We start from the raw sequence: 115,343 nt of genomic DNA on the forward strand, positions 1-115,343 counted from the left end.
CCACCTCGACCTGCACGTGGTAGTCGCGATCTTCCGCGCCCCACGCGCCGAGCGGGTACTCCCCCACCTGCGCCGCGGTGTCCACCCGTTGCTCGGTGAGATCCTGGATGGCCGGGGCGACCTGCTTGACGAACCGTACCTTCGCGCCGGCCGGGGTCCAGATCCGCAGTGTCAGTTCAGGAATAGCTTTTGCCATCGAGCCTTGCATCATCGCGGCGAAGTCCTCGGCCAGCTTGGCGGGGTCGGCGACGATGTCGACGGTGCCGTGCAGCGCGGAGGCGATGGCGCGCAATTCGTCTACCCGCCAATCGGTTCCGACGCCGCGGCAGTCGCAGGTGAACACACCCTCGGACTGCTTGATCTCCGCGGCGAGCGCCGCCGGTTCCTCGTGCTCGTTCTTGCCGTCGGTGAGCAGAATGGCGTGCACCATGGCGCCGGCATGCTTCTTGGCCAGTTGCCGGGTCAGCCCGAGCCAGGTGCCCATCGCGGTGCCGCCGCCGGGCTTGAGCTTGTCCAGCGCGCGCCGCGCGGCCGCCCTGGACTCCCGATTCGCGGGGATAGACGGCACTTCGGTGGGGTAGATCAGCCGCGCCATCGCGGTGCCCTCGACGATCGCGAACCTGGTGCCGTCGGCCATCACGTCGAGCGCGGCCAGGGCGGCCTGGCGGGCACCCGGGAACTTGCGACCGGTGGCCATCGAGCCGGAGCAGTCGAGAATGAGAACTTCCAGCCGTTCCTGCGGCGCGGCGGCCACCACCAGCTCGGCCGCGGTCTCCACGGTCACCACGGCGTCGACCGTGCCGACACCGTCGGCCAGATACTCGTTCTGATCGACGGCTACCGAAATACCATTGCCTGCAACGGAACTCACTGTACTTCTCCTGGCTTCACGGACCACGGTACGGGAACGATCGCGACGGTGATGTTGTCGCTGCCGCCGCAGCGCAGCGCGAACTCGACCAGTTCGCGCGCGGCGACGGCCGGGGCGGTCGCGGTGGCCACCTCCGCCAGCGCGGTCGCGTCGGAGAGGTAGTTCCAGAGGCCGTCGCTGCACAGCAGCAGCACACCCGGTCCGGTGGTGCGCAACGTCTGGATGCAGTTGTCGGCCCACGGTTTCGGCGGACTGTCCGCGCCGAGCCAGCGGATCAGGGTGTGTGCCCGCGGATCGTTCATGGCGGCCCGCTCGTCCAGCGCGCCCGCGTCGACCAGCGCCTGGGCCCACGAGTCGTCCACGGTCAACCGCTGCGACGGCGGATTGTCCGGGCCGTCGGGTGCGTCGGCGTGCAGCCAATAGGCCCTGCTGTCACCGACATTCGCGACGGTGATCTCAGTGCCCGCGGCGTCGGTCCGCACCACCGCCGACACATACGTGCACGACGGCGCGTGCCCGTCGGTCGTCGCGATATCGCGCACCGCCTGGGCGGCCGCCGCGAGACCGGCCATCGCCGCGTCGGTCGCGGACAGCCCGTCCAGCAGCGCCGTGCGACCGGCATCGACACCTGCCCTGGCCGCCGCGCCCGAGGCCACCTGGGGATCCTCGGAGGTCGACACCCCGTCGGCGACCGTGATCACCACCGCGTTCGGCACGCCATCGGTGCCGTTGAGGACGGCCGCCGCGACGGCATCCTCGTTGCGCGCGTGGGCGATACCGCGATCGGTGACCACCGCGACAGCGCCGAGGTCCGCGTCGAATCGGTCCGGCATTCCACGCAATTGGCCGCAGCCCACGCAGTAACCGTCGACGTCGTAGTCCCCACCGCCACAGCCCGCACAGGCAGTCAGCGCACCGGGTTCGTGGTTCGGCAGCGCGACGCGTGTGCCGCCCAGCTCCTGTCCGCAGTTCTCGCAGAAGCGATCCTGCGGCTGCACCTCGGCGGTGCACTTCGGACAGCGCACCCCTACCTCGGCGCTCACAGCCTGGTCCTCGGCCGCACGGTGTTCGCCTGCTCTACCAACGCGAATCGCTCCCACATGTCGTCGGTTTCCCGGGCCAAGTCCCGATAACAACGCTCCAATCCGGTACGCACACCGTCGTGATCCAGCTCGGCGCCGAGCAACGGATCGGGTCGATCCGGCACCTTGCCGGCACGCAGCCAGTCCAGTGCAGCTGTCAGCACGCGCAAACGCACTTGCGCGGCACGGTGTTTGGAGTCCAGCCGCAGCCGGGCCACCCGATCGCCGGCGTCGCGCAGGATCGGCTCGGTCAGCTCAGCAGCCGACCGTCCGTTCAGGATCGTCTCCACCGCAGCGATTCTCGCCTCGGTGAACAGCGAAGAACCCGCGTCGACCTGATCGAGCACGGTGACGGCGCCATCGCGATCACCGGCCGCCGCGCGCAGCCTGGCCAGACCGAACACCGCGCTGAGATAGGTGCGATCGGTGCGCCACACTGTCTCGTAATACCGCGCCGCCCTGCGCTTTTCCTGCGCCGCATCGAAACCGTTCGTATCAGGGGCCTGCTGACCGGCCAGCTCTGCGACGGCCGCAAGTGCCAACTTCGGCGCGGCTTCACCCGGCAGCGCCGCGTAAACACCATCGAACTCAGTCGTCGCCGCCGCGAAATCACCGGCGATCAAACGGCTTTCGCCGCGATACCAGGCAATGCGCCAGTCCCCGGGCAGCGTCGCGGCCGCCTCCGCGAGCCGTCGCTCGGCCTCGTCGGTGTCGCCCACCTCCAGCGCGGCCCGGATGAGCCGCAACGGAATCTCGGTCGACGCGGCCCTGCCCGTGACGACCGAGCGCAGCCCCGCCTCGAACGCGTGCTCCAACTCCGCCGGGGTGGTGCCGGTCGTGGTGGCGAGCAGCGCGGCCGCACTGTCGGTCGGATCGACCAGCGGAACAGGTAGCGCAGCAACAATATTCGTCGCGCTCACCGGAGCGTCGACACCGAAGACGCCACGCGGCGGCCCGAAGTAGGTCGACATGCCGGGACGCGGCACACCGTCATCGAGGGACAGGACCTCGCGCAGCACCCCGGTCAGCTGATCGGTCATCTCCTCCATCGAGGCGAACCGCGCGTCGGGGTCGTCGTCGGTGGCGCGCAGCAGGAGTCGGTGCAGCGAATCGTAGGTCGCCAGCAGCGGTTCGGTCTCCGGGCCGGGGAGCGCGCCGAAATGACCACCCTGCTGCGGCACATTCAGCAGCAGCACGGCCAGCGTGCGCCCGACCGTGTAGACCTCGGTGGCGACGGTCGGCCCGGTCTCGGCGATCTCGGGCGCCTGGTATCCGATCGTGCCGTAGATGGGGCTGTCCTGATCGTCCATGGCGATCACGGCGCCGAGATCGATGAGCTTGAGCTGCTCGTCGGTCTGCATCACGTTGTCCGGCTTGAAATCACAGTAGGCCAGGCCGAGCGAGTGCAGATAGCCGAGCGCGGGCAGCATCTCCAGCACGTAGGCGATCGCCTGGGCCGGCGGCAGGAAGCCCCCGGCGGTGTCGCGGTGGCGGCGCAGGATCTGCTTGAGCGAGGTGCCGCCGACGTACTCCATCACGATGTAGCCGACCGGCACCCCGTCCGACCCGGCATGCTCGACGAAGTTGTGGATCTTGACGATGCTCGGATGCTCCACCTCGGCGAGGAAGCGCTTCTCCGCCATCGCGGCCAGCAGCGCGTCCGTATCGCCCGCGTTGAGCAGACCCTTCAGCACTACCCAGCGGTCGCTGACATTGCGGTCGATCGCCAGGTAGATCCAGCCGAGCCCGCCGTGCGCCAGACACCCCGCGACCTCGTACTGGCCGGCGACCAGATCACCCTTGACGAGTTTGGGGTCGAAGGAGAATCGGGTGCCGCAGTTGGCGCAGAAGCCCGAGGTGCGGCCCGGTTTACCGTCGCGCCCCCGGCCGACCGGCTTCTCACATTTGCCGCAGAACCGCTTGTTCTCCGGCACTTCCGGGTCGGCCATGATCGCGGTGGTCGGGTCGATGCGCGGCACGCGCGGCACCTCGACCATGCCCGCGCCCAGCCGCCCGCGGCGACTCGACCTCGACGACGACCGGCCGGTGCGCACCGAGCGCGAACTGCTCCGGGTGCTGCGCGTACTCCCGGATGCCGCCTCGACCGGCGCGGGCGCGGTGCCGCACACCTCGCAGTAACCGTCGATAATCGTTCCGCCACAACCGGGTTCGGTGCAGACCCGGTGCGCCGCGGCCGCCGTCGTCACCTCGGCAGGCGACGATGCCGCCTCGACCGTGATCGCCTCGGCAGCCGGCGGTGCCGCCTCAGCAGTGGTCGCCTCCGCCGGAGCCGTCCCGCATACTTCGCAGTAGCCGTCGACAATCGTTCCGCCACAGCCCGGTTCGGTACACCGCCGACCCTTCGCCGCAGCCGTCGTCACCTCCGCCGGCGACGATTCCGACCGCACCGTTGTCGCCTCCGCCGGAGCCGTCCCGCATACCTCGCAGTAGCCATCGACAATCGTTCCACCACAACCGGGTTCGGTGCACCGCCGGTCTCTCGCGGCCGCCGTCGTCACTTCCGCCGCCGACGATTCGGACCGCACCGTCGTCGCCTCCGCCGGGGCGGTCCCGCACACGGCGCAGTAGCCGTCCTCGATCGTGCCCGAACAGCCTGGCTCCGTGCAGATACTCATGTTCCCCTCCCCGATTTCTCCGCGATGAGTTGCTGATAGTCGGCGACGGCGCGGGTAGCCGCCGCCAGGTCGCACGGCGTGCGGGCGAGCAGCCCGGCCGCGATCTGCTGGGAGGCGAGCAGATCACGGTCTTCGCTGATGCCGAGGCGGGCGGCCTTGGCCTGATAGGCGGCCAACCTGCCGCGCAGTTCGCCGCGCCGGTCCAGCAGACCCTGGGCCAGGTGCTCCGCGGTGGCGGCGCTCTCGCTCGCGCTCTCGATGCGCCGGCCGAGCGCCAAAAGGGCGGCCGCAGCACCGGTCTGGGCCGCGAGGGTATCCAGTTGTGCGCGCAGCAGGCCGACATTGTCGGCGGGCACCGGCAGCGGACCCGATACGATGGTGCGCTCGACCTTCGCTTTCGCCGCCGCGGCCCGCTCGCATGTGGCATGCAAGGCGTCCAGCTTTGTGCGTGCCGCCTCGATCGCGCCGGGCCAGTTCGCCACCATCGCACCGAGTTCGGCGAGCACCGCCGCCTCCCGGCGCATGGCCGCAGCGAGTTCGGCAACGCGGGCGTCGATTTCGGCGGTGGTGAGGGCGAGCGGGTCGGTGGCCGAGCGGCTCAGCAGATCGGCGATGCCGTCGGCGATGGCGCGCAGTTCCGGCGTCACCGCGCCGGCCTTGTCCAGACTCTTCTGTAGCGGCGCGAGGCCCGACATAACGCGGGTGTTCACCTTGTCCACCGCGTCGAGGAATTCGGCAATCACCGGGAAGGTTGCCCGCATGCGTTCGAGCGTATCGGCGAGGCCGACGAACAACACGTGTTCGCTCGGACCGGTCAGTGAGCGTTCGGCCAGCGGGATCGGCGTGCGCGACACCTCGTAGGGGCGTCCGTGCAGCAGCTCGGTCAGCTCCGCGCGCTGACCGTCGTCCAGCTTGGCGCGGGTGCCGCGCACCGTGCGCGCCGAATCCAGGATGGCGCGCATCCGGCCGAAGTCCTCCCACATCAGCGCGAGGGCGTCGCGCACCGGCAGCCAGCGCGCCTCGGTCACCCCGGACGGCGGGTAGCGCCGCACCAGGGTGAGTCCCGGATGCTTGTCGAGGTCGAGCAGGGTGGCCACGATCGTATCGACTTCGGTTGCGCGCCTGGCTAATTCACGATCGATCTCGGGCACGGTGAGTAGCGGCATGATGGTCTTGCTCATCCCACATACCGTGGCTCGGGTGGCTCCTGAACCTGGCCGAGGGAAGCGAGCCGCGCCGCGGAGATCCGCTGCCACGTGCCGTCGGTCCGCATCCGGTCGAGCACGCCGTTGACGAAGCGGACCAGTTCGTCGCTGCCCTTGGGCACGCCGACGGCGTAGGCGCCGCTGCCGATCGGCTGGCCGACCACCTCGAGGTTGCGGTCCTGGGCGACCAGACCGAACAGGATCGGGTCGTCACCGCTGATCGCGTCCACCTGGCCCTGTTGCAACGCGACGAGGCAATCGGTCCAGTTGGTCACGCCGATGACGGTCGGCCGCTTCGCCAGCGTGAACAGCGGAGCAGGCGCGGTGGTGCCGCGAGCCACGCAGACGCGCTTGCCGCCGAGGTCGTCGCCGGACTTGGTGCCGGAGTCGCGCGGCGCCAGGATGCGTTGCGCCGCACGGTAATAGACGGCCGAGAAGTCGACCTCCTTGCGCCGCTCGCAGGTCGCCGAGAAGGTCCGCACGATCATGTCGACCTGCTTGTCGCGCAGCGCGGGAATGCGTTCAGCCGCCGTCACCGAGCGCAGCTCGATCTTGGTCGGGTCACCGAACAGCGCGCGGGCGATCTCGCGCGCGATGTCGATGTCGAAGCCCTCGAGTTCGCCGGTACCCGGATTACGGAAGCCGAACAGGTAGGTGTTCTGGTCGACGCCGACGCGCAGCCGCTGGTTCGCCACGATCGCTGCCATCGCCGAACCAGCAGGCATCGCACCGGGTCTCGGCAGCGGGCCGGGCCGCAGCGTCGCCTCCGTGTCACAGCCGCCGTCGCCCTCGGCCTGCGGCGGGGCGGTGATCTCCGCGGCGCCGGCGGGCAGCGGATCCACCGCGGCGAGCGTGCTCGGTGCGGGCAGCTCGCCCGATCCGCAACCCGTCATCAGCACGCTCGCCCCGACCAGTAGCGCGGCGAGCAGCAAGCGTGTACTCACAGGAACTCCTTCAGCCGCGGCCACACCCCGGCCACCACGGCGGCCGCGGCCAGCACCAGCAACGCGAGTGTGCCCAGCGGACTGAGGAACAGCGCGGTGCCCGCGGTCCGCAGCCCGTCGCGCAGGTCGCGGCGGGCCTGCGTCAGGTTGTCGTTGAGCGAACGGTCCAGCGCGGCGAATTGGGTGGCCGACGAGGTGGGGCCGGTGCCGATGGCCTGCTCGAGCGCCGCCGGGTAGTTCGCCGCCTGGTACGCGGCGATCTGCGCGCGGTGCCCCGCGGTCCACTTGGTGAGTTCTTGCGCGGCAACGGACTCCGGGCCGACGACCGCGCCGATCCGACCGCGCAGCTCGGTGGCGTACTTGTTGTAATTCTCTTCACCCGCCGCGATGTCGCCGCGGGTGATCAGCTGCAACGTTTCCTCGGTGCGGGCCTGCTGGGCCGAGATGCGCGCCTTCGCCAGGGTTTCGAAGCGGTCCTGCGCGCCGGTGTCCATGGCGTCGGCCGCCACGCTCGTCGCGACGACCACCCATAGCAGCGCCAATGTCGCCGCGCCCGCCGCGGCCAGCACGCCGAGGTTGGCCATTCGGTTGGTGCGCTGCAACAGGATCCACGATCCCACCACGCAGGTGAGCAGCACCAGTGCGATCAACACGATGCTCAACCACGGCAACGCGGCGATGGCCTTCTGATCCTCGTGCACGGCGGCGAACCGGCTGGCGGTGAGCCGTTCGGCGTTGGGCAGCAGGGACTTCTGCATCACCTCCGAGGCCGCACGCAGATAGGACGAGCCCACCGGGAAGCCTTGCCGGTTGTTCGCTCGCGCCGTCTCGACCAGGCCGGTGTAGGCGGGCAGATCGGCGGCGATCCTGGCCACGATCTGCCTCGTCTCCTCGTCGGAGACGCCTGCGGTCGCCTCCGACAGCGCGGCGGCGGCATCGGCGAGCGATTGCTGATACTGCTTGCGCAACGCCGGTCCTTCGACGCCGGGGGCCAGGAAGGCGGTGGCCGCCGAGGCGTCGGCGGCCGACAGCGCCACGTACAGCCGCTGGGCGGCGAACGCGAGCGGCTCGGTGCGTTCGAGCGCGACGTCACGGCGCTCGCTCTTACCGCTCAGCTGGCTCGCGGACGCGAAACCGGCGAGCAGGCACAGCACAACGGAAACGACGACAACAACCGCGACCACCCCCGGCGTCGTTCCGGCGAAGCGTCGCAACCACAGGGTCCCGTTGCGGATGCGAGGTCCCACACCGTCCTCCTAACATCTCCCCGGCCGGTGTATCCGATCGCGATAGTACGGGAGCAGGATTCGGTGTGCCGACCGATTGCCCAGGTAGTGGACAATCGGGGTTTCAGAAGCGTGCGCGAACCGCCTTGGGCGCGGTGCTGATTCGGGCGGCCACCAGGGCGGCGGCGCACAGACCGGTGATGGTGAGCCAGCCGAGATGGGCGGGCAGTCGGAAGGCTGCGGCCGAGGTCAGGGCTCCGGGATGGCTGGCGATCAGCGAACCGATGACGGCAACGCCGAGCGACTGCCCGATCTGGCGGGAGGTGCTCGCCAAGCTGGCCGCGACGCCGGCCTGTGCGGGTGGCAGCCCTGCCACGGCAGTCGCCGTGATGGGCGTGTAGATCAGGCCGATGCCCGCGCCGAACATCGCGTAACCGATGAGCAGCAACAGGTTTGCGCTGCCGTCGAAGGTCAGCGTCAGCACCGCCGCGGCGGCGGTCGCCACCACCGCGCCCGTGCTCAGCGCGCTGCGGGCGCCGCGGCTCGCCACGATCCGGCCGGACATCGGTCCGAAGACGAACATGGCGGCCGCCATCGGCACCAGCGCCAGCCCGGCCACCAGTGGCGAGTCGTGCCGAATCTCCTGGAGATAGAACGTATTCAGGAACAGGAAGCCACCCATCGCGGCGAACGCGAGGATCGCGATCACGAACGCGCCGGTGAACGGGACCGAACGGAACACCCGCAGATCGATCAGCGGGTGCGGGTGGCGCGGCGCGTACCGCAGCAGCGCGGCGAGGCACACCGCCGAGCCGGCGAAGCTGCCCAGCGTCTCCGGTGCGAGCCAACCTCGGTGTGGCCCTTCGATAATCGCGAACACCAGCAGACCGAGCACGCCGATCACCAGCAGCTGCCCGATCGGGTCGAGCGCGCGCGGTCGCTCCGATTTCGACTGCGGGACCACCAGGAAGGTGAGCGCCAGCGCCGTCGCCGCGATCGGCACGTTGATCCAGAACACCGCTTCCCAGCCGATCGTCTCGACCAGTAAGCCGCCGATGACCGGGCCGGCCGCCATGCCGATCCCGATCGATCCGCTCCAGATGCCGATCGCCCGCACCCGTTGCCCCGGCTCGGTGAACACAGCCGAAATGATCGCCATCGCTACCGGAGTCAGCATCGAGCCGCCCACCGCCTGCAGCACCCGGAACGCGACGAGCCAGCCGATCGAGGGTGCGAGACTACACGCCAGCGAACTCATAGCGAATATCGCGAGGCCGATTTGGAAGATGGTCCTGCGGCCGATCCGGTCGGCGAGCGAGCCGGACAGCGTCAGCAAGCAGGCCAAGGTCAGCGTGTAGGCGGCGACCACCCACTGCGCACCCGCCACCGAACCGTCCAGCCCGCGACCGATCGCGGGTAGCGCGACGTTGACCGCGGTGGTGTCCACATTCGCCATCACGACGGCGGTGCAGCAGACGGCCAATACCGTGGCCTGGCGGATCGTCTTCGGGACACTCGGCGCAACGGGAGCGCTGATCGACATGCCAGCATACTTGCAGCATCCAGCGCGTCTGCCGTGCCCAACACACCGGGCGACCTCAGTCGTTCCACTTGGAACTCTGTGCGGACCTTGCAGACGGAGGCTCGGTAGGAGTTCGCCTAGCGGGCACCGACCGGGACAGGCGCACGCGTCGGTGCCGGTGATCGGCCGCCGTGCAGCCGGAACTCTTGTGGCGGACACCCTTTCCAGCGCCGGAACGCGCGGATGAAGGACGCGGCTTCCGCATAGCCGAGGCGGGCGGCGACCTGTTCGGTGGTCAGATCGGTGTGCCCGAGCAGTTGCTCCGACAGCAGCTGCCGGACCTCGTCGAGTAACGCGCGGAACGAGGTCTGCTCCTCGTTGAGCCGCCGCGACAGGGTGCGCGGGCTCATGAACAGTTCGTTGGCGACCGCGATCTGATCGGGAATATCGCCGGGGTTGCGGACGAGCAGTTCGCGCACGGTGCCCGCGACGCCGTTACGGGTGTGCTGTCGATCCAGCAGGTCACGGCAGAATTGCGCGCAGGTGTTGCGCGCCCGTTCGTCGGTGGTCGGCACGGCCTGGTCGAGCGTGCGGCCGTCGAAGAACATCGCATTGGCGTCTGCGCCGAAAAGGGGAGCCACAGCGAAGATCTCGCGATACCTACTGTTGTCCGTCGGCGCGCGGTGCCGGAATTCGACTCGCGTCGGCGTTATTTCGGTACGGCCCGCGGCACTGCCGATTGTCTTGATACCGGCCAGGATTCGCTCGGCCAGAAAAGCACGCACCTCCGGTGTGCTTTCGGAATCATCGAAGCGCAGGCGGAGCGAGCTCGCCGTTTCCTCGACGGTGAGCCTGCCGGACACCGAGGCGCGGTCGAGGTAGCGGGCCGCGACGTCGATGGCGTCGCGCAACGTACGGCTGCTGAGCAGCGCCAGGCCCCACGGGCTGTACGGCGGAATGTCGGCCCGGCCACCGGCTTCGGCCCCGAGTCCCGGCTCGGCGCCGCAGCGGGCGAGCAGCGTGCGCACCGCGAGCAGTTCCTGCTGCGCCGTGCACTCGGTGTCGGCAGGCGACAGCCGCGCGCCGGACAGGCAGTCCGCACCGGACATTCCGCGTTCCTCCGCGAGCCCGATCAGCACCCGAACACCGTCGGTGCTGCGGCGAAAATCCCGGTCGAACATGTACTCGCATTCCTCATCGAATTCGCCATACCCCGACGACTCGGCGAAATCTATCAATGCCGAGCCGCTCTGATGGGCAAAACGACAAACTGATCGAGGTGCGCGCGGTCGTAATGTCGTTGCCTGCGTCGGCTCGATCTTCGTGCGACGCTGTCGATTCGCGGTGGACGTTCAGGTGGTCCGGATAGCCGGTGCGCGCAAGAGTGCGACGCTCGCCGCGAGCAGCCAGAGGATGGTCAGGCCGCCGGTGGTGGCCGTGGTGCCCCAGCCGTTGGCCGCGTAGAAGTCGGCGGGGTTGTTGCCGAAGTACATCGAGGGCACGAAGGCCAGGTGGATTGCGGCCAAGCCGAAGGCGGACCACACCGTCCAGCGTGGCAGCAGAGCGGTGCCTGCGATGGCAGTGCCGAAGGCGATGAGGAATAAGGCGATCAACAGCTTCGACAGCGAGCCGTAGAGGAGGTAGGTGCCGGTGACGGCGATGGTGGGATCGATGGGGTCGGGTGCGGCGATTGCGGCGCCGACCTCGAGGCAGGTGGAGATGGAGGTGACCGTTAGCCACATCAGTCCGGTGACTGCGCTCAGCGAGCCGAGCCAGGCGTAGACCGGGCCGTGCGCCTTCAGCAGGTGCGGGAGACCGACCATGAACACGACGAGCAGGGCGCTGCCGATGAGTCCGAACATGCTGCGGGTGAGGATGTTCCAGTCCGGTGGCGGGCCGCCGTAGACGAAATAGAGCGGTAGTTCGACCAGCATCAGGAGTGTGGCGATCAGGCCCGCCGAGGCGGTGGTGCGCTGGATGACGGTGCTGTTCATGATGCCCTCTTCTCTGATTAATATATCTCTTATACTATAAGGCGCATGCTAATGTTCCCGCCGTTCGTGCACAAGCGCTGAGGAGGCACCATGGTCGACGACACCCCGCCGGACGAGCTGGTCCGCCTGTGGCGGCTGCCCACCGGGCCGAAACTCGGGCGACCGGCCGGACTCGATGTCGATCAGGTCGTGCGCACCGCGGTGGAACTGGCGGACCGCGACGGGTTGTCGGGTGCGACGCTGCCGAAGATCGCCGAAAAGCTGGGTGTCACACCGATGTCGCTCTATCGGCATATCGGGTCGAAGGAGGAGCTGTTCGTCCTGATGGCCGACGCCGCGACCGGACTTCCCCCGGAGTTCCCTGCGCCGCAGGATGATTGGCGACCTGCGTTGCGCGAGTGGGCCGTTGCCCTGTGGTCGGTGCACCGGCGGCGCCCCTGGCTCACCCAGCTGCCGATCTCGGGACCGCCCAGCGGGCCCGGCGCCATCGGCTGGATGGATGCGGGTTTACGCGCGCTGCGGCCCACCGGACTCGACGCCGGAGCGAAGGTCGGGGTGGTGATGGTGGTCAGCGGGTACGTGCGGCAAGCCGATCTGCTGGCGCAGCAGCTCGAACAAGGCAGGCGCACAACAGGTCTCGATGAGACGCAGATCAACCGCGACTATGGGCGGCACATGGCGCGGCTGGTCGATCCGGAGCGGTTTCCGGACGCGGCGGAGCTGTTCGGGTCCGGACTGTTCGAATCGGCGACGCCGCCGTCGACACCCGATCCGAGTCAGGATGATTTCGAGTTCGGGCTCGAGGTGGTGCTGGACGGTGTGGCTGCGACGGTTGCTCGTATCAGGTCTGGCACGTAGGGCCGACTGACACAACGCGTTCCGCCCTGACTCCTGGGCGTCGAAGGATCGCACGACGACGCAGCGGTAGGCGTCGCGGAAGACGCTCTGCGGACATCGGTGCGGCTCCCGCTGCGTTCGCCGGAGCCGCACGACGGCCAGCCGCGGCGTCCCGGTTCGGCAGGACGTTCAGGAATCTCGGACCACGACGCCGAGGTGGCGGGCGAAGGCCGGGGCCAGTTCCATCAATTGGCCGTTGTCGATGGTTGCGCCGCGCAGGGAATCGAGGCCATCGGTGATGTCGAGCGCGCGGGCGCCCCGCAGGTCGACCTTGGTCAACTTGACTCGGTTCACTACGAGGCTTTCCAGGGTGGATCCGGGGAAGGTGACGTTGGTGAGCGTGGCGTCACCGAAATCGCAGTCACGCAGCACACATTCGACGAACGACACGTCACGCAATTTCGCGGTGCGGAAATTGACCGAGTCGAATTTGCAGCCCTCGAAACGCACTCGACGCAGACTCGAACCCGCCAAATCCACACCGGACATAGCACCAGCAAGCACTTCGCCATCCAGCCACCCGGTGTCGGCAAGCTCGGTCCCCACCCAGCGCACATTGCGCAGCCACACGTCGGCAAACCTGGTGTGCCGCATACTCCCCCGGGTGAACGCCACCGACGTGAACGCCGACTCGCTGAAGCGAGCGTTCTGCACCTCGACATCCTCGAACTCACCGCCGTCCAGATGCACGCAGTCGTAGTCCCCCTCCGGCTCGAGGTCGCCCTCCCATGCCGCGAGATGGCGCGCGTAGGGCAGGTCTTCGAGCTTGTGCGGCATGCGATTCCTCCGGTGCGGGTTGGTGGTGCGACAACAGTCGAGTATTCCGTCCGGCACCGACAGGTCCATTGTCGGCTGCGCACACGGCGATGATCGCGCGGCGCTGACAGAGATCGGTCCCGTGCTCAGCCGCTGCCTCGCCAAAGCGTCCTTTCGGATGCCGACTGCTCACAGCGCAATGATCGCGCGGTACTGACAGAGATCAGTCCCGCGGTAAGCCCGCGGCCTCGACCAGGCACCCGTTCGATGCGGACGAGGAGGCGCATCCACATTGCCAGCCAGGTTCGACTGATGAGTCCGCCGACCGGCCAGCGCCGCCACTGTTGCGCACACGGTCACCGTCGCGACCAGGACGTGGGGCCGAGCGCACCAGGCCCTGACCGACCGGTCGCCGTGACATGCTGGGCTGCATGCGCATCGACGGAACTGTTGCTCCTGGATACACGGCGGTTCGGGACGCGTTCGCGGCGAACTTCGCTGACCAGGGCGAGGTCGGGGCGGCCGTGTGCGTGTATCGGGACGGAAAGCCGGTGGTCGATCTGTGGGGTGGGCTGGCTGATCCTGACACCGGCCGGCCGTGGGAGCGCGACACTCTGCAACTGGTCTACTCGGCCACCAAAGGGGTGGTGGCGGCCGCCGCCCATCTGCTGGTCCAGCGCGGTCAGCTCGACTTGGACGCACCGGTGGCCCGGTACTGGCCGGAGTTCGCGGCGGCGGGCAAGGGTGAGATTCCGGTGCGCTGGTTGCTGACTCATCAGGCGGGTCTTGCCGCGATCGACAAGCCGGTGCCGCTCGCCGACGCGCTGGCGTGGACACCGATGGTGGACGCGCTGGCCGCGCAAGCGCCGAACTGGGTACCAGGCACCGACCACGGGTACCACGGCCGGACCTACGGATGGCTCGTCGGCGAGGTGATCCGGCGCATCACCGGGTGCACCGTCGGACAGTTCCTGGCCGAGGACATCGCGGAACCCTTCGATATCGATTTCTTCATCGGATTGCCTGCCGCCGAACAACATCGGGTCAGCCGGTTGATGTTCGCGCCGAAACCGGACCTGACGGCGCTAACCGACGAACTGGTACCGGAACAGTTCCGGCCGATGGTCGCGGCACTACGCGACCCGGAATCGTTGGCAAACCGAGCCTTCCAGATCACCGACCCACCCGACATCGACTTCAACTCCCCCGCCGTACACGCCGCGGAGATTCCCGCGAGCAACGGCATCGGCACCGCACGCGGGCTGGCACGCCTGTACGCCGCATTGGTCGGCGAGCTCGACGGGCACCGGCTGCTGACCCCGGACACCCTCGACGCCGCAATCCGCGAGCAGACCCGCGGCATCGATCGAGTGATCATGCTGCCGGACCGCTACGCCAGCGGATTCATGCTCCCGATCGCCGATCTCACCCTGGGCGGACCGAATTCGTTCGGTCACCCCGGCCGCGGCGGTTCCCTCGGCTACGCCGACCCCGAACGCACCCTCTCCTTCGCCTACGTCACCAACCACATCGTCGAAGGTGCCCTAGACCTACGCGCCCACAACCTGGTCGAAGCCCTCGAAACCGCCCTCACCTAACCCACCACTCCCGCACCCGGCCACCAACCAACAGCCGCACCACTTCTCAGGATCCGCACTGGGTTCTCGGGCCTCCAAAGCAGTGCGGACCCCGAGATCAAGTGCGGCTGTTCGCCAAGCCGCCCCTGACCTAACCCCAAGTCGCACGCTGACTGAACTTACCCAAACCGCCCGCTGACTTGACGCACGAAATGTCCTCTTGACGTAGGCAGCAGCATGCGTCAAGAAGGTGCTGCCTACGTCAAGTCGTCTGGCTCAGCGAGTGCGGCTATTGCCAAGTCGCCCGCGGACTTGACCCCAAACCGCCCACTGGCTTGACACACGAAGCGTCTTCTTGGCGTAGGAAGCAGCATGCGCCAAGAGAGTGCTGCCTACGTCAAGTCGTCTGGCTCAGCGAGTGCGGCTATTGCCCAAGCCACCCGCTGACCTAGCCCAAGCCCGAAACTGCCCTCGCCTAGCCCACCGCTCCCGGCTCCTACGCCCGGCCACCAACCAGCAGCCGCAACACTTCTCGGGATCCGCACTCGTTCTCGGGCCCCCAAAGCAGTGCGGATCCCAAGAGGGAGTGCGGCTGTTCGCCAAGCCACCAGCTGACCTAACCCCGAGCCGCGCGCTGACTGAACCTCAAGTCACCCGCTGACCTGCACAAAGCCGCCGCGGACGTGAACCGAGCCCACCCGCCGACTTGACGGACGAAGGATCCTCTTGACGTAGGCAGCAGCATGCGTCACGAGGATGCTGCCTACGCCAAGTCGTCCGGCTCAACGCTTGCGGCTATTGCCAAGTCGCCCGCGGACCTAACTCCAAGTCGCCCGCTGACCTGACGCACGAAGCATCCTCTTGACGTAGGCAGCAGCATGCGTCACGAGGATGCTGCTTACGTCAAGTCGTCTGGCTCGGTGGAGCGTTGGACCGCTGAGGTGGGGTGGTGGTGGCTTGGTTGAGGGTGGGCTAGTGGAGGGTGCGGATCCAGCGGCGGGTGTCGGCTGGGTCGATTACGTCGTCCAGTTCGAGGACGGTGGCGGCGGTTAGTGCTTTGCCGTTGGTGTAGGCGAGGGTGACCAGGTTGTCGAAGGCTTCCTGGCGTTTGATTGGGTCTTCGATGGCGGCGAGTTCTTTGGCGAAGCCTAGGCGGACGGCTCCTTCCAGGCCCATGCCGCCGATTTCGCCGGTGGGCCAGGCTACGACGAAGTGGGGTGCGCGGAAGGAGCCTGCGGCCATGGCTTGGGCGCCGAGGCCGTAGCCCTTGCGCAGGATGATGGTGCCCCAGGGGACCGACAGTGCGCCCGCGTCGATGAACAGGCGGCTGAATTTGGTGACGGTGGCGTCTTTTTCGGCTTCGGGGCCGACCATGAAACCCGGTGTGTCGCAGAGGGAGACGATCGGTAGGTCGTTGGCGTCGCACAGGCGCAGGAAGCTGCTGAGTTTGTCGGCGGCGGGGGCGTCGATGGCGCCGCCGAGGTGGTGGCAGTTGTTGGCGATCAGGCCGTAGGGGCGGCCCTCGACGCGGATCAGGGCGGTGACGATGCCGACGGCCCAGTCGCGGCGCAGCTCGAGGATGGAGTCGAGGTCGGCGATGGCTTCGATGGCCGCGCGGATGTCGAAGGCGTGTAAGCGGTTCTCCGGGACGACGTGGCGGGACAGGCGTGGGTCCGGAGCGGTCCAATCATCAACCGGCCCTTGGAAGTACGCCAGGTATCGCTGGGCGACGCGGACAGCCTCGGCTTCGTCGGCGGCGACGATGTGCACGACACCGTTGCGGCGCTGGACCTCGATCGGGCCGATGTCCTCGGGCGCGTAGACGCCGAGGCCGCCGCCTTCGATCATGGCCGGGCCGCCCATGCCGATGTTCGCGTCGGGGGTGGCGATCACCACGTCGCACATGCCGAGCAGCGCGGCGTTGCCCGCGAAGCAGCGGCCGGACACGATGCCCAGCAACGGGACTCGGCCGGACAGCGCGCCCATCGCACGGAAGGTGGTGACGTCGAGGCCCGAGATGCCGCCGTAGTCGGTGTCGCCGGGACGTCCGCCACCGCCCTCGGTGAAGAAGACCACCGGAAGGTGTTGTGCGCGGGCCAGTTCGAGCATGCGGTCGGTCTTGGCGTGATTGCGCATGCCCTGGGTGCCCGCCAGCACGGTGTAGTCGTAGGACATGACGACCACCCGGGTGCGGTCGGCGCCGAACCGGTCGGCGTTGATCGTCGCGACGCCGCCGATCAGGCCGTCGGCCGGGGTATTTGCGATCAAGTCTTCCGGACTGCGGCGCAGGCGTTGCGCGGCGACCGCCAGTGCGCCGTACTCCACGAAGCTGTCCTGGTCGACGAGGTCGGTGATGTTCTCGCGGGCGGTGCGCCTGCCGAGCCGGTGGCGTTTGGCGACTGCATCGGGGCGGGACTCGTCGAGGGTGACGCGGTGGCGGTCGCGCACCTCGGCCAGGTCCGGGCGGATCGTGTCGAGGTCGACCGCTGCGATGTCAGCGACGGTCCTGTCATGGTCGGCTTCGGCCCAGACCAGCAGGGGCGCATGAGGATCCACCGTCGTACCCGGTGCGGCGATGTGCCGTCGGATGCGCAGCGGTTGTTCGGCGCGCAAGACGTGCTGCATCTTCATAGCTTCCAGCACAGCGACCTCGGCACCAGCGGCGACGACGGTGCCCGGTTCGACCAGGCTGACCACGGTCCCGCCCATCGGCGAGCGCAATGCCTGTTCGTCGTCTTGCAGGACAACAGCATCCGAGACGTCTGCAATGACGCCAGGTTCGATATGCACCGCAGGCGCGTAATCCCTTGCCCAAGCGGATAGTTCGATCAAACTATCCTCGAACCACGCTGTCGATACGGTGACCCCGTCGGCGAGCTCGTCCAACGCCGCTCGCAGCAACGCCACATTCGTATCGACACCGACCACCACGGTTTCGGCCAACGCGTCCGAACACCGGCGCAGCGCAGCGGAATACGACGGACCACGCGCGATCACCTTCGCCAGCAACGAATCGAACTGCGCCCCTTGCCGCATACCCGCATAAGCGGCAGTATCGACCCGAACACCCACCCCGGTCGGCGCGGCGAATTGTGCCACCGTGCCCGTGCTCGGCAGCACATCACCACCCGCAGTGACGATTTCGGCATTCACCCGCGCCTGCACGGCGTACCCACGCGGACCCCCAACGGGCACCGCAAGTCCATCGAGACTGCACCCTTGCGCCAGATCCAGTTGCATCGCAACGAGATCCACCCCCATCACCTCCTCGGTGACCGTATGCTCCACTTGCAGTCGCGGATTCACCTCGAGGAACCACGCATCATCACCACGCACCAGGAACTCGACGGTGATCACCCCGCGACACCCCACCGATTCGGCCAACCGCACCGCATCACCGTGCAGCCGTTCCCGCAGCACCGCAGCAAGATTCGGCGCAGGCGCGACCTCGATCAACTTCTGCTGCCGCCGCTGCACACTGCAATCCCGATCCCCGACAGCCACCGCCCGCACCCCATCAGCCACCACCTGCACCTCGATATGCCGCGCATCGGCCACCAACGCTTCCGCATACACCGCGTCGTCCCCGAACCCCGCCAACGCCTCCGCCCGACACCGCTCATACGCCTCCCCCAGCACCGCCGAATCCCGCACCACCCGCATCCCGCGCCCGCCACCCCCAGCAGCCGCCTTCACCATCACCCCGTCCGGATGCGCGACCAGCAACTCCGCGATCTCCGCCACCCCCGCCCCCGCCGACGTCGCCGCCAACACCCGCACACCAGCCCGCTCCGCCGCCGCCCGCGCCGCAACCTTGTCCCCGAACGTCCGCAACACCTCCACCCCCGGCCCCACGAAAACCAGCCCCGCCGCCGCACAAGCAGCCGCCAACTCCGCACTCTCACTGAGAAACCCATACCCCGGATGCACCAACGCCCCCACCCCACCTACCTGGGCCGCCCCCACCACAGCCTGCACATCGAGGTACGCCCCAGCACCGTCCCCCGGCAGCCGCACCACCTCATCCGCCAACCGAACATGCAGCGCATCCCGCTCCTCAGCAGTACACACCGCCACGGTCGCATACCCCCGCTCCCGAGCAGCCCGCAAAACCCGAACCGCCACTTCCCCCCGATTAACCACCACCACGCGCATCCCGACAGTCTCCCCCCAGCCCCACCCCAGCACCGACCGGGACATGCCCAAGACGATTCCGCCCAGCACCACACCGGCCGGAACACCCGGAGGCGAGGTTCGCCCCTCGACGTCCACTCACTCGACCGAGGCGAAGAAACCCGCCACGACCTGTCGATTCAGACGATGAACCCGTCCAGGGCTTCGGCGACAGCTATCGGCGCGAAATGGTGGAGGCCGTGACCGACCCCGGCGAGGCTACGGACGGTTCCGCCCGTCGATCGAACGAGCGCGCTGTCCTCCTCGGAAGTCATGGTCATCACCGCCGGATCACCGCGCAGCAACAACACAGGTCCGGGTATGGCGGCAAGCCAGCTCTCCGCGTGAACCAAGCATTCGTAGACCGTTTCGCGGTCATCGAGCAGCGCGCCGATGAAGTCCGGGTCGTGGCGCCGCAGCGACGCCGCCATCCCGAGCAGATACGGATGATCCCGGCCGAGCGCGTCCGCGAAGGTCCCGTCGCCGTAGGCTTCCCCGCCGAGCAACTCCAATAATTCCGCCTCTGGGCGGCCGCACCATTCCCGCCATCGCCGCAGCCGCTCGACGCTGTGATCGAGTATCCGATACATCCGCTCTGGAATGAGCGGGGTATCCCCGAGAACCAGTCCGGCGAACAGCCGCGGTACCGCACCGGCCGCAGCGAGTACGGCTTGACCGCCGTACGAATGCCCGTACCACCAAGCCGGGGTCGGGATCTCGCGCTCCGCCCATTCGGCAAGAGTCGCGCCGACGATGTCGAGGCCGTAACTTCCCGGCGTCCAGGTTGATTCGCCATGGCCGGGCAAATCCACTGCCCACCACCGAATCCGATCCGGCAGCGCCGACAGCAACTCCTCGCACAACCGTGACGAACCCGAGCCGCCATGTACGACGACCAACGGCAGGTCCCCCTCCCCTCCACTCCGCACGTTTATCACCCGCCCAGTCTCCAACACAGGAGCGGGACATGCCGGAGTTGAATAGCGAGGTTGCGCCCCGCTGGCCCGATCGGAAGCACCGAATCTGTTGCGGCGCTACGGACGCCGACGACAGCAGGTCCTGTCATTACGGCTGAACCGGCCGGACTTCGCTTGCCTTGCGGTACTTCCCGTGTCGCCCTTCACCGATGAGCCACGTCACCGGCATCCCCGGCGTGATGCGTTGGTCGTCGCCCTCGTACTGCCAGCGCGAGAACCACACATCGTCGCCGGACTGGCTGGCGATGAGACCGTCGTAGCTGTGCGGCAGCCACCATCGAACCACCCCGTCGAGGCTCGGATCGGGCTCCTTCGCCGCCTTGACCTGCCCGTACGGCACCGAGCCACCCGGCCCCCGCCACCCGCTCGAGGTCGGGAGCAACGGCTGGTCTCCACCCGCATCGTCGGCGGGCCAGATCTTTCCGCTGCGGGCCAGGACATCGTCGTGGATGCGTTGTGCGAGTTCACACGCCACACCGCTCGGGGTCGACTCACTCGGCGTACAGCCGACTAGGACGTTCAAGGCCGGAATGGTGAACTCGATCCACCATCCGGGTGGAGAAGGTTGCCGACTGAGGTGCTCAGGGATCGTTTCGTCGATGTGTACCTCGAAGCCGAGAGCCGACTCGATGTCAGCCGCCAGCAAGTCGGCGCCTCGCCTCGATGTTGCCTGATCCATGTGGCTATCCTCCCGAATAGGGGACGGTGCAACGGTTGATGGGGGTCACGTAGAGGTGCTTTCCGGCAGCGTGCGAAGCGATCACCTGGATTTCGTCGCCGGAGTCGTACACATAGTTTCCGCCTTGGTACCGAGGGATGGTGAAGTGCAGGTTGTCGTCCTTGTGGATCGTCTCGGTTTTCAGCGGCGAGCCGTTGATCAGGATCTGGTAGTCGTATCTGCCTGGCACATGGGAGATGTCGTTGATGAACATGGCCCAGGCGATGTTGCCGATGTAGTCCGTTCCGGCCGGCCTGGTATCGACTTCGACCCTGCCCCAGTTGGTCGTGACGCGGTAGTTGGTGCACGGCTGGTAGTCCGCCTGTGCGGCTCCAGCGGCCTGCACACCGGTGATCATCAGGATCATCGATGCGACGGCAAAGAGCAGTGTTCGGATGAATCCGGCAGAGCGGCCGTACGCGGCCGGATCACCCGTGCGGAAAAGGTTCATGACTTGCTCCCCCTGTTGTTCTGAGCTGTGAACAGCTGCAGCAGCTCCGGACACTCCCCGGTCCGAAACTTGTTTTGTCACAGGGTTTGACGGCCGACCCGGCGGATCGGTTCCCCGATTTCGGAAGATATTTTTCCGACCGGAGAACCGTTACTTCGATGCTCAGTGTGGACACGTCTACCGCACGCTCGGCGTCCCGATTGGCGTAGACGGGGCGCGCACACGACGACAAGGAGACGGCCCGGTCGCTAGCGACGAGACGCCCCGGTCGCTAGCGCCGTTGATCAACGTGGGCCACTACCGCATCGCGAAAGCTCGACCGAAGCTCAGGCGGTACGGGTCGCTTCCAACGGCCGACCCTCGGATGCATCCCCAGCAGAGCTCGCGCCGCGCGCGAAGGTGAGGACACCGTCTTCGATCGGCCCCTTACGGAGCATCTTGCGATCACGGAAGTAGTTGTTGATGACCTGCCAGGGACCTCGAACACCCTGCCGCGGCATAACAGCGTCACCACGCTGGATGTACCCGGAGGTCAGCGCACCACCCATGACCGAGTCGGGCGACCGGTCGCCTTCTTCGGCCACCGCGACCATGCGCGTGTAACCCTTCGCCTTCATGTGGTTGAGAACCCGACAGAAGTACTCGGCGGCGAGGTCGGCCTTCAGCGTCCAGGAAGCGTTGGTGTAACCGAGGACCATGAGCGCGTTCGGCACACCATCGAGCAACGCGCCCTTGTAGACGACCCGGTCACGGGTGACCACGGGTTCGCCGTCCACCTCGAGAGTGGTGCCGCCGAGCATCTGCACCCGCAGGCCGGTCGCACTGATCACGATGTCGGCGGGCAGTTCCTCGCCCGAGGCGAGCCGGATGCCGGTCTCGGTGAAACTCTCGATGCGGTCGGTGACGATGGACGCCTTGCCGCTGCGCAGCACCTTGAACAGGTCACCGCTGGGCACGACGCACAGCCGCTGGTCCCACGGGTTGTAGGACGGCGTGAAGTGCCGCATGTCGATGTTCGGACCGAGTTGCAGCCGCACCGCGGCGAGCAGCAGCTTGCGCGATGCGGCGGGATTGGTGCGGGACAGCTGAAAACTGGCGCGCTGCAACGCGATATTGCGCGCGCGGCCGGCCCGGTAGGCGATCTTGGCGGGCACGCGGGCGAGCTTCATGCCGACGGCGACGGGGTCGTCGGCGGGCAGCGCGGTGATGTAGGTGGGCGACCGCTGCAACATGGTGACGTGCGCTGCGTCGCCGCTCATCGCGGGGACGAGGGTGATCGCGGTGGCACCGCTGCCGATGACGACGACGCGCTTGCCGCGGTAGTCGAGGTCCTCGGGCCAGTGCTGCGGGTGCACGATCTGCCCGCCGAAGTCCGCCTCGCCGGGAAATTCGGGCCGGTAGCCGTTGTCGTAGTCGTAGTAGCCGGTGCAACCGACCAGGAAGTTGCTGGTGAAGGTCTCGACGTCGCCGGTCTGTTCATTCAGCGCCTCGACGGTCCAGATGCCTGCCTCGCTGGACCAGCGGGCGGTGGTCACCTTGCGCCCGAAGTGGATGTGCTCCTTGACGCCGTATTCGACGGCGGTGTCCTCGACGTACTGGCGGATGTGCGGCCCGTCGGCGAGCACCTTGGTGCCGATCCACGGGCGGAAGCCGTAGCCGAAGGTGAACATGTCCGAGTCGGAACGGATGCCCGGGTACCGGAACAGGTCCCAAGTCCCGCCGATGGCGGTGCGGCGCTCCAGGATGGCGTAGCTGCGTCCGGTCTGCTCACGGGTGAGGTGGCAGGCCATGCCGATGCCGGAGAGGCCCGCGCCGATGATCAGTACGTCGACATGCCGCGTCATTGAGGATCTCGTTTCGTCTGGTCACGCCTCGATCACCTTCGACCGAGAGCTCCTTGTCGAGGTTACGTGTTATTTGAGGTTACGTCTAGTAGCGGTTGCTGGAAACACGCTGACGAGGGCCGCCCAATTAAAACCGGGTTGGTTTCAACCGGTGACTCCGACCCGCGGCGCGCACAGCATGGATAACTGCGGCGCGCTCAGCGGCGATCCGCGTCCCTGTCCCCTACCCGAGGTGTCGCGTGTCATCAATTGTCTTGGAGCCGACACCGATTCGGGTTCGGTCGGCGGCTCGATGGCGGCCGCGCAAGACCTGGCTGCGGGTCGTCAGCCCGCTGGTCCTCGTGGTCGCATGGCAGGTTGCCAGCGCCACCGGCGTGCTGCCGGAACGGTTGCTCGCCGCGCCGGTCACCATCGCGGAAACCACCTGGGAACTGCTGCGGGATGGGACGTTGCAGGAAGCGATCACGGTGTCGCTCGGCCGTGCGGCGACCGGATTCGTGATCGGTGCAGTGCTGGGGATCGGCCTGGCCGTGGTGGCCGGTTTGAGCACGGTCGGCGAATACGTGGTCGATCCGCCGATGCAGATGCTGCGCACCGTGCCGTTCTACGGGCTGATCCCGCTGCTGATCCTGTGGTTCGGCATCGGTGAGCTGCCGAAGGTGGTGCTCGTCGCGTTCGGCGCGGCAATTCCGTTGTATCTCAACACCTTCGCCGGTATCCGCGGGGTGGACGGCAAACTGGCCGAGCTGGCCGAGGTGCAACAGCTCGGCCGACTCGCGCTGCTCGGGCACATCGTGCTGCCGGGGGCACTGCCGCAGACCCTCGTCGGATTGCGCCAGTCGCTGGGTATCGCGTGGCTGGCGTTGATCGTCGCCGAACAGGTCAATGCCGATGCGGGACTTGGTTTTCTGATCAATGACGCCCGCGAATTCTTGCGCACCGATGTCATCGTCGTCGGCCTGCTGGTGTACTGCGTGCTCGGCCTGCTGACCGACGCGTTCGTCCGACTGATCGAAAGGAAGGCGCTGGCATGGCGACGCGGGTTCTTGGGGCAGTGATCTCGGCCCAGCCGACGGCAAGCGAACCATCGGCACCAGACACTGCTCGCCATCCGAACTCGCCGGCAGCGGGCGAGACCGCGAACACTCCGGTGGCCGGGGTGCGCGGGCTGGTGCGCGATTTCGACGGCCGGCGCGTGCTCGACGGTCTCGATCTCGACATCGCCCCAGGCGAATTCGTCGCTCTGCTCGGTCGCAGCGGCTCGGGAAAGTCCACCCTGCTGCGCGCGCTCGCCGGTCTCGATCGAGGTGTTCGGGGCGAGCTGACCACGCACGGCACCATTGCCGTCGCCTTCCAGGAACCGCGACTGGTGCCGTGGAAACGCGTGCTGGCCAACGTATTACTCGGTTTGCGGCACCCGGATCCCAAGGCTGCGGCACGCGCCGCGCTGGCCGAGGTCGGCCTGGCCGAGCGCGCTGACGCCTGGCCGCTGACGCTTTCCGGTGGCGAGGCGCAACGTGCCAGCCTGGCTCGGGCCCTGGTGCGCGAGCCGGATCTGCTGCTGCTCGACGAACCCTTCAGCGCCCTCGATGCGCTGACCCGAATCACCATCCACCGCCTCGTCATCGACCTGTGGCAGCGCCGCCGTCCCGGCGTCCTGCTGGTCACCCACGACGTGGACGAGGCCCTACGCCTGGCCGACCGGGTGCTGGTGCTCGGCGACGGCCGCATCGCCCATGAGTCCCGCATCGAGCTGCCGCGTCCGCGCCGCAGCGATCACCCGCTCCTGCTCTCCCTGCGCGAAACCCTGCTCGCCGAACTCGGCGTCGCACCGGAAGGAACCGAATGAAAGCCAGAAGGCTGCTGCTCGCAACGACTCTCGCACTGGTCGTCACGGTCGGCACGGCCTGCGGGTCCGACAAGTCCGACGACGCGGCGGTGCGGCTGGACGGTTCGGTGGACCTGTCCCAGGTGACGGTTCGCGCGGGCGATCAGAAGGGCACCGGGTTGCAAGCCTTGCTCACCGCGGCAGGCGAGGTGGAGACGCCCTACAAGATCACTTGGTCGCAATACCAGGCGGGCCCGCCGATGTTGGAGGCGATCAACTCCGGCGCCGTCGATATCGGCGGCGTCGGCAACGCTCCGCCGATCTTCGCCGCGGCGGCCAAATCGGCGATCAAGATTGTCAGCGCGTACCAGGCAGGCAAAGAGGGTCAAGGCATTGTGGTGCCCAAGGATTCGCCGTTGCGCAGCCCGGAAGAATTGCGCGGCAAGAAGATTGCTGTCACCAAGGGCAGCTCGGCGCACGCCCACCTGCTCGCGGTGCTGAGCAAGGCAGGCCTCAAATGGGACCAGATCGAGCCGCAATACCTACAGCCGCCGGACGCATTGGCCGCACTCACCACCGGCCGGGTGGACGCGTGGGCCATCTGGGATCCGTACACCGCCCAGGCCGAGCAGCAAGCCAACGCGCGAATCCTGGTGAGCGGCAACGGTTATGTGACCGGGGACGCCTTCTACGTTGCCGGTGACAAAGCACTGGGCAGCAAGGCGACCGCCGCCGCGCTGCGTGACCTGCTCGCCCGCATCGCCCGGGCGCACGCCTGGGTCAACACGCACCCGGAGCAGTGGGCGAAGACCTACGCCGAACTCACCGGCCTGCCTTACGACGTCGCGCTCACCGTCGTGAAACGTGGCCCGTACCAAGACCATCCGCTCGACGCCGCCGCCATCGCCGCCGAGCAAGGCGTCGCCGACGCGTTCGCCGACGCCGGGCTGATCCCGCGCAAGGTGCACATCGCCGACTACACCGACACCCGCTTCAACGACCTGTTCCCCGCTTCCTGAGGAGTTGGCTCCATGAGTTTGTCGTTCCATTGGTTCCTGCCCACCTACGGTGATTCGCGCGGCCTGGTCGCCGGCGGGCACGGCACCTTCATGTCCGGCGACCGCCCCGCAACCCTGCGCTACCTGAACCAGATCGGGGCCGCCGCCGAGGACAACGGCTTCGAGGCCGTTCTCACCCCGACCGGCGCCTGGTGCGAGGACGCGTGGCTCACCACGGCGATGATGGTGGACACCACCGAGACGCTGAAGTTCCTGGTCGCGCTGCGCCCCGGCTTGGTCAGCCCGACGCTGGCCGCGCAGATGGCGGGCACCTTCCAGCGGCATTCGCAGGGCAGGTTGCTGCTGAACGTCGTCACCGGCGGCGAGCCGCACGAACAGCAGGCCTACGGCGACTTCCTGGACAAGGAACAGCGCTACACCCGCACCGGCGAGTTCCTGCATGTGGTACGTGAGCTGTGGCGCTCGCAGGAGCCGATCACCTTCGAGGGCGAGCACATTCACGTCCGCGACGCGCTACTGAGCAACCGGCCCGATCCCATTCCGCCGGTGTTCTTCGGTGGGTCCTCCGCGCCGGCCGGTCCGGTCGCGGCCCGCTACGCCGACACCTATCTCACTTGGGGTGAGCCGCTGCTCGCGGTGAGCAGGAAGCTGGAGTGGATCCGGCGTCTCGCCGTCGATCAGGGGCGCATTCTCGACTACGGTCTGCGCATCCACGTGATCAGCCGCGATACCTCGGAAGAGGCGTGGGCCGAAGCAGATCGGCTGCTGCAAGGCATCGATCCGGCCGATATCGAGCGGGTGCAGGCGAGCCTGGCGCGCAGCGAGTCGGAGGGGCAGCGTCGGATGTCCGAGTTGCACGGGGGTGCCACCGATCGGCTGGAGATCGCACCTAACCTGTGGGCCGGGGTCGGGCTGGTGCGTGGTGGGGCGGGTACGGCGCTGGTCGGCTCGCACGCCGAGGTTGCCGAGCGGCTGGTGGAGTACTCGAAGTTGGGGATCAGCCACTTCATTCTGTCCGGGTATCCGCATCTGGAGGAGGCGTACTGGTTCGGTGAGGGGGTGTTGCCGATTCTCGAGCGCAAGGGGTTGTGGACGCATCCGTCTCGACCGGCCGCCGCGCCGGTTGCGACACCGTTCGCGGCGTCGTCCAGCAGCTGACGCGCGGGGCTGATTTCGTGCACTGAGGCCGACGTCGGCGGGCAGTACTGCTGCCCGCTGGCGGTAACCGGAAGAGAAACCAGCCGCCTGGGTGATGGCGGAATCCGCGACGCGGGCGCCAGTCCTCCGTACAGCAAGCACTTCAGAACCGCACCCCACTCGATTCTGCTGCCAGTCGCCTCGACCCGACACCGCACAGACCTCGATTGCCCACCCGTTTCGCTTCCCCGTCCGTTTCGCAGGCGATCAGCTGGCCCAGTCCGGTACCGCACACCCGCTGATTCCGGCGCACGTTTCGCAGGCGATCAGCCGGCCCAGCCCGATACCCCCCCCCCGATTCCGGCGCACGTTTCGCAGATGACCCGGCGGCCCAACCCGATACACATACCAGCTGATTCCCGGCACATGTTTCGAAGGCGACCCGGCGGCCCAGTCCGATACCGCCCACCCAACGATTCCCGGCAAACGTTTCGCAGGCGATTCAGGAGCTGAACCGCCACAGCACGCCCGCCAACTTCCCCACGTTTCGCGGCCCCGGCTGCTGAACCTCGCCACCGCACACCCACTGATTTCCCGCACACGGTTTCGCATGCGATTCGGTGTGCGGAGAATCAATAGGTGTGCGTTTGTGCAGGTAGCAGACCCCCAGTTGACGGCGGCGCACGCACTCCTACGAGAATGGTCTGTCGGTTCGGCGCTCAGGCGGGACCTCTGGACGAGTTCGTAAGGGAGTCATGACCACCCCAGCCGCTCAGCGATGGCGCCGCCGTTTGCCCGACACCGCGATGTCCGATGGAGCGCCCACGCTGGCGCGCAGGCTCGGCCGCATCGACCTCACGGCGATGGGTGTCGGCACCATTGTCGGCGCGGGCATCTTCGTGATCACCGGTGTGGCCGCCGCGGAGAAGGCCGGGCCCTCGATCGTGCTGTCGTTCGTGCTGGCCGGCACGGTGTGTGTGCTGGTCGCGCTCTGCTACAGCGAGCTGGCGGCGATGGTGCCGGTGTCCGGCAGTGCCTACACCTACACCTATGCCACGCTCGGCGAGGGGCCCGCGTTCCTGGTCGGCTGGAATCTGTTGCTGGAGTTCGTGATTGCCGGAGCCGCGGTGGCGATCGGCTGGTCCGGGACCACGGTGTCGGCGCTGGATTCGTTGTTCGGCATCACCATTCCGAAGGCCATCGCGGCGGGGCCGACCGAGGGCGGGATCGTGAACCTGCCCGCGATGCTGATCATCGGGGCGATCGTCGCGGTGCTGGTCGGCGAGGTGTCGCTGACCGCGCGGATCACCAAGGTGCTGGTCGGCGTGACGATCGGCGTGCTGGTGCTGGTGGTCGCGGTCGGTGCGCCGCACATCGACGTGCAGAACTGGACGCCCTTCGCGCCGTTCGGTGTCAGCGGCATCATCGGGGGTGCGGCGATCGCGTTCTTCGCGTTCCTCGGCTTCGATGTCGTCGCCGCCTCGGCGGAGGAGGCGCGCAACCCGCGCCGGGATATTCCGTTCGCCATCATCGGCACGGTGCTCATCGCGACCGTGCTCTATGCCCTGGTCAGCGCCGTGCTCACCGGTATGGCGCCGTTCGCGACGCTGAACAACGGGGCGCCGATCGCTACCGCATTCGACGGGTTGAAGATCGGCTGGATCGGCAACGTCATCGTGATCGCCTCGATCATCGCGTTGACCAAGGGTCTGCTGATGATCGTGTATGCGCAGGTACGGCTGGGTTTCGCGATGTGCCGAGATCGGTTGCTGCCCTTCGGGTTGGCGCAGACCGGCAAGCGGTCCACGCCCGTGCGGCTGACGTTGCTGCTCGGCACGGTGTGTGCGGCGATCGCCGGGCTGCTGCCCATCGACATCGTGGTGGAGCTGGTGAATATCGGGGCGCTGTCCGCGTTCGCGGTGGTGTGCATCGGGGTGCTGGTGTTGCGGAAGGCGGAGCCCGAGCGGGAGCGGCCGTTCCGCACTCCGTTCGTGCCGGTGGTTCCGGTGCTGGCGCTGGTTGGGTGTGTGTTGCTGGCGACCACGTTGGACGGGTTGACCTGGGTGCGGTTCGCGGTGTGGGTGCTGGTTGGTGTCGCGGTTTACCTCGGATATGGGCGCAAACGCTCGACGCTCGCGCCTGTTGCCGTCCGCTAGGGCGGTGTCGAACTCCGGACGTCGGATACGGGCGCGAACGCTCGACGCTCGCGCCTGTTGCCGTCCGCTAGGGCGATGTCAAAATCCGGACGTCGGGATACGGGCGCGAATGCTCGAGCCTGCTGCCGTCCGCTAGGCCTGGTGCCGTAGTCCGGACAGACTCATCCGGGGGCCGGACGGTCGCATGACAACGCGGCGATCCAGCCCCCGCAGGTCCCGAATGGACCTTCGTCACCGCGCCTAGCAGCGAAAATCGGCCCGTAGAGGTCGGGATATCTCACATAAGACACGGAATCCATTGCGCCCCATGCGTCTTTTCGGCAGGCTCACTGCATGCCGAACGGACTGGTGAGGCGCCGTATGAAGGGACGATGAACGATGTCGGACGACGAGAAGACGATCCGGGTTCTGATCGAGCGGTGGGCTGCCGCCGTACACGCGGGCGACCTGGCCGCCGTTCTCGCCGATCACGCCCCCGACATCGTCATGTTCGATGTGCCGCCGCCGGACGAGGGTCTGCGCGGCATCGACGCCTACCAGGCGGCCTGGCCCCACTTCTTCGAGTGGCAGGCGCAGGGGGCGACGTTCGAGATCGTCTCCCTGGACGTCACGGCAGGCGCCGACGTCGCATTCGCCCACGCCCTGCTGCTGTGCGGCACGGCCGAGGACTTCGCCAAGGACCCGGGCCGACGCCTTCGCCTCACCCTCGGCCTGCGCAAGGAAAACGAGCGGTGGATCGTCGCGCACGAACACCACTCGTTCCCCGACGCCAGCCTGCCCGCCGTCTGAGTTTTACGCGGCCGGGCGGAGAAGCGTCCGGCCGCGGTCTCGGCTTGCCGCAGGAGAGCGGCACGCTCATCCCACGGCACCGGGGGTTGTCACCCAACTCAGTACCCCGGTACTAGACGCGAATAGTGCTGCGGCGGGACGTGTTCCGAGGGTGTCGATTCCTACCTTCGATGCATGCCCACATCACATTCCGCCGCGCTCGCCGACCGGTCGGCGCAGGTGCGGCATCGACGCCGCATCGGTTCCGTTGCCCGCCTGCATCGGCCGCTGACCTGGATGGTGCTGGTCATGACCGCGCTGACCGTCACCTCGCTGGTGGGGTTGCTCGTCGACGACCGGATGCTGCTCGGCGAGTCGGTCTGGTTGAAGCCGTTGAAGTTCGGTTTCGCTTTCGCCCTTTACGGTCTCACGCTGGCGTGGTTGCTGTCGTTGCCGCACAAGGGAAGTCGCGCGACCTGGTGGCTGGGCACAACGTTCGCGGTGGCCGGCGTCCTCGACGTCGGCTTCATCGCTGTGCAGGCGGCGCGCGGAACGTTCAGTCATTTCAACAACTTCGACACCGATCCCGTCAATGAGATCGGTCAGCGCATCTTCATGTCCGGTGTGCCGGGGCTCTTCCTCGCGAACCTGGTCATCGTGGTGATCCTGTCGTGGCAGCGCCTGGTGGACCGGCCGACCGCCCGCGCGATCCACTTCGGGCTGGCCCTCGCCGTCGCAGGCATGGCCATGGGCTATCTGATGGGATACACCGGCAAGCAGCTGGTGCGTGACACCGACGGCAAGGTAGTCGAACTGATCGCAGGCCACACCGTCATCGACCCCGCCAGCCGCGACCTCTCCCCCCGCGACGCCGCACCAGGCATGCCGATCACCAACTGGAGCACCATCGGCGGCGACCTCCGCGTCCCACACTTCGTCGGCCTACACGGCATCCAGATCCTGCTACTAACCGTCATCGTGCTGGCCTGGCTGGCCCCCCGCTACCCCTGGCTGCGCGCCGAACGCACCAGAGCAGCAGTAGTCGGCGTGCTCGCCCTCGGCTACACCGGCCTACTCGCCATCGTCTTCACCCAGGCAATGCGCGCCCAGCCCCTCATCCACCCAGACGCAACCACCCTGGCTTCGTTCGCCGGCCTCTCAGCGGGAGTGGCCCTACTCCTCGGCGCCGTCTACTGGCGAGCGCGCACCAACACGCATCCCGATGCGGACGATCCCGCTGCGGGCACCATGCCGCTCCCACTGACCCCGCCGTTGGCAACCCATACCCCCCGTGCTCGCATCTAGCCGACCGCAGGCTCGACCGCAAACCCGAGCCATCCCCACCTGACGTAAGTTCCGCGCTCTTGACGCAAGCTGCAGCAACAGTCAGGAGCACGGAACCTACGTCAAGTCAGCGGGTGCGGGCCCGGTCGACGTGGGCGTCGCGTTGCCGGCGAGCCCAGCCCGCCGCAGGTCAGTGCAGGCGTACAGCGTCGCGCGTCAACGCAGGCGTACAGCGTCACAGGTCAGCACAGGCTTTCCGTGGCCGACCAGCACTGCCCTTCGGCGGCATCGGTCAACGCAGGCGCTCGCCGTCGACGGTCGGGGCTCACCGTCGGAGGTCAGCACCGGCTTTCGGCGGACAGCCAGCACCGCCCTAAGGCGTCGCAGGTCAACGCAACCGCTCAGCGTCGCGGGTTAGTTCGAGGAGGGTTTTGCCGAGGGTTGCCAGTTCTTCGGGGCTGGCGTTCTCTTCGATGGCGATGGCGACGTCTTCGGCGGCGCAGCGGGCGGCGAACCAGCGGTCGGCCAGGTCGGCGGCCTCTTGGGCGCTCAGGACGACGGAATCGTCGGGGATTCCTGTGCCCTTGAGGCTGTTGCGGTGTTCGTAGGCACGTTGACGACAGGACTGGCGGCAGTACCGGCGGCGACGCCCGGCCTCCGACTCCACGATCTCTCGCCCACACCACAGGCAGGACAGTTGGCGAGAGTGACGACGATCAGAGATGGAACACACCCCCTAGCGGCAAGTCAGGCAGGACAACAAGCGGCTCGACATGACGCAGAACCTTAATGCTTCGACCGCTCTCAGCCGCTCAACGACCCCCTTGAACCGCCGGATGGCGGGCGTGGCGAGGTCGGCACGCCGATGGCACTACAATGGAACGGTTCCGTGGCCCGTCGGGAACTATCGGCGCAGGCCCGTTCGTTGCACATAAGGTCCAGCGAGCACCAGACGCTCGTACGGTCGCAGCAACAAGACTCGAGCACACAGGGAGAGGCACACCATGGCAGATCGCGTACTCCGGGGCAGTCGGCTCGGAGCGGTGAGCTACGAGACCGATCGCGACCACGACCTGGCTCCGCGTCGGATCGCCCGGTACCGCACCGACAACGGTGAAGAATTCGACGTCCCGTTCGCCGACGACGCCGAAATCCCCCCGACGTGGCTGTGCCGCAACGGTCAGGAAGGCATGCTGATCGAAGGCACCACCGTCGAGACCAAGAAGGTCAAGCCTCCGCGCACCCACTGGGACATGCTGCTGGAGCGGCGTAGTAAGGAAGAGTTGGAGGAGCTGCTGAAGGAGCGCCTCGATCTTCTGAAGACGCGTCGTCGGGTTTAGTCTCTGCCGAGTTCGCCGCCGGTGCGGACGGTTGGTAACCGAAAGGCCTTGGAGGCCGGAGGTTCCAACGCCAGGCCAGAGATCGTCAATCGCGAGGCCGCCTACGTCGAAAGATGAAGGCGGCCTTGCGCGTACCCTCTGGCGCTCCGTTCATGATCAACGGGACCCAATGGCCCCAAAGTGTGCGGTTCGCCGCCGCTATGTCCTGCGGGGTGAGCAGCTACCTGCCGAGTGGGGCATCACGGTGGGCAGGTGCAGCAGTATCACGAACCCGGTGGCGCGTTCGACGAGGGTGCCGTTCTGAGATCACTGGTCGGCGCCGATGATCAGATCGCCTTCCCAATGGCCGGGCACGGCGCGGCCGGTGGCCCCAAACGGGCGGTCGCTGATCACCACCATGCCGGTGAGTGTCCCTCACGCAGGGCACGTTTCGCGGTCGGTCCGGGGCTTGCGCAGGGCGCGCCCGGTGCGCAACGCGGTGTGGAGTTCGCGGCGCAACTCCCCGCGGCTCTGGACGTAGAGCGCCTTGTAGATCGTCTCGTGCGACGCTCACATCTCCGATCGGTGCGGGTAGGTCAAGCCCAGCCAGCCGGTGATCCATTCGGGACTGAGCTTGTCGGTCAACCGATCCTGCACCCGCTCACGCAGCAGCAAGTTACCCGCCGGCTTCCCACCGCGTGCACGCCGCTCGCTGCGGCCTCGGCCAGACTCGGCCGGTAGGCGATACCCGCGTAAGAGCCGCCCGGGTCGGCACCGAAGCAATACCGACACCGGTAACGGCCCGTTTCCCACGCACGCCCCGTCCTTGGCGATCTCACGCATCACCGTCGAGGGCGCACGACCGGTACTCCGGGCGATCAGGTTGACGATTCCCAGTCCGCGATCTCCTCCCGCTCAGCGGAACTCAACCTCGGCCGCCACCGCGGCCCCGGCGCCGGGAACTCCGGACGCAGCCCACCGGTCGCGCCCAGCAACCGCCGCGCCGAGCCTCCCGGCACACCACACACTCGACCGGAACACCCGCACCCACAAGATCCCAGAAACTACGCACAACCGACTGCAACGGCAGATGATTCATCGACACTCCTGATCAGAGGTGTTGCATCCACCGCTCGAATCCGCGTGTGTCCGCGCCACCACGTCCCGTCGATCATGGTCGGCCGAGGTGACTACGCTCGGAGAATATCTGCGTCGGGCCGGTCGTCGAGGAGGGGTTTACCGATGAGCGTGAGCCGGCCGGGAAATGTTGGGCAGCAACCGTTTCCTGAGAACGACCCTTACGCGCACGGGTTGTTGGACGTCGGGGACGGTAACCGGATCTACTGGGAGACCAGCGGTAATCCCGACGGAAAGCCCGCCTTGGTGGTGCACGGCGGGCCGGGTAGCGGGGGTCGCCGGGGTTCTCGTAAGAACTTCGATCCCCAGATCTATCGCACCGTACTGTTCGACCAGCGCGGCTGCGGTGAGAGCTTGCCGCATGCCTCGGATCCCACAGTCGATATGTCGCACAACACCACTGAGCACCTGATCGCCGATATGGAGCGGCTGCGGGTGCACCTCGGTATCGAGAAGTGGCTGCTGTACGGCGGATCTTGGGGGTCGACACTGATTCTCGCCTACGCCGAACGGTTTCCCGAGCGGGTCTCGGAGATCGTGCTGGTCGGAGTCACGATGACTCGGCCGGAAGAGACGGAATGGCTCTACCGCGGGGTCGCCCGCTTCCTGCCGGGCCCATGGGAGACGTTCCGCAACGCACTGCCGGAAGCCGAGCGCGACGGGAATCTCGTTGCCGCATACAACCGTTTGATGAACAACCCCGATCCGGCGGTGCGCGCGACGGCGGCCCGTGACTGGTGCGCATGGGAGGACGCCGTCATCGCGCACGAAACTCAGGGCAACCCCGGCCAATACAGCAACAAACCCGACGCGGCACTGCTCGCCTTCGTCCGGATCTGCACGCACTACTTCGCCAATGACGCCTGGCTGCCGGACGGACAACTACTCGCCGACGCACACAAACTCGCGGGCATCCCCGGCGTACTGATCCACGGACGCCTGGATCTCGGCAGCCCCTTGCAGACCGCCTGGCAGCTGGCACAGGCCTGGCCCGACGCCGAATTGCACGTCATCGACGAATCCGGCCACACCGGCAGCCCCGAAATGTTGACGACGATCCTCGAAGCCATCGCCCGCTTCGGCCGCCAGTAAAAAGCACTGTCAGGGCTCGAGCACCGCACGGACGAACGCGACGAGGTCGTTGCGGACCCGTTTCTGGTCCAGCCCGTCGGCACCGGCCCGAAGCGCGGACAACAAGGCGGACAACAGAATCGACAGCAGGATCTCTCCGGTCAACCGCGGGTCGAGCTCAGGATCCAGATACCCGAGTGCCATCCCCTTCTTGAGCCGGGAGGTGGCCTCGTCGCCGTACACGGTCAGGTTACGGATCGAACGCTCCGCCACCTGATCATCGATCGAAGTCGCCTCGAGCAGAATGAAAGACACCAAACCCGGCTCGTCCGCGACCAACTCGTAGCAGTGATCGACGACCCGACCGAACAGCGCACAGAATTCGTCGAGCGTCTGCGGACGCTGCCCGGTCACCGCCCGGCCGAAGACCCGCTCACGGATCAACGCGAAGTAGTGGTCGATGACGGCGTCGAGCACATCGCGCTTGTTGGTGAAGTAGTTGTAGAACGTGCCGTGACTGACGCCGGCCCGCGCCACGATGTCGGCGACGACGACGGTGCGATACCCCTTGTCAACGAACAGCTCGTACGCGGCGAACACGAGCTCGGCGCGGCGTTTGGCGCTGCGATCCGCGGCATTCACCGCGCCGACCCGTCTGCGACGGGAGCCCGCGGCCGCAAGGCCTTTTCGAGCACGGTGAGCACACCGGCGGTGGCCCGTTCCCGCGCCTGTGGCGTGTTGTCGCCGCGCATCTCCTGCAACACCCCGGGCACCACCAGGGTCAGGGTGGTGTGCGCGGTCACCTCGACGTCGATGTCGGCCCGGATCCAGCCCGCCGCGACACCGCGCCGAAGTTCTTGCGCCACAAAGGTACTGACGAGCATCTCCAGGCCGAGCAGCCGGTCGCTGAGCTCCTTGTCGATGGCGCCGGCCTCGACGAGCACCAGCCGGACGAAGTTCGGGTCGTGCTCCAGCATCGCGTACAACCGCGCGATGGCCGCCCGGACACCGGCGAGCATCTCCGCGGCCGACGTCGGACGGCTCAGCAGGGTCTGCGGCTGCAACACCTCGACGAGCTTCTCGACCCCGAAATCGACCACGTGGTCGAGGATTTCGCGTTTACTCGCGAAGTACCGGTACACCGTGCCCTGCCCGATGCCGGCATGCGCGGCCACATCGGAGATCGCGGTCGCTTCGTAGCCGCGTTCGGCGAACACGGCGTAGGCCGACTCGATGATCTGCTGTCTGCGCCGTTCCGGCAGACCGGCAAGCGGCGGCCGACCACGGCGGGCCGCGCGGGACTGGTCCGGCACAGCACTCCCTCTCGACGGAACCAGGACAGCTAGCGCGTCAGCTTATCAACGCCCCGGCGCCTCGCCCTTCGGGCCGTAGTCCACCACCTGCCAGTCGCCGCCGTTCTTGGCCACGGTCACCACCAGCAGGTTGGGCACCGTGGCCGGCGTCGGCTGCTGGATGTTCTGCGTCTTCTGGGTGGCGAGCACCGTCACCGAGTACTGGTCGTTGCCCTGGGCATCCACCGTGGTGCCCAGCACCTGCCCGGTGGCCACCACCTGTGCCTCGGTCATGATCTTGGCCAGCGTGTCGTGCACCTCGTCGTAGCGTTTGCGCAGCGCGTCGGAGGTGCCGCGCTGCACGCCGTCGAAGAACGCGGGCAGGTTCTTGTGGTCGTAGGTGAGCGAGCGCAGCGTGTAATCCTGGGCGACCTCGGCGGCCTTCGCGCGGTCGGCGTTCTGTTGCCGCAGCGCGCTGAGGTCGTCGGCGGCCGACTGCCAGGACAGGCCGAGCACGATGCCGAGCACCGTGAGCAGTACGGTCAGGCCGCCGAGTACGTAACCGATAGTGTTGCGCTGCTGCACTTCTGGCGCAGCCTTCGCCGGCACCTCGGTGCCGGTTTCGGCCGCGGAATCGGGCGTGGTCATGATGGCCTCAACTCTCTACTTCGGAATGTCGAGCGTGATTCGGGCGGTCCCGTGCTCCGGGAAGGTCGCCGACAGCAGGTCGATGATCGAACCGGCGTCCACCCGAACGGGTTTCAGCACACTCGTGGCCGGTCGCAACGCGGTGGCGATGTGCGCCAGGTCCGGTCCGAGCGTGGTGAGGTACTGGTCGATCTTGCGCACCAGCGGCCCCATCGGCTCGTCCCAGACATGTTCGCCCGCATAGGAATAGCCGCGAAACGCCTCGATCAGGTGCACCACCTCGGGCAGCAGGTCGGTGAAATCGTCGGCCCAGCCACCGATCACCGGTCCGTAGCCGTCGAAGTTCTGGGCCAGGTCCTGCCCGTTCAGATACAGCCGGGTGATGGCGTCGCGCTTGTCGTGCAGCAGCTGTGCCGTCATGGTCAGCGTCCGGGTGAGGTTGGCGATCTCCGGCTCCCGGCCCGCGTACCCCTGCGACAGGATGGCGGCGAGTTGTTCGATCTTCACCGGATCGATCTGCGCGTTCAGCACATCCAGCTTGGCCAGCGCCTCGCTGACCGTCGTCGCGATGCGCACCTGATGGGCGGGCACGACGCTGCCGTCGGTGAGGTACGGGCCCGCCGTGCCGGTCGGGCGGAAGTCCATGAACTGCTCGCCCGCCGCCGACAGATTGCTGACGTGCACCTCGCTGCCCAGCGGCACCCGGTACTTCGCGTCCAGCTCGATCCGCACGGCGAGCCCGGTGCCGGTGGCGGTGATGGCGCGCACCTTGCCGATTTGCATGCCGCGCAGGTCGACGTGGGAGGTCTGCATCAGGCCGCCGGACGAATCCATCAGTACCGTCACGGTATTCGTGTTGCGGCGCGGGTCGATGTCGAGCACGCCGACAACCATGTACGCCGCGCACACCACGGTCATCACGAGCAGCAGCACCAGCGAGACCGGACCGGAGAGCTTCATCGGACCATTCCTATCGACCGGAGCACCTGGATCATCTCGTCCGAGCGAGCCGAGGCGGCGGCCGCGACCGCCTCGGGCGTCACCCGCTGCACCCGGATGTTGGGCGGCGCACTGAAGAACGGAATCAGCTTGTCGCGCAACAACCGGTTCATCGCGGCGGCGTTCATCGGCACCGTGGTGTCGGCGCTGCCGATGGTGCGGGCCGCCGGTGCCAGAATGCTGATGATGTCGTGCAGGTCGCCGCGCAGCGGCAGCGCGAGATCGCCCACGTACACGGCCAATTCGCCGCCGTCGATGATCAGCTGGACCAAGCCGAACAGCACCTCCGACAGGCCGGCGGCGCGGCCGGGCCCGAGGGTGAGGGTGCGGTCGACGTTGTCCTTGTTCGCCTCCAGTGTCGTCGTCACGCTGGCGGCGGCGGCCAGGATCCGATCGAGTTCGCTGGTGTGCGTGGCGAGGTCGTGCAGCGCGTTCCGGCCACCGGTCAGGATGCGGGACAGATCCGCCGGGTCGGTCGGGAAGGCCGCGTTGACGCTGGCGACGAGCTCCTGCATCTCACCGAAGCGGCCGCCGGTGACGATGTTCGACATCGCCCGCAGGATGTCCTCCACATTGGCGGCGGGCACCGTGCGGCTGCGCGGGATGACATCACCGTTCACCAGGAACGGCGGACCGGCGTTCGACGGTGCCTGCAACGCGATGTGGATGTCACCGAGGATGGTGCTCTGCCGCAGTTCCGCGGTGGTCGACTTGGGTAGTCGCACATCGGCTTTCAGGTCGACCGTGGCGACGGCGGTATCGCCGATCAGCTCGATCTTGTCGAGCATGCCGACCTCGACGCCCTCGGCGATGATCTTGGCCCGGTCCGGCAGGTTGAGCACCGAGCCGAATTCGATGCGGATCGAGAAGGTGTCGCCCGCCAGATACGTGCCGGGAATCGGTACGTCGGTCGCGCGCACGCCACAGCCGGTCAGCACCAGAACCACCGCTGCGAGCACCGGAATCAGCCGCTTCATGGCGCCCCCAGCGAGCCGAGGATCACCCGGACCAGACCGGGCTGGCTACCGTCGGCCGACTCGTAGTGCGGCGGACGGTAATTCACCCGCACCGCACCCGTGGCCGGGTCGTACACCTGGGCCAGCCGCCCTGCCAGCGGCGGCAACTGCACCAGCAGATCCACGATGCTGCCCGCCAGCACCGCGTAGCGATGCACCTCCGGCACGATCCGATCCAGGAATTCGAAGGACTGCTGGTCGTACTTGCCGACATTGCGGGCGATCACCGGCAGGAACTCGAGCGCGAGATCCACCGCCCTGGACAGTTCCGCGGAGAAACCGTGGACCAGATCGATGCCGTTGTTCAGGTTGTCCAGCAGCGCTTGCATATCCGGCCAGTTGGTGATGAACATCGTGGTGAGCAGGTCGAGGTTGTCGACGAGCTTGCGGATCACCACGTCCCGGTCGGCCGGATCGCCGATCACCTGGGACAGGCGCTGCAGCAGCGAATTCCACTGCGGGCCGGTGCCGTCGAGCGTGCGGACCGCGCCGGTGAGGGTGTCGTCGAGCAGCGTGTCCGACGGTGCGCCCGGTGTCGGTGACTGCTGCGCGCCGAGCAGGTCACCGGACAGCTTGCCCAGCGCGTCGAGTGCCTCGCTGATGCCGACCGGTGTCTTGGTGCGCGCCAATGAAACGCACTGTGCGGTATCGAATTTCGGGCCGCCGGTGTATGTCTTGGTGAGCTCGACGCGCCGGTCGGTGACGATGGAGCTCGACATGGTGACGGCCTCGATGTCGGCGGGCAACGTCAGCTTGCCGTCGATCGTCATGGTCACCCGCATCCGATCGCCGAGCGCTTCGATGCCGGAGACGGTGCCGACCTCCACGCCCAGCATCGTGACGCTGTTGCCCTCGTAAAGCCCGACGGTGTCGGTGAATTCGGCACACAGACGCTGCTTGGCCGGCTGCACCCGTTCCAACCAGGACGCGCCGCTCACGCCGACCACCACCGCGACGGTGACCAGCAGTGCGCCGATGACCACGCCCGCTCTCGCCCATGCACGCATCAGCAAGCCCTCCCCTCGAACGGAATGCACAGCGCCGGACCGCGTATCACGCTGGCGGACTGGTCGATGGTCACGCCGTCCACGCCGAGCATCGCCGAGATCTTCCCGATGAAGTCCTTGATCCCCGCGATGACCGTGTCGAGCCGGCCGGGATCCTGCACGAGTTTGTTGAACAGCTCCTCGAATTCGGCGACCGACGGTTCGATCGAGTCGCCGTAGGCCATCACCGGCCGGTGCAGCACCGCGAAGAACCGCTTCAACAGCTCGAAGACCTGGACGACCTCGCCCCTGCGCTGGCCGAGCACCACGGCGACGCCGCCGAGTTCGCGCACGAAGTCGGCGAGCACCGCCCGGTCGGTCGCGATCGCGCCGATGAATTCGTCGGACACTTGCACCGCGGAGTCCAGCTGGGTCGACCGCTCGGCCAGCACGCCGGTCAGGTCGTTGAAGTTGCCGATGATCGAGCGCACCGCGTCGGGCTGACCGGCCAGCGCCGCGTTCACCTCGGCGATGGTGCTGCGCAAGGTGGTTCCGTCGACCTGGCTGAGCACCGGGGTGGCGACGTCGATGATGTCGGTCAGTTCGAACGGGGTGGTGGTCCGTTCCGGCGGAATGTGCTTGCTACCCAGCGCTCGCTCCCCCTGCGGAGCGAGCGACAGGTAGTGCCCGCCGATCGGCGTCAGCATCTTCACCGCCACCGACGAGGCGTCGCCGACCCGGACCTCGCGATCCACGCCGAAGCGCACCTCCACGTGGTCACCGACCAGCTCCACCGAGCGGACCTGGCCGACTTTGATGCCCGCGATCCGCACCTCGTCGCCGGTCCGGGCGCCGCCCGAGTTGCGGAAGTCCGCCGTGTAGGACTGCTCGCCGAAGGGCACCACGTACAGCACCGCGGCGGCGAGCAGACCGAGCACGCTCACCAGCACACCGGCTATCCCCCACCGCATCTGCGACCAGGAGTCCGACTTCTCCGCGCGTAACTGTCTGACCTCGCCGAACAGCCGCCACGGCAGCCCGACGAGTTGCCTTGCCGCACCGGTCATTTGCACACCACCAGCTTCTGATTGCCGAGCACGACATCGCCGATGCCCGGTAGCCCGAGCTCGCCCCCGGCACAGGAGTACGTCTTCGCGGTGCCGCTCGCGGGGACGTTCTGGTTCAGCCCGGCGATCAACGACGGCACCAGGGACAGGATTTCGACCAGCTGATCGGTCTGCGGCAGCAACCTGCGCAGCAGCCCGTCCAACGGCAGGTAGCTGTCGTCGTAGGCGCCTTGCAGTTCTTCGAGCAGCGGAATGAGCGGCACCAGCGTGCGATTCGCCTGCTCGACCGCGTTGACGATCATCGTGGTCCGGCTGCCGAACTGGTTGAGCACGCCATTGAGCTGCTTGACGAGATCGCCTACCGCCGCGGACTTTCCGCCGATCGAGCGGGAGATCGCGCCGAGGTTGTTGATCAGCAGCACCACCACCGCCTCGCTGCTCTTGGCATGCTTGGTGAGCCGGTCGAGATCGGCCAGCGCGGGACCGATGCCGCTGCCGTCGCCCTGCAGCACCCGCAGGATGTTCGTGCCGAACTGGTTGAGCTGTGCGGTATCCAGCGTGTCGAACAGCGGCTTGAAACCGTTGAACAGAGTGGACACATCGAAACTCGGGATGGTGCGCTGCACCGGAATAGTGCCCCCGGGTGCGAGCCGTCCGCCGCCCGGTTTCGCGGTCATCACTTCGATGTAGCGCTGCCCGATCAGATCCTGGTAGCGCACAGCGGCTTCGGTGTTGTCGTAGAGGGGACGCTGGCGGTCCACGGTGAACCGAACGCGTGCGTGCTTGCCGTCCAGTTCGACGCTGTCGACCTTCCCGACGGCCACGCCCGACATGCGCACCACGTCCCCGGCGTACAGCCCCGAGATATCGGTGAAGACAGCGTCATAGGAGACCTTGTCCTCGGGCACCGGCGTATTCAGCGCGGCCACAATGAAAGCCGAGCACACCGCGACGATCGCGACGAACACTCCGAGCTTCACCGCCGCGGCGGTCACACTGTTCATCGCGGCACCCCGATGATCGAATCGGCGAGGTAGGGCATGTTTTTCACGATCACCTCCAGCTGCAGCTGCACCCGGCCGTCGACCATCGGGAACGCGCTGTCGATCCGGGCGAGCAAGGCGGGCAGCCGGTTGTACGCGGGGGCGACCGTGCCGATCGACGCGCTGATCGGCACCACCAGATCCAGGACGCCGCCGATCGTGACGGCCAGATCCGGGTTGTTCCGGCGCAGCAGATCGGTGACCGGCAGCAGCAGTTCGGTGTCCAGGCCGGCCAGCGAATGCTCTGTCCGCTCGCGGTTTTCGAGGCTGCCGAAGTACTCGCTGTTGTCCAGCACGCCGAGGATCACGTCGACCACGGGTGACGTGGTCTGCGCGACGCCCGCACCGACGTCGGCGCCGATATCCAGGTAATGCCCCAGCGGCGCACGCTGATTCATGGCCAGCACCCGGGCGGTGGCGAAGAACGACCGCACCGCCGGGCCCATCGACGCGGTGTTGTCCAGCAGCAGATCGAACAGCGCGCGCACGGTGTCGGAATCGAGCACCTGGGTCAGTCGCGCTGCCCGGCGGAACACACTCGACACCGTCGCGTTGGACGCGTTGGCGCCGATGAACAGCGTGGTGTTCTCCGGCAGCCGCCCGCCCTTGCCGGTGTTCACCAATTCGATGGCGCTGGAGCCGAAGATGTTCGACGAGGTGAACCGCGCCGACACGTCATCGGTCAGCGCACCGGCCTGGTGCCGATCCAGCGCCAGCTCGATGCGCTGGTGCCCGTAGTCGACGGTCTGCACCGTGCGCACCGTGCCGATCGCGAAGCCGCGGAACTTCACCTCCGCGCCCGGCGCGAGTCCCTCGCCGAGGGTGGCCGCATCGATGGTGAGCGTGAACCGGTCCGCGAACTTTCCCTGCGCGTACTGCGTGGTGACCACGGCGACCACCAGGATGACGGCGGCGACCACCAGCCCACGCAGCCGCAGCATCCACCGTCCGGCGGCCCGGCCCGAGAGATCAACGAATATCGGCATCAGTCACCCCGAAATCTTGATTCCGACATCGAGTCCCCAGAAGACGATCGTCATGATCATGTCCGCGACCACCACCAGCACCAGGCTCGCGCGGATCGCCCGGCCGGAGGCCCGCCCGACGCCCTCCGGCCCACCGGTCGCGTAAAAGCCTTGGTAGCCGTGGATCAGGATGATCATCACCACGAACACCGTCGCCTTGATCAGCGACGCGACCACGTCGCCGGGTTGCAGGAAGGCGTCGAAGTAGTGGTAATAGGTGCCCGAGGACTGACCGTGCAGCACGTTCACCACGACCGCGCACGAGAGGTAACTGAGGATCAGCGTCAGCAGGTAGAGCGGGACGATGGTGATCATGCCCGCGATCACCCTGGTGGTCACCACGAACGGAATCGGCCGGATACCAATGGCTTCCAGCGCGTCGATCTCCTCGGAGATGCGCATCGCGCCGATCTCGGCGGTCATCCGGCAGCCCGCCTGAGCCGCGAAACCGATCGCGGCGACCATCGGCGCCATCTCCCTGGTGTTGGCGTAGGCGGAGACGAAACCGGTCAGCGGCCCCATGCCGACCATGTTCAGCGCGGTGAAACCCTCCACGCCGATCGAGCCGCCGACCGCGACCCCGAGGAAGATCAGCACCGCCACCGTGCCGCCGCCGACGATGATATTGCCGCTGCCCCAGGTGATGTCGGTGAGCGTCAGCATGGTCTGGCGGCGGTACGCGCGCAGCGTGTGCGGTATCGCGGCGAGCACCTGGACCGCGAAAGTCAGCTGATGACCCAGCGATTCGAACAGGGTCAGCGGTCCGCGGGTGCCGCGCTCGACGAGGCGACCGGCACGGCCGAACGGCCGATACTGGGCCGGTATTTCCGTCATCAACCCACCTTCTGCGGCAGGAACATCGAAACCAGCTGGGTGATCACGAGATTCACGCCGAACGCGGCGATCACCCCGATCACCACCGCGGCGTTGACCGCGTTGGCGACGCCCTTGGGCCCGTGCGTCGCTTCGAGCCCGCGCTGGCAGGCGACGATCAGCACGATCACCCCGAAGATGACCGACTTGCCGATCGCCACCGCGAGATCGGCCATGGTCGCGAAGGCCGCGAACGAGGACAGATAGCTGCCCGGCGTCACCCCTTGGAACCCGACCGCCACCACATATCCGGTGAACACGCCCATGAAGATGACCAGCAGGCACAGCAGCGGCGTCAGCACGATCATGGCCGCCAGCCGCGGGGCGACCAGCCGCCGCACCGGGTCGATGCCCATGGTGCGCAACGCGTCTACCTCCTCGCGGATGGTGCGCGCGCCCAGATCCGACGCGATGGCCGACCCGGCCGCGCCGCCGAGCAGCAGCGCGGTCACCATCGGCGCGCCCTGCCGGATGACGCCGAGCCCGCCCGCCGCACCCGCCACCGAGGTCGCGCCCACCTGCTGGGTCAGGCTGCCGACCTGCACCGAAACGATCACGCCGAACGGAATCGCCACCAGCACCGCGGGAATCGCGGTGACGCTGACGATGAACCAGCCCTGTTGCAGCGTGTCCCGCCAGGGATGGCGCAACTTGAGGATGTCCCCGACGAGATAGCTGAAGGAGGCGACGGCGAGTTGGAGAGTCCGGCCGAAGGTCCGCAGACTCGTCAGGACCAGCTCGAATCCCCACCGCACCAGTGGCTCGGACACCCGAGCGACCCTGTCGACCACCGCTACCTCGATTCCGCCGGCTCCACCCCCGACCGGGCTCAATTTAACCGACTGATATGTCACTCTGCGGCGAATTGGCTCGATTCGCTCAACTGACCCAGACAGTACATGCTGGAGCGGACGATTGCGCTTACGCACTGCGGGAGACCGGAAAAAGTCCGGCCGGATGCGCGCCCGGCCGGGACCGCTAACCTGGCCAGCATGGCGGTCATTGTTCTGGTGCCGGATGACTACGGCTTCGAGGTCCTGTCCGGAATCGACGGCATACAGCCGTTGCGCTACGAAGCGGGCGAGCCGCTACCCGAGGGCGCCGAACACGCGGAAGTGCTGGTGCCCAAGTTCCTTTCCCGCGCCGACACTGTCGACCTGACCCAGCTACCCAAGCTGCGACTGGTGCAGATGATGACCGCGGGCGCCGAGGGCTGGATCAGCCGGTTACCCGATGGGGTGCGCCTGTCCACCGGACGCGGTGCGCACGGCGGCAGCTCGGCCGAATGGGTAATGGCCGCGCTGCTGCACATCTATCGCGAACTCGGCGGCTTCGCCGACGCCCAGCGCGCCCAGCAGTGGACCTTCCATCAGACCGGAACCTTGGTCGGCAAGCGGATTCTGGTGATCGGCGCCGGTGATCTCGCCGCCGAGCTCGTCCGCAGGCTCGACGGCTTCGACACCGAGGTGACGCTGGTCGGCACTCGGGCCCGCGACGGGGTGCACAGCGTCGATGAATTACCCGACCTACTCCCCGGAAAAGACGTCGTCGTGCTGACTGTCCCGGTCACCACTCGCACCACCGGAATGGTCGACGCCGCCTTCCTCGCCGCGATGGACGACAACGCCATTCTCGTCAACATCGCCCGCGGGCCGATCGTCCAGACCGATGCCCTGCTGGCCGAGCTGCAATCGGGCCGGCTCCGTGCGGCACTGGACGTCACCGACCCCGAACCCCTGCCGCCGGACCATCCACTCTGGACCGCCCCGAATCTCCTGCTCACCCCGCACGTCGGCGGGAACAGCACCGGCAGTTACGAACGCGGCTACGCCGTGGTCCGTGCGGAGATCCTCCGCTTCGTGGCTGGTGAAGAACCCAAGAACCTGGTGCGCGGGGAGTATTGAGCCAGGTCGGCTCGCCACGGGTCGCCGAATATTGGCCGCAAGGACTTTACGCAATTTATAAGGGGAGCCACGGCGGCCATGGTTTCGCGATGGAGCCGCACGACCTATCCTGCGACACCTGGATGGACCACTACCCCAATTGCGTTGCCACCACTAGACCGTCGGACTAGCCGACCGGAACCGTCGTGTTGGGCCCGATCCACTGGTCGAACAGCCGGTCCACCGTGCCGGTGGCGAGCTGAGTGGTCAGGTACCCGTTGAGCAGCGTGGACAGCACCGGGTCGTCCTTGCGGATCAGCAGCACCTTGCCGAAGGAGTCGAAAGGCTTGTCCGGGTGCAGAACCTGGAGGCCCTGGTGCTGGCGGACGCGGTAGCGGCCCTCGACGGCATCGGTGACGAAGACGTCGGCCCGGCCCTGTTCGACCTCGTCGAAGATGGTGAGATTCTCCGGCCAGAGGGTGAGTTGGGCGTCGGGAAAGTTCTTGCGAGCGAACTCCTCGTTCGTGCCGCCGCGATTCGCGATCACCCGCACCTCGGGCCGGTTGATCTGCTCGATCGTCGAGTAGTCGGCGCCGCTGGCGCGGCGGGTGATCGGCGTCTTGCCGTCGGTGCCGTAGACGATCGAGAAGTCGGCGAAGGCCCGGCGCGCGGGCTGGTCGGAGATGCCGCCGACCGCGATATCGCACTGGCGCTCAGCGAAATCCGTCTTCAGGGTCGCCCAGGTGACCGGAACGAACTGGATCGGCCTGCGGAGCAGGTCGGCGAAGCCGCGCGCCAGTTCGATGTCCACACCGCGATATTCGCCCGCATCCTCGGCGATCGAATACGGCGGATAGTCGCCGGGCGTGCACACCCGCAGGGCATTACTCTGCTGCGCACTCGCCGGAATCGCCGGAGCCACAAGGACTATGCACCCGGCAAGCAGTACCGCACCGAGGCGGCCGAACAGCCGCATCACGCGCACCGCTCAGTTCTCGTTGCGCGCCTTGGGGAATCGCTTCTGTTTGGCCACCCAACCGGCCATCTGTGCCCAGTGCGACTTGCGCGGGGTGACGATCGAGGTCAGTTCCCGGTCCCACTCGTCGGCCTCGGTGAGACCGTCGATCGTGGCGACGAGTTCCTTCGCGGTGGCCATATCGGTGACGACCCGGTCGCCGAGGATGCCGTCGGCACCGACCAGCGTCACCCGGACACCGGCGCGGCCGAGCGGCTGCAGCACGGCCGTGGCCGAACCGTCGTGATCGGCGACGAAACCCTTGACGGACTCCACGAGGGCGCCCGACAACTTCACCGGGGCCGTGGCGACATCAGCACTCATGGCACGGAGTTTACCGGCCAGTAGCAAACGGTCCAGTCCCCCTGCCGGATTTGTCCGCCACCGCCGGGTCCGACGTGCGCACCGCGAAGGTGTAGAACAGATCTCATGCGTGCGATTCAGGTGTCCGAACACGGTGGTCCCGAAGTCCTGGAGTACGTCGAGGTGCCGGACCCGCAGCTCGGTCCCGATCAGCTGCTCGTCGACATCCAGGCCATCGGCATCAACTTCATCGACACCTATATCCGCACCGGCCGCTATCCGCAGGACGTGCCCTACGTGCCCGGTGCGGAGGGCTCCGGTGTGGTCGCCGAGGTCGGCGCGAACGTCACCGAGTTCGCCGTCGGCGACCGCGTCGCGTGGGCGGCCGGACCCGGCAGCTACGCCGAGCGGGTCGCGGTGAACGCCGCGGTGGCCGTCAAGGTGCCCGGCGAGGTCGACCCGAAGGTGGCCGCCTCCGCGCTACTTCAGGGCATGACCGCGCATTATCTGCTCGAATCGATCTACACCCCGCAGCCGGGCGAGTCGGTGCTGGTACACGCGGGCGCGGGCGGCGTCGGCCTGGTGCTGACCCAGCTCGCCGCGGCCCGCGGCGCGCGAGTGATCACCACGGTGTCCACCGATGCGAAGGAGAAGCTGTCCCGCGAGGCCGGTGCCGCCGAAGTGCTGCGTTACGGCGACGACCTCGCCGACCAGGTGCGCGCACTCACGGATGGCGTCGGCGTGGCCGCGGTGTATGACGGTGTCGGCGCGGCCACCTTCGAGGCCAGCCTCGCGTCGCTGCGGGTCCGCGGCATGCTCGCCCTCTTCGGCGGTGCCAGCGGCGCGGTTCCCCCGTTCGACCTTCAGCGCCTCGCCGGCTCGGGTTCGCTGTTCGTCACCCGCCCGACGCTGGCCCACTACACCCGCGATCGCGCCGAACTGCTCTGGCGCGCAACGGACATCCTCAACGCCATCGACAATGGCACGCTGCGGATCCGGATCGGCGCGACCTACCCGCTCGCCGAGGCCGAACAGGCGCACCGCGATCTCGAGGCGCGCAAGACCACCGGCTCCATCGTCCTGCTGCCCGGCTCCTAGACCGGTTCAGTAATCGCGGCCGGTCAGGCCGCGGTAGATGAAGCGCGTCAGGCCGTCCACGGCCTGCTTATCGGTCAACTCGACCGTGCCCTCCTCGACCGCCTGCACCATGCCGGTGGCGAGCAGGAACATCATCGCCAGGCTGGCGTCGGGCGTGCTCGGCAGCGTCGGCCCGTCCGGACCGAAACCGTCCAGATGGTTGACGATGTCGCGGCGCTGCTGAATGGCGAACTGCCCGGCCTGCCTGGCGAATTCGTCGTTGACCAGCGCCGCCTGCTGGATGGATCGGTACACGGCCCAGTGCTGGCGCGCCGAGATCCAGTACTGCTCCACGTGGAAGCGGATCGCCGCGGGATCGGTGAAGTCCGGGTTGTGGTCCGGCCCCTCCGCCGTCACGTCGCCCGCCGCCGCGACGTCGTCCAGCAGCGCCTGGAGTAGCTCTTCCTTACCCGCGAAATGGTTGTAGAACGACCCGGCCGCGCGACCCGCCGCCGTCGTGATGTCGACGATCTTCGTGTTCAGGTAACCGCGCTCGGCGAATAGGCGCAGCGCAGCCGCCTTCAGCGCGTGCTCGGTTTCGGCCGACTTCTCTTTGCGACTCATCGACACCCGCACCCACCTCCTTGACAGGCAAGGTACCAACTCCAATACTGAATCATTATTCATTGAATCTCAATTCAGGAGAAGAACGTGCACGAGCAGGTACTCATCACGGGCGCCGGACCCACCGGCTTGACCCTCGCCCTCGAGCTGGCCCGCCGGAACATTCCGGTGCGGATCATCGACCAGGCCACCGAGTTCTTCGCGGGCTCCCGCGGTGACGGCATCCAACCCCGCACCCTCGAGGTGTTCGACGACCTCGGCGTGCTCGACGCCGTGCTGGCGGCAGGCGCGACCGGGCCGGTCATGCTGGCCTACCTCGGTGGCGAGTTCGTCGGCGAGCACCGGATGTGGGACCCGATCGAGCCGACGCCCGCGGTCCCCTACCCGAATGGCTGGGTGCTCGGGCAGGCCGGAACCGAGGCAATCCTGCGCGATCGGCTCGCGGACTTCGGTGTTCGGGTCGAGCTCGGCACGACGCTGCGGACGTTCACCCAGGACCCGACCGGCGTCACCGCGATCCTGCGGTGCGGCGATACCGACGAGACCGTGCGCGCCGCCTATTTGATCGGCGCCGACGGTGGCCGCAGCACGGTGCGCAAGACGCTCGGTATCGCGTTCGAGGGCAGCACCGACGAGTCACTGCGGCTGCTGCTCGGCGATGTCCGGGCCGACGCCCTCGACCATGCCTTCGGCTACTGGTTCGCCGGTGCCGACCGGCCGATGGAGGGGATCGCCATGTCCCCCTTGCCCGGTGGGCGCCACTTCCAGTTCGCGGCGCCGCTGACCGACGAGGCCGAGCCGACCCTCGCGGTGCTGCAGGAGTACGTCGACCGCTACTCCGGCCGCACCGACATCACGCTGTCCGAGCTGACCTGGGTGACGGTGTGGCGGCCGAATATCCGCCTGGCCGAACGATTCCGGGACGGACGCGTCTTTCTCGCGGGTGACGCCGCGCACGTTCATCCGCCGACCGGCGGGCAGGGCATGAACACCGGCATCCAGGACGCGTACAACCTCGGCTGGAAGCTGGCCGCGGCCATGCACGGTGACGAATCACTGCTGGACAGTTACGAATCCGAGCGCAGGACGGTCGCCGCGCGCGTCCTCGGTATCAGTTCCGCGCTGCTCGACAAGCTGGTCGACGGTGCCGAGGATGCGATGCGGCGCGGCCCGGAAACCCAGCAGTTGGACATCAGCTACCGCGACCCGGCCGACCTCGGTCCGCTCGTCGCCGGTGACCGCGCCCCCGATGCTCCGCTGAAGGACATGGCGGGCAACCCGATTCGCCTGTTCGACCTGTTCCGCGGCCCGCACTCGACGCTGCTGTGCTTCGGCGAGACCGGCGAACTCCCCACCGGCACCGAGGCCTACGCGGTAGTCCGGCCCGGCACCACGGCGGCCGGACGGTACGTCATCGATGTGGCGGGCCATGCCTTCGCCACGTACCACGCGGTCGACGGCACCCGGGTCGAGATCCGGCCCGACGGCTACCTGGCCCGCCGCAACTGAAGGTGGATCAGAGGAAGCTACCGACGGTGTCCCAGCCGAGCACGGAATCGACCGCGAGACCGCAGAACACCACGGCGAGATAGTTGTTCGACTGCAGGAACAGTCGCAGCGGCTTCACCGATTCGCCGCGCCGCACGCCGGAGTACAGCTGGTGCGCCATGAGCAGGAACCACGCTCCGGCCACCAGCGCCACGGCCGCGTAGACCACGCCGGTCGCGGGGACCAGCGCCAAGGTGGCGAGCACGGTGAGCCAGGTGTAGATGACGATCTGCTTGGTCACCACCTGCTCGGTGGCCACCACGGGCAGCATCGGCACGCCCGCCGCGCGGTAGTCCTCCTTGTAGCGCATGGCCAGCGCCCAGGTGTGCGGCGGTGTCCAGAAGAAGATGACAGCGAACAGCACGACGGCGGGCCAGCCGATGCCGCCGGTCGCCGCGGACCAGCCGACCAGGGCGGGCATGCAGCCCGCGGCGCCGCCCCACACCACGTTCTGCGAGGTGCGGCGCTTGAGACCGAGGGTGTAGACGAAGACGTAGAACAGGATCGTCGCGACCACCAGGACACCGCTGAGCAGGTTCGCCTGCCACCAGAGCCAGGCGAACGAGCCGAGGCCGAGCACCACACCGAACACGAAGGCGTGCGAGGTCGGCACCGCCTCCCTGGCCAGCGGGCGCTTCGCGGTCCGCTTCATCACCTTGTCGATATCGGCGTCGGCGACACAGTTCAGCGTGTTCGCGCTGGCCGCGCCCATCCAGCCACCGAAAAGGGTGACCAGGATGAGGCGGATGTCGATGTGCCCTCGATCGGCGAGCAGCATCGTCGGAATCGTCGCGACGAGCAGCAATTCGATGACCCGCGGCTTGGTGAGCGCGATGTACGCGAGCACTCGTCGCAGTAGTCGGGACGGCAGCCCTGGCCCGGTGAACCGGTCCGCCAGCGCCGTCGGAGCGGAGCCGTGCGCGCCATTGCCACCCGGCTGTTGCCCAATCCGCACTGTTTCTCCTCGCACGCTGTGCATCGCATCCGGCATGGACCAAGCAGCACGCTCGATCCCGCTGAGCTGGATGCGCGAGAGCTGGACCTTCGCCCGCCTCGGCGCCTCCTCAGCCGTGCGGCGCGGCTACTACTACAGAGGATGGTAGACCCCGCCGAGCATGCTCCTCGCATAGCCCCACGCAACAACATTGGGAATGTGACCCAGCTGACGGCGCGCCACGGGTCCGGAGAACCCCGGCCGCACGCGGGTTTCGAGCGCCGTTCGCGGGGCAAACAAAGACAGGGTTCCCCGCACCCCGCTCAATGGGCACATCTAGGGTGGTTGGGTACACACCCGGTATGCACGCGCCGCTGCCGTGCGTTCATCGCCGCCAGTAAAGCCGCCGTCGACCAAACCAATGTCAGGAGAACCTCGGTCGTGTCAGTCACAGACGACATCCGCGCCCTCACTCAGCCGAATCACCCGGACGACTGGACGGATCTGGACACCAAGGCCGTCGACACGATCCGGGTGCTCGCCGCCGACGCGGTGCAGAACGCCGGCAACGGACACCCTGGCACCGCGATGAGCCTGGCGCCGCTGGCGTACTCCCTCTACCAGCGGACCATGCGGATCGACCCGAGCGACCCGAGCTGGGTCGGCCGGGACCGGTTCGTGCTGTCCTGCGGTCACTCCAGTATCACCCAGTACATCCAGCTCTACCTGGCCGGTTTCGGCCTGGAACTGGACGATCTGAAGAACCTGCGCAAGTGGGGCTCGCTCACCCCGGGCCACCCCGAGTTCCGGCACACCGACGGCGTCGAGATCACCACCGGGCCGCTCGGCCAGGGCCTGGCCGCCGCGGTCGGCATGGCGATGGCCGCCCGCCGCGAGCGCGGCCTGTTCGATCCGAACGCCGCGCCGGGCGCCAGCCCGTTCGACCACTTCATCTACGTGATCGCCTCCGACGGTGACATGGAGGAGGGCGTCACCTCCGAGGCCTCCTCGCTCGCGGGCACCCAGCAGCTCGGCAACCTCGTGCTGATCTACGACGACAACAAGATCTCCATCGAGGACGACACCACCATCGCCTTCGACGAGGACGTCGCCAAGCGCTACGAGGCGTATGGCTGGCACGTTCAGGTGGTCGAGGGTGGCGAAGATGTCGTCGCCATCGAGTCGGCGCTGGCCGCCGCCAAGGCCGAGACCGGCAAGCCGTCGATCATCGTGCTGCGCACCATCATCGGCTACCCGGCGCCCAACAAGATGAACACCGGCGCTGCGCACGGTGCCGCCCTGGGCGCGGACGAGGTGGCCGCCACCAAGAAGATCCTCGGCTTCGACCCGGAGCAGACCTTCGAGGTGGACGACGCGGTGATCGCGCACACCCGCAAGGCCATCGATCGCGGCAAGCAGGCGCACGCGCAGTGGCAGCAGCAGTTCGACGCGTGGGCGCAGGCCAACCCGGACAACAAGACCCTGTTCGACCGGCTCGCCAAGCGCGACCTGCCGCAGGGCTGGGCCGAGAACCTGCCGAGCTACGAGCCGGACCCCAAGGGCGTCGCCACCCGCAAGGCCTCCGGCAAGGTGCTCGCCGCGCTGGCGCCGGTGCTGCCGGAGCTGTGGGGCGGCTCGGCCGACCTCGCCGAGTCCAACAACACCACCATGTCCGGTGAGGCGAGCTTCGGCCCCGAGTCGATCTCGACCGGCATGTGGAAGGCCAACCCGTACGGCCGCACCCTGCACTTCGGGGTGCGCGAGCACGCCATGGGCGCGATCCTCAACGGCATTGCGCTGCACGGCCCGACCCGCCCGTACGGCGGCACCTTCCTGGTGTTCAGCGACTACATGCGTCCCGCGGTGCGCCTGGCCGCGCTGATGCGCGTGCCCGCCATCTACGTGTGGACGCACGACTCCATCGGCCTCGGCGAGGACGGCCCGACGCATCAGCCGATCGAGCACCTCGCCGCGCTGCGCGCCATCCCGGGCCTCAACGTGGTCCGCCCCGGCGACGCCAACGAGACCACCTACGCGTGGCGCACCATCCTCGAGCGCGACAGCAGCGAGCACACCTCGCACTTCTCGGTCTCGGAGATGCCGCACCAGGACGGGCCGTCGGCGCTGGCGCTGACCCGCCAGGATCTGCCGGTCCAGGAGGGAACCAGCTACGAGGGCGTCAAGAAGGGCGGCTACATCCTGGCCGAATCCTCCACCGACACCCCGCAGGTGATCCTCATCGCTACCGGCTCGGAGCTCCAGCTCGCCGTCGGCGCGCGGATTAGCCTGGAGGAGCGTGGCATCGGAACCCGGGTGGTGTCGATGCCGTGCGTGGAGTGGTTCGACGCGCAGGACCAGGCCTACCGCAACGAGGTGCTGCCGCCGACGATCACCGCGCGCGTGGTGGTCGAGGCGGGTATCGCGATGCCGTGGCACCGGTTCGCCGGTGACGCGGGCGAGATCGTCTCGATCGAGCACTTCGGTGCGTCCGCCGACTACAAGACCCTGTTCCGCGAGTTCGGAATCACCACCGAAGCCGTGGTCGCCGCCGCGCTCACCACGTTCGAGAACAGCGGCGCCGTCGAAAACGTGAAGGGATAAGCGCTCATGACACAGAACGCGAATACCGCCGCCCTGTCCGCGGCCGGCGTCTCGGTGTGGCTCGACGACCTGTCGCGCGACCGCATCCAGTCCGGCAACCTGGCCGAGCTGATCGAGACCCGCAGCGTCGTCGGGGTGACCACCAACCCGACCATCTTCCAGGGTGCGCTCAGCAAGGGCCACGCCTACGACGGACAGCTCAAAGAGCTTGCCGCCCAGGGCGCGGACGCCGACGCCGCGATCCGCACCATCACCACAGACGACGTGCGCTCCGCCTGCGATGTCTTCGCAGGCGTGTTCGAGGCGTCCAACGGGGTGGACGGCCGCGTCTCCATCGAGGTCGACCCCCGCTTCGCCTTCGACGCGGACAAGACCATCGCGCAGGCCATCGACCTGTGGAAGACGGTGGACCGGCCCAACCTGTTCATCAAGATCCCGGCCACCGAGGCGGGCCTGCCCGCGATCACCCGGGTGATCGCCGAGGGCATCAGCGTGAACGTGACGCTGATCTTCTCCGTCGCGCGCTACCGCGCCGTGATGGGCGCCTACCTCGACGGACTGCGCAGCGCCAAGACCGCGGGCCACGACCTCGGCAAGATCCATTCCGTCGCTTCGTTCTTCGTGTCCCGGGTGGACACCGAGATCGACAAGCGGCTCGAGGCGATCGGCTCCGACGAGGCCCTCGCGCTGCGCGGGCAGGCCGGAATCGCCAACGCCCGCTTGGCCTACGCCGAATATCAGGACGTGTTCGACGGCGGCAAGCACACCTCCACCTACAACCACCTGGCCGCCGCGGGCGCGAATCGCCAACGGCCACTGTGGGCTTCGACCGGCGTGAAGAACCCGGACTACTCCGACGTCATGTACGTCACCGAGCTGGTCGCGCCGAACACGGTGAACACGTTGCCGGAGAAGACCCTCGAGGCCGTCGCCGACCACGCCGAGATCCGCGGCGACACGGTCAGCGGCACCGCCGCGGCCGCGCAGGAGGTCTTCGACAAGCTCTCGGCCGTCGGCGTCGACCTCGACGACGTGTTCCAGGTGCTCGAGCGCGAAGGCGTGGACAAGTTCGAGAAGTCGTGGGCGGAACTGATCTCCGCCACGACGGAGGAGCTGTCCAAAGCGGCCGGGGCCAACTGACACCGATGGCCGGCCCCAAGAACCCGACCTGGCAGAACCCGCTGCGCGACGAGCGGGACAAGCGGGTCCCGCGCATCGCGGGCCCGTGCAGCATGGTGATCTTCGGTGTCACCGGCGACCTGTCCCGGAAGAAGTTGATGCCGGCCATCTACGACCTCGCGAACCGGGGGCTGCTGCCCCCGGGCTTCGCGCTGGTCGGCTTCGCCCGGCGCGACTACGCGGACGAGGACTTCGCGAAGGTCGTGCTCGACTCGGTGAAGACGCACGCGCGCACGCCTTTCCGGCAGGAGGTCTGGGACCATCTGGCCGAGGGAATCCGGTTCGTGCAGGGCAGTTTCGACGACGACAAGGCCTTCGCCACCCTCGCCGAGACCCTGGCGGCGCTGGACAAGGAGCGCGGCACCGGCGGCAATCACGCCTTCTACCTGTCGATTCCGCCGAACATGTTTCCGGTGGTGCTCAATCAGCTCTCCGAACACGGACTCGCGCAACCGGACAGCACCGACGCCGCGGGTCGTAAACCGTGGCGGCGGGTGGTGATCGAGAAGCCGTTCGGCCACGATCTGGAAAGCGCCCAGGAGCTCAACGCGCTGGTCAACGGGGTGTTCCCGGAGGAGACCGTCTTCCGGATCGACCACTATCTCGGCAAAGAGACAGTGCAGAACATTCTGGCGCTGCGCTTCGCCAATCAGCTCTACGACCCGATCTGGAACGCCAACTACGTCGACCATGTACAGATCACCATGGCCGAGGACATCGGATTGGGCGGTCGCGCAGGCTATTACGACGGCATCGGCGCGGCCCGTGATGTGATCCAGAACCATCTGCTGCAGCTGCTCGCGCTCACCGCGATGGAGGAGCCGATCAGCTTCCAGCCCAAGCAGTTACAGGCCGAGAAGATCAAGGTGCTCTCGGCCACGAAGCTGGTCGAGCCGCTGGACGAGACCACCGCGCGCGGACAATACGCCGACGGCTGGCAGGGCGGCGAGCAGGTGGTCGGCCTGCTCAACGAGGAGGGCTTCGACCCGGAGTCGCGCACCGAGACCTACGCCGCGATCACGCTCGAGGTCGACACCCGCCGCTGGGCCGGGGTGCCGTTCTATCTGCGCACCGGAAAACGCCTGGGCCGCAGGGTCACCGAGATCGCGGTGATGTTCAAGCGGGCGCCGCACCTGCCGTTCGACCAGACCATGACCGAGGATCTCGGGCAGAACGCGCTGGTCATCCGGGTGCAGCCGGACGAGGGCATCACCACCCGGTTCGGCTCGAAAGTGCCAGGGTCGAGCATGGAAGTGCGCGACGTCAACATGGATTTCAGCTACGGCGAGGCGTTCACCGAGTCCTCCCCCGAGGCCTACGAACGCCTGATCCTCGACGTGCTGCTCGGGGTGCCGTCGCTGTTCCCGGTGAACGCGGAGGTCGAATTGTCCTGGGGCATCCTCGATCCGGTGCTCGAGCACTGGGCCACCGAAGGCAAACCCGAACCGTACGAGGCGGGCACCTGGGGTCCCTCCTCGGCCGACGAGATGCTCGCCCGCACCGGGCGCGAATGGCGGCGGCCATGATCATCGACATTCCGCACACCACCACCGGCGAGGTCACCAAGCGCATCGTGCAGCTGCGCGAGAGCAACGGCGTGATCACCATGATGCGGGTGCTCACCCTGGTCGTGTGCACGCTGGACAGCTCCGAGGCCGAGGACGCGATCGACGCCGCCAACGATGCCAGCCGCGAACACCCTTGCCGGGTGGTCGTTTTGGCGCGTGGCGACCGCGACGCGGAGACCCGTCTCGACGCCCAGATCCGGGTCGGCGGGGACGCGGGCGCGGCCGAGGTGATCGTGCTGCGGTTGCAGGGCGAGCTGATCAACCACGAGAGCAGCGTCGTCATCCCGTTCCTGCTGCCGGACACCCCCGTGGTGGCCTGGTGGCCGCGGGGCGCTCCCGAGTTCCCGTCCAAGGATTCGGTGGGCCGCTTGGCGACTCGGCGCATCACCGACGCCACCTACGCCGCCGATCCGCAGGCCGCGATCAAGAAGCGGCTCGGCTCCTACGCGGCGGGCGACACCGATCTGGCGTGGAGCCGGATCACCTACTGGCGTGCGCTGCTGGCCGCCGCGCTGGACGAACCGCCCTTCGAGCCGGTGGAATCGGTGCTGGTATCCGGTTTGCGCGACGAACCGGCCCTGGACACGTTGGCCGGGTGGCTCGCCGGCCGCCTCGGCTGCCCGGTGATCCGCCGCTCCGGGGCGCTGCGCGTGGAGCTGCACCGGCCGTCTGTCTCGGTCACCATCGAACGCCCGCAGACCGGACGCACCGCGACGCTGACCCGCACCGGTGACCCCGATCAGCGAATCGCGCTGGCCCGCCGGGAAACTCGCGACTGCCTCGCCGAAGAACTGCGCAGGCTGGACGCCGACGAGATCTACGCCGAGGCCCTCGCCGGAATCGAGAAGGTGACCTATGAGTGAATCCGCCAGCGACACAGTAGAAGTCCACATCGATACCGACTCGCTGATCGCCGCCGCGGCGGCCCGATTCGTCGAGGTCGTCGTCGCCGCACAGGAAGAACGCGGCACAGCGTCGGTCGTGCTGACCGGCGGCGGCACCGGCATCGGACTGCTCGAACTGGTCCGCAAGTCCCCCGGCGACATCGATTGGTCCAACGTCGACTTCTTCTGGGGCGATGAGCGTTTCGTCCCCGCAGGCGACGCGGAACGCAACGACCTCCAGGCACGCCAGGCCCTACTCGACCACGTCCCGGTCGACCCGGCCCGGATACACCCGGTAGCCGCCTCCGACGGCGAATATCCCGACCCGATCGAGGCCGCCGCCGAATACTCCGCCGCCGTACACGCCTACCTGGCCGAACACGGCTCCTTCGACCTGCACCTGCTCGGCATGGGCGGCGAGGGACACATCAATTCGCTGTTCCCGCACACCGACGCGGTCCGCGAGGAACACGAACTCGTTGTCGCCGTAACGAATTCGCCGAAACCTCCCCCGGTCCGAGTCACCCTCACCATCCCCGCCATCCGCCGCACGCGGCATGTGGTGCTGGTCGTCGGTGGGGCGGCCAAGGCGGACGCGGTCGCCGAAGCAATCTCCGGGGCCGACCCGGTCGACATCCCCTCCGCGGGCGCGGTTGGGCTCGAGTCCACCACGTGGTTGCTTGACCAAGACGCGGCGTCAGCGTTGCAGTTGCCAGACTGAACGTCACCGTTCATCCTTCATGTCCCCGGCAGCCAACACGTTGCTCGCCCCGGGGGACATGAGGGCGCAGAACATCGAGCCGCCGCGCCCCCACGTCCCGTCCGCGACGTCTCGGTGCTCCCAACGGGACCTGACGGCGGCAAACATCGAGTAAGCACACCACCATGTCCCGTCCGCCACATCTCAGGGCGCCGAACGGGACATGCTGGCGAGGACAGGCGCGTCGAACACCCCGACAAGGCACGCGACCATCTCGCGTGCCACGCGCCGCAGCGTGCCATCCGGTGCGCGACATAGAGCCAACGACGAGTAAGCACGCCACCATGCCCCCTTCTGGCGCACCGGCCATTACGCCTTCCCGCCGAACGGGAAATCACGGCGCCAACCGCCGAGTGGACGCGCCACCAACACCTGCTGGCCCTCCTGGCTTGCTGGAATGGGGGGCACAGCGCCGAATCTCGAGTGAGCACAGCCACCACGTCCCGTTGGCGCAACCGCCGCCCCCGCACAAGGCACGCGACCATCTCGCGTGCCACGCGCCGCAGCGCGCCACTCAGTGCGCGACATGGAGTGAACGTCGAGTGCGCACATTCCTACGGCGCACCTGCGGCCATGTTTGCCCGCCGGGCGGGACATCACGGGGCTGAGCATCACTGTGTGCGCGCCGCTGTGTCCCATTCGATGCACCCGCCGCGCGTCTCGCCCGCCATGCGACATGACGGTCGCGAGGGTCGAGTGCGCACGCCACCATGTCCCTTCCGGCACAACCGCCGCCATGTCTTGCCGCCGTGCGGGACCTGACGGCGGCAATCGCCGAGTAAGCACACCACCACTTCCCGTCCGCCACATCTCGCGCCCACGAACGGGACATCGTGGCGGCAATGTCGAGTGAGCGCGCTGCCGTGCCCCCCGTTGGACGTGCGCGCCGCCCTGCCTCGGGTGCTGAGGGGACATGGTGGCTGGCGAACGTCTGGTGCGTGATCCATCGTGTCCCTGCGGAATGCTGGTTGCCGAATCAGGCGGGCGAGGGTTCATGTCCGGCCGACTGAGGGTTTGGCCGGAACTTATTCGGCCGAACTGGATATGGTGCGCATAATCATCGGGTTTGCCGATAAGGTGGGGCGGTGAGTGAGCGGGCAGCGAACCCGGGATCCAGCCCGGGCCAGGTTCTCGATGATCGGTTTCGGGCGGCGGTCGGTGCGCTGACACCGGCGCTGGATCGTGCGGCGGAGGAGGATTTCGCGCCCGGGATCAGCGGTGCGACTCTGCTGGAGCTGTTCGAAGCGCAGGCGACGAGCAGGCAGTTGGATCTCGCGGCTCGGCAGTTGGGGGCGAGCAAGCGGGGGTATTACAGCATCGGGTCGTCGGGACACGAGGGCAATGCGGCGCTCGGGGTGGCGTTGCGGGTGACCGATCCCGCGCTGCTGCACTACCGATCCGGGGCGTTCTTCGTGCAGCGCACTCGGCAGGTGCCTGGTCTCGATCCGATCCGCGACGTGCTGCTCGGGGTCGTCGCCGCGGCGGCGGATCCGATATCCGGTGGGCGGCACAAGGTTTTCGGCAGCAAGCCCGCCGCCATCATCCCGCAGACCTCGACCATCGCCTCACATCTCCCCCGCGCGGTAGGTCTCGCGTTCGCGATCGATCGTGCTGCACGACTTGGCGTTTCGAGCGAGTGGCCGTCGGATGCGGTGGTGCTGTGCAGCTTCGGCGATGCCTCCGCCAACCATTCCACCGCAGCGGGCGCGATCAATGCGGCGATTCACACTGCCCGCCAAGGTGTTCCGCTGCCGATCCTGTTCCTGTGCGAGGACAACGGCATCGGGATCAGCGTCCCCACCCCCGCGGATTGGATCCAGCAGGCCTACGGCTCCCGCCCCGGACTGGAGTACTTCGGCGCCGACGGCTGCGATCCCATCGACGCACTGACCACTTCGACCGCAGCCGCCGCGTGGGTCCGCGAACACCGCAAGCCCGCGTTCCTGCACATGCGAACGGTCCGCCTGATGGGCCACGCCGGTTCCGACGTGGAAGCCGCCTACCGCAGACCCGCCGACATCGCCGCCGACCTCCTCCGCGACCCGGTCACCGCAACCGCCCGACTGCTGGTCGCCGCAGGTGTAGCGACACCCACCGAGGTACTCGAGCGCTACGACGACATCGCCCACCGCGTCACCCGCACAGCCGAACTCGTCTGGCGCGAGCCGAAATTGGCCTCCGCGACCGCTGTAATGGCACCACTCGCACCGTCGCGCCCGGCACTGGTACGCGCCGATGTCCTGCGCACCGGCCAGCTCGCCGCATCCCCGGCGAATGATGCGGCGCGTCCCGACCCTGCCCCAGCAATGACATCGCAGACCTCCCACGCACGGCAGGCAAGCTCTCCCAACGATATCGGGCCTTCTGCCGCAGCAGCGAGCGATGCAGCAGGGCGGGGCACTCCGACGCACGTCGGCACAACGCAGGCCGACACCTCGCTGGACGCGACAACCACAGCCGCCAGCGCACCTCGCGTGGCACCCGCCACCGCCAGCGCGAACTCCGGTGCAGGCAGCGATGATTCGTTGACGCTCGGGCAGGCGATCAACCGCACACTGGCAAGCTTGCTCGCCCGCGACCCGGACGTGCTCGTCTTCGGCGAGGACGTCGGCCGCAAGGGCGGCGTGTACGGCGTGACCAAAGGACTGCAAAAGCAGTTCGGCAAGCGACGCGTCTTCGACACCTTGCTCGACGAGCAGAGCGTCCTCGGCACCGCCCTGGGCACCGCGCTCGCCGGTTTCGTGCCGATCCCCGAGATCCAATACCTGGCCTACGTGCACAATGCCGCCGACCAACTGCGCGGCGAGGCCGCCACCCTGTCCTTCTTTTCCCATGGGCGCTACCACAATCCGATGGTGGTCCGCATCGCCGGCTACGCCTACCAGAAGGGTTTCGGCGGCCACTTCCACAACGACAACTCCATCGCCGCCTTGCGCGACATCCCCGGCCTCGTCATCGCCTCCCCCGCGCGCGCCGACGACGCCGCCGCCCTCCTGCGCACCTGCGTCTCCGCCGCCCGAGTAGACGGCCGCGTCTGCATCTACCTCGAACCCATCGCCCTCTACCACACCCGCGACCTGCACGAACCAGGCGACAACGCTTGGCTCGCAACACCTTCCGACACCGACCACGTCGAGATCGGCCGCGCCCGCATCTACGGCGACGGCACCGACCTCACCATCGTCACCTTCGCCAACGGCGTCCCCATGAGCCTGCGCGTAGCCCGCCGCCTGGCCGACCGCGGCATCCGCCCCCGCGTCCTCGACCTCCGCTGGCTCTCCCCCCTCCCCCTCGACGATCTCCTCCGACACGCCCGAGCCACCGGCCGCGTCCTCATCGCCGACGAAACCCGCCACAGCGGCGGCGTCTCCGTATCCGTCTGCGCCGCGCTCATCGACGCCGGCTTCGACGGCCACATCGCCAGAGTCACCAGCGAAGACACCTTCATCCCCCTAGGCCCCGCCGCCGACACCGTCCTGCTCGACGAAGCCAAAATAGAAACCGCCGCCGGAAAACTCTTGGCACAGTAGACATCATGGTCGGCACCGACGAGCAAGCTGTTCCGGAGGAGCACCGGCGTTACTGGAAGTACCAGCGAGACTTGGCCGCCGTAGACGACAAGGCAGAACCCGAGCTCGTCGCCACCGTCTTACGCGACCCAGACAAGGTCATGGCCGAGGCCGCCATATCCGGCCACTTCGACCAGCGTGCGCCCCAACTGATGCAACTCGGCAGCACCCGCTTCGACCAATGGGCCACCACCATGTCCCCACTTATCGCCGAGCGTAAGTTCCTCACCCGCCGCCTTCGGGAATGGACCCTGCTGAAATCGATCATCCTGGGCCACAACTGGACTCCCGAGGATGTTGTCGCCGCCACCGACTGGCTCCAGCGCAAGGCCGCCAACACCGTCACCGCACCCGACGCCCTCACCTTGCTGACTGAACACGGCAGAACACGCCGAGTCCGCAACGCCGCCAACAACCGCTTGCACCGCCCCACCCCCTGACCCCGCCCTCGAAACGCCGCACCCTTTCCTGGCATCCGCACTACCTACGAGCCCCGTATCGAGTGCGCCACCCGAGAAGCGGTGCGCATGTCAATCCGCGCTGGGGCCTTGAGCCGGCAGTACAGGCGTGGGGTTCATCCACAAGGCTGAGTTGTGCACATTCGACCGGTGGTGGGTGGTTTGGGGGGTGGCCGGTGGTGAGGATGAGGGCATGGACCACGTGAGCGTTCACCGACGTAGCGCGGAGTTGAGTCGAGGGCTCAGTGACGAAGAGATTCGACGGCGGTACACCGGCACCGAATGGTGTCGACTTCGGCGAGGTGCGTACGTCGATCGCTGCGGGTACGCGGAACTGGATCCGGTTGCCAAGCACCGCTTACTGATCGAGGCTGTGGTTCCGACTATGGCGGACGGGACGGTGGTAAGTCACCAGTCCGCTGTGGTGATGTACCGGGCGCCCCTATGGCACACGCCGCTGGAACGAGTTGCCGTCACCCGAAACCGACGATCAGGTGGCCGGATCAAATCGGACGTCAAGATGCATTGTGCACCAATGGAATCCGCGGTTCAGATAGCCGACATGCTGGTCACGACCCCAGCCAGGACTGTTGTCGACCTTGCTCGGACTTTGCCTTTCGAATCCGCTGTTGTCAGCGGCGACGCGCTGATTCGTGACTTCGGTGTGGCAGAAACAGATCTGGTCGCGGAGCTCACGATCGCAAAGAATCGGCACGGTGTCGCGGCAGCGAAGCGGGTGGTCGCGTTCCTGGACGCGCACAGCGAAAGCGCAGGTGAATCACGCAGCCGGGTGCTGTGTGCCGACCTCGGGCTGCCCACACCCACTCCGCAGGGGAACGTCTATGGTCCCGACGGCGCGTTCCTCGGGCGCGTCGACTTCTACTTCGAAGGTACCGGCGTGCTCGGCGAATTCGATGGGCGCACCAAGTACGGTCGGCTACTCCGGCCGGGCCGAGAACCCGGCGACGCGGTGTTCGCCGAGAAAGTTCGCGAGGATGCCATGCGCGCCTGCGGGTTCCAAGTGGTCCGCTGGACATGGCAAGACCTCACCACACAGAACATTGCCCACCGAATCCTCGCAGCACTGGCCCGGGACCGAACCACCCACCACGACGGCCACATCGAACAAGCCGCCCTCCCCACCCCGACCCCGCTCACCATCCACCGGCTCTGACCCAGCGGGACGCACATCCGCACCAGTTGTTGGGATCCGCACCGCTTCGGGGCGTCCGCAAGCAGTGCGCATCCCAACAAACAGTGCAAACCGGCATCCGCACCAGTTGTTGGGTAGCGCACCGCTGCGGGGCGTCCGCAAAGAGTGCGCATCCCGAGAAAGCGTGCGCATCCCGATGAAAGGTGCGGATCTGCGAAGCGGATCAGCCGAGGTGAACGGGGAACGCCGCCAGGTCGTTTTGCGTGAGTACTGGAAGGTTGCGGATTTCCTCCACCGGAACCGCAAGCCGAATGTTCGGGAAACGGTCGAAGAGGGCTGGCAGGGCGATGCCTGCTTCGAGCCGGGAGAGGGCCGCCCCGGGGCAGATGTGGGGACCGTGGCCGAAGGTTAGGTGGCGGTGGGAGGTGGTGCGGGTGAGGTCGAACTCGTCGGAGTCTTCGCCGTGCACGGCGGTGTCCCGGCCGATGGCGCGGTAGGACATGACGACACCCTCGCCTTTTTCGATCACGGTGTCACCGATGGTGATGTCTTCGGTGGCGAAGCGCATCAGCAGGTGGGTGACCGGGCTGTCCCAGCGCAGGGTTTCCTCGACGGCCTGCTTCCACTCGATGTCGCCGGAGCGGACCTTGTCCAGTTGTTCGGGACGGGTGAGCAGGGCGCGCACGGCGTTCAGGATGAGGCCGACGGTGGTTTCGTGACCGGCGGCGACGAGTGCCTTGAGGTTGCCGACCACTTCTTCTTCGGTCAGCGGCTCACCGCCGTCGGTGGCCAGGATGAGGGCGCTGGTGAGGTCGTCGGTGGGATCGGCGGTCTTCTTGCGGACCAGATCGGTGTAGTACCGGTCCATTTCATCGATCACCCGCAACCGCTCGTCCTGCGGGGTGAGCAGCGAGAAGAACGCTTTGTACCAGGTGAGCAGCATCGGATGGTCGGCGCGGTCCACGCCCATCAGCTCACTGATGACGCGCATCGGCAGGGGGTAGGCGAAGACCTCTTTGAGGTCCACCACGGAATCACCCGCAGCGCTGAGATCGTCCAGGAGCTCGCCGGTTAGTCGCTCGATGACGGGCCGGATGTCCTCTAGTCGACGCGGCGACAAAGCCTGCGTGGTCTTGATCCGCAGTCTGCGATGCTCGGCACCGTCCACGGTGAACATGGAACGTCCCGCATCGATCATGCCGATCAGCGGCCACTGCCGCGTCACTACACCGGAGTTCCACAGCGACCAGCCGTTGATGTCCTTGATCAGCCGCGGATCGACGAGCAGCTGCCTGGCCACCGCATGCTCGGTGACGGTCCAGGCGGGCACGCCGAGCAGTTCGATGCGGGTGAGCGGACCCGCGGCACGCAGGTAGGCGGTCTCGCCGGCGAGGTCACCGACCATCGGATCGATGGCAAAAGGGCATGTTTGTGTCACTGGGGACCTCCGACTGCACGAACTGGGGTGAAACGAACCGGCAAAGAAGTCATGCCGCGCAGGAACGCCGACGGGCGCCGGACCAGGTTCTGCGCGGGAACCATGAGATCGATGTCGGGCAGTCGGTCGAGGAGCACCTCGATGCTGGTGCGCGCGATGATCTCGGCCAGTTGCTGAGCCGGGAACGGGCACCGGTACTCGCCGTAGCTGAACGCGAAGTGCGCGCTGTTGCCTGCGTGCGCGGGTTCGACGCCGTCGACGAGATGCTGACGCACATGCGGGTCGGCGTTGGCGGCCGCGAGTCCGAGCAGCAGCATGTCGCCGGCCCGAATCACCTTGTCGGCCAACCGGGTATCGCGCGCCGCCCACCGACCGGCGAGGATCTGCGTGGGCGTGTCCTCCCACAGCACCTCGTTCATCGCCTCGCCGACGCTGCGCCGCCCACCACCGAGGGCCGCGGCGAACCGGTCGTCGGTGAGCATGAGCCGCACCGAGTTCCCGATCCAGTCGGCGGTCGGCAGGTGCGCGGCGGCGGTGACCGCCATCAGATCCTGCACGTACTCCTCGTCGCTGAACTGCGCCGGGTGCGCGAGCATCCGCGACACCAGGTCGTTGCCCGGCCGCGCCTTCTTCGCGGCCAGCACCTGCTGCATCTGCTCGTAGAAACGCCCGTACGCCGCCTGCGCGTCGGCACCACCGTCGGCGAGCGCCTTCATGCTCCACGCCAGCCGCGCGCCGTCCTCGTCGGGGAAGCCGAGCGCCCAGGCGAGCGCGAGCACCGGCATCGGCACCGCGAACTCGGCGACCAGATCGGCCTCGCCCCGCCCGCAGAAGCCGTCGATCAGCCGGTCCGCCAATTCCTCACAGGTGCGGCGCAATTCGAACGGATCGATCGATTCGAGCGCGGGTTCGACCATCGCCACATGCCTGCGATGCTCGGCACCCGCGGTGAAGTAGATCGACGGGCGAGGCTGCCCGACCATCGGCAGCAGCGGCCAGTCCTCGGGGATGTTGGGCCACTGGTTCCACAGGCTGACGTCGCGCGGGAACAGCTCCGGATCGCTGGTGACCTGATGCAACTCCCGATACCCGATGACCAGCCAGGACGGGACACCACCGGGCAGTTCGACGGACACGACGGGCCCGTGTTCGCGGCGCATCTCGCGGTACAGGTGCTGCGGGTCGGTGTGGAAGCGCGGACCGCTCAGCGGCACGGCGCCGGTCTCCGGGTGGACCGGGCAGCCGCCGGTGGCCGCCGCGGCGGCACTCGAGGTGGTCATGATGCGGTCTCCGCTCGGGCGTCGGCATAGATGTGCTCGACCAGGCTGATCAGCACGCGCTTGCTGGACTCACGCGACCTGGCGTCGCAATCCACCAGCGGCACATGCGGATCCAGGTCGAGGGCGTCGCGCACCTCGGCGAGCTGAGAAGGTCCGCCGAAGTTGTTGCAGGCCACCACGAATCGGGTGCGCTGGGCTTCCAACCGGTCGATGGCGTACCAGGAGTCGGCAATTCGGCGCTGGTCGACGAGCACGATCGCGCCGAGCGCACCGGCGAACAACCGGTCCCAGAGGAAGAAGAACCGTTCCTGTCCCGGGGCGCCGAAGAGGTACAGCACGTTCTCGGCGTCGATGGTGATGCGCCCGAAGTCGAAGGCGACCGTGGTCGTGGACTTGCCGGGGGCGCCGGTCGGGTCGTCGATCCCGACGCCCGCGTTGGTCATCGTCGCCTCGGTATCGAGCGGGCGGATCTCGCTGACCGCGCGGACCATGGTGGTCTTGCCGACGCCGAAGCCGCCGACGATGACGATCTTCAGCCCCTGGCGGGTCGCGCTGTTCAGCGGGGCGTCGGCGCGGGCGGGCCGAGCGTCAAAGGTTGCGGAGTCCAACGAGCACCTTCTCGAGGGTGGTGGAGTCGGGCACCGAATTCCACGGCGCAGCCGGGCCGACGTCGGGATGCCGGACGGTGATCTTGCCTGCGTGCAGCAGGTCCGACAGCAGGATGGTGGCGATGCCGAACGGGATGCGCAGCTCGGCGGCGATCTCGACGACCGCGGTCGGCGCGCGGCACATGTCCAGGATGGCAACGTGTTCGGACTGCATGCCCTGCGTCGGCGCGCACTCGCTGACCACCAGGGTGACCAGGTCGAAGCTGTCGGAGTCCGGTTTGCTGCGTCCCCCGGTCAGTGTGTAGAGCCGGTCGGGGTCGTCGTCGCGGCCTGGCCTTTTCACGACACGCTCGCTCCCCCGACGCGTGGCGCGGACGCGAGATGATGACTCAGCTGTTCGACCAGCTCCCGCATGTTGTGCCCGACCAGACCTGCGTCCGCGTCCTCGCCGGCCACGACCGCGATGTGCGCGGCGAGACCCGCCTCGACGATGAACAGGATGCCGCCGTAGAACTCCGTCATCGACTGGCGCACACCGCCTCTGCCGTCACCGAACTCGACAGACGCACCGTGCGAAAGACTTTGGATGCCCGCCGAGATGGCGGATAGCTGATCCGCCTTGTCCATGCTCAATTCCGGCGTGTGGCAGATCTTGAGACCGTCACCGGAGAGCAGCAGCGCGTGGCGAGCGCCGGGAGTGCGGGCGAGCAGTTGCTCCAACAGCCAGCTGAGTTGCGACGGCACAGACGTTGTCATCGATCATTCTCCACGGCAACGGTAGGGGACGGGGAAGGTGTTGCGGCAGCGGAGGTATCGGTGTCGCGGCCGGACACCGCGCGCTGGAACGCACCGAAGGACGCGGGCGTCGACACCGGCGGGGTGGCCGCGGCGGGCGCATCATGCGTGGGTAGCGAGAGTCCGGCGGGGTGGACGGCGGCGAGGGTGCTGCCGCGGCGGCGCTTGGGTAAGCCCATGCTGGTGTGCTCGACGGTGGGCGAGAGATCCGGAGCGGAATTCGGGGTGGCCGAAGGGGTCCACGCGGTGGGGTTGGTTGGAGTCGAAGAATTCGGAGCGGAGGTGGAAGTCGCGGCGGCCGCAGAGTTCGCGGCAGACGCGAAGTTCAGGTCAGCCGTAGGGTTCCCGACCGACGCCACGTTTCGGATACCCGCAGGGCTTCCGCCGACCTCGGAGCTCATGCCAGCCGCGAACTTCACGTCAGCCGAAGGGTTTCCGACCGACGCCACGTTTCCGGCACCCGCAGCGCTCGTGCCGGCCAGAGAATTCGCACCAGCCGCAATGTTTCCGGTACCCGCAGGGCCCGCGCCGACCTCGGAATTCCCACCAGTCGCGAACTTCACGTCAGCCGCAGGATTCCCCACCGACGCCACGTTTCCGGCACCCGCAGCGCTCGCGCCAACCTCGGACTTCCCGCCAGCCGCGAAGTTTCCGGTACCCGCAGGGCTCGTGCCGCCCACAAAGTTCGCGGCATCCGTAAGGCTAGCGCCAGCAGCGAAGTTCGCGTCGGCCGAAGAGTTACCGGCAACCGCAGCGCTCGCGCCAACCCCGGGGCTGACGGCACCCGCAGAATTTCCGGCAGTCGCAGGGCTCGCGCCAACCGGAGAGCTTCCGGCAGCCGCAGGGTTCGCGCCAGTGGCAGGGTTCGCGCCAACAGAGTTCGCACCGGCGGTGAGGTTCGCGGCAGCAGCGGCCGGGTTTGCGCCGACCGGGTTCCCGGTTGCGAAGTCCGGCAACGCCGCAACTCGCGCGACCGACGCCGGTTTCGGCTGCGACAACGCGGTGAGCTGCGACGTAGCACTGGGCAACGTAGCGGTGGGTATCGCGGGAATGGTACCGAGCGCCGACGGTTGCGAACGATCAACGCGCGCAGTGAGATCCCGCGGCACCACCACGACCACCGCCGTGCCACCGATGGCCGAGGGCCGGAAGGACACAGTGAGTCCGTGCTTACGCGCGAGGTGCCCGACAACGGCGAGCCCCAACCGTGTGCCGCTCAACGACGACAGGTCCGAGGCACGCTGTCCGCGCCCGTCCGGCCCGTTCGACACGGTCTGTTCGGCGCGGCGCAGCGCCGATTCGCTCATCACCAGTCCGCTGTCTTCGATGGTGAGCACCACGCCCGCGGGCACCTCGGCGGCGTAGACGTGCACCTCGGTGGTCGGCGGGGAGAAATTACACGCGTTGTCGAGCAGCTCGGCCAGCGTGTGCATCACACCTTCGGCCGCGTGCCCGGCGATGGCGATCTCGGCGATGGCCCGCAGCCGAACCCGCTGGTAGCCCGAGACACGCCCCATCGCGCCACGCAGGATCGACTCCATGGCAATGGGTTTGGCCCAGCGTCGACCGGAGCGGGCGCCGCTGAGCACGGCGATGCTGTCGGCGAGGCGACCGGCCTGCGCGGTGCGGTGGTCCAGGTGCAGCAGGTCGGCGAGCACCTTCGGGTCGGCGTGCCGATGCTCCATTTCGCGCAGCTCGGCGAGCATGCTGGTGGTCATCGCCTGCATGCGGCCTGCCGCGCCGGCGAACGCGGCCATCGCGGCGGACCGGCGGCTGTCGCTGTTCTTCGCTTCCCACGCGTGCAGGTTGGTGGCCTCGCTCGCGGCCGCCATCCTGGCCGACGCCTCGGCTGTCACCGCCGCTGCAGCCTGGCGGGCGCGGATCGCCGCACCGCGATAGTGCACCGCCGCGGTTACCGTGGCGCACAACGCGATCGCCGCCGCGACGGCGCCGATGGTCAGCGGGACGCGGAAGTCGGTCGGCGCGTAATACACCGCGACCACCACGACAACCGAGGTGACGGCGGCGCAGGTCAACAGCGCTAGCAGGGGTATGCGCAGACGTCGAAACAGCGGTTCCCGACGCTCGCCTTCCGGCGCGTTCAATGACTGTGACAAGTTCCGTACTTCCGCACTCACGTTCACCAAGAAGGCATGCTGGCTGATCCCGACCCCTCCTGCAGCGTTCGGGCTGCACCAAATGTACAGACCACCAAGCAGTTCCGCATCTCGGCGGAACGCACATACCTGCACCACCATCTATCTGCGCGGTAGTTGTATTGTATTGCGCTACTTTATTTTTCAATCATGCTGGCGGTTTGCCGACGAGCCTTCGATAATCGCGAGCGCACCACTTCGTCACACAGCGGTCACACCGCCGCCGTCCGCAGGCCGCGTCGGCGCAAACTTCGATTACCACCTCGCCGAGGCGCGCCGCACCGGTATCCCAGCGATTCGGATTCGACGGGGGAATACTGGAAATACAGTGGCGGTGAGACGACAACCAGCGGCGAAGGGCACGGCGATGACCATGATGTCCATGCTCGGTGAGGTTCGGCCGGAGCACGATCGCGCGGCGGACGGCGATCTGGTGCTCCTGCACTATCTGCGTTCCTTCCGCAAACCGGTGCTCGACGTGTGGTCGGCGGCGACCGACCGTACGCAGTTGGCGCGCTGGCTCGGCGCGGTGTCCGGCGGCCACGGCAATCTGACCATCGAGCCGATGGACGGACCGGTGTCGCGACCGGTCGCGGTGCGGGTCGATCATTGCCAGGCGCCGCACGAACTGGTCGTGCACGTCGACGGCTGCCTGCTCGAGGTTCGGATGACCCAGGTCGGCGTGGTGACCAATGTCGAGCTGATCCGCCGCCACGTGAGCCCGGCTGAGGCGAGTGCGATCGGCCCCCGCTGGCAGTACCTGCTGGATCGGCTCACCGCGTACCTCGATTACCAACCGCTGCCGCAGTGGGCCGACTACCCGAAGCTGGGCGACGAATACCGTTGAGTCACAGTTGCACCCACTGTCAGAGGAAGAATCCGGCGATCCCCCAGCCCGGGCGCGCCTGCGCCTCGCGAATCCATTCCATACACGATTCGATCGCGGCGAGCACCTCGTGTTCGACGTCCTCGCGCTGTTTCGGCGTGGTCGATTCCCATTGCACGAGGGCTTCCGCGCACTGTTCCGGCGTCCATTCGCCGTAGCCGGGTAGCTCGTCGGGTTGGGGTAGGGCGGCGGGCAGCGCGTGGTAGACGAAGTCGGCGAGGCTGATCGCCTTGATGCCCAACTCGGCGAGGCCCTCGTCGACCTGCTCCAGCCAGCTGCCACGGAACGGGGAGAAGTAGCGGTTGTCGAGGAACCTGCCGTAGAACTGGCAGATCGTTTGATAGGCGTAGGCGTATTGGAAGCCGTACGCCTCGTCGAACGGGCCGCCGTCGATGACGGCGCGCACCGCGTCGTAGCGCGCCGGGGCGCCGTTCGCGATCTCCTCGGCGAACCAGTCGTCGGCGTGCGCCAATTGGGCTTTGAACCGGCCACCGATCATGCGCCGGAGCTTGTCGTCCCGCGAGCCGATCGCGGCCCTGACCCTATCCAGTTCGACGACGTAAACGCTCAGGCTGTAACTCATGATCGAACATTAGCGGCACCCACCGACACGAACGCCGCACCGACGGAAGGCGTTTGACGCTACGCGGTCTGCACGGTGACGCGATAGCCGAGACTGATCCCCTTTGCGATGTGGGCCGCACCACCGAGGTGCAGCCGCCGGGTGCTGCTGCCCTCGCGTGGATCGACCAGATAGCTAGCACGCACATGGGCGACGCCGGACGGAAAACCGCTGGCCGGGGTCGAAACGCTGCTCGCGACAAACGCTTCGGCCCACAGATTGGGCTCGGTCGCGCCGTCGAGCAGGGGCGCGGCATCGGGGAGGAACACGCCGAACTCGTCCGGTTGTCCGCGCAGCGACTGGAGGAATCTGCCGGACATGGCGAGCTGCACAATCCCGGTGTGGATCGTGCAGTCCGGGGTCAGCCGCAACGGCGGGGCCGGGTAGATGTGGAGCTGCAATGCCATGGGATGACTCTACGGATGTCGTTGCGGCGGCCCGGTACTGGCGAGCGGCCGAATACCCGTCCTCGGTGCGCCGGGCTTTCGAACGGAGGCATCGAGTTGCGACGGGCGATGGGGGCGGGCAGGCTGATCTTCGCTCGCAACGGCGCATTCCCGCAGGAGGATTCGACTAGATGCCGAACTGGCCGACGCTCGACCCGGTCGAGCAACATGACAAGCTCACCGACATCACGAGCGAAGTGCTCCCCACGCTGCCGATCGGCTGGACTCGGCTTGTGGTGCGCGCCAGGATGATCGGTACGCATGCCGAGTCCGATTCCGGAGTGCGGATGCCCGATGGAACGGTGCGAGCCTGGTCTTTTCCGCCCGAAGTCTGGCGGAAATTTCAGCAACTGAGGAAAGGAATGTACATCCAAGACAGCGGGTCCTGGCACGAGTTCGAGTACATTCTGGATCCGCCCAACCACTTCACCATTCAATACAACCGAGATCTGATGCCGGCCTTCTCGACTCCGCCGACGGCTGAACACTTCGCGACCGAAAACCGATGGTTTCCGCGGTCAGATCAAGCCATGCCGGATTGGTTTCGCCGCGGGATCGGTCAGGTCTAACGTCTACCTGTGACGCGGCAGGCAGGGGCAAGCCAGCGCCGACTACATCAACCGCGGTTACGCGGGCACGTCGGATGAGTTCGGGACGAGTTCGCGCAAGTGGGCGGTGATCAAGGTATCGACTTCGGACGCACGTTCCAGTTGCACGAGGTGACCCGCGTCGGCGATCTTCGTCACCGCGCGCAGGTCCGGGACGTAGGTGCGCAGCGTGGTCAGTGGGTCGCGGCCGCTGAATCCCTCCATGTCGGGATCGCGGTCGCCGTACATGAAGTAGGCGGGGACGGTGACGGACGCGTCGGCATAGGCGGCGGTGAGTTCCCAGTTGCGGTCGAGGGCGCGGTACCAGTTCAGGCCGCCGGTGAAGCCGGTGCGTTCGAAATCCTGTGCCAGGGTGTCGAATTCGGCCTGGGTGAGCCAGCGCCACGGCAGCGGCGGTGCGGTCGGAAGCACATCGAGGTAGCCGGTGCCCTCGGCCGGGAACTGCCACGTGTCGAGGTAGTGGTAGTCGGCGCTGAGTGAGTAGTAGACGTTGGCCAGGAATTCCCTTGGACGCGCCTCCAATTCGGCGTCGGCCACGCCCGGCTTCTGAAAGTAGTCCAGGTGCAGGAAGTGTCGCGCAGCGGCCTTTGCCCACAGTTGGGACGGCGATCGAGGCGGGCGTGGTGCGAAGGGATTGTTCAGGACGATGACACCGCGCACCCGTTCGGACGCGCGTAATGCCAACTCCCACACCAGGGCTGCGCCGAAGTCCAAGCCGACGAATACCGCCTGCTCGGCGCCGATGTCGTCGAGCAGGGCGAGCAGGTCACCGATGACGGCTTCGTTCGTGTACGACTCGACGTCCGCCGGCACGTCGGTCTGCCCGTAACCGCGCAGGTCCGGCGCGATGGCGCGATACCCCGCTGCGGCGACCGACGCCAGCTGGTTGTGCCAGATGAACCAGGTGTGCGGAAAGCCGTGGCAGAAGATCACCGGATACCCCGCGCCCTGCTCGGCGACGTGCATCCGCACACCCTTGGTTGCGATGAACCGATGCGTGATCTCCACTGCGGCCTCCAAAATCTAGAACGTGTTCTCGTTTCACGGTAGTGTCCTGAAGTCGTGAACGGAATACCTGAGGCACTCAGCGGCAAGATCGCGGTCGTCACCGGCGCGAGTCGCGGCATCGGCAAGGGCATCGCACTGGAACTCGGTGCGGCGGGTGCGACGGTGTACGTCACCGGGCGCTCGGCCACCCCGGGTCGCTTGCCCGGCACCGTGCAGGAGACCGCTGCGGCCATCGATGCGGCGGGCGGCGTCGGCGTTCCCTTCGTCTGCGATCACCACGACGACGACGCGGTGCAACAACTGTTCCAGCAGATCGGCGCCGCACACCAGCGCCTCGATGTGCTGGTGAACAACGTGTACAACTCCCCCGCCGCGGCGCGCTGGCTAGGCAAGCCGTTCTGGGAGGTGCCCCCGAAAGCGTGGGACGAGACCTTCGACATCGGCGTCCGATCGCATTACGTGGCAAGCGCTTTCGCCGCGCCGCTCCTGATCGAATCCGGCGGTTTGATCGTCAACATCTCCTCACCGGGTGCACAGCGGTACATGCACAACGCTGTGTACGGCGTCGCGAAAACCGCACTGGACCGGCTCACCGCGGACATGGCGCACAACCTGGCCGACACCGACGTCACCGTCGTCTCGCTGTGGCCGGGCATCGTTGATACCGAACTGCTGCAAATGGTTCCGGCCGACGCACAGGGCCAACGGTTGGTCACCCTGCCGGGCGAAGGCACCTACGATCTCGCCGAGGCAGAGACCCCGCGGTTCCCCGGCCGCGCGGTCGTCGCACTCGCCACCGACCCTGACCGCCGCTCCCGCACCGGATCACCCTGGCGGGTAGCCGATCTCGCCGACGCCTACGGCTTCACCGACGTCGACGGACGCGTCCCACGCGCGGACTGACCTCGGATTGGACAGATGATCATGGGGAACTGATGTAGGTAACAGCCGAGAGCCGCCGACACCAATTCCCCCTCGCCGACAACGCTCAAGCAACACCCAAGAACCGTTGCACCGCGCGCGAGGGCGCGGGCTTGGCGTTCCACGCGAGATACACGTGTGACGGTGGCGCGTCCGGAATGTCAAGGTAGACAACGCCGGGATGCGGTGCACGGCTGCGGGCCAGTGCGGGGACGCCGCCGATACCGCGGTTCGCCGCGACGAGTTCGATCCATTCGTCGAAGTTCCGGCAGGTGATGATCGGCCGGTCCGGATCGCCCTGTTCCCACGAACCCGCATGGGTGGTGCCGGAAACCACGTTCACCACGAGCGGATAGCCGGCGAGGTCGGCCCAGCGCAGGTCGGTCGCGTCGGCCAGTGGCGAGTTCGCGGCGACGGCGAGCATCCGCTGCTCGGTCGCGATCACCCGACTCTCGAGATGGCTCGGCAGCTGAGTTTCCCTGCGGTATATGGCGATATCGATGGCTCGGGCTTCGAGGGCGGCCAGCGGATCGTCGACGCGGTGCAGCGTGATGCGGCCGCCGAGCGCCTCGTAGCGGCGGCGGGTGGCGGCGAGCCAGCTGGTGGGCAGCAGCCAGGCGAAGCCCACCTCGATGGCGGCCCGTGAGCGCAGTTGCGCGGCGACCGTGTCGACGTCGGCGAGGATCCGGCGGGCGTGCGTCAGCAGTTCGGTGCCCTCGTCGGTCAGTGCGAAGCGACGGGAGGTGCGTTCGATGAGCCTGCACTCGATGTGCCGCTCCAACTGTTGAATCGTCCTGGTCAGCGCGGGTTGGCTGAGGTGCAGGCGGGCCGCGGCACGGGTGTAGTTCGACTCCTCGCACAGCGCGACGTACGCGCGCAGATGCCGCAGCTCGATCTGGGTATGCCCGCTTAGGCCGCGGTCCGCCCCGCCCGCACCCCGACCAGCCGAACAGGCACCCGCATCCGCCTCACCTGCACCCCGATCAACCCCGCCCGCACCCCGACCGGCCCCACCGGCACCCGCATCGGCCTCACCTGCACCCCGATCCACCCCGCCAGCACCCCCACCGGCATTCGCATCCGCCCCGCTGGCACCCCCACCGTCCGCACCGCCATCGTCCGCCCCCGGATCAGACTCACCTGCGCTCCCGCTGCCCGAACTCGCGTCCGCCACGCCCGCACCCTGGCCAGCCGCTCCCGCACCCCGGCCGAATGCGCTCGGACTCTGCTCGCCCGCACCCGTCGGAACGGTCCCGTCCGGCAGCGCAGATTCGTCCATGCATCAAGCGTATACATGGTGCATAGAAAGCATTTAACAGACGCCGGAACGGACCGTACGGTCGCCGGAGTGACCGTTACTCGCACCCACCCACCGCGCAGCGGTCTCGCCCCCGCTTTCGCCGCCGCAGCAGGATTAGCCGCCGCGATGGGCGTCGGCCGATTCGTCTACACCCCGCTGCTGCCGATCATGGTGGACGCGCACCAGATCAGCACCCATGACGGCGCGGTGATCGCGACCGCCAACTACGCGGGCTATCTCCTCGGCGCCATCCTGCTCACCCGATGGCCGGAACTGAACAGCCGCAACACTTTCCACATCTCCGCCGCCCTACTGATCATCAGCGAAGTTTTGATGGCCGTGCCCGCACCGACACTGTTCCCTGCCACGCTGCGCCTGATCGCCGGCGTCACCAGCGCCGTCGTCTTCGTCGCGTGCGCCGGGGTGGCCGCGCGGCCGGGCAGCAGCCGGGATGCGGCCGGAATCGCTTTCGGCGGAATCGGATTCGGTATCGCGCTCACCGGGATACTGGTGTTGGTGGTGCGGCCGTTCCTGGGTTGGCAAAGTATGTGGCTGGTCTCCGCCGTGCTCACCGCAGTGTTGCTCGCACCCGCATTGCGGCTAGATATCCAGCCGGGTCGACGTGCAGGCAAAGCCACCATCCGGTCGCGGGCCGCGTGGCGGGCGCTGCTCGTCGCGTATTTCCTGGAGGGTGTCGGCTACATCGTGATCGGCACATTCCTGGTCGCCGCGGTCAGTGACCAGCGCGGCCCGGTGGTCGGCTCGGCGATCTGGGTGGTGGTCGGCGTGGCCGCGGTGCCCGCCACGGTGCTGTGGGGTGTCGCGGCACGCCGCTGGGCGCCAGCGATCGCCATGCCGATCGCCCTAGTGGCGCAATGCGTTTCGGCGGTGCTGCCCGCCGTCTCGACCGCCGTGTGGCCCGCCGTGCTCTCGGCGGCGCTGTTCGGCGCGACGTTCCTCGGCATCGTGATGCTGGCGATGCGGATCGGCGGTGAGTTGTCCGACGGTGGCGCGGCGGCGCCGCTCACCGCCGTTTATGGTGCTGGGCAGATGCTCGGTCCGTTGGTGGTGGCGCCGGTGATCGGCGACAGCTATCCGGCCGCGTTCGTCATCGCCGCCCTGGTGCTGGCGGCTGCGACGATCGCGGCCGGTGTGGTGACGCGCCTGATCAGGCGAACTTGATCTCCAAGCCGATGCCGAGAATGGCGATGACCCAGACCAGGCCGGTGAAAATAGTGATTCGGTCGAGGTTCTTCTCCACAACGGTCGAGCCGGAGAGGCTGGACTGCACACCACCGCCGAACAGGCTGGACAGACCTCCACCCTTGGCGCGGTGCAGCAGCACCAGCAGCACCAGCAGCAAGCTGGTGATGATCAGGAGGATATCGAGGAACATCCGCATGCCCGACAGTGTATGCGGACGATCGAATCCCACCGAATCAGGCACTCGGAAACGTCGATCCCAGGCCCTGTGTCGAAGTCCGGCCGGATGCATCCGGGGGCTGGATGGGACTTCGACACAGGGCCTACGGTGGCAGGATCGCGACCAGGTGGGTCACCTCGTCCTCGCCGATGGTGAATTTCGACGCCTCCTGCTCGCGGATCTGGTCCTGAGCGGTGAGTCTGACCTGGTGCTGGTGCATGTGTTCGGCCCAGGAACGCACGACGAACGCCTCGACATAGCGGTCCAGCACGCCGACGTCGCGGTAGAGCCGCCACTCCATCGCGCCGGTGCGTTGCCGGGAACGGCCGACGAACGCCATGGCGGTCATGAACTCCTCGACGTTCTCCGGCGGGACGTCGTAGGTGCGCAACACCATGACCGGGCCGTCGGCGGGTTCGGGTTCGACAACGAGCTGCGGTTCCGGCCAGAACGCCGAGGGGGTCTGATCGAGGTTCTCGGCGTTATGGCTGATCGGCAGCCAGACCGTGCTCACCGCACACAGCCCGAGCAGTGCCGCGGCGATCAGCATGGCCTTGACCGGTCCGGCCGCGCCGGCGACCACACCCCAGACCAGCGAGCCCATCGCCTGCCCACCCATGAACACCAGCAGATAAACCGACAGCCCACGCGCCCGAACCCAAGCGGGCAGCAGCAACTGCATAGTCGAGTTCATCGTGGACATCGCCAGCAGCCAGGCGAAGCCCGCGAACACCAGCAACACCAGCACGACCGGCACCACATGCAGCACCGCCGCGGCCGCCGTTGCGACGCCGAACAGCACGGCGGCCATGGTCAATCGCTGGGTGGGCGTGAGCAGCAGGCGCAGTCGCGACAGTCCGACGGCCCCGAGCACCGCGCCGACACCCAGCGCGGCGAGCATCAAGCCATAGCCGGACGAGGACAGCCCGAGCTCGTCACGCGCGATCACCGGCAGCAAAGCCCACAGCGCGCTGGCCGGGGCGATGAACAGGATCGAACGCAGCAGCACCCGCCGGATCGCGGGCGCCGCCTTGATGAACCGCGTCCCGGCCTGCAACGCCGCCAGCGGGCGTTCGCTCGGCAGCTGCCGATCCGTGGCCGGCCTGCGCCAGACCCCGAGCACCACGACGATGCCGATGAACGACACCGCGTTGAGCGCGAACACCAGCGTCGGCCCGGACAGCGAGACCAGCACACCGGCGATCGCGGGCCCCACCGCCCGCCCGATATTGATGCTCATGCTGCCCAGCGCGGCCGCCGACGGAATCTGTTCGCGCGGAACCAGTTCCGGCTGGATCGCCTGCCACGCGGGCCCGGTCAGCGCCTGACCGCAGCCGAGCAGGAACAGCAAGGTGAGCAGCACGGCCGGGGTGGTGTGCCCCGTCGCCGTCGAGACCGCGAGCACCGTCGCGAGAATCGCCATGGCCGACTGCGCCCCGAGCAACAGCCTGCGCCGATCCACCAGATCGGCGATCACGCCGGACGGAATAGCCAGCAGCATCACCGGCAGCGTGATCGCCGTCTGCACGAACGAGACCAGCACCGCGGCATTCGGCTCGTCCACCAGAATCCACTGCGCGCCGACCGTCTGCATCCAGGTGCCCAGGTTGGACACCAGTTGCGCGATCCAGAGGGCGCGATACACCTTCGACCGCAGTGGTGCCCAGGTGGAGACAGGGGTGTTGGCCGCAGTGATCACTTGCTCCCCCGCCTCTCCGCGTATTCAGGCCAGACTATGGTGCCGCGAGAGCAGCGTCGGCGACCGGCGGTGATGTCGTCGTCACGTCCGCCGGTACCCGGTGAGTTACCCATGTACTCACTAAATCAGTTGGCACCTGCGGATCCGCGCTATGCCACGTCCCTCGGCCGCGACTCGTTGGCCGTGAGGAGGAGGGCGGCGGTCAGTAGCGCGCCGCCCATCATGCCCAGCGGGGTCAATCGCTCGCCGAGGACTATCGCCGCGAGCATTGCACCGGTCAGCGGTTCGAGCAGTGCGAGGACCGCAGCGGTGCCGGGGCCTGCGTCCGGCAAGCCGCGGAAGTACAGCGTGTAGGCGACCGCGGTCGGCACGAGTCCGAGGGCTGCGAGCAGCGCGAGACTGCCTGCGTTCGGCTCGAAGGTGATGCCGGTGGTCAGCGCCAGGGGCATGAGTATTACTGCGCCGCCAGTGAATCCGAGGCCTGTGGTGGTCATCGCATCGAGCCCCGGTATCGGCCGGGCACTGATCACGGTGACCGCAGCGAACGCGCCGGCCGCGGCGATGGCGAGGGCGGCACCGGCAAGCAGTCCGGTGGCGTCCAAGTCATCGGACGGCACACCGACCAGCAGCGCCAATCCGGCGAGCGCGAGCCCGATCGTCGCCGCGCGCCTGCGATCCACGGCGCGGCGGCCGGTGACCTGCTCCAGCAGCGCGACCACCACCGGCGACGCACCGATGGTGATCAAGGTGGCGACGCTGACCGACGATGCCGCGACCGCCCCGAAATAGCACGCCTGGAAGGTCGCGGCGAGAGCGGCGACCGCGCCGATCCTGCGCCAGGCCAGCAGATTTCGCGGCCACGGGCGGCGACTCAGCGCGAGTAGAGCAACGAGCAGCAGCCCGCCGGCGGCAAGTCGGCAGGTGGCCACCGCGACGGGTGACAACCCGGTGGCACGACCGAGCAGCGTGCCGAGCAAACCGCCGGTGCCCCACAGCATTCCGGCGCCGACAAGGAAGACCAGCCCGGAACGGCCGGTCTTGGACAGAGATATGGACATGAAGGATTCGCGCTCCTGCGACAGAGAGGGATGGGGTCGCGGAAGCGAGGTGCACAACGAATGCCGAAGAGACGCACTCACCTATCCAGGTGGCGCGCTGACTGCTACACCTCGCTCAGGAGGCGGGCGGCGGTGTGATCGGAAAGCATCGGTGCACGCGGCCGATCCTAATGCCCGGCGGCGCACCGTGTCGCTCGAGTTATTTCCCGAACTCGCGCAGCAGCGGGTCAGCGGCGATCCGGGCGGCGGTGTCGGCGTCCGGCGGATAGGGCTTGGCCCGAACGATCCACTCGCGACGCAACTCGGGGATGGTCACCTGGAGCTCGTCCCACTCCGAGGTCAGCTGACCGGTCCAGTCCATCTGTTCGGGACCGTCGAGAAATCCGCAGGTGTAGCCGAGATAATCGTTCCATACCGCGTACGAGGTGGCGAGCGTCAGCTCATCCGGCACGTCGAGCTTGAGCAACCACCGACCGTGCGCCCACTCATGATCTCCCAGCAGCGAATTGGCCGTGCGCCGAATGGCGGACCTGCGCAGACCACGGCCCGGCCAGCACCACACCGGCGGTGCGTCCCCGCAATCGATTCCGCGCCTCGCCATTTCGGCAGCGAGGATCCCGAAGCCAGGTCGCAGGTTCGGCGAAATGAGTTCCCAGCTCGCACGATACGAGTCGTTTGCCCGCACGGCAGCGACCACTTCGGGCGCCTGTAGCGTCCACAGCCTCATCCGGTGGACCTACTCGTCGACCGTGTCGGCGTAGGTCTGCATCATGTCCTCGATCAGCCGCAGGACCGCTTCGTCGAGTTCGGGACGCTGGTACACCCCGCGCACCACCGACTGACCCGAAAACAGATGCAGCACAAGGAAGAACATCGGCTCACGCAGCCGCTGCGGATACCGGCTCAGCACTCCGGTGCGCTCGACCGCAGCCACGATCTCGTCGTAGTAGGCCTCCACCGTCGGCGCGATCCTGACCCGCAGCTCGGCGTCCGAGCGGGCCGCGAGGTAGATCTCGCGCAGCGCGTGAGTGATGTTGTCCGACTGCGCCGCCTGCAGGAAACGCAACGCCGTATCGAGCGAATTCGCTTGTTCCCCAAGCTGTTCCATCACCCCGGTGAAAGCGGCGGTCTGCCGCGTGACGATCTCCTCGGCGGTGCGCACGATCAGGTCCAGCCTGCTGTCGAACTGCCGGAACATGGCCCCGACGGACAGCCCGGCGCGCCCGCAGATCTCCTGCACGGTGGTGCGCTGATAGCCCACCTCGCCGATCGCGGCGATGGTCGCGTCGATCAGCTTGGCGACGGTGGCGGCGCGGCGTTGCTGCTGCGTCCGGCGTGGACGGGATATTTCGGCGCTCCCGGTCATGATTACCCATCCTGCCCGCCCGGTCCGGCCACCCCTGCCATCGGGTCAGCGTGATCGTTGACACAGCGTCGAACCGCCCTCTACAGTCGACCCGCCAGTTAGGAAACAGTCGCTCTCTTTTCTGCCCGAGAGCCGGCGCGCAGCGCTGCGTTATGTCGAGGAGTTCCAAATGAAGATGGGCACCGCTACGGGCACCAAGAGGGTGGTCGCGCACGTTTGCCTGGTACTGACCGCGGGTTTGACCGTCGCGGTGTGCCCCGCGATGGCCGGCGTCGCGCAGGCCGAGCCGGTGGCGGTCGCACCGCCGCTACCCTTCCCGCTGCCACCCGCACCGCCGTACCTCGATCCGGGTTTCTACAACCCCGATCCAGGCAAGGTCGCCGCGGCACAGCCCGGCGAGATCCTGGCGGCGCGGCAGGTCAACCTCGCGAATTTCTTCCTGATCCCCCTCAACGTGCGGGCCTGGCAGTTGTCCTTCCGCAGCACCAACACCCGCGGCGAACCGATCGCGGCGGTCGCCACCGTCATCGTGCCGCACCGCCCGTCCCCCACCCCGGACCGGAATCTGGTCGCCTTCCAGTTCGCCGAGGACTCGTTGTCGATCAACTGCGCACCGTCCTATGTACTGCAGATGGGTTCGCTCCCCAATCCGACGAACCCGGTGATCTCCGCGGAGTTCATCGAGGTCCAGGCCATGCTGCAACTCGGCCATGCGGTCGTGGTGCCCGATCACCAGGGTCCGAACGCGGCCTACGCGGCCGGACCGCTCGGCGCCCGCATCACCTTGGATTCGATCCGGGCCGCCGAGAACTTCGACCAGGCGGGCCTGTCCGGAGCGGCCACCCGGACCGCACTGTGGGGCTATTCGGGCGGCGCCATCCCGACCGCGCACGCGGCCGAGCTGCAACCCACCTACGCACCGGAGCTCAACATCGTGGGTTCCGCGGTCGGTGGCCTGCTGGCCGATCTGCGGATGAGCCTCGACTACAACAACGGCACGTCGACCTTCGGCGGCGCGGTACTCGGCGGATTGTTCGGTGTCGCACGGGAATACCCGGTGCTGAACCAATTCATCGACCAGTACATGAACCCGCTCGGCAAGGCGGTGCGGGTCGTGCACGAAGGTCAGTGCGTCGCTTTGCAATTCGCGGGCTTCCCCTTCGTGAACATCAAGGGCTTGTTCAACTACCCCGGCGGCGATCCGATGACCGCACCCGAATTGCAGCCGCTGCTGGACGAGATGACCCTGGGCCGGCGCGGTACTCCCCCGTTCCCGCTCTACATCTACGAGGCGCCGCTCGACGAGGCGATGCCGATCAACGCGGTCAACAAGCTGTACGACACCTACTGCAAGGACCCGAACGCCCAGGTCGCCTACACCAGGGAGATCATCAGCGAGCACGGCATCGCCGCCGTCTCCGGCGCGGGCTCGGCCGTGATGTGGCTCAACGATCGGCTCAACGGTGTTCCCGCACCCCAGGGCTGCAGCAACCGCGACGTGCCGTTGCAGATCCTGGATCCCGGCGCGTTCCCCACAGTCGTCAACGCCCTCGGCCAGACCCTGGCGTCGGCTCTCGGCATGCCGGTCTGACCTGCCGAAAACCCGGCCGAACCGCGCGACATCGGTACCATCGCCGTCATGGCGGCTAATTTCGTGCGGTTCGGCCCGATCGTTGCCCTGGCACTGCTCGCGGTCACTGCCTGTTCGAGCGGCGACTCCGACTCCAAGCCGGCCGACCCCGGCCTGGTCGGCCGCACCTTCCTCTCCACCGAGGTGGCGGGCGCGCCGATTCCCGGCGGCGGACCGCTGACGCTCACCTTCAAAGACGACCGGATCGCCGCGGATGCGGGCTGCAACTCGCACTCCGGCGTAGTCGCGCTCGACGATCACAAGCTGCACGTGTCCGGCCTGGCGAGCACCCTGATGGCCTGCCCCGGTGATCGGGAGGGCGCCGACGAATGGCTCAGCGGGCTACTGAATTCCGACCCCACCTGGCAGCTCGACGGCGCGAAGCTCACCGTGAAGAACGACAACCTCACGGTGCACCTGCTGGACAAGAAGGTCGCCAGGCCGGACAAGCCGGTCAAGGGCACCACCTGGATCGTCACCGCCCTCATCACCCCCGACGCCCAAATGCGTTCCCAGACAATCGATGAGGTGAAGCCCACGCTCACCATCGCCGAGGACGGCAGCGTCTCCGGTAGCGCGGGCTGCAACCGGATGACCGGTCGCGCAACAGGTCCCGACACCGAGCTCACCTTCCAGGTCGGTACCACGAAGATGCTGTGCTCGCCCGAGGTGATGGAGGTCGAGCAGTCGGTGCTGAAAGTGTTGGACGGCAAGACAACCGCGACCGTCGACGCCGATGTCCTCACCCTCCGCAATGCCAACGGCAACGGACTCACCCTGCACGCGGAGTAAATCGGGTCCCGCGCACAACGCAGAAAAGCCGGGCAACGCTCTCGCGATGCCCGGCTCTCCTCCGTGAAAACGCTTACGGCAGTGGACCGCCCGCGGCAATCGCGGAAAGGGTGGCGAACTCGTCACCCTTGAGCGAAGCACCGCCGACCAACGCGCCGTCGATGTCGGTCTGACCCACGAGCTCCCCGACGTTCTTGGCGTTGACCGAGCCGCCGTAGAGCACGCGCACGCCCGCGGCGATCTCCGGGGAGGCCAGCACGGCCAGTTCCGCGCGGATCGCGCCGCAGACTTCCTGCGCGTCGGCGGGGGTCGCCACCTTGCCGGTGCCGATGGCCCAGACCGGCTCGTAGGCGATGACGACCTTCGAGATCTCCTCCGCCGTCAGGCCTTTCAGCGAACCACGCAGCTGCTCGAGGTTGTACTCGACATGCGTCTTCGCCTCGCGGACGTTCAGGCCCTCGCCGATGCAGACGATCGGCGTGAGCCCGTGCTTGAGCGCCTGCTTGGCCTTGGCGAGCACGGTGGCGTCGTCCTCGTGGTGGTACTGCCGCCGCTCGGAGTGCCCGACCGCCACGAAGGTGCAGCCGAGCTTGGCCAGCATGGCACCACTGATCTCACCGGTGTAGGCGCCCGAGTCGTGCATCGAAACGTCTTGCGCGCCATAGGTGAGCAGCAGCTTGTCGCCCTCCACCAGCGTCTGCACACTGCGCAGATCGGTGAACGGCGGCAGCACCGCGACGTCCACCTTGGCGAAGTACTTCTCCGGCAACGCGAAAGCGATCTTCTGCACCAGCGCGATCGCCTCGAGGTGGTTCAGGTTCAGCTTCCAGTTGCCCGCGATGAGCGGCTTCCTGGCATAGGACTTCGTCACAGCACTCCTCAATCTTCCAGCACTGCGATGCCCGGAAGTTCCTTGCCCTCCAGGTATTCCAGCGACGCGCCGCCGCCGGTGGAGATATGCGAGAAACCGTCATCGGGCAGCCCGAGCGCACGCACGGCCGCGGCCGAATCGCCACCGCCGACGACGGTGAACGCACCCTTACCGGTGGCCGTGACGATGGCCTCGGCCACGCCGCGGGTACCGGCCGCGAAGTTCTCGAACTCGAACACGCCCATCGGGCCGTTCCAGAACACCGTCTTCGCCTCGGTCAGCAGCGCCGCGAACCGGTCGGTGGATTCGGGTCCGATGTCCAGGCCCATCCAGCCGTCCGGAATCTCGTGCGCGGGCACGACCTTCGAGTCGGCGTCGGCGGCGAACTTGCTCGCCGCCACGATGTCGCGCGGCAGGTGGATGACGTCCGCGTACTGGTCGAGCAGGCCCTTGCAGGTCTCGATCATCTCTTCCTGCAGCAGCGAGCTGCCGACCGAAAGACCCTGTGCGGCAAGGAAGGTGAAGCACATGCCGCCACCGATGACCAGCGTGTCGACCTTCGGCGCGAGCGCCTCGATCACCGCGAGCTTGTCGGAGACCTTGGAACCGCCGAGCACGACCGCGTACGGCCGCTCGGTGTCCTGGGTCAGCTTGGCCAGCACCTCGACCTCGGCCGCGACCAGCTTGCCCGCGTAATGCGGCAGCAGCTTCGCCACGTCGTACACCGACGCCTGCTTGCGGTGCACCACACCGAAACCGTCGGAGACGAACGCGCCGTCGTCGCCGACCAGCTCGACCAGCGCGGCGGCGAGCTTGGCCCGCTGCGCGTCGTCCTTGCTGGTCTCCCGCGGATCGAAGCGGATGTTCTCCAGCAGGAGCACATCGCCGTCGGTCAGCCCCTCGGAGCGCGCGAGCGCGTCCCCGCCGACCACGTCACCGGCGAGCTGAACATTGCGGCCCAGCTCTTCGGCGAGCTTCGCGGCGACCGGCGCCAGCGAGAGCTTCGGGTCCGGCTCGCCTTTCGGGCGGCCGAGGTGCGCGGTGACGACCACTTTCGCGCCGGCCTCGACCAGCGCCTTCAGCGTCGGCACCGAGGCGATGATGCGACCGGGATCGGTGATCTGACCGTTGTCGTCGAGGGGGACGTTCAGGTCGGAGCGCACCAGGACGCCCCGACCTTCGACACCCTCGTTCAGCAGATCCTCGAGAGTTTTGACTGTCATGGCCTCAGAGCGACTTGCCGACGAGGCCGATGAGGTCGGCGACACGGTTGGAGTAGCCCCACTCGTTGTCGTACCAGCCGACGACCTTGACCTGATCGTCGATGACCTTGATCAGCGGCGCGTCGTAGATGCACGAGTGCGGGTCGGTGACGATGTCGCTCGACACGATCGGGTCGACGTTGTACTTCAGGATGCCCTTCAGCGGTCCTTCGGCGGCGGCTTTGTACGCGGCGTTGATGTCGTCGATCGAGGCCGACTTGCGCAGGGTGACGGTGAGGTCGGTGACCGAGCCCGTCGGAACCGGCACGCGCAGCGCGTAACCGTCCAGCTTGCCCTGCAGTTCCGGGAGCACCAGGCCGATGGCCTTGGCCGCACCGGTGCCGGTCGGCACGATGTTCAGCGCGGCCGCGCGGGCGCGACGCAGGTCGCTGTGCGGGCCGTCCTGCAGGTTCTGGTCCTGCGTGTAGGCGTGGATGGTGGTCATCAGACCACGCTCGATGCCGAAGCTGTCGTTCAGCACCTTCGCCAGCGGGCCGAGGCAGTTGGTGGTGCACGAGGCGTTGGAGATGATGTTCTGGCTGCCGTCGTACTTGTCGTCGTTGACGCCCATGACGACCGTCAGGTCCTCGCCCTTGGCGGGCGCGGAGATGATGACCTTCTTGGCGCCCGCGGCGAGGTGACCCTTCGCCTTGGTGGCATCGGTGAAGATGCCGGTGGACTCGACCACCACGTCGACGCCCAGGTCGCCCCACGGCAGCGCCGCCGGGCCCTCCTTGATGGCCAGCGCCTTGATCCGCTGGTCACCGACCACGATGGTGTCGTCGCCGTCGAGCGAGACATCCTGCGGCAGGCGGCCGAGGATCGAGTCGTACTTGAGCAGGGTCGCGAGAGTCGCGTTGTCGGTGAGGTCGTTGACCGCGACGATCTCGATGTCGGTGGTGCCCAGCGCCTTCTGCGCCTCCACCGCCCGGAAGAAGTTACGTCCGATACGACCGAAGCCGTTGATGCCTACCCGGACAGTCACGTTATCGCTCCTCAGCTTTCAAGCGGATCATTCCGATGTCTAGTAACAGTAGTGCCCGCCTGTAACCCCACCGACATGCACCTGTCCGTTGTGAACTGGCGATCTCGACGCGGTCATCAGGCCACCAGGGTGCGAACGTTCCCGAGTCACCACTTCACTACGGTAACCAGGGAAATCGATCACCGACTGGTCTGTTTCCTCACAGTCCGGCGCGCCGACCAGCGCAGGAACATCGTCAAGAGTCCTGGCATTCCGACACACCGGTCATTCTGACGTCTCCGGCGGTGGGGTTACCCCGTTGCGGTTCCGGCACACGTGTCTACCTGACCCCGAAGTTCGTCTCCAACGTTCGCCGAGACTTCGACCGGGAGCCAGGGGTGCGCCGGCCGTCGAATGCCCCCACCGCATGTCCCCGTTCGACTTCAGCGCGCACCGCTGTGCCACGCGTCGACCACCAGCCCGGTAGCGGGATCATCCGGTCGGTCGACCCTAGGGCCGACCGACCGGATGACAACTCCCGACTCAGGCTTCGTCGAGCAATTCGGCCGTGACAGCGGATTCCGTGTCCGGGATGCCGAGCTCCTTGGCCCGCCGGTCCGCCATCGACAGCAAGCGCCGAATCCGGCCCGCCACAGCGTCTTTCGTCATCGGCGGGTCGGCGAGCTGGCCGAGTTCCTCCAGCGAGGCCTGCCGATGCTGCACGCGCAGTTTGCCCGCGGCGGCGAGATGGTCGGGCACGTCGTCGCTGAGGATCTCCAGCGCCCGCTCCACCCTGGCGGCCGCGGCGACCGCGGCCCTGGCCGAACGGCGCAGGTTGGCGTCGTCGAAGTTGGCCAGCCGGTTGGCGGTGGCCCGCACCTCGCGGCGCAGCCTGCGCTCCTCCCAGACGATGCGGGTGCCGTGCGCACCCATCCTGGTGAGCAGCGCGCCGATGGCCTCGCCGTCACGCACCACGACCCGGTCGGTGCCGCGCACCTCGCGCGCCTTGGCGGTGATGCCGAGCCTGCGGGCCGCGCCGACGAGCGCGAGCGCTGCCTCCGGACCCGGGCAGCTGACCTCCAGTGCGGAGGAGCGACCGGGTTCGGTGAGCGAGCCGTGCGCGAGAAACGCTCCGCGCCAAGCTGCTTCGGCATCGGCGATGCTGCCGCCGACCACCTGGGCGGGCAGGCCGCGCACCGGACGACCGCGCACATCGAGCAGCCCGGTCTGCCGGGCCAGCGCCTCGCCCTCCTTGGACACGCGCACCACGTAGCGGGAGGTCTTGCGCAGACCGCCCGCGCCGAGCACGTGCACATCGGAGCCGTAGCCGTATAGCTCGAAGATCTCCCGGCGCAGCCTGCGTGCGATGGAACCCATGTCCACCTCGGCCTCGACGATCACCCGCCCGCCGACGATGTGCAGGCCGCCCGCAAAGCGCAGCAGCGCGGACAGTTCCGCCTTGCGGGAACTGACTTGCGACACCGTGAGCCTGCTCAGCTCGTCTTTCACATCGGCTGTCATCGCCACGAGACGCGCTCCTTTCCACCCAACCCGGAACGCACATCCTGACCCATGTGCCGTCCCTCGACTCGAAGCCCTGCCATTTGTGGCCGAGGTTGCCGGATCAGTTGATCCAGTGCGGCGGCAAGCTTTCCGGGGTGATGCCGGTCCGTTCCCGCTTCGGCGACATCGGAGAAGGTTACCCGTGCCCGCAACTGTTCGGCAGCTCTCGCCACATGTTCTCTTTCGCGACCCTCGGGCACCGACCCCGAATCGACCAAAACTTCGTCGACCACGAATTCCGGTGCGTGCTGGGACAATACATGCAGGTGCCGTTCGGCGGAGAAACCCGCCGTTTCGCCGGGCTCGGCGGCCAGGTTCAGCACGAGAACTTTTCTCGCTCGGGTGTACACCAGCGCCTCTCGTAGTTCGGGGACGAGCACATGGGGGATGACGCTGGTAAACCAGGAGCCCGGTCCGAGCACGACGACGTCGGCGTGCTCGATGGCCGAGGTGGCTTCCTGGCTGGCGGGTGGATCGGACGGAATCAACCGCACCCGCCGGACTTTTCCTGGGGTGGTCGCGATGGCGACCTGGCCGCGGATGCAGCGGCTGACGCGCGGATCCGCTTCCAGCCCAGCCACATCCGCTTCGATATCGAGCGCGATGGGCGACATCGGCAGCACCCGTCCGGTGATGCGCAACATCTTCGCGAGTTCGTCGAGCGCGGCGACCGGGTCGCCGAGCACCTCGGTCAGGCCGGCCAGAATGAGATTGCCGACCGAGTGGCCGGCCAGTGCGCCGGTGCCGCCGAAGCGGTGTTGCACGGTCTTGGTCCAGATGCCGTCGGAGTCCGCGGCCAGCGCGGCCAGCGCCATCCGTAGGTCACCCGGCGGTAGCACGCCTAGCTCGGCGCGTAGGCGACCGGACGAGCCGCCGTCGTCCGCGACGGTGACGACCGCGCAGATCTTTCTGGTCAGCCGCCGGACGGCGGTCAACGTCGCGTACAGGCCGTGCCCGCCGCCCAGCGCGACGATATTCGGGTCGGATTCCCATCCGGTCATGCCTGCGCCTCGCTAACGCAAGGCTCCGGCTCGCGCGCACTCATTCGCGCCCCAGATCGCGATGCACGACGCGCACCACGTCGGCGGGGCCCTCGCTGCCGCCGGTGCCCTCGCTCATCAGTTCGCCAAGAGCCTCGGCTATCGCCACGCTGCGGTGCCTGCCTCCGGTGCAGCCCACTGCCACCGTCATGTATCGCTTCCCCTCTTGGCGGTAACCGTTCATCGTCAGTTCGACCAGGTGGTGGCAGGTACGCAGATAATCGGCCGCGCCGGGGCGCGACAACACGTACTCGCTCACCACTGATTCCTGACCAGTGTGTTCCCGCAATTCCGGTATCCAATGTGGATTAGGTAGAAAACGCACATCCAACACCATGTCGGCGTCCAGTGGAACCCCATGCTTGAAGCCGAAGGATTGCACGGTCAGCTGCAATGCACTGGGTGCACCGTCGCCGAAGGCCTCCTCCAACTTGCGGTGCAGCTGGTGGATGGACAGTTCGGTGGTGTCGATGACCAGGTCCGCCGCGGTTTTCACGGCCGAGAGCCGGATACGTTCCGCGGCGATGCCCGAGGAGAGCGTGCCGTCTTTGCTCTCGCTTTGCAGCGGGTGGCGGCGCCGGGCGAAACCGAAACGCCGGATCAGGACATCGTCGGAGGCTTCGAGAAACAGCACCCTGGTTTCGATGCCGAGTTTGCGCAACTGCTCGGTGACCACCGAGAGATCACCGGTGAAGAACCTGCTGCGCACGTCCATCACCAGGGCCAGACTGCGGATCGGCGGGTCGGCGGAGGCGCCGAGTTCGACCATCCGGCCGATCAGCTCCGGCGGCAGGTTGTCGGTGACGTACCAGCCGAGATCCTCGAGTACGCGGGCGGCGGTGCCGCGGCCCGCGCCGGATAGTCCGGTCACGATGACGACTTCGACCTGTGGGTTCGCCGCTGCGACAGCGCTCGAGGGGCCGGCCCGCCCCTCGGTCTGTCGCGGATTACCCGCAGTGTTGTTCGCTTCGACGCGTGTCATGTCCTACCGGATCCGTCACACGACTGCACCGCGCGGGCGCTCGGCTCCGCCGTGCGCCGTGGCACGCTGTGTTGTCGGTTCACTCGCTGCGCTCGCTCTCTGGGTACCTCTCGAATCATCCCGCACCGGTTCCGGTATCGGGCGCAGACATGCGCAATCACCTTCCGTGGTGCACGTGGAAGGCTAGCGACTGGTACCGAGAATATAGGTGTATCGGAGCAAAGCCGCCGTTTCCGATGGTCCTCAGCCCTCCTGTAGTGCCGCGAGCACGGCCTTGGCGGTGGCCAATCCGATGCCGGGGACCTCGGTGATCTCCTCCACCGTGGCCTGCTTGAGCTTGGCGACGGAACCGAAATGGGTAACCAGCGCGGTTCGGCGCGCCGTGCCGAGCCCGGGCACCGAGTCCAGCGCGGACGCGGTCATCCGGCGAGACCGTTTGCTGCGATGGAAGGTGATGGCGAACCGGTGCGCCTCGTCGCGGATCCGCTGCAACAGGAACAAGGCCTCGCTGTTGCGCGGCATGATCACCGGGTCGCTCTCCCCCGGCACCCACACCTCTTCGAGGCGTTTGGCCAGGCCGATCACCGCGACATCGGTGATGCCGAGCTCGTCGAGCACCTCGGCGGCGGCCGCGACCTGGGGTGCGCCGCCGTCGACGACGTAGAGGTTGGGCGGGTAGGCGAACTTACGCGGACGGCCGGTCTGCGGGTCGATGCCGGGGCGAGACACGAGTTCGGCGGTGTCGTCGAGGGCTTCGACCGCCGCCAGGTCCTCGTTCACCATCAGCTCGCGCTCTTTCTGCAGCTTGTAGAAGCGCCGCCGGGTCACCTCCCTGATGCTGCCGACGTCGTCCGAGCGGCCGTCGCCCGCGGCCTCCTTGATGGTGTAGTGCCGATACTCGGATTTGCGGGCCAGGCCGTCTTCGAACACCACCAGCGAGGCGACCACATCGGTGCCCTGCACGTGGCTGATGTCCACGCACTCGATCCGCAGCGGGGCGCTGTCGAGTTCGAGCGCGTCTTGGATGGCTTGTAGCGCAGCCGATCTCGACGTCAGATCGCCCGCGCGCTTGAGCTTGTGCTGCTGCAGGGCCTCCATCGCGTTGCGCTGCACGGTCTCGGCGAGGGCCTTCTTGTCGCCGCGCTGTGGCACGCGCAGCTGCACGGCCGAGCCGCGCAGGTTGGACAGCCACTCCTGCAACTGCTCGGCGTCGGCCGGGAGCTCGGGGACCAGGACCTCCCTGGGCACCACGGCGGCGGGCTGCTCGGCCTCGCCCAGTTCCGCCACCGCGACCTGCTCGCCGTAGAACTGGGTGAGGAACTGCTCGACCAGCACGGCCAGTTCGCTGCCCGCCTCCGGCGAGTCGATGGCGTCGCCGGATTTGTCGACCACCCAGCCGCGCTGACCGCGGACCCGGCCGTCGCGGACGTGGAAGATCTGCACCGCCGCCTCCAGCTCGTCGGTGGCGAAGGCGATCACGTCGGCATCGGTGCCGGTGCCGAGCACCACGGCCTGCTTCTCCAGCGCGCGGCGCAGCGCCTGCACGTCGTCGCGCAGGCGGGCGGCGTTCTCGAAGTCGAGGTCCTCGGCGGCGTCCTGCATGCGGCGTTCGAGCTGGCGCACCATGCGGTCGGTGCGCCCGGCCAGGAAGTCGCAGAAGTCCTCCACGATCTGGCGGTGTTCGGCGGCGCTGACCCGGCCGATGCACGGCGCCGAACACTTGTCGATGTAGCCGAGCAGGCAGGGGCGCCCGATCTGGTTGTGCCGCTTGAACACTCCGTTGGAGCAGGTGCGCGCGGGGAACACCCGCAGCAGCAGGTCCAGGGTTTCCCGGATCGCCCAGGCGTGCGCGTAGGGGCCGAAGTACCGCACGCCCTTCTTGCGCGCGCCGCGGTAGACGAACAGGCGCGGGAACTCCTCGTTCAACGTCACGGCGAGCACCGGATACGACTTGTCGTCCCGGTAGCGCACGTTGAACCGGGGGTCGAACTCCTTGATCCAGTTGTATTCGAGCTGCAGCGCCTCCACCTCGGTGGAGACCACGGTCCATTCGACGCTCGCGGCCGTGGTGACCATCTGCCGCGTCCGCGGATGCAGCGACGCCACGTCGGCGAAGTAGGAGTTCAGCCTGCTGCGCAGACTCTTTGCCTTGCCGACGTAGATGACCTGCCGATATGCGTCCCGGAACTTGTACACCCCTGGTTCGACGGGAATCGTGCCCGGCTTGGGCCGGTACGTCGCTGGATCTGCCACCCATCAAGCCTATCGAGCACGTCCGACAAGCTCGGCAAGGCGATCCGGGTTCGGTTCTCGTGCGGGATCTCGACCCGGATCGACCGGCTGCTTCTTGCCGAAACACATTGCTGGACAGGGAGTTCGGCGGCCAGGTTACGGGCGCACGTCATACGTCGGCGCCGAACCACTCCTTCGCTTCGGCGCGGCACAGCTGGTAGACGACCGCGCTCGACGTGCCGAGCGAAAAGAGCACCGCCACGATCCACTGCTCGAACGGGATGTCGTTGGGTTGAGTTCGCCAGCCGACCACAGCCTGCGCGAGCGCCAAGATGACCGCCAGCACCCGCACGCCGCTCGCGCCGCGGGTGAATCCCCAGGCGACGAGGCCCAGCAGCCAGCTGAACAGGAACTGGATGGCCGCACCGCCCGCGGCCTCGGCGCTGCGCGTCAGGCCCATGACCACCGGATAGGCCAGTCCGAATGCCGCCAGCCCCCAGGCGGCTTCCCGTGCTTCCCTTGCCGCCTCGGGCAGCTCGGTCAGCGCCCATAATCTCTCGGCGACCGCTAAATCCTCGTCCGAAAAGTCCGCGCCCACGGCGCTCCCCACTCCCGATCAACACTCTCGACCCGAATCAACGGGTGCGCCAGCAGGACGCTAGAGCACCGGAGAGAGTCGGACAACTCGGGCGCGGCGGGGGTTATCCGGAAATGATGCCGTCTTGATCACGGGCGCGCCGGTCGATCAGGACAGTCCGTGCTGGTCCAATGCGTCGAGCAGACCGGACGGGCGTTCCGCGGTGGGCAGCGGGTCTACCAGGGCGAATCGGCAGCCGAGCGCGGTCGCGCCGCCGTCCGCCTCGGCGCTGTCACCGACCATCAGGGCTGCGGCCGGGTCGACGCCGAGTTTGTCGAGAGTGGCGGCGAAAATTCGGGGATCGGGTTTCACCGCGCCGATCTCGAAGGAGAGGGCGAACGCGTCGATGTATCGGTCCCAGTTCCGGGTGGTGAAGGCGGGGCGGATGTCGAACGCGATGTTGCTCACCACGCCGACCTGAATGCCTTGAGCCGCAAGCGACGTCAGCGCTTCGTCGACGTCGGGGTAGGGCGTCCAGGACATCGGATCGATCAGGCGGCCGTAGAGGACGGCGGCTTGGTCGTCGGTCGGTACGCCGGACTTGCGCAGGACCTCGAGGTAGGCGCGCCGATGTAGCTTCGGGTCCAGGTCACGGTTGTCCCAGGCGTGCTGGCCGTCGGCGTCGAAGTGCACCAGCTGGCCGACCGGTGCGGTCATCCTGCGCAGGATCTCGGCCTTCTCGTGCACATCGAAGGGGCGGCCGTCGGCCGCGACCAGATCCGCACCCCAGGATTCGTCCTCCTCCAGTCGAAACAAGGTTCCGGAATAGTCGAAGAGCACCGCTTCGATGGTCACCGGATCAGCCTACCGACCGGTCCGACGTGCCCGGAGTCGTCGCAGGTCACGAGGGTGACGGGCGGATATGTGGTGGCGCGCAATCGAGTTCGTCGTCGTCACGCGTGCCTCGTTGTGCCGGAAAGAACCCCTTCGATGCGCCGATCCCCGTCCGGCACTGGTATCGCCGGACTCCCCCGGCGTTGGTCGGACAAACTCTCCCCCGGTGTCGGCGCCGAGCGTTAGAGTCCCCCCATGAGGCGCGCGCGAGGAACGTGGACGGGTGTGGCGGCTGTGGTGCTGCTCGCCCTCGGGACGGTCACGGCTTGTTCGTCCGACGAGGACAAGGCCGGAGCCGTCTGTGACACGGTGCCGAACGGGACACCGGTGGCCGCGACCTCGGCAGGCGCCACAGGCGGCAAGACCCAGGACATCAGCACCAACCCGGAGATCTCCACCGGCTACCGGTCGGGGATGACGGCGGTGCGCACCAAAACGTATGCGGTCGCGACGGCGAACCCGGTGGCCACGAAGGCCGCGTGTGGCGTGCTGCGCGAGGGCGGTACCGCCGCGGACGCGCTCATTGCCGCGCAAACGGTGCTCGGCCTGGTCGAACCGCAGGCTTCCGGCATCGGTGGCGGCGCGTTCCTGATGTACTACGACGCCAATACCAAGACCGTGGACGCCTATGACGGGCGAGAGGTCGCACCCGCCGCTGCCACCGAGAACTACCTGCGCTGGGTCAGCGACACCGAGCGGACCGAGCCGAAACCGAACACGCGCGCCAGCGGCCGATCCATCGGCGTGCCAGGGGTTTTGCGGATGCTGGAGATGGCGCACCGCGACCACGGCAAGACCGGATGGCGGGAACTGTTCGACCCGGCCATCGACCTCGCCGATCGCGGGTTCCCGATCAGCCCCCGCTTCGCCGGGCAGATCGCGGAGTCCGCCAAGGATCTGGCGCTCGATGAGGCAGCGAAGGCGTACTTCCTGAATCCCGACGGCACGCCCAAGCCCGCGGACACCATGTTGACCAACCCGGCGATGGCGAAGACCTTGGGCGCCGTCGCGACCGAAGGCGCCCAAGCCTTCTACACCGGCGCCATCGCGGCCGACATCGTCGAAGCGGCCACCTCCGCATCCGGCGGCCGCACCCCGAGCCTGATGACCACCGCCGACCTGGCGAACTACCAGGCGAAGAAGCGCACCGCGCTGTGCACCAGCTATCGAGCGCACGAAATCTGCGGCATGCCGAACCCGTCGTCGGGCGGCAGCACCGTCGCCGCCACCCTCGGCATCCTGGAGAACTTCGACCTCGCCGCGCTGCCGCCGGACAACCTCGGTTCCGGTTCCGACGCCCGCAACGGCGGCAAGCCGAAGGCCGACGCCGTCCATCTCATCGCCGAGGCCGAACGCCTCGCCTACGCGGACCGCAACAAGTACGTGGCCGACTCGGACTTCATTCCGCTGCCGGGCAATTCGCCGCAGACCCTGGTGGACAAGAACTACCTGAAGCAGCGCTCCGCACTGATCGACCGCGGCCGCAGCATGGGCACCGCACAGCCCGGCGATTTCGGTCCCGTCCCGCTCGGCGTCGGCGCGCAGCCGCCCGAGCACGGCACCAGCCACATCTCGGTGGTCGACAAGTACGGCAACGCCGCGGCCATGACCACCACCGTGGAATCCGCGTTCGGCTCGTTCCACCTGGTCAACGGTTTCGTGCTGAACAACCAGCTCACCGACTTCTCCGCAGACCCGCTCGGCACCGACGGCGCACCCGTCGCCAACCGGATCCAGCCCAACAAGCGCCCGCGCAGCTCGATGGCCCCCACCCTCGTCTTCGACAAGGCCCCCGACGGTGCCCGCGGCGCCCTCACCCACATCGCCGGCTCCCCCGGCGGTTCGGTGATCATCCAGTTCGTCGTGAAAACCCTGATCGGCATGCTGGATTGGGGCCTCGACCCGCAACAGGCCGTCTCCGCCCTGTCGTTCGGCGCAGGCAACACCCCGTCCACCGGGGTCGGCGGCGAACACCCGAGCATCAACACCGCCGACAACGGCAACAACGATGCCCTGGTCATCCGCCTCCGCGAACTAGGCCACCAGGTCACCGTGGCCCCGCAATCCAGCGGCCTCAGCGCACTCCAACGCGACGGCGACGGCTGGATCGGCGGCGCAGACCCCCGCCGCGAGGGAGCAGTGCTCGGCGACACCCGCTGAGTCGTTATCTCACGACCAACGGGGCAGGCTCGACGCCGTCCTCGTCGCGCGTGTCGGGGGTTTATCTCGCGGTAGCGCTTCCGTTGCCCGTTAACCTGCAGTTATGCAGACCGGTGCGTTCGTCCTCGCGGAGGCTTTCGCCGAGGATCCGCTGATGACTTACTTCTGGCCGCGACCCGGGTTGCGGCAGCATGCGCTGCCGGCGTTCTGGGAATCGCGTATTGCCTCGCGCGCTGAAACGGGCATGGTTGACGCGGCGTGCGATGCGGATGGGAACATTGTCAGTGTCGCGCTGTGGGAGCCGCCGGGGGTTATCTCCTCGATCGCGAAGCCTTTCACCCTGTTCCGGGCGTTGAAGGGCAGTCTTCCTCGAGCACTCGCGGCCTCCCGCCAGATCGAAGACGTCCGACCCGATACACCCCATTTGTATCTCGCTGCCGTCGGTACGCACCCGAATTGCCAGCGGCAGGGCTTCGCGTCGTCCCTGATCGAGCAGCGGCTGGCCGGCTCGACCGAGCCCTGCTTCCTGATCTCCAATTCCCGTGCGGCCTGCCCGTTCTTCGAACGCTTCGGCTTCAAGCGGCAGGGCGAGCTGTCCATCGACCACGGCCCGATCGTCTATCCGATGCTGCTATCCCGCTGAACCTCGACACAGGACGGCGCAATGTGAGCGCCACCGCTCATTTCTGCTCGGCGGTGTACTTCACGCCCAGTTCGCGGAGCCGTTCCATCGCTTCGGCGGCACGCACCTTGTCGTTGGAGCGGATGGCCAGCATGGGGACGTAGTCGTCGTTGACGAGTTCGAGCCGGGCCCAGGCTTTCCGGTCGGGGAAGGTGACGCCACGGACGGTGTCCCAGGAGAAGTCGTTGTCGCCGAGGATGTTTCGCACCGAAACGCCGGCGGCGCCGACACGCACTCGCGGCCGGGTGAGCAGCAGGACCGCGGCGGCGATGACCAGGCCGATGCCGATCATGGCTATCTGGTCGACGACGCGGAAGTTCACGCCGGTCGACCCGGTGCGCAGCCAGATACCGCCCGCAAGAAAGGCAGCGGCGATCACGACGGCGACGATTCGCGCATTGCGCACGGCACGGCGGGGCCGGATCTCGAGCTCCCACTCGGACGTATCGCCTTGTCCTGCGGCGGGTTCAGCGTTCCTTCGGAAAATGCGAGAGACCGGCATCAGTTACCCGCGCCTCCCCAAGCGACCCTGCGCCCGATATGGAGCCGCAAAACGTCCGCGACAGTCGCCGGTCCGATACGGGGAACCGCCGCCGAACAACACAGGCCGACCGCTGCACGGTGAGACCAGACCGCACCCACTACGCGGACTGCCGCAGCGAACGCAACGTCAGCGCGGCATCGAGCGCCGCGGCACACGCCTGCTCACCCTTGTTCTCGGCCGACCCGGGCAGACCGGCCCGATCCAGCGCCTGCTCCTCGTTGTTCGTGGTGAGCACCCCGTTCGCGACGGGCGTGCCCGCGTCCAGCGAAACCCGGGTGAGCCCGGCGGTGACCGCATCGCAGACGTACTCGAAATGCGGTGTGCCACCCTGGATCACCACGCCGAGCGCGACCACCGCGTCATGCGTGCGCGCCAGTTCCTGGGCCACCACCGGCAGCTCCATCGCGCCCGCGCAACGCACCACCGTGACGTGCAGGACGCCGGCGTCTTTGGCCACCTGTTCGGCGTTCGCCAGCAGGGTGTCACAGATTGTGGTGTGCCAGCGCGACGCGACGATGCCCAGTTTCAGATCCTTGGCATCCGCGAGCGCGAAAGTCGGTACGCCGGTACCGCTCATCGATGTCTGCCTCTCCGTGAATTAGCGGGCGGTCTCGCCCAGATCGATGTCGTCGAGCCCGATCAGATCGTGGCCCATCCGGTCGCGCTTGGTCCGCAGGTAGCGCAGGTTTTCGGCGTTGGCGCGCAACGGCATCGGCACCCGGTCGGTGATCCGCAGACCGTAGCCGTCCAGGCCGACCCGCTTGGCCGGGTTGTTGGTGAGCAGCCGCATCGACCGAATCCCGAGGTCCACCAGGATCTGTGCGCCGGTGCCGTAGTCGCGGGCGTCGGCGGGCAGCCCGAGTTCCAGGTTCGCGTCGACCGTGTCGTGGCCGGAATCCTGCAACTGGTAGGCCTGCAGCTTGTGCATCAGCCCGATGCCGCGGCCCTCGTGCCCGCGCATGTACAGCACCACGCCGCGGCCTTCCTGGGCCACCATTTCCAGCGCAGCATCCAGTTGCGGACCGCAGTCGCAGCGCAGCGAACCGAACACATCGCCGGTGAGGCACTCGGAGTGCACCCGCACCAGCACGTCCTCGCCGTCGGCGAGATCGCCGCGCACCAGCGCGACATGCTCGACCTCGTCGTAGATGCTCTGGTAACCGACGGCCATGAATTCGCCGTGCGCCGTGGGGATCCGCGCCTCGGCGACGCGCACCACGTGCTTCTCGTGCTTGCGGCGCCACGCGATCATGTCGGCGATGGAGATGAGCGCGAGGTTGTGCTCGTCGGCGAAGACGCGCAGTTCCTCGGTGCGGGCCATGTGGCCCTCGTCCTTCTGGCTGACGATCTCGCAGATCACGCCCGCGGGACGCAGTCCGGCCATGCGGGACAGGTCGACCGCGGCCTCGGTGTGGCCCGGCCTGCGCAGCACGCCGCCGTCCTTCGCGCGCAACGGCACCACGTGGCCGGGGCGGGTGAAGTCGTCGGCCTTCGCCTCGTCGGAGGCGAGCAGTCGCATGGTGGTGGCGCGGTCAGCACCCGAGATGCCGGTGGTGATGCCCTCGCGGGCGTCGACCGACACGGTATAGGCGGTGCCGTGCTTGTCCTGGTTCATCGCATACATCGGCGGCAGGCCCAGCCGATCGCAGTCGTCACCCGTCAGTGGCACACAGATGTAACCGGAGGTGTAGCGAATCATGAAGGCCACCAGCTCCGGGGTGGCCTTCTCCGCCGCGAAGATGAGGTCGCCCTCGTTCTCGCGGTCCTCGTCGTCGACGACGACTACGGCCTTACCGGCGGCGATGTCGGCGACTGCGCGCTCGATGGTGTCGAACCTGGTCACGTCTGTTGTGCTCCATCTCGAATTAGGTCCGCCCCTACACTACTGTGTCGATCTGCAGCACCTGCGGCGCTGCGTGTTCGCGGCCCCCTCAGCCTTACGTCCGAGCGGCCGAGACTCGCGCCTGCGGCGCATGCGCTTCGTCCACTCGGACGCAAGGCGGGCCGCGAACGGCGCTCGAAAGCCTCGCGCGTGTCAGTCACCTTTGCTGGCCATCGAACGATCCCAGCTGCACGATCGATGCTTTTCACCCGCGCTGCTGCAGGCGCTCCACGTACTTCGCGATAACGTCCACCTCCAGATTGACGGTGGTGCCGACGGTGGCAAAGCCGAGATTTGTCAGGGCAAGCGTGGTGGGGATGAGCGAGACCTCGAACCAGTCGCCGCTGCCCGCCTCCGCGGGCTCGTCGGCGACGCCGAGGCCGGAGACGGTGAGCGAGATGCCGTCGACGGTGATCGAGCCCTTCTCCACCACGTAGCGGGCGATCTTGTCGGGCAGCGAGATGCGCACCACGTCCCAGTTCTCCGAGGGGGTGCGGGAGAGCACGGTGCCGGTGCCGTCGACGTGGCCCTGCACGAGGTGTCCGCCGAGCCTGCTGTTCAGTGCGGCGGCCCGTTCCAGGTTGACCTTCGATCCGGTGTCCAGCTTGCCGATGCTGGAGCGGTCCAGCGTCTCCTGCATCACGTCGACGGTGAACGAATCGCCGCCCACCAGCTCGACGACGGTCAGGCATACGCCGTTCACCGCGATCGAATCACCGTGCCCGGCATCGGAGGTCACCAGCCCGCCCCGGATCGTCAGCCGGGCGGCGTCGGCCAACCGCTCGGTGGCGACGATCTCGCCCAGCTCCTCGACGATGCCTGTGAACATGCCATGACTCCCTGTCGTTGTCCCCGGTTGCGGAACAGCCCGGCCGCGACGGGTATTCCCGCCGGTCGATGCCCTTCGCTCAGCTTAACGACGGTCGGTCGTAGCCGACAGCACGGTTCCGCTCAAAGAGCCAGCAGACCGTGTCCCGGCAACCGCCGAAGGAAGCAGACCGTCAGCCGGGCGACATGCGCGTAGGCAAACGATCAATAAAGAATTGATGCCGAATTCAATTCAATGGTGCGGATATTTCGACTTTTTCAGGTCGACAATGATTAATGAGCCGCGATATGGATACCACCAGTTTGCGTTTTGCACACTTCCGGCAAACCCACGAGCACTGTTCATACCCAGTTGCCGCTCACTTTTAACATTTGCTTGCGCCGTGACCGAAATAGCAGCAATATTGTTATGTAGCTGATTCCTATCGTTCACCGAACAGTTCGACGAGGAACCGTTAGACCTGGTGAGGCACGTGATGTCACCGGGAAGTTCGACCGAAGGATTGTCCACCACTCACGGAAGCAACGAAACCACAGTGGGTCTAATCAAGTTCTACACAGTTGGGGGCGCGGCGTGACCACTCTGCTCGATTCGACGCTGGAAGTTCGCTGCGTGCAATACCAGCGCGAATTGCACCTGCCCGCCTCGATCGATCCCACCTCGCGACGCATCCTGTTGCACATCGGCCGTCATTACGGTGCCCTCACCATGCCCGCCGACCTCGGCGAACGGGTGCAGCAGCGGCTCGAACAGGCCGCCATCGCGGGACCGGTCCTCGATCATCCCCGCGCCCAGCGCTGGACCTTCCTGACCGGACCGTACCGGCCGGACACCCTGACCGCCGCGGTCTCCGCCGAGCTGTTCCGGCTGTACGCGACGGTGGCCTGCACCGGCAGCCAGATCGTGCTCCCCTCGCCCGACGACGAGCACACCGGCTACCGCACCTGGATCCGCTCCCCCGCAACCGCGACCACCCGACCGCCGCTCAACGCGGTGATCGAGGCGACCCGGGCGATCGGCGCCCGCAAAACCCGCGCGCTGTAAGCGAATTCGCCGGGACAGACCGCGCTCACCCCGGCACCGCTCCACGGGCCGATCGACGCCACTCGCGCGAACGTTGCGCAAAACTGCGCGCAGCTAGCGATCGACCACTCAGCCCGCGCGCACCACGGCGGCTTGCCTGCGCAGCGACTCGACGGCGGCCTGGGGATCGGCCGTGTTGTACACCGCGGACCCGGCGACGAAGCAGTCGATGCCCGCCTCCGCTGCGGCCTCGATCGTGTCGGTGTTGATCCCACCGTCGATCTCCACCAGCAGTCGCAGCTCGCCCGCGTCCACCAACCTGCGCACCGTGCGCGCCTTCTCCAGCACGTCGGCGATGAACGACTGTCCGCCGAAGCCGGGCTCGACGCTCATCACGAGGAGAGTGTCGAACGAGCGCAGGATCTCCAAGTACGGCTCGATCGGTGTGTTCGGCTTCACCGAGAGTCCGGCCTTGGCCCCGGCCGCGCGGATATCGCGGGCCACCGCGATCGGGTCGTCGGTCGCCTCGGCATGGAAGGTCACATTGTGCGCGCCCGCCTCGGCGTACGGCGGCGCCCACCGGCCCGGATCCTCGATCATCAAGTGGCAGTCGAGGGGGATGTCGGTCGCCTTCAGCAGGCTCTCCACGACGGGGAGGCCGAGCGTCAGGTTCGGCACGAAATGCGCGTCCATCACATCGACGTGTAGCCAGTCGGCCCCCGCGACCGCCTGGGCCTCGTCCGCGAGGTGGGCGAAGTCGGCGGACAGGATGGAGGGGGCGATCATCGGAGCGGCCGGGCGCGCGTAAGTCGGGGTGGACACAACGTCGCAGTCTATCGGTAGTGTGGGTTGCCCAGCGCGGGAGTGGGTAGCCTGCATAGGGTGATCAACATTTCGGCGGAACAGGGGCTGTACAGCACCCCGGTGGAGATTCGGGTGGCCGCATCGGTCACACAGCTGCCCATCGTTCGTGGGCTCGCCGAAACTCTCGTCCTACTAAGCGATTTCACGCTGGACGAGGTGGCCGACATCCGGCTGGCCGTCGACGAGGTCTGCTCGACCCTGATTGCCGTCGCCGGACCCGACACCAGCCTGAACTGTCGATTCACCGTGGGCGAGACCGAGTTGCTGGTCCGCGTCAGCGGAATCGCGGGCAAGGCGGGTTTACCCGATCAGCGCAGCTTCGGCTGGCATGTACTGCGCACCCTCACCGATGAGGTACAGGCAACACAGGATTCGTTCGATTCGACGGTTTCCGGATATCCGACGACGGTCGAGTTCCGTCGGGTCCGGGGGAAAGCGTAGTGGCGGACGAGGACACCGTGTTCGACTCCGATCGCGACGACAACGCCGACACCGTTACCGACAAGACGGATCCCGCCACCGAGAAGGCCGACGACGCGGAGAGCGCCGCCGAAGACGCGGACGATGTCAGCACCGAGGATGCCGTCGAGGAAAGCGAAACCATCGAAGCGGTCAAGACGGTCGCCAGCTATGACGACGTCGGGCTGCTCTTCGAACAGCTGGGTGCGAGCAAGCCGGGGACCGCGCGGCACAGCGCGATCCGGGCCGAACTGATCAGTCGCTGCATCCCGCTGGCCGATCACATCGCGCGCAAGTTCAGCGGGCGCGGTGAACCGTTCGACGACCTCACGCAGGTGGCGCGAGTCGGGCTGGTGCACGCCGTCGACCGGTTCGACGTCGAGCGCGGCTCGAACTTCCTGTCCTTCGCGGTGCCGACGATCATGGGCGAGGTGCGTCGCTACTTCCGCGACAACACCTGGGCCATGCGGGTGCCGCGGCGGGTCAAGGAGACGCATCTGCGGATCGGTGCGGCGATCGACGCGCTCTCCCAGCGGCTCGGCCGGTCACCGACGGCCAAGGAGATCGCCGCCGAACTCGACGTGGACCCGGACGAGGTGACCCAGGCCGTCATCGCGGGCAACGCCTACCAGCCGAGCTCCATCGACGCGGCCACCCTCGGCCGCGACACCGACGCTTCCCTGCTGGACACCCTCGGCGAGGAAGAGTCCCAATTCGACCGGGTGGAAGAGTATGTCGCGATCCGCCCGCTGCTGGCCGGACTGCCCGAGCGGGAACGCCGGATCCTCACCATGCGGTTCTTCGAATCGATGACGCAGACCCAGATCGCCCAGCAGATGGGTATCTCGCAGATGCACGTGTCGCGCATCCTCGCGAAAACCCTTGCGCGGCTTCGGGAACAGTCGAGCCGGGAGTAACGGGCTCAACCCTTGGCGGACGCTCGCTGCTTGCGCACCTTCGGCGGAGCGGTGAGCCACCATGCGTCGTCCAGCATTTCGCGGAGCTGTTCGCGGGCGACGCGTTCGAGATCGATGAGGATGAACGGGTGTCCGTCGTAGTGCGGGGTGGTGTAGAACGCCGGATCGCCGGAGGCCAGCAGCGCCTCCTTCTCGGCGGGATCACACACCAACGCCAACCCGCCCTCGGCGTCGACGCGTAACCGGCCGAAGCCCTTGCCGCCGACCTTCAAGGCTGGACTGTTCCACCATGTCGACTCTTCGACGCCGGGGAGTTCGGTCGCGAGGGCGACTACGTCTTGCCACGTCAGTGCCATGAACGTCAGTCTGCCCGAAGCGCCGGGGCAGGGATTGGACGAATGGAACCGGCGGGATGGGCGAACCCGAGCTGGACGAGTGATCATGGGGAACTGGTGCTGGCGAATCGCGAGAAGCCGCCGGCATCAGTTCCCCCTCGATCCTGCGGGTCAGGGTTTGCGGAGGGCGGCCATGAACATTGCGTCGGTGCCGTGGCGGTGTGGCCAGAGTTGGGCGGTCGGGCCGTCGCCGAGGTCGTCCACACCGGGGAGGAGGGGGCGGGCGTCGAGTTGCTCGGCGCCGAGGCGGCGGACCGCGTCGGCTACCACCACGACCGTTTCCGACAGGTGCGGTGAGCAGGTGGAGTACAGCAGGACGCCGCCGGGGCGGAGCAGATCCCATGCGGCGGTGAGCAATTCGCGCTGCAGGGTGACCAGTTCGGCGACGTCGGCGGGGGTGCGGCGCCAGCGGGCCTCGGGCCGACGGCGCAGTGCGCCGAGGCCGGTGCACGGGGCGTCCACCAGGATGCGGTCGTAGCCGGGGGTCAGTCCGCTGTCGCGGCCGTCGGTGACGTGCACGTCGACGGGCAGGCCGTGCACGGACTTGCGGACCAGTTCGGCGCGGTGCTCGGCGGGCTCGACCGCGTCGACGCGGAAGCCGTCGATCGCGGCGAGGGCACCGAGCAGGGCGGCCTTACCGCCCGGGCCGGCGCAGAGGTCCAGCCAGCGGCCGCCGTCCGGTCCGTTCAGCGGGGCGCGGGTCAGCGCGAGGGCGACGAGCTGACTGCCCTCGTCCTGCACCCCGGCCATGCCTTCGCGCACCGGCTCCAGTTTTCCGGGATCGCCGCCGTCCAGATAGACCGCGTAGGGCGACCAGCGGCCTTCTTCGCCACCGGTGACGAGCGCCAATTCCTCCGCGGTGATTTCACCGGGGCGGGCGACCAGGTGCACTGCGGGCCGGGCGTCATCGGCGGCCAGCGCATCGCGCAGCTCCCCCGCCCGGGCGCCGAGCGCGTCCGCGAAGGCCTGCGCGATCCACACCGGATGCGCGAATTCGAAGGCCAACCGCCCCACCGGATCCGACGGCGCGAGCTGCGCCACCCATTCCTCGACCGTCTTCTCCCCGGCGCGCCGCAGCACCGCGTTCACGAAACCGGCCTTGCCGGCACCGAATTCGCTGCGCGCGAGCGCCACCGAGGTATCCACCGCCGCGTGCGCACCGATGCGGGTCCGCAGCAGCTGATACACGCCGAGCCGCAACACATCCAGCAGCGGGCCATCGATCTCCGCGATCGGCCGACCGGCGCCCGCCTCGATCACCGCGTCGAGCAGCCCGCGCGAACGGCACGCACCGTAGGTCAGCTCGGTGGCCAGCGCCGCATCCCGGCCGGTGATCCGCCGCTCCCGAAGCAGTCCCGGCAGTACGAGATTCGCGTACGCGTCGCGCTCCCGCACCGCCCGCAAGACGTCGCGTGCGACGAGCCGAGGGGCGTCGGCGGTCTCGCCCGGACGCCCACCCGTGCTCGGTCCCCGATCCTTCTGGCCGCCACCACGTTTCGCCGATCCAGCTGCACGCCCCGCCGGATCAGTTGACCGCGAACCACTCTGGGTCGACTGCCCGCCGCGACCGGGTGCCGACCGGCCCGCGCCAGTCCCCGCACCACCTTTAGCCGATCCCGCGCTTCGCCCAGTGCCCGACCGCCCGGCCGACCCATCGGCCGCGCGCGCACCGCGCGGAGCCGACCCGCCCCGCGCGGACTCAGCACTGCCCGACCGCCCGGCCGATCCATCGGCCGCGCGCGCACCGCGCGGAGCCGATCCACCCCGCGCGGACTCAGCACTGCCCGACCGCCCGGCCGATCCATCGGCCGCGCGCGCACCGCGCGGAGCCGATCCACCCCGCGCGGACTCAGCACTGCCCGACCGGTCGTTACGCGGTCGACCGGAATCGCGAGACTCGTTGCCGCGCTTCCGCTCCGGCGTCGTCATGCGATCACCGAGCCCTGCGCGAATTCAACCGCTGTGCCCTGCGCGAGTCCGGTCACGCCGCCCTGTGCGAAACCAGCAGCCCCGCCCCGTGCGAACCGCGTTGACCCGCTGTGTGCGAAGCCGGCCGCCGCCCTCTGCGCGAAACCAGCTATCGCCCCCTGCGCGGAGCCGGCTGCGACAGCTCGGTCGGTTAGCGAGATCTTGCACCGTGCTGTCATGCTCCACCGCTCTCGTTGAGGTCGCGGCGCATCGCCACGGATAGGAAGGGGGCGGCGGGCCATCTTCGGCCGCGCCGGGGTTGTGCTGTTGGGGCGCTCGTTGATCTGCGTTCCACCACTACGCCCGGCGGCGAAAGCACGCTGCTCCAGATGCGGGGCGGCGTCGCCGTGGACGAACACCCACCGCATCGACCTGCCCGGACGATCGAGGATCGTCACTCGGCTACCGCGCCGGGCTGCCAACGCGCGCCGCGGCAAAAGCGTGGCGATTTCAGCGCGGACCACCTTCCGCCGCACCGATGTTCCCGGACGATCGCGAATCGTCACTCGACCACCGCGCCGGGCTGCAATCGTGCGCCGCGTGCCCAGTCGAGGGCCGCCATCATGCGTTTGCCTTGGGGCTGAACCTGATTCAGGCGAAGCGCCGTAGTTGCGGTGCCGACAAAGACACCGGACTTACGAACCTCGATGGTCCGGAGCGGCAGTTCTTCCTCCACCATTTCGACCGGACCGATCTTCAGGCGATTGCCGTCGACTTCCGTCCATGCTCCCGGCGCGGGAGTAACCGCACGGATACGGCGGGCGATGGCGAGCGCGGGCAGGTCCCAGCGGATGTGCGCGGCCTCGGCAGTGATCTTGGGCGCGTGCGAGATTCCTTCATTGGATTGCGGAACCGCTTGCAGGGTCCCGTCTTCCACGCCGTCCAGGGTCGCTTCGAGCAACTTGGCGCCGCTCACGGCGAGCCGGTCGAGCAGGGTGCCCGCGGTGTCGGTGACGGCGATCTTCTCGGTCACCGTGCCGAATACCGGACCGGTGTCGAGCCCGGCTTCGATCTGGAAGGTGGCCGCGCCGGTGATCTCGTCACCCGCGTCGATCGCGGCCTGCACCGGCGCCGCGCCACGCCACGCGGGCAGCAGCGAGAAGTGCAGGTTGATCCAGCCGAAGCGGGGGATGTCGAGCACCTGCTGCGGCAGCAGCGCACCGTAGGCCACGACCGGGCAGCAGTCGGGCGCCAGCGCGGTGAGCTGTTCGATGAACTCGGGCTCGGACGGACGACGCGGTGTCAGTACCGGGATCCCGTGCTCGTCGGCCAGCAACCCGACCGGCGACCTGGTCACCTTGCGCCCGCGCCCGGCGACCGCGTCCGGCCTGGTCACCACGGCGATCACCTCGTGGCGCTCGGATTCGATCAAGCGCCGCAGCGACGGCACGGCCGGTTCCGGCGTGCCCGCGAAGACGATGCGCATCAGCGACCCCGTCCGAACGGACCGGCCTGGCCCGCTCCACTCACCGATCGCGACGGACGCACGGTGACGCCCGCGCTGAACCAGTCGGATTCGCGAATGGTCCGCATCGCGTCCTTGCGCGCCGCCGGGTCGAGCCGATCGATGAACAGCACCCCGTCGAGGTGGTCGGTCTCGTGCTGCACGCAGCGGGCCAGCAGCCCGTCGGCGATGAATTCGACCGGCGCGCCGTGCATGTCGACGCCGGTCGCCTTGACCCGCAGCGCGCGCCGGGTGTCGTAGCGCACCCCCGGAATCGATAGGCAGCCCTCGGGCCCGACCTGCTCTTCGTCGCCGACGACTTCCCACTGCGGGTTCACCAGATGCCCCGCGGCGTCATGAGTGTCGTACACGAAAACACGCAACCCCACTCCGATCTGCGGTGCGGCCATGCCGACGCCACCATCGTCGTGCATGGTGTCGGTCAGGTCGGTCACCAGCTGCTGCAGTTCCCGGTCGAATACGGTGACCTCCGCCGCGCGGGCGCGCAGGATGGGATCGCCGAACAGGCGAACTGACTGAATGGTCACGGCAAACTCCCGGAGGCGGACGAACACGGTCGTCTCATTCTAGTGAGACGACCGAATGTCCCCGATCCACCAGCCCGAAGCTGGTAGAACTCCATTGCGGTCGGGCGGGGTGAACTGTCCCCCGCCCGGCCGCCCTGGTCAGGAGTTTCCGGCGATGATCACTTCGGGAATGCCGGTGCCCAACATCACCGGACTGCAGACCGGCGCCGGGGTGCTCGGGTCCAGCACGTTCAGCAGCAGCTGCTGCACGAACGGGTCGTACACCATGTGGAAGTGTCCGGTCAGGTCGATCGCGCAGCGGTCCTGCAGCGAGATGTTCACCGCGCCGGGGCCGCGCAGCGCGATATTGCTGTTCGGCTGGATCATCTCGTCGACCTTGCTGCCGATGGTCGTGTACTTCGGGCCGGGCACGGTGTCGCCGCCCGCGTTGAGTTCGACCATGACCGGCGAGCCCTGCGCCTGCTGCACCGCGGCGAGCGAGGTCACCCTGGCGAACGCCATCATCCCGCCCGGCACCGCGTCCACGACGGGCACCAGTCCGTACATCACCCCGCCGTAGCTCGGCGACGCCAGCCCGACCCACTGGCCGACCTTCGGCGCACCGCCGAGCTTGTTGACGTAGAAGCGGGTGACCGTGGCGCCCTGGGAGAACCCGACCAGGTCGACCTGGCTCGCACCGGTGGCCGCGAGCACCTGGTCGACGAACGCGCCGATCTGGTGCGAGCTGAGCACCACGTCCTCGGTGCCGTAGCTTTCGGCCCCCGGGGTGCCGCCGTAGTTGAGCGCGAAGACGCAGAATCCGGCGGCGGCGAGTTGCGGCGCGATGGCCGAGTAGTCCGAGTAGGCGCTGGAGTCGGTACCGTGTGCGAGGACGACGGGGCGCGGGTGGGCAGCGGTCGGCTTGCAGCCGAAGTTGTTGGTGCCCAACGGGACCACGTTGTCGTGGGTCTTCAGATAGCGGGCCGCGCCCAGGTGGTCGGTCTGCGGCGGGCCGGGCTGGGTGGGGACCTCGGGCGGCCGGTAGCCGGACGGCTCGGCCTGCGCCACACCGGTGCCGAGTATCGCTACGGCAACCAGCGCGGCGGCCAACACCGCCTTACCCAAGTGTGAAAATCCCCAAACCCACAAACCCCGAAACTGTCGCATCTCACAATGATCTACCGAACCCGCCTCAAATGTGCACTCTGACGCGGTGTTTCACACCCCGTTACTTTTCGGGGGTCTCGTCTTCAGCCAGAATTCGGTAAAGAGACTTTCTGGTCTCGGTGAGCAGCTCCGCCGCGCGGGCCGCCTGCGCCGGTGTGCCCGCCGCCGCGACCTGTGCGACCGCGCCCATCAGCTGGCCCACGAGTTCACGCAGGTCGATGGCCTGCGCGCCGACGTCTTCCTTGACGTCGGCCCACGGGTCGCCGATGTCGTCCCGATGCTCGGTGACGTACGCGGTGCCCGCCTCGGTCAGCTGAGCCGTCTTGCGCCCGGCGATCTTCTCGATGAGGACCAGGCCCTCGTCCTCCAGCTGTGCCAGCGCGGGGTAGATGGACCCCGGGCTCGGACGCCAGATGTCGTCGCTGCGTTCGCGGATCTGCTGGATGAGTTCATAACCGTGCATCGGCCGCTCGGTGAGCAGCAGCAGCACCGCCGCCCGCACGTCGCCGCGCCGGCCACGTCCGCCGCGGCCACGACCGCGACCGAAGTGCGGTCCGAAACCGGGCCCGAATCCTGGGCCGAAGCCCGGTCCGAAGTCGGGTCCGTGCCCGTGTCGTCCGCCGCGACGGAACCGCTGACGGGGGTCGAAGTCTTCGCCGCCCGGGCGCTGCCGGGGGCCACGTCGGCCGAAATCTCGATGTCCTTGGTGTTCCATGTAGGCCTCCTCAGGCTCTCGTGTTCGTTTCATATTATCGACGATATATCGTCAATGCATCGAACGCAAGAGTCCGGGAGCGTATTCCCGTGGCATCGAGGGCTCAGGAGGCCAGCGAGTCGATCCAGCGCGCCAGCCTCTCCCCTTCTGTCACCATCAGCTCCGGATCGCGGAAGGTGTTGGTGAGCAACGAGATTCCCTGGTAGGCGGCGATCAACGCGACGGCAAGCTCCTCGGCATCTGCGCGACCCATGGCCGCGAACTGCGCCTCGACCCAGTCGACCAGCTGCCGCATGACACCGGCGAGTTCGCGGTCCAGGCCGTCGGTGCGCTTGTCCAGTTCGGCGGCGAGGGTGCCCGATGGGCAGCCGAATCGCGCGGCCGTCTCACGTTCGTCGACCCAGCCGCCGATCAGGGCTTTGAGCCGGTCCTGCGGCGCGGGCAACTGCTCGAGCGTGGCGATCAGGCCGTTCAGCGTTTGGTCGTGGGCGCCGATCGCGGCGCGGACCAGCTGGTCCTTGGTTTTGAAGTAGTAGTAGACGTTGCCGACCGGCACGTCCGCGGCGTGGGCGATGTCGGCGATGGTGGTCTTTTCGACGCCTTGCTCATGGAAGACGCGGGCCGCGGCGGCGCCGAGCCGCTCGCGTTTACCACCCTTCGGGCGTTCGTCGGCTGCTGAGTTAGTCACGTAACTCACTATAGACAAGCTGGGCGTTCGTCGATTATGTTCGATTTAGTCAGTCAACTAACTCAAACGGAGAACAAGATGATCGTGGTTACCGGAGCAACCGGAAACATCGGCGCACACCTCGTGCGGACACTCGTCGAGGCAGGCCAGCAGGTCACCGCGATTTCGCGAGGCGGCGGGGATGTCGCGCTACCGGACGGAGTGCGCTCAGTGCGTGCCGACCTCGGCGATCCGGACAGCCTCGCCCCTGCCGTCGCAGGTGCCGAGGCGCTGTTCCTGCTCATCACCGGCGAGCAACTGGTCAGCGGCCCGGATCCCGAGCTGCCGCTGAAGGTCGCTGAGGCCGGTGGTGTGCGGCGGGTGGTGTTCGTGTCGTCGCAAGGGGTTGCCACCAGGAGTGATGCCCAGGGCTATGCCCGGTTGATCGCCTTCGAAGAGGCCATTCGGCGATCCGGGCTGGAGTGGACGATGTTGCGGCCCGCGGGTTTCTACAGCAATACGTACGCGTGGGCAGAGTCCGTGCGAGCCGAAAGGACGGTCGCGGCGCCCTTCGGTGCGGTCGGCTTGCCGTCCATCGATCCCGCCGATATCGCGGCTGTCGCTGCTGCGGCCTTGACCGAGGACGGGCACGCCGGTCAGGTCTACACCCTGACCGGACCCGAGCTCAGCACACCGCAGGAGCAGGCGGCGGCCATCGGTGCCGCGCTCGACGCACCGGTGCGATTCGTGGAATTGACTCGGGCGCAGGCATATACGGGAATGTCGCAGTTCATGCCCGGGCCGGTGGTCGAGCACACGCTGTCGATTCTGGGGGAACCGACCGCCGCCGAGCAGGAGGTCGGCCAGGACGTGCGGCGAGTGCTGGGCCGGGCGGCCGCGACATACGCCGAATGGGCCGAACGTAATCGAGACGTGTTCGCCTGATTACCGGGCGAGGTTGCCTGACCAGCGGCCGAGATTCGCCTGACCACCAGACACGGTTCGCTTGGCCGCCGGGCACGGGTCGCCTGGTCACCGGGCCACCGGGCCACCGGGCAAGGTTCATCTGGCCACCGGGTGAGATTCGCCTGACCACCAGACACCGTTCGCATGGTCACCGAGCAAGATTCGCATGATCACCAACACGGTCCGCCTGGTCACCGGCACGGTTTGCCTGGTCAGGTAGGCGCCGCCTGCTGAGTCCCGCACTGGCTCTCGGGATCCGCACTGACTTTAGGAGCCCGTAATCAGTGCGGATCCCGAGTGAGGGTGCGGCTATTGGGCTGTTCGGTTGGCCACCGTGTTGATGAGGTCGGCGAGTTCTTTCGGCTCGGACCACATGCGCCCACCAGACGAGACTCGCCTGCCCAACGGGCACGGTCCGCGTGGTCACCGGGCAAGGTTCACCTGACCGCCGGGCACGGTTCGCCTGACCGCCGGGCACGTTCGCCTCACCGCCGGCCAAGATTCGCCTGACCACCAGACACGGTGCGCCTGGCCTCCGGGCAAGGTTCGCATGGTCACCGGGCACGGTTTGCCTGGTCAGGTAGGCGCCGACTGCTGAGTCCCGCACTTGTTCTCGGGATCCGCACTGGCTTCAGGAGCCCCTAATCAGTGCGGATCCCGAGTGAGGGTGCGGCTATTGGGCCGTTCGGTTGGCCACCGTGTTGATGAGGCCGGCGAGTTCTTTCGGCTTGGGCCACATGGGCCCACCAGGCGAGACTCGCCTCGTCACCGGACGAGGTCTTCTACTCGACCTGGCCGAACGTTCGAATGTGCTGTTCCCCCTGACGGTCTCGGACGTCGATGCCGAGGCCGAGCAGTTCCTCGTCGAGTTCCTCGACGGCGAGCGGCTTTTCGTCGGCGAGTGCGCGCCGTCGAGCGCGCAGCAGGGCGTCGGCTTCCTTTCCGGTCTCGGGTCGGCCGTCGACCCAGCGAATGAAATCCGCGCCGAACGGGTCGTTCTGGGTCAGCCACGGATAGTCGTGATTGCGGAACGCATTCTCGATATCGGTGCGCCGCAGGTCATTTGCGCGGAACCGTGCGAGCCGGCGGTTGGTGTGATCGGTGAGCACCAGGTCGGCGTCCTCACGGAAGACGGCGGCGACGTGTTTGCGCGGCACGTGTTGTGCGCGACCCTCTTTGACCAGTTCGACGTGGTCGTCGGCGACGGTGAGGGTCAGGCTCTCCTTGCGGCCGATCTCGAAAAGCACCAGGCCCGCGCAGATTCCGAGGCACGCTGTGACCGGCACCAGCCAGACCGGCGGTACGGTCATTGCCACCTGGAGCGGACCGGGATCCAGGCCGATGCCGATCGCCCAGCGCCCGACCGGCGGTACCGCGAAGCCGAGGCCGCAGCCGACGGCCAGTCCGCCGATCACGAACAGCCAGCGCCACATCGAGGAGAAGCGCAGCACAGTGGGTGTGGAGGTGGTGGTCATGGGTGCTCCGTTTCGATCGGCCGCAACAGCCGGGATACGGTCGCGCGCACCAGCGGGCGCGGGTCACGCGGGTGATCGGGGTCGGCATTGAGGAAGGCGCCGTCGATGACGGCGAGAATCCAGCGCGCGGTCTCCATGGGTTCGAAGCCCGGGTCGATCTGCCCGGTGCGGATGCCGCGTTCGACCAGTGCGCCGAGCGCCTCGGCACTCAATCGCGCATCCTCCACAACAACCTTCGTCAGCTCCACGTCCTGACCGAGGCGACGCAGTAGCTCCACCATCAACCCGGGCGCCGCCGGGTCCAGCGCCTCGGCGGCCAGCGCTTCGACGATGTCGAGAATGGCGGCGAGACAATCGGTTCGGTCGATATGGCGGGCGATCACCGTGGCGTGCTGGGGAATCGACAGCTCGAAGATGGAGCGGAAGACGGCGGCTTTGTCCTTGAAGTAGTAGAAGACGCTGCCCGAACTCAGGCCTGCGGCGCGGGCGATCTGTGTGGCGGTGGTGCGTTCGTAGCCGTGCGTGGCGAACTGCTCGGCGGCGGCCAGGGTGATGGCGTGCCGGCGTTCGGCGACACGATTCGGATCGACAGTTCTGGCCATGGTCAGATCTTATCATTAACTGATCGGCCAGTTAAAGAATAACTACGAGAGACCATTGCTACGGTTGGCTGGTGGTGGATATCAGCATCGAGACCGAAGCCCAAACGGCCCAACGACTTCGGCGGGTCATCGCGGAAGCGGACCTCGACGTGCACGACGGCGTGTGGTGTTTCCGGGAGAGCCCACTGGCCGAGCCGCCGCAGTTGACGCCGCGGACGCTCGCCGTGGTCCGTGACGCGGAGAGCTGGAGCGCGCTCGTCCCGTTCGCCGAGGCCGAGGGCGCCGAGGTGGAGAAGTTCGGCCTGTTCTCGTTCCACTTCCCCACCGGGCTGGACAACAGCGGCTTCGTCGGCTGGCTGGCGGGCCACCTCAAACGCGCACTCGGCACCGGGGTGTTCATCGTCTGCGGCAGCAACCGGGACCGCGGTGGCATCTACGACTATTGGGGCTGCCCGGTCGAGTTGCTCGCCGCGGTCGAGCGGGAGATCGAGGCGCTGCGCACCGCCGAGAGCTAGAAGACGGGCGTGGTGCGGGCGCTCAGTTCACACTTGTTGCCGAAGGTCTTCTCCCAGGTGACCGACCTGCCCCGCCAGGTGCCGGTGGCCATGGCGGTGACCGGCTCGTAGACCTGCACGCAGACGGCGGTGGGATCGCCCGCGAGCTTGTCGAAGTTGCCGTCGGCCGCGGTCAGCGCAGCGCAGGCCGCGTCCGCGGCAGGATGCTCGCCGCCGGTGGGCTCGCAGGTGAGGGCGATGCGCGTCCCGGCCGAGCCCGGAGCTTGCGGGGAAACGGACAAGGTCAGGATCGACTTCGCCGGATTCGTGTCGTCGGCGGTGCAGGCTGTGGAAGTCAGGGCGACGAGCACAAAGCACACGGACGCTGAGGTGCGGCGGAGCGAAGGGGTCGTCATCGGTCCACTCAATCACGATGCGCAGCGCGTTCCCGTCAACTGCCTGCGAACTCGCCGCAGGGCGTGCCGAATTCGGCGCAGTGGCCCACCGCACGCTGGGCCGACATCCGTTGTGACGGGCAGTCGGTCGATTCAGCCGATCGCACCCCGGCGTTCCGGCGAGTAGCGCACTACGGCGGGCCTCCCCGACGTTCGCCGCCCCAATGTCCCACCCGCACCTAACCCGAACGTCGAACGGGACATGGCGGCCGATCTACTCGACGCCTGCCGCCACCATGTCCCACCCGCACCCAACCCGAACGTCGAACGGGACATGGCGGCGGGTCTGTTCCTTTGCCGCCGCCATGCGCCGCCTACGGCCAACAACTCACCGTCGCCCGTTGCCGCACAACTTTGTGGCGCACTTTCCGCACCAGGAATCGAGAGTCGATCCCGCCGCTGAGAGCGAAGCCTCGATCAGCCGATGTCTACCGGGTCGATCTGCACGCGCAGTGGCGCGTCCGAACGATGTGTACTGCGGATCGCCTGGGCGGCGGTGAGCGCGCGTGCCAGTGCCGCGCCGGACTTGCGGTCGACGCGCAGCAGGATGCGTTCGACTTCGGCGGGCGAATCGCCGGAGGTGAAGGGTTTGCGGGCGCCGTCCGGTAGTGGGACCGGGCCGAGGACGTCGACGTCGTCCGGAAGGTCGGTGGCGGTGAGCAATTCGTTGATGGATTCGGAGGTGCCGTCGACGGCGGCCATCCGCACGGCGGGCGGGAAGCCGACCTCGGCGCGGGAAGCCAGCTCGACCCGCGCGTGACCGACCGGGTCCCAGCGGACCAGGGCCTGCACGGTGGGGATACCCGGGTCGCCCATCACGATGACCTGACCGCGCGACCGGACCAGGGTCGCGGCGGTCATCCAGCGGCGCAACGCATCCTCGGACGCGCGGAGGTCCGCGCGGCCCAGCAGGGCCCAGCTGTCGAGCAGTAGCGCGACGCCGTAACCACCTGGCAGTACCGGTTCGGCACCGACGGTCGCGACCACGACCTGCGGGCCGGGTTCGACCGTGTCGAGCATTGCACCGCCGCCCGATCCGCGAATCGGCACACCGGGGAACGCCCGGCCGAGTTCCTCCGCGGTGCGCTGCGCGCCGATCACCACGGCACGCAACGCGCGCGACCCGCAGGACGCGCAGCGGAAGGCGGCCTCGGTGATGCCGCACCAGCGGCAATTCGGACTGTGCGCGGCGTCGCCTTGCGAATCACTGTGCCGCGCACGACCATCCGGGAGCGCGAGCGGTCCGTTGCAGTGCCGGCACCTGGCCGGGGTCCGGCATTTCGCGCAGGCGAGCGACGGGACGTATCCGCGCCGCGGCACCTGCACCAGCACGCCTGCGCCCTCCTTCAGCGCCGACCGCGCGGCCGCGTAGGCCACGCCGGGGATGCGGACCGCACGCGCGACCGGATCCCGCTCCAGCGCGATATCGGTATCGCCGGGCACGCTGATCCGCGGTGCCGCGTCCCGCACCACCATCCGGTCGGCGACCAGGTCGTGCGCCCAGCCGGACTCGACGACCGCCTGGATCTCGGCGGTCCGCGCGAAACCGGCCGCGACGAACGCCGCTCCCGTCTCGTGCGAGCGCAGCAT

At 67.6% G+C, this 115,343-nt stretch carries 105 protein-coding genes and 1 pseudogene (2 of these 106 only partly in view); 35 read left to right on the forward strand and 71 right to left on the reverse strand.

The annotated features are described in order from the left end of the window. From IBX18_RS22700 to IBX18_RS22740, 9 genes are all read right to left on the reverse strand, one after another. Positions 1–871 carry the 5' portion of a VWA domain-containing protein gene (locus IBX18_RS22700; protein ID WP_194835597.1) on the reverse strand. Its footprint begins 416 nt before the window's first position, so only the first 871 of its 1,287 coding nucleotides appear in the window; it begins with the start codon at positions 869–871; its stop codon lies off the left edge, out of view. Continuing rightward, a complete protein-coding gene (locus IBX18_RS22705) occupies positions 868–1,914 on the reverse strand; it encodes a PP2C family serine/threonine-protein phosphatase (protein WP_306796364.1) in 1,047 nt (348 codons plus the stop codon). Before IBX18_RS22705 ends, IBX18_RS22700 begins: the two co-directional genes overlap by 4 nt. Then, complete coding sequence (locus tag IBX18_RS22710) at positions 1,911–4,361, reverse strand: tetratricopeptide repeat protein (protein WP_306796396.1); 2,451 nt, start codon at positions 4,359–4,361, stop codon at positions 1,911–1,913. The genes IBX18_RS22705 and IBX18_RS22710 overlap by 4 nt, the downstream gene beginning before the upstream one ends. Before the next feature lie 224 nt (positions 4,362–4,585). After that, a complete protein-coding gene (locus IBX18_RS22715; RefSeq protein WP_194835599.1) occupies positions 4,586–5,770 on the reverse strand; it encodes a hypothetical protein in 1,185 nt (394 codons plus the stop codon). Further along, complete coding sequence (locus tag IBX18_RS22720) at positions 5,767–6,738, reverse strand: glutamate ABC transporter substrate-binding protein (protein ID WP_194835600.1); 972 nt, start codon at positions 6,736–6,738, stop codon at positions 5,767–5,769. Before IBX18_RS22720 ends, IBX18_RS22715 begins: the two co-directional genes overlap by 4 nt. Further along, on the reverse strand, positions 6,735–7,985 hold the full coding sequence (locus IBX18_RS22725; protein ID WP_306796365.1) for a hypothetical protein: 1,251 nt from the start codon (positions 7,983–7,985) through the stop codon (positions 6,735–6,737). The genes IBX18_RS22720 and IBX18_RS22725 overlap by 4 nt, the downstream gene beginning before the upstream one ends. Positions 7,986–8,088: 103 nt before the next feature. Next, positions 8,089–9,507 (reverse strand): MFS transporter, encoded by a 1,419-nt coding sequence (locus IBX18_RS22730; protein WP_194835601.1) that lies wholly within the window; start codon positions 9,505–9,507, stop codon positions 8,089–8,091. 116 nt (positions 9,508–9,623) lie between these two features. Next, positions 9,624–10,667, reverse strand: a complete 1,044-nt coding sequence (locus IBX18_RS22735; protein ID WP_194835602.1) for an AraC family transcriptional regulator — start codon at positions 10,665–10,667, stop codon at positions 9,624–9,626. 171 nt (positions 10,668–10,838) lie between these two features. Next, entirely contained in the window at positions 10,839–11,480 is a 642-nt protein-coding gene (locus IBX18_RS22740) for a hypothetical protein (protein WP_194835603.1), read from the reverse strand. A 90-nt stretch (positions 11,481–11,570) separates the two neighbouring features. Between IBX18_RS22740 and IBX18_RS22745 the strand changes: the two genes are divergently transcribed. Then, on the forward strand, positions 11,571–12,338 hold the full coding sequence (locus tag IBX18_RS22745; RefSeq protein WP_194835604.1) for a TetR/AcrR family transcriptional regulator: 768 nt from the start codon (positions 11,571–11,573) through the stop codon (positions 12,336–12,338). A 168-nt stretch (positions 12,339–12,506) separates the two neighbouring features. On the opposite strand, the gene IBX18_RS22750 is transcribed toward IBX18_RS22745, so the two are convergent. Then, the gene (locus IBX18_RS22750; RefSeq protein ID WP_194835605.1) at positions 12,507–13,154 is read right to left on the reverse strand and encodes a pentapeptide repeat-containing protein; all 648 of its coding nucleotides are present in this window, start codon (positions 13,152–13,154) and stop codon (positions 12,507–12,509) included. A gap of 410 nt (positions 13,155–13,564) precedes the next feature. Here IBX18_RS22750 and IBX18_RS22755 point away from each other — a divergent pair, with 410 nt between their 5' ends. Then, positions 13,565–14,731 (forward strand): serine hydrolase domain-containing protein, encoded by a 1,167-nt coding sequence (locus tag IBX18_RS22755; RefSeq protein ID WP_194835606.1) that lies wholly within the window; start codon positions 13,565–13,567, stop codon positions 14,729–14,731. 951 nt (positions 14,732–15,682) lie between these two features. Here IBX18_RS22755 and IBX18_RS22760 read toward each other — a convergent pair. From IBX18_RS22760 to IBX18_RS22780, 5 genes are all read right to left on the reverse strand, one after another. Next, positions 15,683–18,865: a carboxyl transferase domain-containing protein gene (locus tag IBX18_RS22760; RefSeq protein ID WP_194835974.1), complete on the reverse strand. Its 3,183-nt coding sequence runs from the start codon at positions 18,863–18,865 to the stop codon at positions 15,683–15,685. Between the two features lie 158 nt (positions 18,866–19,023). After that, positions 19,024–19,812 carry an alpha/beta fold hydrolase gene (locus IBX18_RS22765; protein WP_194835607.1) on the reverse strand — a complete coding sequence of 263 codons (789 nt, stop codon included), beginning with the start codon at positions 19,810–19,812 and terminating at the stop codon, positions 19,024–19,026. A gap of 136 nt (positions 19,813–19,948) precedes the next feature. Continuing rightward, positions 19,949–20,539, reverse strand: a complete 591-nt coding sequence (locus tag IBX18_RS22770; RefSeq protein WP_194835608.1) for a hypothetical protein — start codon at positions 20,537–20,539, stop codon at positions 19,949–19,951. Positions 20,540–20,543: 4 nt separating this feature from the next. Next, entirely contained in the window at positions 20,544–21,029 is a 486-nt protein-coding gene (locus IBX18_RS22775) for a hypothetical protein (protein ID WP_194835609.1), read from the reverse strand. Between the two features lie 326 nt (positions 21,030–21,355). Then, complete coding sequence (locus IBX18_RS22780; RefSeq protein ID WP_194835610.1) at positions 21,356–22,873, reverse strand: NAD(P)/FAD-dependent oxidoreductase; 1,518 nt, start codon at positions 22,871–22,873, stop codon at positions 21,356–21,358. A 239-nt stretch (positions 22,874–23,112) separates the two neighbouring features. Between IBX18_RS22780 and IBX18_RS22785 the strand changes: the two genes are divergently transcribed. The 7 genes from IBX18_RS22785 (at position 23,113) to IBX18_RS22815 (ending at position 31,086) form a co-directional block, all read left to right on the forward strand. Beyond that, positions 23,113–23,931 carry an ABC transporter permease gene (locus IBX18_RS22785; RefSeq protein WP_306796366.1) on the forward strand — a complete coding sequence of 273 codons (819 nt, stop codon included), beginning with the start codon at positions 23,113–23,115 and terminating at the stop codon, positions 23,929–23,931. Continuing rightward, on the forward strand, positions 23,904–24,722 hold the full coding sequence (locus IBX18_RS22790; RefSeq protein WP_228541605.1) for an ABC transporter ATP-binding protein: 819 nt from the start codon (positions 23,904–23,906) through the stop codon (positions 24,720–24,722). The genes IBX18_RS22785 and IBX18_RS22790 overlap by 28 nt, the downstream gene beginning before the upstream one ends. Then, positions 24,719–25,720: an ABC transporter substrate-binding protein gene (locus IBX18_RS22795; protein ID WP_194835611.1), complete on the forward strand. Its 1,002-nt coding sequence runs from the start codon at positions 24,719–24,721 to the stop codon at positions 25,718–25,720. The genes IBX18_RS22790 and IBX18_RS22795 overlap by 4 nt, the downstream gene beginning before the upstream one ends. Positions 25,721–25,732: 12 nt before the next feature. Continuing rightward, on the forward strand, positions 25,733–26,878 hold the full coding sequence (locus IBX18_RS22800) for an LLM class flavin-dependent oxidoreductase (protein WP_194835612.1): 1,146 nt from the start codon (positions 25,733–25,735) through the stop codon (positions 26,876–26,878). 734 nt (positions 26,879–27,612) lie between these two features. Beyond that, positions 27,613–29,013 carry an APC family permease gene (locus IBX18_RS22805; protein WP_107657633.1) on the forward strand — a complete coding sequence of 467 codons (1,401 nt, stop codon included), beginning with the start codon at positions 27,613–27,615 and terminating at the stop codon, positions 29,011–29,013. Between the two features lie 378 nt (positions 29,014–29,391). Continuing rightward, positions 29,392–29,802: an SgcJ/EcaC family oxidoreductase gene (locus tag IBX18_RS22810; protein WP_194835613.1), complete on the forward strand. Its 411-nt coding sequence runs from the start codon at positions 29,392–29,394 to the stop codon at positions 29,800–29,802. Positions 29,803–29,976: 174 nt separating this feature from the next. After that, complete coding sequence (locus IBX18_RS22815; RefSeq protein ID WP_306796367.1) at positions 29,977–31,086, forward strand: hypothetical protein; 1,110 nt, start codon at positions 29,977–29,979, stop codon at positions 31,084–31,086. Positions 31,087–31,453: 367 nt separating this feature from the next. Here IBX18_RS22815 and IBX18_RS22820 read toward each other — a convergent pair whose 3' ends face one another. Then, complete coding sequence (locus tag IBX18_RS22820; RefSeq protein ID WP_107660617.1) at positions 31,454–31,789, reverse strand: hypothetical protein; 336 nt, start codon at positions 31,787–31,789, stop codon at positions 31,454–31,456. 280 nt (positions 31,790–32,069) lie between these two features. On the opposite strand from IBX18_RS22820, the gene IBX18_RS22825 reads away from it, so the two are divergent. Together IBX18_RS22825 and pip are read left to right on the forward strand one after the other, a co-directional pair. Continuing rightward, positions 32,070–32,405, forward strand: coding sequence for an RNA polymerase-binding protein RbpA (locus tag IBX18_RS22825; RefSeq protein ID WP_040731279.1), 336 nt, complete (start codon positions 32,070–32,072; stop codon positions 32,403–32,405). 1,221 nt (positions 32,406–33,626) lie between these two features. Then, positions 33,627–34,613, forward strand: coding sequence for a prolyl aminopeptidase (gene pip / locus IBX18_RS22830; protein ID WP_194835614.1), 987 nt, complete (start codon positions 33,627–33,629; stop codon positions 34,611–34,613). 9 nt (positions 34,614–34,622) lie between these two features. Here the strand turns inward: pip and IBX18_RS22835 are convergent, their stop codons facing one another. Genes IBX18_RS22835 through IBX18_RS22885 form a run of 11 tightly spaced genes read right to left on the reverse strand, consistent with a single transcriptional unit; the run spans position 34,623 to position 44,374 of the window. Then, complete coding sequence (locus IBX18_RS22835; protein ID WP_194835615.1) at positions 34,623–35,234, reverse strand: TetR/AcrR family transcriptional regulator; 612 nt, start codon at positions 35,232–35,234, stop codon at positions 34,623–34,625. Further along, positions 35,231–35,905 carry a TetR/AcrR family transcriptional regulator gene (locus IBX18_RS22840; protein ID WP_194835616.1) on the reverse strand — a complete coding sequence of 225 codons (675 nt, stop codon included), beginning with the start codon at positions 35,903–35,905 and terminating at the stop codon, positions 35,231–35,233. Before IBX18_RS22840 ends, IBX18_RS22835 begins: the two co-directional genes overlap by 4 nt. Before the next feature lie 45 nt (positions 35,906–35,950). Continuing rightward, positions 35,951–36,532 carry a hypothetical protein gene (locus IBX18_RS22845; RefSeq protein ID WP_194835617.1) on the reverse strand — a complete coding sequence of 194 codons (582 nt, stop codon included), beginning with the start codon at positions 36,530–36,532 and terminating at the stop codon, positions 35,951–35,953. A gap of 15 nt (positions 36,533–36,547) precedes the next feature. Next, complete coding sequence (locus IBX18_RS22850; protein WP_194835618.1) at positions 36,548–37,492, reverse strand: MlaD family protein; 945 nt, start codon at positions 37,490–37,492, stop codon at positions 36,548–36,550. Continuing rightward, a complete protein-coding gene (locus tag IBX18_RS22855) occupies positions 37,489–38,508 on the reverse strand; it encodes an MlaD family protein (protein WP_194835619.1) in 1,020 nt (339 codons plus the stop codon). Before IBX18_RS22855 ends, IBX18_RS22850 begins: the two co-directional genes overlap by 4 nt. Beyond that, on the reverse strand, positions 38,505–39,554 hold the full coding sequence (locus tag IBX18_RS22860) for an MCE family protein (RefSeq protein WP_194835620.1): 1,050 nt from the start codon (positions 39,552–39,554) through the stop codon (positions 38,505–38,507). The genes IBX18_RS22855 and IBX18_RS22860 overlap by 4 nt, the downstream gene beginning before the upstream one ends. Then, the gene (locus IBX18_RS22865) at positions 39,554–40,600 is read right to left on the reverse strand and encodes an MlaD family protein (RefSeq protein ID WP_194835621.1); all 1,047 of its coding nucleotides are present in this window, start codon (positions 40,598–40,600) and stop codon (positions 39,554–39,556) included. The genes IBX18_RS22860 and IBX18_RS22865 overlap by 1 nt, the downstream gene beginning before the upstream one ends. After that, complete coding sequence (locus IBX18_RS22870) at positions 40,597–41,604, reverse strand: MlaD family protein (RefSeq protein WP_194835622.1); 1,008 nt, start codon at positions 41,602–41,604, stop codon at positions 40,597–40,599. The genes IBX18_RS22865 and IBX18_RS22870 overlap by 4 nt, the downstream gene beginning before the upstream one ends. After that, entirely contained in the window at positions 41,601–42,629 is a 1,029-nt protein-coding gene (locus IBX18_RS22875; RefSeq protein WP_194835623.1) for an MlaD family protein, read from the reverse strand. The genes IBX18_RS22870 and IBX18_RS22875 overlap by 4 nt, the downstream gene beginning before the upstream one ends. Before the next feature lie 3 nt (positions 42,630–42,632). After that, positions 42,633–43,502, reverse strand: coding sequence for an ABC transporter permease (locus IBX18_RS22880; protein ID WP_194835624.1), 870 nt, complete (start codon positions 43,500–43,502; stop codon positions 42,633–42,635). Then, the gene (locus tag IBX18_RS22885) at positions 43,502–44,374 is read right to left on the reverse strand and encodes an MlaE family ABC transporter permease (protein WP_373889219.1); all 873 of its coding nucleotides are present in this window, start codon (positions 44,372–44,374) and stop codon (positions 43,502–43,504) included. The genes IBX18_RS22880 and IBX18_RS22885 overlap by 1 nt, the downstream gene beginning before the upstream one ends. Positions 44,375–44,533: 159 nt before the next feature. Here IBX18_RS22885 and IBX18_RS22890 point away from each other — a divergent pair, with 159 nt between their 5' ends. After that, the gene (locus tag IBX18_RS22890; RefSeq protein WP_194835626.1) at positions 44,534–45,445 is read left to right on the forward strand and encodes a 2-hydroxyacid dehydrogenase; all 912 of its coding nucleotides are present in this window, start codon (positions 44,534–44,536) and stop codon (positions 45,443–45,445) included. Between the two features lie 166 nt (positions 45,446–45,611). Here IBX18_RS22890 and IBX18_RS22895 read toward each other — a convergent pair whose 3' ends face one another. Beyond that, positions 45,612–46,400: a transporter substrate-binding domain-containing protein gene (locus IBX18_RS22895; RefSeq protein WP_228541606.1), complete on the reverse strand. Its 789-nt coding sequence runs from the start codon at positions 46,398–46,400 to the stop codon at positions 45,612–45,614. A gap of 12 nt (positions 46,401–46,412) precedes the next feature. Then, the gene (locus tag IBX18_RS22900; protein ID WP_194835628.1) at positions 46,413–46,763 is read right to left on the reverse strand and encodes a hypothetical protein; all 351 of its coding nucleotides are present in this window, start codon (positions 46,761–46,763) and stop codon (positions 46,413–46,415) included. A 105-nt stretch (positions 46,764–46,868) separates the two neighbouring features. On the opposite strand from IBX18_RS22900, the gene IBX18_RS22905 reads away from it, so the two are divergent. Next, entirely contained in the window at positions 46,869–47,840 is a 972-nt protein-coding gene (locus IBX18_RS22905) for a quinone oxidoreductase (protein ID WP_147131842.1), read from the forward strand. Between the two features lie 6 nt (positions 47,841–47,846). Here IBX18_RS22905 and IBX18_RS22910 read toward each other — a convergent pair whose 3' ends face one another. Beyond that, the gene (locus IBX18_RS22910; protein WP_194835629.1) at positions 47,847–48,443 is read right to left on the reverse strand and encodes a TetR/AcrR family transcriptional regulator; all 597 of its coding nucleotides are present in this window, start codon (positions 48,441–48,443) and stop codon (positions 47,847–47,849) included. Positions 48,444–48,530: 87 nt separating this feature from the next. On the opposite strand from IBX18_RS22910, the gene IBX18_RS22915 reads away from it, so the two are divergent. Next, positions 48,531–49,952, forward strand: a complete 1,422-nt coding sequence (locus IBX18_RS22915) for an FAD-dependent monooxygenase (RefSeq protein WP_194835630.1) — start codon at positions 48,531–48,533, stop codon at positions 49,950–49,952. Between the two features lie 7 nt (positions 49,953–49,959). Here the strand turns inward: IBX18_RS22915 and IBX18_RS22920 are convergent, their stop codons facing one another. After that, positions 49,960–50,970 (reverse strand): heme o synthase, encoded by a 1,011-nt coding sequence (locus IBX18_RS22920; RefSeq protein WP_228541676.1) that lies wholly within the window; start codon positions 50,968–50,970, stop codon positions 49,960–49,962. 396 nt (positions 50,971–51,366) lie between these two features. Here IBX18_RS22920 and tkt point away from each other — a divergent pair, with 396 nt between their 5' ends. The 8 genes from tkt to IBX18_RS22960 all read left to right on the forward strand — a co-directional run bounded on the left by tkt (position 51,367) and on the right by IBX18_RS22960 (position 63,118). Continuing rightward, a complete protein-coding gene (tkt, locus tag IBX18_RS22925) occupies positions 51,367–53,526 on the forward strand; it encodes a transketolase (RefSeq protein ID WP_194835632.1) in 2,160 nt (719 codons plus the stop codon). Positions 53,527–53,532: 6 nt separating this feature from the next. After that, positions 53,533–54,666 (forward strand): transaldolase, encoded by a 1,134-nt coding sequence (tal, locus tag IBX18_RS22930; RefSeq protein WP_194835633.1) that lies wholly within the window; start codon positions 53,533–53,535, stop codon positions 54,664–54,666. A 5-nt stretch (positions 54,667–54,671) separates the two neighbouring features. Then, positions 54,672–56,231 carry a glucose-6-phosphate dehydrogenase gene (zwf, locus tag IBX18_RS22935; protein ID WP_194835634.1) on the forward strand — a complete coding sequence of 520 codons (1,560 nt, stop codon included), beginning with the start codon at positions 54,672–54,674 and terminating at the stop codon, positions 56,229–56,231. Beyond that, positions 56,228–57,136 carry a glucose-6-phosphate dehydrogenase assembly protein OpcA gene (gene opcA, locus IBX18_RS22940; protein WP_186818477.1) on the forward strand — a complete coding sequence of 303 codons (909 nt, stop codon included), beginning with the start codon at positions 56,228–56,230 and terminating at the stop codon, positions 57,134–57,136. Before zwf ends, opcA begins: the two co-directional genes overlap by 4 nt. After that, entirely contained in the window at positions 57,129–57,878 is a 750-nt protein-coding gene (gene pgl / locus IBX18_RS22945; protein ID WP_194835635.1) for a 6-phosphogluconolactonase, read from the forward strand. Before opcA ends, pgl begins: the two co-directional genes overlap by 8 nt. Before the next feature lie 1,124 nt (positions 57,879–59,002). Next, positions 59,003–61,447 (forward strand): thiamine pyrophosphate-dependent enzyme, encoded by a 2,445-nt coding sequence (locus tag IBX18_RS22950; RefSeq protein ID WP_194835636.1) that lies wholly within the window; start codon positions 59,003–59,005, stop codon positions 61,445–61,447. A gap of 5 nt (positions 61,448–61,452) precedes the next feature. After that, on the forward strand, positions 61,453–61,926 hold the full coding sequence (locus IBX18_RS22955; RefSeq protein ID WP_194835637.1) for a hypothetical protein: 474 nt from the start codon (positions 61,453–61,455) through the stop codon (positions 61,924–61,926). A gap of 553 nt (positions 61,927–62,479) precedes the next feature. Next, on the forward strand, positions 62,480–63,118 hold the full coding sequence (locus IBX18_RS22960; RefSeq protein WP_228541607.1) for a hypothetical protein: 639 nt from the start codon (positions 62,480–62,482) through the stop codon (positions 63,116–63,118). 202 nt (positions 63,119–63,320) lie between these two features. Here IBX18_RS22960 and IBX18_RS22965 read toward each other — a convergent pair whose 3' ends face one another. Genes IBX18_RS22965 through IBX18_RS42215 form a run of 6 tightly spaced genes read right to left on the reverse strand, consistent with a single transcriptional unit; the run spans position 63,321 to position 69,335 of the window. Further along, complete coding sequence (locus IBX18_RS22965; RefSeq protein ID WP_228541608.1) at positions 63,321–64,502, reverse strand: cytochrome P450; 1,182 nt, start codon at positions 64,500–64,502, stop codon at positions 63,321–63,323. 29 nt (positions 64,503–64,531) lie between these two features. Then, on the reverse strand, positions 64,532–65,815 hold the full coding sequence (locus IBX18_RS22970; RefSeq protein WP_194835640.1) for a cytochrome P450: 1,284 nt from the start codon (positions 65,813–65,815) through the stop codon (positions 64,532–64,534). Beyond that, positions 65,812–66,423, reverse strand: a complete 612-nt coding sequence (locus tag IBX18_RS22975; RefSeq protein ID WP_135232000.1) for an ATP/GTP-binding protein — start codon at positions 66,421–66,423, stop codon at positions 65,812–65,814. The genes IBX18_RS22970 and IBX18_RS22975 overlap by 4 nt, the downstream gene beginning before the upstream one ends. Further along, a complete protein-coding gene (locus IBX18_RS22980) occupies positions 66,404–66,766 on the reverse strand; it encodes a DUF742 domain-containing protein (RefSeq protein WP_135232001.1) in 363 nt (120 codons plus the stop codon). Before IBX18_RS22980 ends, IBX18_RS22975 begins: the two co-directional genes overlap by 20 nt. After that, positions 66,763–67,179: a roadblock/LC7 domain-containing protein gene (locus tag IBX18_RS22985; protein WP_147131814.1), complete on the reverse strand. Its 417-nt coding sequence runs from the start codon at positions 67,177–67,179 to the stop codon at positions 66,763–66,765. The genes IBX18_RS22980 and IBX18_RS22985 overlap by 4 nt, the downstream gene beginning before the upstream one ends. Further along, positions 67,176–69,335, reverse strand: a complete 2,160-nt coding sequence (locus tag IBX18_RS42215) for an ATP-binding protein (RefSeq protein WP_228541609.1) — start codon at positions 69,333–69,335, stop codon at positions 67,176–67,178. Before IBX18_RS42215 ends, IBX18_RS22985 begins: the two co-directional genes overlap by 4 nt. Positions 69,336–69,708: 373 nt before the next feature. Between IBX18_RS42215 and IBX18_RS22995 the strand changes: the two genes are divergently transcribed. Next, the gene (locus IBX18_RS22995; protein ID WP_306796368.1) at positions 69,709–70,221 is read left to right on the forward strand and encodes a hypothetical protein; all 513 of its coding nucleotides are present in this window, start codon (positions 69,709–69,711) and stop codon (positions 70,219–70,221) included. Positions 70,222–70,240: 19 nt separating this feature from the next. Here IBX18_RS22995 and IBX18_RS23000 read toward each other — a convergent pair whose 3' ends face one another. Both IBX18_RS23000 and IBX18_RS23005 read right to left on the reverse strand, forming a co-directional pair. Then, positions 70,241–70,843: a hypothetical protein gene (locus IBX18_RS23000; protein WP_194835641.1), complete on the reverse strand. Its 603-nt coding sequence runs from the start codon at positions 70,841–70,843 to the stop codon at positions 70,241–70,243. Between the two features lie 59 nt (positions 70,844–70,902). After that, entirely contained in the window at positions 70,903–71,289 is a 387-nt protein-coding gene (locus tag IBX18_RS23005; protein WP_194835642.1) for a hypothetical protein, read from the reverse strand. A gap of 170 nt (positions 71,290–71,459) precedes the next feature. On the opposite strand from IBX18_RS23005, the gene IBX18_RS23010 reads away from it, so the two are divergent. After that, positions 71,460–71,897, forward strand: a complete 438-nt coding sequence (locus IBX18_RS23010; protein WP_194835643.1) for a hypothetical protein — start codon at positions 71,460–71,462, stop codon at positions 71,895–71,897. A 57-nt stretch (positions 71,898–71,954) separates the two neighbouring features. Here IBX18_RS23010 and IBX18_RS23015 read toward each other — a convergent pair whose 3' ends face one another. Then, the gene (locus tag IBX18_RS23015; RefSeq protein ID WP_306796369.1) at positions 71,955–72,944 is read right to left on the reverse strand and encodes an alpha/beta hydrolase; all 990 of its coding nucleotides are present in this window, start codon (positions 72,942–72,944) and stop codon (positions 71,955–71,957) included. Positions 72,945–72,998: 54 nt separating this feature from the next. Between IBX18_RS23015 and IBX18_RS23020 the strand changes: the two genes are divergently transcribed. Continuing rightward, entirely contained in the window at positions 72,999–73,847 is an 849-nt protein-coding gene (locus IBX18_RS23020; protein ID WP_194835644.1) for an SDR family NAD(P)-dependent oxidoreductase, read from the forward strand. Between the two features lie 85 nt (positions 73,848–73,932). Here the strand turns inward: IBX18_RS23020 and IBX18_RS23025 are convergent, their stop codons facing one another. Then, positions 73,933–75,144 (reverse strand): LysR family transcriptional regulator, encoded by a 1,212-nt coding sequence (locus IBX18_RS23025; RefSeq protein ID WP_228541610.1) that lies wholly within the window; start codon positions 75,142–75,144, stop codon positions 73,933–73,935. Between the two features lie 69 nt (positions 75,145–75,213). Between IBX18_RS23025 and IBX18_RS23030 the strand changes: the two genes are divergently transcribed. Continuing rightward, positions 75,214–76,347, forward strand: a complete 1,134-nt coding sequence (locus IBX18_RS23030) for a YbfB/YjiJ family MFS transporter (protein ID WP_306796370.1) — start codon at positions 75,214–75,216, stop codon at positions 76,345–76,347. Here IBX18_RS23030 and secG read toward each other — a convergent pair. The 5 genes from secG to IBX18_RS23055 all read right to left on the reverse strand — a co-directional run bounded on the left by secG (position 76,334) and on the right by IBX18_RS23055 (position 80,711). Continuing rightward, entirely contained in the window at positions 76,334–76,567 is a 234-nt protein-coding gene (secG, locus tag IBX18_RS23035) for a preprotein translocase subunit SecG (protein ID WP_135232013.1), read from the reverse strand. The genes IBX18_RS23030 and secG overlap by 14 nt on opposite strands. Before the next feature lie 124 nt (positions 76,568–76,691). After that, the gene (locus IBX18_RS23040) at positions 76,692–78,284 is read right to left on the reverse strand and encodes an MFS transporter (RefSeq protein WP_306796397.1); all 1,593 of its coding nucleotides are present in this window, start codon (positions 78,282–78,284) and stop codon (positions 76,692–76,694) included. Between the two features lie 152 nt (positions 78,285–78,436). Beyond that, on the reverse strand, positions 78,437–79,345 hold the full coding sequence (locus tag IBX18_RS23045) for a DMT family transporter (RefSeq protein WP_194835646.1): 909 nt from the start codon (positions 79,343–79,345) through the stop codon (positions 78,437–78,439). A gap of 199 nt (positions 79,346–79,544) precedes the next feature. Next, positions 79,545–79,811: a hypothetical protein gene (locus tag IBX18_RS42220; protein ID WP_228541611.1), complete on the reverse strand. Its 267-nt coding sequence runs from the start codon at positions 79,809–79,811 to the stop codon at positions 79,545–79,547. Positions 79,812–80,081: 270 nt separating this feature from the next. Beyond that, positions 80,082–80,711: a TetR/AcrR family transcriptional regulator gene (locus tag IBX18_RS23055; protein ID WP_194835648.1), complete on the reverse strand. Its 630-nt coding sequence runs from the start codon at positions 80,709–80,711 to the stop codon at positions 80,082–80,084. A gap of 169 nt (positions 80,712–80,880) precedes the next feature. On the opposite strand from IBX18_RS23055, the gene IBX18_RS23060 reads away from it, so the two are divergent. Next, positions 80,881–82,302 (forward strand): lipase family protein, encoded by a 1,422-nt coding sequence (locus IBX18_RS23060; protein WP_194835649.1) that lies wholly within the window; start codon positions 80,881–80,883, stop codon positions 82,300–82,302. A 48-nt stretch (positions 82,303–82,350) separates the two neighbouring features. Beyond that, on the forward strand, positions 82,351–83,133 hold the full coding sequence (locus IBX18_RS23065; protein WP_194835650.1) for an META domain-containing protein: 783 nt from the start codon (positions 82,351–82,353) through the stop codon (positions 83,131–83,133). A gap of 73 nt (positions 83,134–83,206) precedes the next feature. Here the strand turns inward: IBX18_RS23065 and tpiA are convergent, their stop codons facing one another. The 9 genes from tpiA to IBX18_RS23110 all read right to left on the reverse strand — a co-directional run bounded on the left by tpiA (position 83,207) and on the right by IBX18_RS23110 (position 93,479). Next, positions 83,207–84,004: a triose-phosphate isomerase gene (gene tpiA / locus IBX18_RS23070; RefSeq protein ID WP_194835651.1), complete on the reverse strand. Its 798-nt coding sequence runs from the start codon at positions 84,002–84,004 to the stop codon at positions 83,207–83,209. A gap of 8 nt (positions 84,005–84,012) precedes the next feature. Further along, positions 84,013–85,227: a phosphoglycerate kinase gene (pgk, locus tag IBX18_RS23075; protein ID WP_135232018.1), complete on the reverse strand. Its 1,215-nt coding sequence runs from the start codon at positions 85,225–85,227 to the stop codon at positions 84,013–84,015. Positions 85,228–85,231: 4 nt separating this feature from the next. After that, a complete protein-coding gene (gene gap / locus IBX18_RS23080) occupies positions 85,232–86,251 on the reverse strand; it encodes a type I glyceraldehyde-3-phosphate dehydrogenase (RefSeq protein WP_107657914.1) in 1,020 nt (339 codons plus the stop codon). A gap of 522 nt (positions 86,252–86,773) precedes the next feature. Continuing rightward, positions 86,774–87,757 (reverse strand): DNA-binding protein WhiA, encoded by a 984-nt coding sequence (gene whiA, locus IBX18_RS23085; RefSeq protein WP_040736336.1) that lies wholly within the window; start codon positions 87,755–87,757, stop codon positions 86,774–86,776. Further along, the gene (gene yvcK / locus IBX18_RS23090) at positions 87,748–88,794 is read right to left on the reverse strand and encodes a uridine diphosphate-N-acetylglucosamine-binding protein YvcK (RefSeq protein WP_107657915.1); all 1,047 of its coding nucleotides are present in this window, start codon (positions 88,792–88,794) and stop codon (positions 87,748–87,750) included. Before yvcK ends, whiA begins: the two co-directional genes overlap by 10 nt. Before the next feature lie 40 nt (positions 88,795–88,834). Then, entirely contained in the window at positions 88,835–89,815 is a 981-nt protein-coding gene (gene rapZ, locus IBX18_RS23095) for an RNase adapter RapZ (protein WP_228541612.1), read from the reverse strand. 243 nt (positions 89,816–90,058) lie between these two features. Then, the gene (gene uvrC, locus IBX18_RS23100) at positions 90,059–92,068 is read right to left on the reverse strand and encodes an excinuclease ABC subunit UvrC (protein ID WP_194835652.1); all 2,010 of its coding nucleotides are present in this window, start codon (positions 92,066–92,068) and stop codon (positions 90,059–90,061) included. A 148-nt stretch (positions 92,069–92,216) separates the two neighbouring features. Next, positions 92,217–92,645: a hypothetical protein gene (locus tag IBX18_RS23105; RefSeq protein ID WP_194835653.1), complete on the reverse strand. Its 429-nt coding sequence runs from the start codon at positions 92,643–92,645 to the stop codon at positions 92,217–92,219. A 147-nt stretch (positions 92,646–92,792) separates the two neighbouring features. Beyond that, the gene (locus tag IBX18_RS23110) at positions 92,793–93,479 is read right to left on the reverse strand and encodes an HAD family hydrolase (RefSeq protein ID WP_194835654.1); all 687 of its coding nucleotides are present in this window, start codon (positions 93,477–93,479) and stop codon (positions 92,793–92,795) included. 234 nt (positions 93,480–93,713) lie between these two features. Between IBX18_RS23110 and IBX18_RS23115 the strand changes: the two genes are divergently transcribed. Both IBX18_RS23115 and IBX18_RS23120 read left to right on the forward strand, forming a co-directional pair. Further along, positions 93,714–95,678 carry a gamma-glutamyltransferase family protein gene (locus IBX18_RS23115; protein WP_194835655.1) on the forward strand — a complete coding sequence of 655 codons (1,965 nt, stop codon included), beginning with the start codon at positions 93,714–93,716 and terminating at the stop codon, positions 95,676–95,678. Between the two features lie 103 nt (positions 95,679–95,781). After that, positions 95,782–96,321: a GNAT family N-acetyltransferase gene (locus tag IBX18_RS23120; protein ID WP_194835656.1), complete on the forward strand. Its 540-nt coding sequence runs from the start codon at positions 95,782–95,784 to the stop codon at positions 96,319–96,321. A 37-nt stretch (positions 96,322–96,358) separates the two neighbouring features. Here IBX18_RS23120 and IBX18_RS23125 read toward each other — a convergent pair whose 3' ends face one another. The 4 genes from IBX18_RS23125 to IBX18_RS23140 form a co-directional block, all read right to left on the reverse strand. Then, positions 96,359–96,739 (reverse strand): PH domain-containing protein, encoded by a 381-nt coding sequence (locus IBX18_RS23125; RefSeq protein ID WP_306796371.1) that lies wholly within the window; start codon positions 96,737–96,739, stop codon positions 96,359–96,361. A gap of 262 nt (positions 96,740–97,001) precedes the next feature. Then, a complete protein-coding gene (gene ribH, locus IBX18_RS23130) occupies positions 97,002–97,481 on the reverse strand; it encodes a 6,7-dimethyl-8-ribityllumazine synthase (protein WP_135232025.1) in 480 nt (159 codons plus the stop codon). A gap of 21 nt (positions 97,482–97,502) precedes the next feature. Further along, the gene (locus IBX18_RS23135; RefSeq protein WP_135232026.1) at positions 97,503–98,747 is read right to left on the reverse strand and encodes a bifunctional 3,4-dihydroxy-2-butanone-4-phosphate synthase/GTP cyclohydrolase II; all 1,245 of its coding nucleotides are present in this window, start codon (positions 98,745–98,747) and stop codon (positions 97,503–97,505) included. Positions 98,748–98,991: 244 nt separating this feature from the next. Then, positions 98,992–99,615, reverse strand: coding sequence for a riboflavin synthase (locus IBX18_RS23140; protein ID WP_194835658.1), 624 nt, complete (start codon positions 99,613–99,615; stop codon positions 98,992–98,994). Between the two features lie 573 nt (positions 99,616–100,188). Here IBX18_RS23140 and IBX18_RS23145 point away from each other — a divergent pair. After that, positions 100,189–100,659: a hypothetical protein gene (locus tag IBX18_RS23145; RefSeq protein WP_194835659.1), complete on the forward strand. Its 471-nt coding sequence runs from the start codon at positions 100,189–100,191 to the stop codon at positions 100,657–100,659. Between the two features lie 108 nt (positions 100,660–100,767). On the opposite strand, the gene rpe is transcribed toward IBX18_RS23145, so the two are convergent. Then, positions 100,768–101,424, reverse strand: coding sequence for a ribulose-phosphate 3-epimerase (gene rpe, locus IBX18_RS23150; RefSeq protein WP_194835981.1), 657 nt, complete (start codon positions 101,422–101,424; stop codon positions 100,768–100,770). Positions 101,425–101,520: 96 nt separating this feature from the next. Between rpe and IBX18_RS23155 the strand changes: the two genes are divergently transcribed. Both IBX18_RS23155 and IBX18_RS23160 read left to right on the forward strand, forming a co-directional pair. Further along, the gene (locus IBX18_RS23155) at positions 101,521–101,943 is read left to right on the forward strand and encodes an anti-sigma factor (RefSeq protein ID WP_107660671.1); all 423 of its coding nucleotides are present in this window, start codon (positions 101,521–101,523) and stop codon (positions 101,941–101,943) included. Next, positions 101,943–102,878, forward strand: coding sequence for an RNA polymerase sigma factor SigF (locus IBX18_RS23160; RefSeq protein WP_194835660.1), 936 nt, complete (start codon positions 101,943–101,945; stop codon positions 102,876–102,878). Before IBX18_RS23155 ends, IBX18_RS23160 begins: the two co-directional genes overlap by 1 nt. Before the next feature lie 5 nt (positions 102,879–102,883). On the opposite strand, the gene IBX18_RS23165 is transcribed toward IBX18_RS23160, so the two are convergent. The 7 genes and pseudogenes from IBX18_RS23165 to IBX18_RS23195 form a co-directional block, all read right to left on the reverse strand. Continuing rightward, the gene (locus IBX18_RS23165; RefSeq protein WP_107657928.1) at positions 102,884–103,234 is read right to left on the reverse strand and encodes an MmcQ/YjbR family DNA-binding protein; all 351 of its coding nucleotides are present in this window, start codon (positions 103,232–103,234) and stop codon (positions 102,884–102,886) included. 150 nt (positions 103,235–103,384) lie between these two features. Next, positions 103,385–104,800, reverse strand: a pseudogene (locus IBX18_RS23170) (RsmB/NOP family class I SAM-dependent RNA methyltransferase); the annotation flags it as partial. A 943-nt stretch (positions 104,801–105,743) separates the two neighbouring features. Continuing rightward, positions 105,744–106,667: a methionyl-tRNA formyltransferase gene (gene fmt, locus IBX18_RS23175; RefSeq protein WP_194835662.1), complete on the reverse strand. Its 924-nt coding sequence runs from the start codon at positions 106,665–106,667 to the stop codon at positions 105,744–105,746. Then, entirely contained in the window at positions 106,667–107,233 is a 567-nt protein-coding gene (gene def / locus IBX18_RS23180) for a peptide deformylase (RefSeq protein WP_194835663.1), read from the reverse strand. The genes fmt and def overlap by 1 nt, the downstream gene beginning before the upstream one ends. A gap of 138 nt (positions 107,234–107,371) precedes the next feature. Beyond that, positions 107,372–108,379 carry an alpha/beta fold hydrolase gene (locus IBX18_RS23185; protein ID WP_194835664.1) on the reverse strand — a complete coding sequence of 336 codons (1,008 nt, stop codon included), beginning with the start codon at positions 108,377–108,379 and terminating at the stop codon, positions 107,372–107,374. Positions 108,380–108,440: 61 nt separating this feature from the next. Then, a complete protein-coding gene (locus IBX18_RS23190) occupies positions 108,441–109,127 on the reverse strand; it encodes a PadR family transcriptional regulator (RefSeq protein ID WP_373889220.1) in 687 nt (228 codons plus the stop codon). 70 nt (positions 109,128–109,197) lie between these two features. Next, entirely contained in the window at positions 109,198–109,782 is a 585-nt protein-coding gene (locus IBX18_RS23195; RefSeq protein WP_306796372.1) for a TetR/AcrR family transcriptional regulator, read from the reverse strand. A 78-nt stretch (positions 109,783–109,860) separates the two neighbouring features. Here IBX18_RS23195 and IBX18_RS23200 point away from each other — a divergent pair, with 78 nt between their 5' ends. Continuing rightward, the gene (locus IBX18_RS23200) at positions 109,861–110,706 is read left to right on the forward strand and encodes an SDR family oxidoreductase (RefSeq protein ID WP_194835666.1); all 846 of its coding nucleotides are present in this window, start codon (positions 109,861–109,863) and stop codon (positions 110,704–110,706) included. Positions 110,707–111,509: 803 nt separating this feature from the next. Here IBX18_RS23200 and IBX18_RS23205 read toward each other — a convergent pair. Both IBX18_RS23205 and IBX18_RS23210 read right to left on the reverse strand, forming a co-directional pair. Then, a complete protein-coding gene (locus IBX18_RS23205; protein WP_194835667.1) occupies positions 111,510–112,202 on the reverse strand; it encodes a hypothetical protein in 693 nt (230 codons plus the stop codon). Next, the gene (locus tag IBX18_RS23210) at positions 112,199–112,804 is read right to left on the reverse strand and encodes a TetR/AcrR family transcriptional regulator (RefSeq protein WP_194835668.1); all 606 of its coding nucleotides are present in this window, start codon (positions 112,802–112,804) and stop codon (positions 112,199–112,201) included. The genes IBX18_RS23205 and IBX18_RS23210 overlap by 4 nt, the downstream gene beginning before the upstream one ends. A gap of 71 nt (positions 112,805–112,875) precedes the next feature. On the opposite strand from IBX18_RS23210, the gene IBX18_RS23215 reads away from it, so the two are divergent. Continuing rightward, the gene (locus IBX18_RS23215; RefSeq protein ID WP_246181354.1) at positions 112,876–113,319 is read left to right on the forward strand and encodes a DUF6196 family protein; all 444 of its coding nucleotides are present in this window, start codon (positions 112,876–112,878) and stop codon (positions 113,317–113,319) included. On the opposite strand, the gene IBX18_RS23220 is transcribed toward IBX18_RS23215, so the two are convergent. Next, positions 113,316–113,714 carry an SSI family serine proteinase inhibitor gene (locus IBX18_RS23220; RefSeq protein WP_194835669.1) on the reverse strand — a complete coding sequence of 133 codons (399 nt, stop codon included), beginning with the start codon at positions 113,712–113,714 and terminating at the stop codon, positions 113,316–113,318. The genes IBX18_RS23215 and IBX18_RS23220 overlap by 4 nt on opposite strands. A gap of 456 nt (positions 113,715–114,170) precedes the next feature. After that, positions 114,171–115,343, reverse strand: partial view of a primosomal protein N' gene (locus IBX18_RS23225; protein ID WP_194836024.1) — the 3' portion only. The gene runs 606 nt beyond the window's last position; the window shows 1,173 of its 1,779 coding nt (coding positions 607–1,779); its start codon lies off the right edge, out of view; it ends in the stop codon at positions 114,171–114,173.

The sequence above is a fragment of the Nocardia sp. XZ_19_369 genome (assembly GCF_015355715.1).
Lineage (GTDB): Bacteria > Actinomycetota > Actinomycetes > Mycobacteriales > Mycobacteriaceae > Nocardia.

Bases quoted from the DNA above. Each gene is read 5' to 3' on its own strand.
- IBX18_RS23115 (WP_194835655.1), top strand. From the start codon at position 93,714: ATGAGGCGCGCGCGAGGAACGTGGACGGGTGTGGCGGCTGTGGTGCTG.
- IBX18_RS23055 (WP_194835648.1), bottom strand. From the start codon at position 80,711: ATGACCGGGAGCGCCGAAATATCCCGTCCACGCCGGACGCAGCAGCAA.
- IBX18_RS22920 (WP_228541676.1), bottom strand. From the start codon at position 50,970: ATGCACAGCGTGCGAGGAGAAACAGTGCGGATTGGGCAACAGCCGGGT.
- tal (WP_194835633.1), top strand. From the start codon at position 53,533: ATGACACAGAACGCGAATACCGCCGCCCTGTCCGCGGCCGGCGTCTCG.
- IBX18_RS22870 (WP_194835622.1), bottom strand. From the start codon at position 41,604: ATGAACAGTGTGACCGCCGCGGCGGTGAAGCTCGGAGTGTTCGTCGCG.
- IBX18_RS23210 (WP_194835668.1), bottom strand. From the start codon at position 112,804: ATGGCCAGAACTGTCGATCCGAATCGTGTCGCCGAACGCCGGCACGCC.
- IBX18_RS23000 (WP_194835641.1), bottom strand. From the start codon at position 70,843: ATGAGTTACAGCCTGAGCGTTTACGTCGTCGAACTGGATAGGGTCAGG.
- IBX18_RS23205 (WP_194835667.1), bottom strand. From the start codon at position 112,202: ATGACCACCACCTCCACACCCACTGTGCTGCGCTTCTCCTCGATGTGG.
- IBX18_RS22900 (WP_194835628.1), bottom strand. From the start codon at position 46,763: ATGAGTGCTGATGTCGCCACGGCCCCGGTGAAGTTGTCGGGCGCCCTC.
- IBX18_RS23025 (WP_228541610.1), bottom strand. From the start codon at position 75,144: ATGGACGAATCTGCGCTGCCGGACGGGACCGTTCCGACGGGTGCGGGC.
- IBX18_RS23165 (WP_107657928.1), bottom strand. From the start codon at position 103,234: ATGGCACTGACGTGGCAAGACGTAGTCGCCCTCGCGACCGAACTCCCC.
- IBX18_RS22825 (WP_040731279.1), top strand. From the start codon at position 32,070: ATGGCAGATCGCGTACTCCGGGGCAGTCGGCTCGGAGCGGTGAGCTAC.
- IBX18_RS22735 (WP_194835602.1), bottom strand. From the start codon at position 10,667: ATGTTCGACCGGGATTTTCGCCGCAGCACCGACGGTGTTCGGGTGCTG.
- IBX18_RS23010 (WP_194835643.1), top strand. From the start codon at position 71,460: ATGCCGAACTGGCCGACGCTCGACCCGGTCGAGCAACATGACAAGCTC.
- IBX18_RS22770 (WP_194835608.1), bottom strand. From the start codon at position 20,539: ATGGATCAGGCAACATCGAGGCGAGGCGCCGACTTGCTGGCGGCTGAC.
- IBX18_RS23190 (WP_373889220.1), bottom strand. From the start codon at position 109,127: ATGAAACGAACACGAGAGCCTGAGGAGGCCTACATGGAACACCAAGGA.
- IBX18_RS22760 (WP_194835974.1), bottom strand. From the start codon at position 18,865: ATGCGCGTGGTGGTGGTTAATCGGGGGGAAGTGGCGGTTCGGGTTTTG.
- IBX18_RS22880 (WP_194835624.1), bottom strand. From the start codon at position 43,502: ATGACGGAAATACCGGCCCAGTATCGGCCGTTCGGCCGTGCCGGTCGC.
- IBX18_RS22780 (WP_194835610.1), bottom strand. From the start codon at position 22,873: ATGACGCGGCATGTCGACGTACTGATCATCGGCGCGGGCCTCTCCGGC.
- IBX18_RS22755 (WP_194835606.1), top strand. From the start codon at position 13,565: ATGCGCATCGACGGAACTGTTGCTCCTGGATACACGGCGGTTCGGGAC.
- IBX18_RS23220 (WP_194835669.1), bottom strand. From the start codon at position 113,714: ATGACGACCCCTTCGCTCCGCCGCACCTCAGCGTCCGTGTGCTTTGTG.
- fmt (WP_194835662.1), bottom strand. From the start codon at position 106,667: ATGCGCATCGTCTTCGCGGGCACGCCGGAACCGGCCGTGCCGTCGCTG.
- IBX18_RS23185 (WP_194835664.1), bottom strand. From the start codon at position 108,379: ATGCGACAGTTTCGGGGTTTGTGGGTTTGGGGATTTTCACACTTGGGT.
- IBX18_RS23045 (WP_194835646.1), bottom strand. From the start codon at position 79,345: ATGTCCATATCTCTGTCCAAGACCGGCCGTTCCGGGCTGGTCTTCCTT.
- IBX18_RS22775 (WP_194835609.1), bottom strand. From the start codon at position 21,029: ATGAACCTTTTCCGCACGGGTGATCCGGCCGCGTACGGCCGCTCTGCC.
- IBX18_RS22795 (WP_194835611.1), top strand. From the start codon at position 24,719: ATGAAAGCCAGAAGGCTGCTGCTCGCAACGACTCTCGCACTGGTCGTC.
- pgk (WP_135232018.1), bottom strand. From the start codon at position 85,227: ATGACAGTCAAAACTCTCGAGGATCTGCTGAACGAGGGTGTCGAAGGT.
- secG (WP_135232013.1), bottom strand. From the start codon at position 76,567: ATGCGGATGTTCCTCGATATCCTCCTGATCATCACCAGCTTGCTGCTG.
- IBX18_RS22985 (WP_147131814.1), bottom strand. From the start codon at position 67,179: ATGACAACGTCTGTGCCGTCGCAACTCAGCTGGCTGTTGGAGCAACTG.
- opcA (WP_186818477.1), top strand. From the start codon at position 56,228: ATGATCATCGACATTCCGCACACCACCACCGGCGAGGTCACCAAGCGC.
- IBX18_RS22815 (WP_306796367.1), top strand. From the start codon at position 29,977: ATGCCCACATCACATTCCGCCGCGCTCGCCGACCGGTCGGCGCAGGTG.
- IBX18_RS22890 (WP_194835626.1), top strand. From the start codon at position 44,534: ATGGCGGTCATTGTTCTGGTGCCGGATGACTACGGCTTCGAGGTCCTG.
- IBX18_RS23060 (WP_194835649.1), top strand. From the start codon at position 80,881: ATGAAGATGGGCACCGCTACGGGCACCAAGAGGGTGGTCGCGCACGTT.
- IBX18_RS23200 (WP_194835666.1), top strand. From the start codon at position 109,861: ATGATCGTGGTTACCGGAGCAACCGGAAACATCGGCGCACACCTCGTG.
- IBX18_RS22715 (WP_194835599.1), bottom strand. From the start codon at position 5,770: ATGAGCAAGACCATCATGCCGCTACTCACCGTGCCCGAGATCGATCGT.
- yvcK (WP_107657915.1), bottom strand. From the start codon at position 88,794: ATGACCGGATGGGAATCCGACCCGAATATCGTCGCGCTGGGCGGCGGG.
- IBX18_RS22805 (WP_107657633.1), top strand. From the start codon at position 27,613: ATGACCACCCCAGCCGCTCAGCGATGGCGCCGCCGTTTGCCCGACACC.
- IBX18_RS22730 (WP_194835601.1), bottom strand. From the start codon at position 9,507: ATGTCGATCAGCGCTCCCGTTGCGCCGAGTGTCCCGAAGACGATCCGC.
- IBX18_RS23005 (WP_194835642.1), bottom strand. From the start codon at position 71,289: ATGGCATTGCAGCTCCACATCTACCCGGCCCCGCCGTTGCGGCTGACC.
- IBX18_RS22910 (WP_194835629.1), bottom strand. From the start codon at position 48,443: ATGAGTCGCAAAGAGAAGTCGGCCGAAACCGAGCACGCGCTGAAGGCG.
- IBX18_RS22745 (WP_194835604.1), top strand. From the start codon at position 11,571: ATGGTCGACGACACCCCGCCGGACGAGCTGGTCCGCCTGTGGCGGCTG.
- ribH (WP_135232025.1), bottom strand. From the start codon at position 97,481: ATGAGCGGTACCGGCGTACCGACTTTCGCGCTCGCGGATGCCAAGGAT.
- IBX18_RS22860 (WP_194835620.1), bottom strand. From the start codon at position 39,554: ATGCGTGCATGGGCGAGAGCGGGCGTGGTCATCGGCGCACTGCTGGTC.
- IBX18_RS22960 (WP_228541607.1), top strand. From the start codon at position 62,480: ATGGAATCCGCGGTTCAGATAGCCGACATGCTGGTCACGACCCCAGCC.
- zwf (WP_194835634.1), top strand. From the start codon at position 54,672: ATGGCCGGCCCCAAGAACCCGACCTGGCAGAACCCGCTGCGCGACGAG.
- IBX18_RS22875 (WP_194835623.1), bottom strand. From the start codon at position 42,629: ATGCCGATATTCGTTGATCTCTCGGGCCGGGCCGCCGGACGGTGGATG.
- IBX18_RS22810 (WP_194835613.1), top strand. From the start codon at position 29,392: ATGTCGGACGACGAGAAGACGATCCGGGTTCTGATCGAGCGGTGGGCT.
- IBX18_RS23120 (WP_194835656.1), top strand. From the start codon at position 95,782: ATGCAGACCGGTGCGTTCGTCCTCGCGGAGGCTTTCGCCGAGGATCCG.
- IBX18_RS22740 (WP_194835603.1), bottom strand. From the start codon at position 11,480: ATGAACAGCACCGTCATCCAGCGCACCACCGCCTCGGCGGGCCTGATC.
- IBX18_RS22955 (WP_194835637.1), top strand. From the start codon at position 61,453: ATGGTCGGCACCGACGAGCAAGCTGTTCCGGAGGAGCACCGGCGTTAC.
- IBX18_RS22855 (WP_194835619.1), bottom strand. From the start codon at position 38,508: ATGAAGCGGCTGATTCCGGTGCTCGCAGCGGTGGTTCTGGTGCTGACC.
- IBX18_RS22965 (WP_228541608.1), bottom strand. From the start codon at position 64,502: ATGGTCGGTGACCTCGCCGGCGAGACCGCCTACCTGCGTGCCGCGGGT.
- IBX18_RS22905 (WP_147131842.1), top strand. From the start codon at position 46,869: ATGCGTGCGATTCAGGTGTCCGAACACGGTGGTCCCGAAGTCCTGGAG.
- pip (WP_194835614.1), top strand. From the start codon at position 33,627: ATGAGCGTGAGCCGGCCGGGAAATGTTGGGCAGCAACCGTTTCCTGAG.
- IBX18_RS22865 (WP_194835621.1), bottom strand. From the start codon at position 40,600: ATGACCGGTGCGGCAAGGCAACTCGTCGGGCTGCCGTGGCGGCTGTTC.
- IBX18_RS23140 (WP_194835658.1), bottom strand. From the start codon at position 99,615: ATGTTCACAGGCATCGTCGAGGAGCTGGGCGAGATCGTCGCCACCGAG.
- IBX18_RS22895 (WP_228541606.1), bottom strand. From the start codon at position 46,400: ATGCGGCTGTTCGGCCGCCTCGGTGCGGTACTGCTTGCCGGGTGCATA.
- rapZ (WP_228541612.1), bottom strand. From the start codon at position 89,815: ATGACACGCGTCGAAGCGAACAACACTGCGGGTAATCCGCGACAGACC.
- IBX18_RS22845 (WP_194835617.1), bottom strand. From the start codon at position 36,532: ATGACCACGCCCGATTCCGCGGCCGAAACCGGCACCGAGGTGCCGGCG.
- IBX18_RS22750 (WP_194835605.1), bottom strand. From the start codon at position 13,154: ATGCCGCACAAGCTCGAAGACCTGCCCTACGCGCGCCATCTCGCGGCA.
- IBX18_RS22790 (WP_228541605.1), top strand. From the start codon at position 23,904: ATGGCGACGCGGGTTCTTGGGGCAGTGATCTCGGCCCAGCCGACGGCA.
- rpe (WP_194835981.1), bottom strand. From the start codon at position 101,424: ATGATCGCCCCCTCCATCCTGTCCGCCGACTTCGCCCACCTCGCGGAC.
- pgl (WP_194835635.1), top strand. From the start codon at position 57,129: ATGAGTGAATCCGCCAGCGACACAGTAGAAGTCCACATCGATACCGAC.
- IBX18_RS22850 (WP_194835618.1), bottom strand. From the start codon at position 37,492: ATGAAGCTCTCCGGTCCGGTCTCGCTGGTGCTGCTGCTCGTGATGACC.
- IBX18_RS22970 (WP_194835640.1), bottom strand. From the start codon at position 65,815: ATGACCACCTCGAGTGCCGCCGCGGCGGCCACCGGCGGCTGCCCGGTC.
- IBX18_RS22800 (WP_194835612.1), top strand. From the start codon at position 25,733: ATGAGTTTGTCGTTCCATTGGTTCCTGCCCACCTACGGTGATTCGCGC.
- IBX18_RS23065 (WP_194835650.1), top strand. From the start codon at position 82,351: ATGGCGGCTAATTTCGTGCGGTTCGGCCCGATCGTTGCCCTGGCACTG.